General features: G+C 66.6%; 95 protein-coding genes and 1 pseudogene (1 of these 96 running past the window's edge). 60 read left to right on the plus strand and 36 right to left on the minus strand.

All coding sequences use genetic code 11. The features are described 5' to 3' along the window. From ACWEVR_RS00950 to ACWEVR_RS01030, 17 genes and pseudogenes are all read left to right on the plus strand, one after another. Positions 1 to 553 (plus strand): annotated as a pseudogene (locus ACWEVR_RS00950) (hypothetical protein); the annotation flags it as partial. Between the two features lie 955 nt (positions 554 to 1,508). Continuing rightward, the gene (locus tag ACWEVR_RS00955) at positions 1,509 to 1,961 is read left to right on the plus strand and encodes a hypothetical protein (RefSeq protein WP_452465305.1); all 453 of its coding nucleotides are present in this window, start codon (positions 1,509 to 1,511) and stop codon (positions 1,959 to 1,961) included. A gap of 33 nt (positions 1,962 to 1,994) precedes the next feature. After that, positions 1,995 to 2,273, plus strand: a complete 279-nt coding sequence (locus ACWEVR_RS00960) for a hypothetical protein (RefSeq protein ID WP_356985015.1) — start codon at positions 1,995 to 1,997, stop codon at positions 2,271 to 2,273. A 16-nt stretch (positions 2,274 to 2,289) separates the two neighbouring features. Continuing rightward, positions 2,290 to 2,787 (plus strand): DUF6301 family protein, encoded by a 498-nt coding sequence (locus ACWEVR_RS00965; RefSeq protein WP_452465306.1) that lies wholly within the window; start codon positions 2,290 to 2,292, stop codon positions 2,785 to 2,787. Next, complete coding sequence (locus ACWEVR_RS00970; protein ID WP_452465307.1) at positions 2,784 to 3,224, plus strand: TY-Chap domain-containing protein; 441 nt, start codon at positions 2,784 to 2,786, stop codon at positions 3,222 to 3,224. The genes ACWEVR_RS00965 and ACWEVR_RS00970 overlap by 4 nt, the downstream gene beginning before the upstream one ends. Positions 3,225 to 3,265: 41 nt before the next feature. Continuing rightward, the gene (locus tag ACWEVR_RS00975; protein ID WP_452465308.1) at positions 3,266 to 4,873 is read left to right on the plus strand and encodes a hypothetical protein; all 1,608 of its coding nucleotides are present in this window, start codon (positions 3,266 to 3,268) and stop codon (positions 4,871 to 4,873) included. A gap of 174 nt (positions 4,874 to 5,047) precedes the next feature. Next, a complete protein-coding gene (locus tag ACWEVR_RS00980; protein WP_452465309.1) occupies positions 5,048 to 6,904 on the plus strand; it encodes a hypothetical protein in 1,857 nt (618 codons plus the stop codon). Then, on the plus strand, positions 6,901 to 7,686 hold the full coding sequence (locus ACWEVR_RS00985) for an ESX secretion-associated protein EspG (protein ID WP_452465310.1): 786 nt from the start codon (positions 6,901 to 6,903) through the stop codon (positions 7,684 to 7,686). Before ACWEVR_RS00980 ends, ACWEVR_RS00985 begins: the two co-directional genes overlap by 4 nt. Positions 7,687 to 7,698: 12 nt before the next feature. Beyond that, positions 7,699 to 8,046, plus strand: a complete 348-nt coding sequence (locus tag ACWEVR_RS00990; protein WP_452465311.1) for a hypothetical protein — start codon at positions 7,699 to 7,701, stop codon at positions 8,044 to 8,046. Positions 8,047 to 8,071: 25 nt separating this feature from the next. After that, entirely contained in the window at positions 8,072 to 8,371 is a 300-nt protein-coding gene (locus ACWEVR_RS00995) for a YbaB/EbfC family nucleoid-associated protein (RefSeq protein WP_181699504.1), read from the plus strand. A gap of 99 nt (positions 8,372 to 8,470) precedes the next feature. After that, positions 8,471 to 8,788: a type VII secretion target gene (locus ACWEVR_RS01000; RefSeq protein ID WP_067491029.1), complete on the plus strand. Its 318-nt coding sequence runs from the start codon at positions 8,471 to 8,473 to the stop codon at positions 8,786 to 8,788. Next, positions 8,785 to 10,137 (plus strand): hypothetical protein, encoded by a 1,353-nt coding sequence (locus ACWEVR_RS01005; RefSeq protein WP_452465312.1) that lies wholly within the window; start codon positions 8,785 to 8,787, stop codon positions 10,135 to 10,137. The genes ACWEVR_RS01000 and ACWEVR_RS01005 overlap by 4 nt, the downstream gene beginning before the upstream one ends. Before the next feature lie 33 nt (positions 10,138 to 10,170). Further along, entirely contained in the window at positions 10,171 to 10,506 is a 336-nt protein-coding gene (locus tag ACWEVR_RS01010; RefSeq protein ID WP_067491026.1) for a PE family protein, read from the plus strand. Then, positions 10,503 to 11,492, plus strand: coding sequence for a PPE domain-containing protein (locus ACWEVR_RS01015; protein WP_452465313.1), 990 nt, complete (start codon positions 10,503 to 10,505; stop codon positions 11,490 to 11,492). The genes ACWEVR_RS01010 and ACWEVR_RS01015 overlap by 4 nt, the downstream gene beginning before the upstream one ends. Continuing rightward, a complete protein-coding gene (locus ACWEVR_RS01020) occupies positions 11,489 to 12,280 on the plus strand; it encodes an ESX secretion-associated protein EspG (protein WP_452465314.1) in 792 nt (263 codons plus the stop codon). The genes ACWEVR_RS01015 and ACWEVR_RS01020 overlap by 4 nt, the downstream gene beginning before the upstream one ends. A gap of 89 nt (positions 12,281 to 12,369) precedes the next feature. Continuing rightward, complete coding sequence (locus tag ACWEVR_RS01025) at positions 12,370 to 12,672, plus strand: WXG100 family type VII secretion target (RefSeq protein ID WP_067982187.1); 303 nt, start codon at positions 12,370 to 12,372, stop codon at positions 12,670 to 12,672. Positions 12,673 to 12,716: 44 nt separating this feature from the next. Further along, positions 12,717 to 13,010, plus strand: a complete 294-nt coding sequence (locus tag ACWEVR_RS01030) for a type VII secretion protein EsxR (RefSeq protein WP_067491018.1) — start codon at positions 12,717 to 12,719, stop codon at positions 13,008 to 13,010. A 171-nt stretch (positions 13,011 to 13,181) separates the two neighbouring features. Here the strand turns inward: ACWEVR_RS01030 and eccE (ACWEVR_RS01035) are convergent, their stop codons facing one another. Then, positions 13,182 to 14,981 (minus strand): type VII secretion protein EccE, encoded by a 1,800-nt coding sequence (eccE, locus tag ACWEVR_RS01035; RefSeq protein ID WP_452465315.1) that lies wholly within the window; start codon positions 14,979 to 14,981, stop codon positions 13,182 to 13,184. Positions 14,982 to 15,101: 120 nt separating this feature from the next. Between eccE (ACWEVR_RS01035) and eccB (ACWEVR_RS01040) the strand changes: the two genes are divergently transcribed. Then, entirely contained in the window at positions 15,102 to 16,613 is a 1,512-nt protein-coding gene (gene eccB / locus ACWEVR_RS01040) for a type VII secretion protein EccB (protein ID WP_452465316.1), read from the plus strand. A 48-nt stretch (positions 16,614 to 16,661) separates the two neighbouring features. On the opposite strand, the gene eccA (ACWEVR_RS01045) is transcribed toward eccB (ACWEVR_RS01040), so the two are convergent. Continuing rightward, positions 16,662 to 18,494 (minus strand): type VII secretion AAA-ATPase EccA, encoded by a 1,833-nt coding sequence (gene eccA, locus ACWEVR_RS01045; protein ID WP_452465317.1) that lies wholly within the window; start codon positions 18,492 to 18,494, stop codon positions 16,662 to 16,664. 251 nt (positions 18,495 to 18,745) lie between these two features. Between eccA (ACWEVR_RS01045) and eccD (ACWEVR_RS01050) the strand changes: the two genes are divergently transcribed. The 5 genes from eccD (ACWEVR_RS01050) (at position 18,746) to ACWEVR_RS01070 (ending at position 27,449) form a co-directional block, all read left to right on the plus strand. Beyond that, positions 18,746 to 20,218 carry a type VII secretion integral membrane protein EccD gene (gene eccD, locus ACWEVR_RS01050; protein ID WP_452465318.1) on the plus strand — a complete coding sequence of 491 codons (1,473 nt, stop codon included), beginning with the start codon at positions 18,746 to 18,748 and terminating at the stop codon, positions 20,216 to 20,218. Beyond that, positions 20,215 to 21,612, plus strand: a complete 1,398-nt coding sequence (gene mycP / locus ACWEVR_RS01055) for a type VII secretion-associated serine protease mycosin (RefSeq protein WP_452465319.1) — start codon at positions 20,215 to 20,217, stop codon at positions 21,610 to 21,612. The genes eccD (ACWEVR_RS01050) and mycP (ACWEVR_RS01055) overlap by 4 nt, the downstream gene beginning before the upstream one ends. 12 nt (positions 21,613 to 21,624) lie before the next feature. Then, positions 21,625 to 25,689 carry a type VII secretion protein EccCa gene (eccCa, locus tag ACWEVR_RS01060; protein ID WP_452465320.1) on the plus strand — a complete coding sequence of 1,355 codons (4,065 nt, stop codon included), beginning with the start codon at positions 21,625 to 21,627 and terminating at the stop codon, positions 25,687 to 25,689. Between the two features lie 132 nt (positions 25,690 to 25,821). After that, positions 25,822 to 26,172: a hypothetical protein gene (locus tag ACWEVR_RS01065; RefSeq protein ID WP_378668286.1), complete on the plus strand. Its 351-nt coding sequence runs from the start codon at positions 25,822 to 25,824 to the stop codon at positions 26,170 to 26,172. A gap of 20 nt (positions 26,173 to 26,192) precedes the next feature. Beyond that, positions 26,193 to 27,449, plus strand: a complete 1,257-nt coding sequence (locus ACWEVR_RS01070; RefSeq protein WP_452465321.1) for a hypothetical protein — start codon at positions 26,193 to 26,195, stop codon at positions 27,447 to 27,449. A 62-nt stretch (positions 27,450 to 27,511) separates the two neighbouring features. Here the strand turns inward: ACWEVR_RS01070 and ACWEVR_RS01075 are convergent, their stop codons facing one another. Beyond that, positions 27,512 to 27,901, minus strand: a complete 390-nt coding sequence (locus tag ACWEVR_RS01075) for a hypothetical protein (RefSeq protein WP_452465322.1) — start codon at positions 27,899 to 27,901, stop codon at positions 27,512 to 27,514. Between the two features lie 251 nt (positions 27,902 to 28,152). Here ACWEVR_RS01075 and ACWEVR_RS01080 point away from each other — a divergent pair, with 251 nt between their 5' ends. From ACWEVR_RS01080 to ACWEVR_RS01100, 5 genes are read left to right on the plus strand one after another with little or no spacing between them, the layout of a single operon-like run. Continuing rightward, positions 28,153 to 28,509, plus strand: coding sequence for a hypothetical protein (locus tag ACWEVR_RS01080; protein WP_452465323.1), 357 nt, complete (start codon positions 28,153 to 28,155; stop codon positions 28,507 to 28,509). 11 nt (positions 28,510 to 28,520) lie between these two features. After that, on the plus strand, positions 28,521 to 28,820 hold the full coding sequence (locus ACWEVR_RS01085; RefSeq protein WP_452465324.1) for a YbaB/EbfC family nucleoid-associated protein: 300 nt from the start codon (positions 28,521 to 28,523) through the stop codon (positions 28,818 to 28,820). A 40-nt stretch (positions 28,821 to 28,860) separates the two neighbouring features. Then, complete coding sequence (locus tag ACWEVR_RS01090) at positions 28,861 to 29,172, plus strand: type VII secretion target (protein WP_452465325.1); 312 nt, start codon at positions 28,861 to 28,863, stop codon at positions 29,170 to 29,172. 2 nt (positions 29,173 to 29,174) lie between these two features. Beyond that, a complete protein-coding gene (locus ACWEVR_RS01095) occupies positions 29,175 to 30,677 on the plus strand; it encodes a hypothetical protein (protein ID WP_452465326.1) in 1,503 nt (500 codons plus the stop codon). A 41-nt stretch (positions 30,678 to 30,718) separates the two neighbouring features. Then, a complete protein-coding gene (locus ACWEVR_RS01100; protein WP_378668274.1) occupies positions 30,719 to 31,291 on the plus strand; it encodes a hypothetical protein in 573 nt (190 codons plus the stop codon). 23 nt (positions 31,292 to 31,314) lie between these two features. Here the strand turns inward: ACWEVR_RS01100 and ACWEVR_RS01105 are convergent, their stop codons facing one another. The 9 genes from ACWEVR_RS01105 to ACWEVR_RS01145 all read right to left on the minus strand — a co-directional run bounded on the left by ACWEVR_RS01105 (position 31,315) and on the right by ACWEVR_RS01145 (position 48,852). Next, complete coding sequence (locus ACWEVR_RS01105; protein ID WP_378668272.1) at positions 31,315 to 32,070, minus strand: hypothetical protein; 756 nt, start codon at positions 32,068 to 32,070, stop codon at positions 31,315 to 31,317. Further along, positions 32,067 to 32,549 (minus strand): TY-Chap domain-containing protein, encoded by a 483-nt coding sequence (locus ACWEVR_RS01110; RefSeq protein ID WP_378668271.1) that lies wholly within the window; start codon positions 32,547 to 32,549, stop codon positions 32,067 to 32,069. The genes ACWEVR_RS01105 and ACWEVR_RS01110 overlap by 4 nt, the downstream gene beginning before the upstream one ends. After that, the gene (locus tag ACWEVR_RS01115) at positions 32,546 to 33,037 is read right to left on the minus strand and encodes a DUF6301 family protein (protein ID WP_452465327.1); all 492 of its coding nucleotides are present in this window, start codon (positions 33,035 to 33,037) and stop codon (positions 32,546 to 32,548) included. The genes ACWEVR_RS01110 and ACWEVR_RS01115 overlap by 4 nt, the downstream gene beginning before the upstream one ends. Positions 33,038 to 33,083: 46 nt before the next feature. Continuing rightward, positions 33,084 to 44,036, minus strand: coding sequence for a WXG100-like domain-containing protein (locus tag ACWEVR_RS01120; protein WP_452465328.1), 10,953 nt, complete (start codon positions 44,034 to 44,036; stop codon positions 33,084 to 33,086). Between the two features lie 325 nt (positions 44,037 to 44,361). Then, positions 44,362 to 45,072: a hypothetical protein gene (locus ACWEVR_RS01125; RefSeq protein ID WP_452465329.1), complete on the minus strand. Its 711-nt coding sequence runs from the start codon at positions 45,070 to 45,072 to the stop codon at positions 44,362 to 44,364. Positions 45,073 to 45,154: 82 nt separating this feature from the next. Then, entirely contained in the window at positions 45,155 to 45,661 is a 507-nt protein-coding gene (locus ACWEVR_RS01130; protein ID WP_452465330.1) for a YbaB/EbfC family nucleoid-associated protein, read from the minus strand. Positions 45,662 to 45,668: 7 nt separating this feature from the next. Continuing rightward, positions 45,669 to 45,986, minus strand: a complete 318-nt coding sequence (locus tag ACWEVR_RS01135) for a hypothetical protein (RefSeq protein WP_452465331.1) — start codon at positions 45,984 to 45,986, stop codon at positions 45,669 to 45,671. A gap of 128 nt (positions 45,987 to 46,114) precedes the next feature. Beyond that, positions 46,115 to 46,909, minus strand: a complete 795-nt coding sequence (locus ACWEVR_RS01140) for an ESX secretion-associated protein EspG (RefSeq protein ID WP_452465332.1) — start codon at positions 46,907 to 46,909, stop codon at positions 46,115 to 46,117. Next, positions 46,906 to 48,852, minus strand: coding sequence for a hypothetical protein (locus ACWEVR_RS01145; protein ID WP_452465333.1), 1,947 nt, complete (start codon positions 48,850 to 48,852; stop codon positions 46,906 to 46,908). Before ACWEVR_RS01145 ends, ACWEVR_RS01140 begins: the two co-directional genes overlap by 4 nt. A 269-nt stretch (positions 48,853 to 49,121) precedes the next feature. On the opposite strand from ACWEVR_RS01145, the gene ACWEVR_RS01150 reads away from it, so the two are divergent. From ACWEVR_RS01150 to eccB (ACWEVR_RS01190), 9 genes are all read left to right on the plus strand, one after another. Next, a complete protein-coding gene (locus tag ACWEVR_RS01150; RefSeq protein WP_452465334.1) occupies positions 49,122 to 50,288 on the plus strand; it encodes a hypothetical protein in 1,167 nt (388 codons plus the stop codon). Between the two features lie 321 nt (positions 50,289 to 50,609). Continuing rightward, complete coding sequence (locus ACWEVR_RS01155; protein ID WP_378668260.1) at positions 50,610 to 50,855, plus strand: YbaB/EbfC family DNA-binding protein; 246 nt, start codon at positions 50,610 to 50,612, stop codon at positions 50,853 to 50,855. Positions 50,856 to 50,960: 105 nt separating this feature from the next. Beyond that, on the plus strand, positions 50,961 to 51,278 hold the full coding sequence (locus ACWEVR_RS01160; RefSeq protein WP_452465335.1) for a hypothetical protein: 318 nt from the start codon (positions 50,961 to 50,963) through the stop codon (positions 51,276 to 51,278). A gap of 72 nt (positions 51,279 to 51,350) precedes the next feature. Beyond that, on the plus strand, positions 51,351 to 51,695 hold the full coding sequence (locus tag ACWEVR_RS01165; RefSeq protein WP_378668257.1) for a PE family protein: 345 nt from the start codon (positions 51,351 to 51,353) through the stop codon (positions 51,693 to 51,695). A 13-nt stretch (positions 51,696 to 51,708) separates the two neighbouring features. Further along, positions 51,709 to 52,659, plus strand: a complete 951-nt coding sequence (locus ACWEVR_RS01170) for a PPE domain-containing protein (RefSeq protein ID WP_452465336.1) — start codon at positions 51,709 to 51,711, stop codon at positions 52,657 to 52,659. After that, positions 52,656 to 53,447 carry an ESX secretion-associated protein EspG gene (locus tag ACWEVR_RS01175; RefSeq protein ID WP_452465337.1) on the plus strand — a complete coding sequence of 264 codons (792 nt, stop codon included), beginning with the start codon at positions 52,656 to 52,658 and terminating at the stop codon, positions 53,445 to 53,447. Before ACWEVR_RS01170 ends, ACWEVR_RS01175 begins: the two co-directional genes overlap by 4 nt. Before the next feature lie 93 nt (positions 53,448 to 53,540). Continuing rightward, positions 53,541 to 53,837, plus strand: coding sequence for a WXG100 family type VII secretion target (locus ACWEVR_RS01180; RefSeq protein WP_378668253.1), 297 nt, complete (start codon positions 53,541 to 53,543; stop codon positions 53,835 to 53,837). Between the two features lie 27 nt (positions 53,838 to 53,864). Beyond that, complete coding sequence (locus ACWEVR_RS01185) at positions 53,865 to 54,176, plus strand: WXG100 family type VII secretion target (protein WP_378668251.1); 312 nt, start codon at positions 53,865 to 53,867, stop codon at positions 54,174 to 54,176. A gap of 98 nt (positions 54,177 to 54,274) precedes the next feature. Continuing rightward, positions 54,275 to 55,777 carry a type VII secretion protein EccB gene (gene eccB, locus ACWEVR_RS01190; RefSeq protein ID WP_452465338.1) on the plus strand — a complete coding sequence of 501 codons (1,503 nt, stop codon included), beginning with the start codon at positions 54,275 to 54,277 and terminating at the stop codon, positions 55,775 to 55,777. A gap of 66 nt (positions 55,778 to 55,843) precedes the next feature. Here eccB (ACWEVR_RS01190) and eccE (ACWEVR_RS01195) read toward each other — a convergent pair whose 3' ends face one another. Beyond that, a complete protein-coding gene (eccE, locus tag ACWEVR_RS01195) occupies positions 55,844 to 57,601 on the minus strand; it encodes a type VII secretion protein EccE (RefSeq protein ID WP_452465339.1) in 1,758 nt (585 codons plus the stop codon). 78 nt (positions 57,602 to 57,679) lie between these two features. Beyond that, positions 57,680 to 59,509 carry a type VII secretion AAA-ATPase EccA gene (gene eccA / locus ACWEVR_RS01200; protein ID WP_452465340.1) on the minus strand — a complete coding sequence of 610 codons (1,830 nt, stop codon included), beginning with the start codon at positions 59,507 to 59,509 and terminating at the stop codon, positions 57,680 to 57,682. Positions 59,510 to 59,658: 149 nt separating this feature from the next. On the opposite strand from eccA (ACWEVR_RS01200), the gene eccD (ACWEVR_RS01205) reads away from it, so the two are divergent. The 5 genes from eccD (ACWEVR_RS01205) to ACWEVR_RS01225 all read left to right on the plus strand — a co-directional run bounded on the left by eccD (ACWEVR_RS01205) (position 59,659) and on the right by ACWEVR_RS01225 (position 68,206). Then, positions 59,659 to 61,134 carry a type VII secretion integral membrane protein EccD gene (gene eccD / locus ACWEVR_RS01205; protein WP_452465341.1) on the plus strand — a complete coding sequence of 492 codons (1,476 nt, stop codon included), beginning with the start codon at positions 59,659 to 59,661 and terminating at the stop codon, positions 61,132 to 61,134. Then, entirely contained in the window at positions 61,131 to 62,582 is a 1,452-nt protein-coding gene (gene mycP / locus ACWEVR_RS01210) for a type VII secretion-associated serine protease mycosin (protein ID WP_452465342.1), read from the plus strand. The genes eccD (ACWEVR_RS01205) and mycP (ACWEVR_RS01210) overlap by 4 nt, the downstream gene beginning before the upstream one ends. A gap of 15 nt (positions 62,583 to 62,597) precedes the next feature. Beyond that, on the plus strand, positions 62,598 to 66,647 hold the full coding sequence (gene eccCa, locus ACWEVR_RS01215) for a type VII secretion protein EccCa (RefSeq protein WP_452465343.1): 4,050 nt from the start codon (positions 62,598 to 62,600) through the stop codon (positions 66,645 to 66,647). A gap of 69 nt (positions 66,648 to 66,716) precedes the next feature. Next, a complete protein-coding gene (locus ACWEVR_RS01220; protein ID WP_452465344.1) occupies positions 66,717 to 67,604 on the plus strand; it encodes an alpha/beta fold hydrolase in 888 nt (295 codons plus the stop codon). A 413-nt stretch (positions 67,605 to 68,017) separates the two neighbouring features. Continuing rightward, the gene (locus ACWEVR_RS01225; protein ID WP_452465345.1) at positions 68,018 to 68,206 is read left to right on the plus strand and encodes a hypothetical protein; all 189 of its coding nucleotides are present in this window, start codon (positions 68,018 to 68,020) and stop codon (positions 68,204 to 68,206) included. 174 nt (positions 68,207 to 68,380) lie between these two features. Here ACWEVR_RS01225 and ACWEVR_RS01230 read toward each other — a convergent pair whose 3' ends face one another. After that, on the minus strand, positions 68,381 to 68,947 hold the full coding sequence (locus tag ACWEVR_RS01230) for a GNAT family N-acetyltransferase (protein WP_452465346.1): 567 nt from the start codon (positions 68,945 to 68,947) through the stop codon (positions 68,381 to 68,383). Further along, positions 68,944 to 69,753 carry a GntR family transcriptional regulator gene (locus ACWEVR_RS01235; protein WP_243749851.1) on the minus strand — a complete coding sequence of 270 codons (810 nt, stop codon included), beginning with the start codon at positions 69,751 to 69,753 and terminating at the stop codon, positions 68,944 to 68,946. Before ACWEVR_RS01235 ends, ACWEVR_RS01230 begins: the two co-directional genes overlap by 4 nt. A 296-nt stretch (positions 69,754 to 70,049) precedes the next feature. On the opposite strand from ACWEVR_RS01235, the gene ACWEVR_RS01240 reads away from it, so the two are divergent. Further along, entirely contained in the window at positions 70,050 to 70,427 is a 378-nt protein-coding gene (locus ACWEVR_RS01240; protein WP_452465347.1) for a DUF4254 domain-containing protein, read from the plus strand. A 4-nt stretch (positions 70,428 to 70,431) separates the two neighbouring features. On the opposite strand, the gene ACWEVR_RS01245 is transcribed toward ACWEVR_RS01240, so the two are convergent. After that, positions 70,432 to 73,920, minus strand: coding sequence for a nucleotide-binding protein (locus tag ACWEVR_RS01245; RefSeq protein WP_452465349.1), 3,489 nt, complete (start codon positions 73,918 to 73,920; stop codon positions 70,432 to 70,434). Between the two features lie 329 nt (positions 73,921 to 74,249). Between ACWEVR_RS01245 and infA the strand changes: the two genes are divergently transcribed. From infA to ACWEVR_RS01290, 9 genes are all read left to right on the plus strand, one after another. Then, a complete protein-coding gene (gene infA / locus ACWEVR_RS01250) occupies positions 74,250 to 74,471 on the plus strand; it encodes a translation initiation factor IF-1 (protein ID WP_003418601.1) in 222 nt (73 codons plus the stop codon). 148 nt (positions 74,472 to 74,619) lie between these two features. Next, the gene (gene rpmJ, locus ACWEVR_RS01255; protein WP_011207363.1) at positions 74,620 to 74,733 is read left to right on the plus strand and encodes a 50S ribosomal protein L36; all 114 of its coding nucleotides are present in this window, start codon (positions 74,620 to 74,622) and stop codon (positions 74,731 to 74,733) included. A gap of 180 nt (positions 74,734 to 74,913) precedes the next feature. After that, a complete protein-coding gene (gene rpsM / locus ACWEVR_RS01260) occupies positions 74,914 to 75,285 on the plus strand; it encodes a 30S ribosomal protein S13 (RefSeq protein ID WP_067491000.1) in 372 nt (123 codons plus the stop codon). A gap of 9 nt (positions 75,286 to 75,294) precedes the next feature. After that, positions 75,295 to 75,708 carry a 30S ribosomal protein S11 gene (rpsK, locus tag ACWEVR_RS01265; RefSeq protein WP_019045110.1) on the plus strand — a complete coding sequence of 138 codons (414 nt, stop codon included), beginning with the start codon at positions 75,295 to 75,297 and terminating at the stop codon, positions 75,706 to 75,708. Positions 75,709 to 75,729: 21 nt separating this feature from the next. Beyond that, positions 75,730 to 76,335, plus strand: coding sequence for a 30S ribosomal protein S4 (gene rpsD, locus ACWEVR_RS01270; protein WP_067490998.1), 606 nt, complete (start codon positions 75,730 to 75,732; stop codon positions 76,333 to 76,335). A 91-nt stretch (positions 76,336 to 76,426) separates the two neighbouring features. Next, complete coding sequence (locus tag ACWEVR_RS01275; protein WP_022567324.1) at positions 76,427 to 77,485, plus strand: DNA-directed RNA polymerase subunit alpha; 1,059 nt, start codon at positions 76,427 to 76,429, stop codon at positions 77,483 to 77,485. Between the two features lie 80 nt (positions 77,486 to 77,565). After that, positions 77,566 to 78,072: a 50S ribosomal protein L17 gene (rplQ, locus tag ACWEVR_RS01280; RefSeq protein ID WP_067490996.1), complete on the plus strand. Its 507-nt coding sequence runs from the start codon at positions 77,566 to 77,568 to the stop codon at positions 78,070 to 78,072. Between the two features lie 85 nt (positions 78,073 to 78,157). Continuing rightward, on the plus strand, positions 78,158 to 78,997 hold the full coding sequence (gene truA, locus ACWEVR_RS01285) for a tRNA pseudouridine(38-40) synthase TruA (RefSeq protein ID WP_452465350.1): 840 nt from the start codon (positions 78,158 to 78,160) through the stop codon (positions 78,995 to 78,997). A gap of 204 nt (positions 78,998 to 79,201) precedes the next feature. Continuing rightward, complete coding sequence (locus ACWEVR_RS01290) at positions 79,202 to 80,452, plus strand: cytochrome P450 family protein (RefSeq protein WP_067641204.1); 1,251 nt, start codon at positions 79,202 to 79,204, stop codon at positions 80,450 to 80,452. 9 nt (positions 80,453 to 80,461) lie between these two features. On the opposite strand, the gene ACWEVR_RS01295 is transcribed toward ACWEVR_RS01290, so the two are convergent. Further along, the gene (locus ACWEVR_RS01295) at positions 80,462 to 82,141 is read right to left on the minus strand and encodes an acyl-CoA dehydrogenase family protein (protein WP_452465351.1); all 1,680 of its coding nucleotides are present in this window, start codon (positions 82,139 to 82,141) and stop codon (positions 80,462 to 80,464) included. 219 nt (positions 82,142 to 82,360) lie between these two features. Then, the gene (locus ACWEVR_RS01300; protein WP_067641208.1) at positions 82,361 to 82,696 is read right to left on the minus strand and encodes a metal-sensitive transcriptional regulator; all 336 of its coding nucleotides are present in this window, start codon (positions 82,694 to 82,696) and stop codon (positions 82,361 to 82,363) included. Positions 82,697 to 82,825: 129 nt separating this feature from the next. Between ACWEVR_RS01300 and ACWEVR_RS01305 the strand changes: the two genes are divergently transcribed. Then, a complete protein-coding gene (locus ACWEVR_RS01305) occupies positions 82,826 to 83,638 on the plus strand; it encodes an S-methyl-5'-thioadenosine phosphorylase (RefSeq protein WP_452465352.1) in 813 nt (270 codons plus the stop codon). A gap of 11 nt (positions 83,639 to 83,649) precedes the next feature. Here ACWEVR_RS01305 and ACWEVR_RS01310 read toward each other — a convergent pair whose 3' ends face one another. After that, complete coding sequence (locus ACWEVR_RS01310; RefSeq protein WP_452465353.1) at positions 83,650 to 84,639, minus strand: GAF domain-containing protein; 990 nt, start codon at positions 84,637 to 84,639, stop codon at positions 83,650 to 83,652. A 107-nt stretch (positions 84,640 to 84,746) separates the two neighbouring features. Here ACWEVR_RS01310 and ACWEVR_RS01315 point away from each other — a divergent pair, with 107 nt between their 5' ends. Further along, positions 84,747 to 85,289, plus strand: coding sequence for an NADPH-dependent FMN reductase (locus ACWEVR_RS01315; RefSeq protein ID WP_452465354.1), 543 nt, complete (start codon positions 84,747 to 84,749; stop codon positions 85,287 to 85,289). Here ACWEVR_RS01315 and eccE (ACWEVR_RS01320) read toward each other — a convergent pair. Then, positions 85,277 to 86,926: a type VII secretion protein EccE gene (gene eccE, locus ACWEVR_RS01320; protein WP_452465355.1), complete on the minus strand. Its 1,650-nt coding sequence runs from the start codon at positions 86,924 to 86,926 to the stop codon at positions 85,277 to 85,279. The two genes, ACWEVR_RS01315 and eccE (ACWEVR_RS01320), sit on opposite strands and share 13 nt — an antisense overlap. Before the next feature lie 113 nt (positions 86,927 to 87,039). Between eccE (ACWEVR_RS01320) and eccB (ACWEVR_RS01325) the strand changes: the two genes are divergently transcribed. Further along, positions 87,040 to 88,518 (plus strand): type VII secretion protein EccB, encoded by a 1,479-nt coding sequence (gene eccB, locus ACWEVR_RS01325; RefSeq protein ID WP_452465356.1) that lies wholly within the window; start codon positions 87,040 to 87,042, stop codon positions 88,516 to 88,518. Here the strand turns inward: eccB (ACWEVR_RS01325) and ACWEVR_RS01330 are convergent. After that, on the minus strand, positions 88,515 to 89,270 hold the full coding sequence (locus ACWEVR_RS01330) for a potassium channel family protein (RefSeq protein WP_452465357.1): 756 nt from the start codon (positions 89,268 to 89,270) through the stop codon (positions 88,515 to 88,517). The genes eccB (ACWEVR_RS01325) and ACWEVR_RS01330 overlap by 4 nt on opposite strands. 144 nt (positions 89,271 to 89,414) lie before the next feature. Then, entirely contained in the window at positions 89,415 to 90,881 is a 1,467-nt protein-coding gene (eccD, locus tag ACWEVR_RS01335) for a type VII secretion integral membrane protein EccD (protein WP_452465358.1), read from the minus strand. 184 nt (positions 90,882 to 91,065) lie between these two features. Between eccD (ACWEVR_RS01335) and eccCa (ACWEVR_RS01340) the strand changes: the two genes are divergently transcribed. From eccCa (ACWEVR_RS01340) to ACWEVR_RS01355, 4 genes are all read left to right on the plus strand, one after another. Continuing rightward, positions 91,066 to 95,103 carry a type VII secretion protein EccCa gene (gene eccCa, locus ACWEVR_RS01340; RefSeq protein WP_452465359.1) on the plus strand — a complete coding sequence of 1,346 codons (4,038 nt, stop codon included), beginning with the start codon at positions 91,066 to 91,068 and terminating at the stop codon, positions 95,101 to 95,103. Continuing rightward, on the plus strand, positions 95,100 to 96,545 hold the full coding sequence (locus ACWEVR_RS01345) for a type VII secretion-associated protein (protein ID WP_452465360.1): 1,446 nt from the start codon (positions 95,100 to 95,102) through the stop codon (positions 96,543 to 96,545). Before eccCa (ACWEVR_RS01340) ends, ACWEVR_RS01345 begins: the two co-directional genes overlap by 4 nt. A 265-nt stretch (positions 96,546 to 96,810) precedes the next feature. Beyond that, positions 96,811 to 97,128 carry a WXG100 family type VII secretion target gene (locus ACWEVR_RS01350; RefSeq protein WP_452465361.1) on the plus strand — a complete coding sequence of 106 codons (318 nt, stop codon included), beginning with the start codon at positions 96,811 to 96,813 and terminating at the stop codon, positions 97,126 to 97,128. A gap of 39 nt (positions 97,129 to 97,167) precedes the next feature. Further along, complete coding sequence (locus tag ACWEVR_RS01355; protein WP_452465362.1) at positions 97,168 to 97,449, plus strand: hypothetical protein; 282 nt, start codon at positions 97,168 to 97,170, stop codon at positions 97,447 to 97,449. Positions 97,450 to 97,568: 119 nt separating this feature from the next. Here the strand turns inward: ACWEVR_RS01355 and ACWEVR_RS01360 are convergent, their stop codons facing one another. The 12 genes from ACWEVR_RS01360 to ACWEVR_RS01415 all read right to left on the minus strand — a co-directional run bounded on the left by ACWEVR_RS01360 (position 97,569) and on the right by ACWEVR_RS01415 (position 113,418). After that, positions 97,569 to 98,765, minus strand: coding sequence for a DUF7373 family lipoprotein (locus ACWEVR_RS01360; protein WP_452465363.1), 1,197 nt, complete (start codon positions 98,763 to 98,765; stop codon positions 97,569 to 97,571). 9 nt (positions 98,766 to 98,774) lie between these two features. Next, positions 98,775 to 99,974, minus strand: a complete 1,200-nt coding sequence (locus tag ACWEVR_RS01365) for a DUF7373 family lipoprotein (RefSeq protein ID WP_452465364.1) — start codon at positions 99,972 to 99,974, stop codon at positions 98,775 to 98,777. Positions 99,975 to 100,069: 95 nt separating this feature from the next. Beyond that, positions 100,070 to 101,758 carry a serine/threonine-protein kinase gene (locus tag ACWEVR_RS01370; RefSeq protein ID WP_452465365.1) on the minus strand — a complete coding sequence of 563 codons (1,689 nt, stop codon included), beginning with the start codon at positions 101,756 to 101,758 and terminating at the stop codon, positions 100,070 to 100,072. 3 nt (positions 101,759 to 101,761) lie between these two features. Further along, positions 101,762 to 102,973 carry a DUF7373 family lipoprotein gene (locus tag ACWEVR_RS01375; RefSeq protein ID WP_452465678.1) on the minus strand — a complete coding sequence of 404 codons (1,212 nt, stop codon included), beginning with the start codon at positions 102,971 to 102,973 and terminating at the stop codon, positions 101,762 to 101,764. 5 nt (positions 102,974 to 102,978) lie between these two features. After that, positions 102,979 to 104,178 carry a DUF7373 family lipoprotein gene (locus tag ACWEVR_RS01380; RefSeq protein ID WP_452465366.1) on the minus strand — a complete coding sequence of 400 codons (1,200 nt, stop codon included), beginning with the start codon at positions 104,176 to 104,178 and terminating at the stop codon, positions 102,979 to 102,981. Positions 104,179 to 104,216: 38 nt separating this feature from the next. After that, positions 104,217 to 105,536, minus strand: coding sequence for a DUF7373 family lipoprotein (locus tag ACWEVR_RS01385; RefSeq protein ID WP_452465367.1), 1,320 nt, complete (start codon positions 105,534 to 105,536; stop codon positions 104,217 to 104,219). A gap of 46 nt (positions 105,537 to 105,582) precedes the next feature. Then, a complete protein-coding gene (locus tag ACWEVR_RS01390; protein WP_452465368.1) occupies positions 105,583 to 106,689 on the minus strand; it encodes a DUF7373 family lipoprotein in 1,107 nt (368 codons plus the stop codon). A gap of 95 nt (positions 106,690 to 106,784) precedes the next feature. Next, positions 106,785 to 108,032, minus strand: coding sequence for a DUF7373 family lipoprotein (locus ACWEVR_RS01395; RefSeq protein ID WP_452465369.1), 1,248 nt, complete (start codon positions 108,030 to 108,032; stop codon positions 106,785 to 106,787). 125 nt (positions 108,033 to 108,157) lie between these two features. Then, positions 108,158 to 109,672 carry a serine/threonine-protein kinase gene (locus ACWEVR_RS01400; RefSeq protein ID WP_452465370.1) on the minus strand — a complete coding sequence of 505 codons (1,515 nt, stop codon included), beginning with the start codon at positions 109,670 to 109,672 and terminating at the stop codon, positions 108,158 to 108,160. Between the two features lie 76 nt (positions 109,673 to 109,748). Further along, a complete protein-coding gene (locus tag ACWEVR_RS01405; protein ID WP_452465371.1) occupies positions 109,749 to 110,984 on the minus strand; it encodes a DUF7373 family lipoprotein in 1,236 nt (411 codons plus the stop codon). Continuing rightward, positions 110,981 to 112,171, minus strand: coding sequence for a DUF7373 family lipoprotein (locus ACWEVR_RS01410; protein WP_452465372.1), 1,191 nt, complete (start codon positions 112,169 to 112,171; stop codon positions 110,981 to 110,983). The genes ACWEVR_RS01405 and ACWEVR_RS01410 overlap by 4 nt, the downstream gene beginning before the upstream one ends. Before the next feature lie 56 nt (positions 112,172 to 112,227). Next, complete coding sequence (locus ACWEVR_RS01415; protein ID WP_452465373.1) at positions 112,228 to 113,418, minus strand: DUF7373 family lipoprotein; 1,191 nt, start codon at positions 113,416 to 113,418, stop codon at positions 112,228 to 112,230. A gap of 167 nt (positions 113,419 to 113,585) precedes the next feature. Here ACWEVR_RS01415 and ACWEVR_RS01420 point away from each other — a divergent pair, with 167 nt between their 5' ends. Beyond that, positions 113,586 to 114,863, plus strand: a complete 1,278-nt coding sequence (locus tag ACWEVR_RS01420) for an FHA domain-containing protein (protein ID WP_452465374.1) — start codon at positions 113,586 to 113,588, stop codon at positions 114,861 to 114,863. 1 nt (position 114,864) lies between these two features. Here the strand turns inward: ACWEVR_RS01420 and ACWEVR_RS01425 are convergent, their stop codons facing one another. After that, on the minus strand, positions 114,865 to 115,343 hold the 3' end of the coding sequence (locus ACWEVR_RS01425) for a metallopeptidase (RefSeq protein ID WP_452465375.1). 967 nt of this gene lie beyond the right edge of the window; only the last 479 of its 1,446 coding nucleotides appear in the window; its start codon lies off the right edge, out of view — the gene reads right to left on this strand; its stop codon occupies positions 114,865 to 114,867.

A 115,343-nucleotide genomic window follows, 5' to 3' on the forward strand; every position in this document is an offset into this window, starting at 1 on the left:
CGCCGGATGTGCCGACGCCGCCGGATGTGCCGACGCCGCCGGATGTGCCGACGCCGCCGGATGTGCCGACGCCGCCGGATGTGCCGACGCCGCCGGATGTGCCGACGCCGCCGGGCGTGCCGACGCCGCCGGATGTGCCGACGCCGCCGGGCGTGCCGACGCCGCCGGGCGTGCCGATCCCGCCGGGCGTGCCGATCCCGCCGGATGTGCCGATCCCGCCGGATATACCGACGCCGCCGGGCGTGCCGATCCCGCCGGATGTGCCGACGCCGCCAGGTGTGCCGACCCCACCGGGTGTACCGATGCCTCCAGATGTGCCGACTTCTCCGGCGCCTCCGGAACTTCCGGTTCCTCCGGGCGTGCCGACGCCTCCGGATTTTTCGATTCCCCCGGGCGTTCCGACACCACCGGGCGTGCCGACGCCTCCGGATTTTTCGATTCCCCCGGGCGTTCCGACACCACCGGGTGTGCCGACGCCTCCGGGTGCGACACCGCCGGACTACCCGGTACCGCCGAATTTGCCGCTGCCTCCGGGTATTCCGAACCCGGCTGACTTGCCGGTGCCGCCGGGCATGCCGCCGGCACCGGGTAGTCCTTCGCAGCCTGATCTTCCGGTTGCTCCGGATGGTTCGGTGCCGCCTGGTATTCCCATGCCGCCGCATGTACCGGCGCCACAGATTCCGGTGCCGCCAGAGGTACCTGGTCTGCCTGTGCCGCCGGGGATTCCGATGCCTGGATTCCAGGTGCCGCCGGGTATCCCAGGCTCACCGGACATGCCACTCGTGCCTGATCCGATGTCCTCGGGACGCCTGGATGAGCTGCGGTCAGGGCGGATCGGAACCCCTGTCGATGCTGCGGCTCCGGATTTCCTTCGGGGACTGCAGGTTCCGTCTAGTGAAACGGATGTTTCCCGCACTCCTTGGGCGCAGTCGGGGTACGAAGCGAACCCAGCATCCGGGTCGTTCGCTCTACCTCCGGGCATCGAGTCGGGTGGATCAACTCCTGCGCAGTTGCCGCCGTACCCGAACGCGGCATCCCCGACTGGCTCCGCTGATCAGGGTCGATTCCAGTACCCAACTGGGCAGGACTCGGGATATCCCGCGAATGGCCAGACCGGCCTGTACCCGAACGGGAACGAATCGTCCCCACACCGCTCCTTGCCTCAGTACCGAACGACGCAGGGGGAGTGCCCGTCAGCGCAAGGGAACCCCGGGACGACACCAATCCCGCAGGGACAGCACCCGACCGCCCCGGTCCCGAACGGGCAGTTCCCCCCGGCCCCGGCCCCGAACGGGCAGTACCCCACGGCCCCCGCCCAGGATGGTCAGTACCCCATGGCATCGGGGCCGCATAACCCTGTGCCACAGCCCCACCACCCCACAACCCACCCCCCGCTCGCCCAATACCCAGGCACCGCACACCCACCCGTCGCTCCGCCGGCGAACCAACTTCCGTTCCAACCTGCCCACACACAGGAACCGACCTACGGCGTCCCACCGGCCATGCCGATGTCGGCGCCCCCGTCCACTGCCGGAACCAACGGACACCCCGCCCGCAACTACCCCAGAACCGTCTCGACCGACGGCCTGGTCGTACGCCCCTTCGCCGGCTACGGCGTCCGTTCCCTGTTCGACCCGATCACCGGTGCCCTGCAGGCCGGGCAGTCGGCAGGTCACGACAGCGGCGTCTACGGTGAGCTGAACGGTGTGAAGATGGTGTTCTACCGGTCGATGGACGGGTTGGCCGTGCGGGTGGGAGATCGGACGTTCCCGCTCGAGGACGACGCCCGGGTCGACTGGGGAACGGTCGCCTGGCGGACGAACCGGTTCGCCATCGTCATCGGCGATACTGTCGTCTGTGAGCTGGTGTATCGGGCGCTGCCACCGGAGCTGGACCTCGGTGCCTACATCCGTGATGTGGTGCACGATGACCAGCGACGGACCACGATTTTCGCCCGATGATGCTCAGGCCGCGACGATGTGAGGAGGCATGCGGTGCGGGAGACCGAACCGACCGAGGCCGAGATTCGGCAGAACTTCGACAAGATGCTCGCTTCGGTGCTCAGCGGTGGCGGCATCCATTCCGAGACCGGACTCGACATGAAGACCGAGGACGCGCTGTGGCAGGTGGCCCGCGCCTACCCGAACGCCTCCGACGACCTGGTCCGGGCAGCGCGGGCGGCGTTCGCGGGGCAACTCGACGGGTCGAACGCGCGCGAAGCCGACCTGGTCCGGCAGCGCAGGCTCGCCGAGCTGGCGAAGAAGCGCCGATGACCGAGGAGGTGCGGGCATGAGCGAGGACCGCCGTCGGGTGCTGACCGACGAACAGCTCACCGAGATCGCCACCGGCCTGCGCGAGCTCGGCGGCGCCAAGCCGATGGATTCGCTGCCCGACCTGGCCGCCCGCTCCGGTTGGCGGGTGCTGAGCCCGCACGCGGACCGTGCCCGTCTCGATATCGGCTTCGGCCCGACCAGCGGCCGCGTCTTCGCCGAGGACGGCCGCATCGTCGACATCACCTTGTGGCTCACCAAGGGTGTCCCACAGGACGACGAGGGTCGCGCCTGGGCGCGTGACACCTTCGCCCGGTGGGTGGCACTGCTGACCGAACTGTTCGGCAGACCGACCGCACACATCCCCGGTGAGGTGTCCGCGGTGCGCTGGGCGGGCGAGGCCGACACCCTGATCCTGCGCGACGTGGACGGCTCACTGCAGCTGACGCTGATGGACAACAACTGGCTCGCGCTCGGCGATCAAGCCGACGCCTTGGCTGCCGAGGAACCCCGGTGACCTGGGACGATTTCGCGAAAGCGCTGGCGGGAGAGCTGGCTCGCCTGCCTGCGGGCGCGATCGTGAAGATCGTGGAATCGCGCGAGGAGCGCCCGTCGAGGTTCGCCCAGTTCCTGCAGACCGATGCCGAACTGACAGCCGAACTCGTCGACGACGACCGGCTGGCCCCCGAACTCCGCGCAGGTCGGGAGGGCACGGCGGTGATCCGCGAACTCGGCTGGCAGCCTCGCGACCGCTACCACGAGAACTGGTGGACCCGCCTGGCCTGGCCCGCGCCGTCAGCCGACTACCGGCGCCTCGCCGACATGGTCGTCGGCGGTCTGCGCGACGGATTCGGGCTGGCGACACCGGATCCGTTCACCTACGACGCCTGGAACGAACGCCGGGGCAACAGCCTGATCGAGCTGCCACAGCTCGGTCTGCCCCTGGCGACCTGACCGATCAACCGATGAACCAGATGAGGGGATTTCCGCCCGATATGACCAGCGGAGGCGACCGGCTCGACGAGCGCACCACCGAACCGGACCACGACGAATCCACCGAATCTGTTCCCGTGGAACCGAATTCCGTTCCGGCCGAACCGGACTCCGAACTCGCCCGAGTGGATACGTCCGCCGAGGACGAGCCCGCCGAGGACGAGCCCGATGTCGGTTTCACCATGGCCGACGAGGAACCGGAACCCGAGGACCCTGCCGAGCGGGCCAGGAAGATCATGCACCAGGTCGCCCGCGATCTGGCTTCGCTCGCCCCACCGGACTGGCAGCGCCTGCACGCGGCCTTCGCCCTCACGGTGCTCGAGCATTCCTCGGTCGCCCTGTTCTCCGGCGACACCATCGAACCCGTGCAGGTGACGCCGCCACAGGAGATCATCGACCTGGTGTGGGAGCACCGGCTGCTGTCGGCTGAGCTCGGTGACGGGCCGTGGTGGCGCCTGGTGCTGAGTCTGTCGCGTGCGGGCGAGATCGACGTCGACTACGACTACGGTGACGAACCGTTCCCCGACGAACACCTCCTTGCCCAGGACTCCTACCGCGCCGACCTGGCGGCGTTCCCGCGCCGGTCGGTGCCGGTGTGGTTGTCGGCGTATGTGGCGCACGACGACAAGCAGATCCGCGCACCACGCACTGCGGCCGAACAGGAACTCGCCGACCGACGAAAAGGCCTACGCGCCAGCGATTCCGACGTGGGCCTGCCGCCCTTGCCGCTGATGGTGGCGCGCTGGGCGGTGCTGTCGGCGGCCTTCGTCGCGGTCGGCTCGGAGTTCGGCCCGCGCTCGCTGCCCTCGCTGAACTGGTTCGAAGGGGTGCGGCGCAGCGGAAGTTCGCTGTATCTGCTGCCCGGCAATCGCGCCGTGCTCTCCGGTGGCGTATGGAACTCGCCGGAACTCGCCGCCGCCTACGCCGAGGGCGGACCGCCGACGGGGCTGTACACGGGTGCGCCGTCGTGGATTTCAGCGCAGGTACTCAATCACCGTGCCGCAGGCGGGATGTTGTCGTTCTGCTACTGGTGGACCAATGGGCGCTGGTACCACGGTGATTCGCCCACCGCCGACGGGATCGCCGAGGCCGTACCCGGCTTCTGGAGTTCCGAGACCGTCGCCAGGATCGTCACCGACCTGCTCGGCGTCCGTGCCGACGAGTACCAGCGCGCGGGCGTCGAAACCCTGGTCGCGGCGGCCGAAGCCGGTGTGGTCACCCGCGACACGGTCGCCGAAGTCTTCAGTGATGCCGAGCTTTTCGATGTCGACGCCGCCTTTTTCCAGCTCACCATGGCCGGGGTGACCGCTCGACTACCCGAACCGATGGCGCGCGAAGACGCGATCGACATGGTGCGCGCGCACTTGACCGAGACATCCGCCGACCCCGTGCGCTATCCGCCCGACGAGTTGCAGGCGGAACGAATCAGTGTCGGCTGGATGGTTTTCGTCCCGGTTCAACCGGGTGAGATCGCGGTCGGCCGGGCGATCTTCTACGTCGCAGACGACGGTGTGCTGCACCGTGCTTCGTCGGCGGTGGCGCCCGAGGTGTTCGCGGTGGAGTTCGCCGAGAATTTCTACGAGCGGCATCGGTCGGTAGTCTCGTCCTGATGCGGATACGCGCCGGTAACCCTATAATCGTTAGCGTGATTTAAGAATGGTGTTGCCGCGTTGTAAGACTCGGCTGCCATGTTTGCGGGGGCACGACCGGCCGGTGTGCCAGCGATGAGGAGGGGCGTCTACGGATGAGGAACCGCACCGTCGAGACAGTGGGAGTGTGACCTCGTGGGCACACCGATGGACGACTGGCGGGGATACCGCAATTCGGGGTCGCTCAAGCTCGAGGACGGCGCGGCGACGGAAGCCGCCGGGTACTGCGCGGATGTGCTCGACATCATCGCCCTGGTCGAGGGCAAGGTCGGTGAAATCATCTCGCCGGACACGACGGGGGCTGGTCAAACCGAGAACCTCCTCGGTCACCTCACCTCGGGCCGCGCGCTCACACAGGAGTTCTACACGCTGGGGCGTGAGTTCCGCGACGACATCTTGAAGGACCACAAGCAAGTTCTCAACGACATGGCCTTGTCGTTCCTGATCGCCGGGAACAACTACAAGAACAAGGACCAGGAGTCGAAAGACGAGTTGAGCAATATTCTGTCCACCCGGAATCCGGCCGACAGCATCGTCCACGCCGAACAGCACTTGGGACAGATCAATCCGCGTGACACCGCCTGGATCGACGACGCACGTGGTCGGGAACCAGGGGAATACAAGAAGACCGATACGGACAAGAGCGGTCAGTACGGCGGCCTTCCGTCGGGTGCCAACACCCCGAAGGAGAGCCTGAAAACGGTGTCGGCCTCGCACACCGCGGAACCGGGATCGACGCTGAACTACACGGACTTCTACAACCTTGGCATCTCGTTGCGGCGATCGAGCTGGTTGCGGGACATGTCGTCGGACTGGCACCGGATGGCCTCGCAGATGAGCCGCGGCTTCAGCGACTACGACACCAGAATCAGGACTCTGGTCGACAACAAGGAACGCTGGACCGGGCGCGGCGCCGGGGGCGCGCGCGACGCCGTCCACCGGTACACCGGGCGGGGTCTCGAGTTGACCCGCACCATGTACCGAGTCAGCGAACTGCTGCTCGACGCCTACAACTGGGCCCAGACCACGCAGGCGAACATGCCGGACAAACCGGCCGACCAACTCGATGCCTACGAGCGGAAGACGTGGGAAGACCACGCGCGCACCGTCTTCAACAACTGGTACCGCCCGGGGTACGCGGCGGCGATCGGTGCCCTGCCCGCACTGCCCGGACCAGCGGGCACCGCGAGGGTCACCGAGGACCCGCCCGGTAACCCCGCCAACCCCGGTAATCCCGGAAGCCCCGGCAATCCCGCGGGTGGCGGTGGCGGTGGCGGGTCGCAGAACAGCGACGCGGCGACGGCCGCACAGCTGAAAGCCCAGCAGGACGCCGCACACCAGCAGCAGCTCGCGGCCCTGCAGCAGGCCGAGGCGCAGCGCAAAGCCCAGGAGCAGGCCGCCAAGGACGCGGAACGCGCTGCCGCGCAGAAGGCCGCGCAGCAGCAACAGCAGCAAGCGCAGGAGACGGCTTCCCAGGCCTTGCAGCAGCTCGCCTCCCAGGCCGCCTCGCAGGCCTCGCAGATCGGCGAGCAGATCTCCGCCGCTGCCGAGCAGGCCGCGTCCCAGGCTGCCCAGCAGGCGAGTATGGCCGGGCTGAGTGGAATCCCCACCAGTGCCGCGGCATTGGACGAAGCTGCCAAGAAGATGGGCCTCGCCGGTGCCAAGGGTGGCGGTGGCGCGGGTGGCGGTGCCGGGGGTGGGCTCGGCGCCAAGGTCGAGGGCCAGAACCTCGAGAAAGCGTCGAAGCTGTTCCCCCGCGCGACGGCCACCACCGATCTCGCTGCCATGGCAAGCCGGGCCGGTCTGGCCAGTGCCGCCGGTGCCGGAGCGGGCATGCCGATGGGTGGGCCCATGGGCGGCGGTGGCGCGGGCGCCGGTGCCGGCGGTCAGCAGAAGGACCACAAGCGGGCCGACTACCTGGATTCGGTCGAGCACCTCGAAGAGGCGATCGGTGAGGCGCAGACCGTGGTGAGGCCGGTCGTCGAGCAATGAACCGCACGTGGAACCTGACGGAACTGGAGATGTTCACCCTCTGGGAGTGGGCCACCTCCGATTTCGTGCCGTGGCCGTTCTTCTGCCGGACCAGAACCCTGGACGCCGATGAACTGGACCGGCAGAAGGCCGACGCGCTCGCGGGGTTGCGGCGCAACGAGCCGGAGTTCGTCAGCTTCGTGCTCGAGGCGCTGCTCGATCCCGACATCAAAATCATCGTCCACGGCCACGACGGCGAGGACGACATGAAGGTCGACGCGCTGGTACGGGTGATGGGTTGCAGGCGCGGCGACCGGGGTTATGTAGTGCGTCAGAAGCCGGGCGACACCTATTGGGACAGCGGCGGTTACGTCGTCACCGAGTGCGACGCGGTGAGTCTGGCCGACTACGTGGTTCGCGAACTCCCGGAGAACGCACCGGGCCGCGAGGCCGATCTGGTGCTCGAAACCCGTGACAAGGCAGCACAACTCGACTACTCGTACGCCATCTCGTCGGTCCATGATTCCTTCGACGATCCGGCCCCGCTGCGCGCCAAGCAGTTCGAGGCGGCACCGCTGCTTCGTGCGGGAGAGGTCGAGGTGATCCAGGGTCGCTCGCGGTTCGGGCCGCGCGGCGTCACCCGGCACAAACTGAGCTGGCGCGACGTGGTCGACGACGGACGCTATGTGATCGCCGAAGAGGTGCCGCGGGTCGCGGTGGCGGCGGATGCGAAGCGTTTCACCGAGCTGATCAACCAGCGCATCGCGGAAGTGGTGCGGGCCATCAAAGATGAACGAGTCTGAGGGGGCGAGGCGATGACGTCGGCACAGCAGGACGAATTTCCCACCGAGTTCGTTTCCACGTCGATGACGGGAGCGATCTCGGTGCGAACCACGGAAAATGGTCTGCCCCTGGGTCTTCGGCTCGAGCCCGACCAGTTGCGCCGCGATCCGGCGCAGCTGGCCGCCGAGGTGCTCCGCCTGTGCAAGCAGTCGGCCAACCGGGCGGGCATGGCGCGGCGCGAACAGTTCCGCGCGGCGGGGATGTCCCCGGAGATGCTCGCGCTCACCGGCCTGCCGACCGAGGAAGAGGTGGCACGCCAGGAGATCCTCGACGAGCAGGACTACGACACCGAACCGCAGAGCTGGCTGCGATCGGTCTGAGCGGCAAGCGAATTGGGGAGGCGACATGGTCGAAACGATGGACGAGCTCATCGCTCGGGTGCAGAAACAGCTCTACCGGCTCACCGATCTCCAGGATGCGACCAAGGCCATCCTGGTGACCGAGACGTCGCCGGATGGAACGGTGACCGTCGAGGTCGACGCCAACGCCGCACTCGTCGGCCTGAGTTTCGCACCGGGCATCGCGAAACTGACGCCCGCCGAACTCGAGCAGACCCTCGTCGATACCGCGCGCACCGCCGCGCATCGTGCCTTCGCGCAACGCGGCGAACTCATCACCGCGTTCAACGAGGAGAGCACGGGTTAGTCATCGACTGTTTACCCTTGCGCGATCGTCGCGCGCCGTCTCGGCTGGTTAAGGTTGACTACGAAACATCAAGTGATGTTTCGAGATTGGACGATTGACATGAGCCACTTCGAAGTTGTCCCTGATGCGTTGCGTGCCTACGGAAGCGCGTCGGCGGCGATGGCGTCGGGTGTCGCCTCGGCCGCGGCGGTCGATCAGGCCGCGACAGTCGCCGCGGTCGTGCCGGTGTTCGGGCTGATCGGGCAGGAACTGCTCGCCTCGTATGCCTTCGCGCAGGCCAACCACCTGTCCTCGGTCGCCGAACTGGCCGCGGTGCACGCGGGCACCGCGTTGACCGCGCACCAGGGTGCGGCCACCTACGAGGGTGTCGACGGCGCCTCGGGCATGGACATCGGTTCGGTTCGCACCCAGTCATGACTTTCCCCGGAGCGACCCCGCCGCCCGGCGCGGATCCGCTGGATCCGACCGTGCTGGAACTGCTGCGCGGCAGTTCGCTTGCCCCCATGCTCGACATGCCGGTGAACGACATCCTTGGCTCGATGGGGCTGCCCGCCCTGCCGCAGATGCCGGAGTTCGTGCAGCTGCCCGAACTGCCGCCGCTGCCGACGATCGACCTGAGCGCGCTGATGCGCCCGCTCACCGATCTGGCGTCCGCGTTCGGTACCGGTCAGCTCGGCACCAACTCCACCGGCGACGGCACGGGAACCACGACGGACCCCACGGAAATGCTGTCGAACGTGAGCACCGTGATGCAGACGGTGATGTCGCTCGGCTCGACCGCGATCCAGACCGTGATGTCGGTGTGGCAGGGCATCGCGGCGATGGAGGCCGCGCAGAAGGCGAGCGAGGCGCAGACCGACGCGGGCAAGCTGGCGGCCCAGAGCACCCAGGAGAAGGCGGTCCTCGCCAACGGCGCCGTCAGCGTCGCCACCGGTGCTGGGCTGATGGCGGCGGTGATCGCGAAGTTCTCGGCGACCATGGCGATGGCGCCGCTGCTGATGGGCTCGGGCGCCGGCGCGGCCTTCCTGGTCGCCTCGGCCGCCTCGTCCACCGCCGAGGCACTGGCGATCACCGTCAAGACCAAGACCGAACTGGTCGGGCACAGCGCGAGCATGACCGCGGCGGGCGAGAAGGTGCCGATCACCAACGCGCCCACCGGGGTGAGCTCGACCGAGCAGCTGACGCAGCTGATGAGCATGATCACCCCACTGATGTCGACGGCGACCACGGTCGCGCAGTCGCTCGGTGAGCTGGCCGCGGCGAATACCTCGCTGTCGGCGCCGAAGACCACCACCGAGGGCGACAACACGACCGCCGAGGGAACCGTCGACGGCGCCGAAACCGACGGCGCGGGCGGTGGCGCGAGTGGCGGAATCGGCGGTGGGGCCGGTGGCGCCGTCGGCGCGATCGCCGCGGCGAGCACCCCCTTGAGCCCGTTCCCCAACACCCGCTCGGTCGGCGGCGCGTTGAGCACACTGCCCGGCGCGATGGGGGCGGCGGCCGCCTCGACCACGTCGGCCGCGGCGGTCACCTCGGGTGGGTCGTCGGCTGCCGGCACCGGGGCGATGCCGATGGGCGCACCCATGGGTGCCGGTCTCGCGCGCGACGGCGAATCGTCGACCGACGACGCGGTGCGCGGTCAGCTCGTCACCGGCTCGCACGGCGACGAGGTGATCGGCCAGATCGAGGGTGTGTCGCTGCCGGTTGTCGGCGCGGCCGACACCACGACCTCGGAAGCGCCGCCCGACAAGGAACTGACGCTATGACGCAGATTTTCGTTCGCACACAGGAGGTTCACCATGGCCGACGTGACAGGTGAGATCTACGACGGCGTGCAGTTCGACGCCGCGACGGCGAGTCAGGCATCGTCCGGGCTCGACTCGCTGGCCGACCGGCTCGCGGCCGACCTGCAGGCGGCCGAGCACGCCCTGACCGTCGCACCCGCGGGGGCCGACGAGGTGTCGGGCCGCTCGGCGCAGACCGCCAACGAGGTGGCCGCGTCGTACCTGACCCGCGCGCAGGCCGGCGTCGAGGAGATGCGCAAGCTCGCCGCGACGCTTCGCCTGCAGGCGAACCGCTTCAGCGGGATGGAAAGCGACAACACGGCGGACTTCGGAGGTACTCCGCCGCAATGATCGAACCACCACAGCCAGGGTTCACCGGCGTGGTGTGGTCGGCGCGTCCGCCGGAACAGCTGGCGCGTGACCTCACCACGGGGGCGGGGTCTGTCCCCATGGCTGAGGCGATCGGCGCGTGGACACAACTGGCCGCGTCGTTCGGCGCGGCCGTACTGGAATACGAGAAGGTGCTCGCCGACCTGCGCGGCGCCTGGCAGTCCGGGCGCAGTGACGAAGTGGTGCAACGGGTTACGGCGCTGCGTGAGTGGCTGCTCGAGACCTCGACGGCCGCCGCCGCGAACGCCGCGAAATTCCAGGCGCAGGTCGCCGCCTACGAGGTGGCCCGTCTGGCGATGCCCGATACCGCCGACATCGAGGCCATCCAGCAGGTGCAGCGCACCCTCGAGTCGGTGAGCGGGATGCTCGGTGCGCCGATCAAGGCGGTCGCCGCCGATACCGACGCCGAGCACGATGTCGCCAAGGCCGTTGCCTCGCGGGTGATGGAGAACTACGAAAAGGCCACCGAGCCTTTGGCTTCGGCCTGGCAGCACCAGGACCCGCCGCCGATCGCGCCCGCCACGGCGCTGGCCGCCGAGCGAGCCGCCGTGCCGCCACAGCCGACCGTGACCCATCCCGGCGCCGTGCCGGGATTCGGTGGTATCCCGGGAATGCCTGTCCTGCAATCGGTTCCGCGCACGCTGACCAGCTACAACGCGCCGGTGTACGCGCAGTCGGCCAGCAGCGCCGAGGTCACCGCCCGGCCGAATCCCGTGGTCACGCCCGCCGCGGGCACGCAGGCGGCGCCGATCGCGCCGGGCCCGGTCGGCACGGCAGCGGCCCAGGACACCGCGCGGTTCCCGCGGGCGAGCCTGCCCGAGCACACCGAGGAGTTCAGCCTCGACGGCGAGATCCGCGCCGCGCCCGCGGTACTCGGCGATCACGGCCAGGCGGCCAGGGCCGCGAGCACCGAACAGGGTGGGGCGGAGCCGGGAGGCGGGTCGTGACAACCCTGACCAACGACGCCCTGCTCGCCGTGGCCGACCGCCTCGGCGTGCAGACCTTGCCGCTGACGCTGCGCGTCGGCCTGCAACAGGACTCCTACGAACAGTGGCGCCGCGCCCACGAGCAGGCGGTCGCGGACCTGCGCGACAGCGGTCTCATCGACGCCGAGGGCGAAGTCGATCCCGGCCTGGCCGACGCGCTGTTCGTGCTGGCCCAACCGGATCGTGAACTCGCCGTACGGATCCACGCCGAAGACGGCACCAAACGCGTCTGCGTGGTGCGCCGAGGCGGCGCCCATGCGATCGCCGTGCGCACCGACGACACCTTCGAAGTGAATTCGGTGTGGTGCGACGGTTCGGCCGAGGAGTTGGCGCGCCCGGCCCTCGCCGCGCTCGGCCACCGTGAGCCCGCGCAGTTCAGCGGCTTCAGCGCGCCCGCCGACGAGCTGACCCGGCGACTCGACGGTGCGACGACAGCCGCGGAATTCGCCGACGGCCTGTACGCGCTCGATGCCACCGAGCGTGATGCCACCGTGCTCGGCGCGGCGTTCGCCTCCTGCACGGGGCACGCGGAAGTCGTCGTCTACAGCCACGAGGACGGCTCGACCACCCGCGCGCCGGGCGCTGTCGCCGTCTACGACACGGGGCGTGGGCGCATCGTCGCCGCCCCGACGATCTCGCCGGATCGACAGATCTGGTCGACGCTCACCACGGGTACCGATCACCGGGTGACCCAAGCGGTCGCGGCGCTGATCGAGGGACTGCCCGGGGGGAGGTGGATGCCGCCGTAGTTCCGCGTCGCAGCGTCGGTCTGCGTCCAGCTCAGCGAGATCGATCGGATCCTCGCGCACACACAAGTTCTGATGAAAGGTTCTGAAATATGTCTCTTACCAACCTCGGTGGCGGCTCGGGCGACTACGGTGTCGACGAAGGCGGCATCAACAATGTCGTGAGCCGGATGGAGGACGCGATCTCCACGCTCAAGACCTCCATCAACCAGATCGACGACTCCGTGCAGGCCGTCGCCGCCGGCTGGTCGGGTGAAGCGCACGGTCAGTTCAAGACCGCCGCCACCGAATGGCACGACGAGGTCACCCGGCTCAACGAGAAGCTGGACCGCCTGTCGCAGGCCGTCACCTCCGGCAAGCAGACGATCGTCGCCTCCGACTCCGAGGGCCTGTAGCCCTCCGCGCTGAGTAGCCGTTCACGACAGACAAGGAACAGATCATGACGATTCAGTACAACTCGCCGAAGATCACCGAGATGGTCTCGGACCTCAACAACTACGGCTCCAACATGCGGGCCCAGATCGAAGAGCTCAACGGCGCCGCCAACGCGTTCCGCGAGAGCCTGCACGGTCAGTCGGCTGTGGAGAACTTCAACGCCGCGCACACCAACGTCACCAACGAGCTCGACGACACCCTCATCAAGCTCGACAACCTCGGCAAGAAGGTGGAGAACGCGCTGGGTCGCGCCATCGAGGCCGACGGCAAGGTCGGCGACGGCTTCGCCGATTTCTGAGCTTGTCCGCCTCCCCGGGTCTTTTGGCCGGACTCAGGTGCGGGGGAGTTGTTGATGCGGCAAGACTTTGGGGGATGGGAGCGTTAGCACGTTCCTGGTGAGTTACCCATGTTCTTGCCAGATCAGGCGAACGGCCCGACGGTTTGTGTCGGGCCGTTCGTCGTTCGGTGGCTAGCGGGCGGCGAGGGATTCGCCGATGTAGTGCATTTCCTCCGGTGTGGTCACCATGTTCACCGTCGCTGTCGCGGCTGGTGTGCGGACCGTGATCCGGTTGGGTGCCGAGGGATCCTGGATGAGAGTGACATCGGCGTCGATTCCGCCGCCCTGCTCGTGGGGTGCGCGCACGTGGACGATCGTGGCGCCACCGGCGTGCGTGGTCGGTTCGATGCCGTCGAACACCAGCACCGTCGTGCTCGGGTAGGGCGCGGCGGGCATCGGCGGCGGGCCGGGCGGGTGATAGCTGGCACCGGCCGACCGCGGAGCGAGCGAAAGCACCTGGGGTGCATTGAGATTCGCCATCATGGAATGCCAGGCCTCCGGCCGTGCGGTGTGCACGATGGCGTGGGCCCCGAGCGCGGTGGCGCGCAGGATCACCTGCTGGGCGAGGTCGAGATTGCCGATCACCTCGAGATGGCGGGTGCCGTCGCCGATGAGCGACACCGCGATGCCCTGGCCGCGTTCGTCGGCGCCGATCAGCTGCCCGCAGCCGGCTGTCGGCACCGCGATGTCGGTGAGGGCGGTCAGCGTCCCGCGGTAGCCCTCGCCGTCGGACCAGCGACCCAGCGATGCGACCGGGAGGGTGTCGAGCAGGGTGCGCAGGTGCCCACCGGTGATGTCGCGCAGACCACGGATCGGGATGTCGGTGGGCTCGACCAGGGTGTCGAAGCGCACCACCGCGTTGAGCACCACGGTGCCCGCGTGATCGCTGCGCTGGTCATGGCGCGGTGCGCCCGGGCGAAGCCGCAGCGTGAGCGTGGTCGACAGGCTCGGCACCGCCCAGATATCGGCCAGCCCGCGCGGCGTGATGAGTTCGGCGCCCACCTGGTAGTGGGTCAGGCAGCGGCTCGGTGTGGTGAGCGCGGTCGGTGTCTCCTCGAGCTGATCGATCTCGAAACCGTGGGTGAGTTGCCGTACCGCGCTGTTCATCTCCGACGAGGTGAGCACGGAGGCGGCGATGTCGCGGGCCGCCAGCCGGTTCGCCACCCGCCGCGTGGCGATGATCGCGGTGCGCAGCGCGCCCTCGGCGCCGCCGCCCCGCTTCTCGACGGCCTCGGCATTGGTCAGTGGGTCCATGCGCAGCACCAGCCACAGGGTCCGGTGCGCGACGGCGGGCAGCGGGCCGAGGATGCGGTCGTACAGATAAGAAGCCACACCGGTACCCGCCGTGCGCGCACCCGTGGACACCACGTCGATACCCGCGAGGGTGATGTCGAATTGATCGAGGCAGCGCGCGATCTCGGTGAGCGGCAGCAGTTGGTCGGTGCTGAGCGAACCGTGCCGCAGCAGCGTCAGCGTGTCCGGCGGCGGGTCGATCCGCAGCATGGTCAGCAGCAGATCGCCGTCCCAGCGCACTCCGCAGTTGCCGCCGTCGGCCAGGGGGACGTCGAACGCGGGCGCCTGGGCGAGCCGTTCGGTGGCGCCCCGGCCACGCCGCCGCCCGAACCCGACCGCCATCCGGCCGGCCAGGGTCGTCCCGCGCACGGGAACCAGGCCGATGAGCACGATCAGCGCACCCGCGCCGACCGAACCCCATACCGAGTCCGAGAGCGCCAGCACCACCCAGGCCACCGCCGCCGCGACCAGCACGACACCGACCACCGCCCGCAGCGGGAAGATCCGGAACAGCCAGAACTCGGGATCGCGCAGAGTGTCGTACGGCGACACCGGCTTTCGCTGCGCTGGTTCCTGCTCCTCGGCCTGATCCCGTTCCCGCTCGGGAAGGGTTCCGGCGCCGGTTATCCGGCCGTTCATCGTGTCGTTCCCCATCGTTGTCCCAGCTCGGCGTGCGTTCGAAAGTTGGTTCAGGGCAATGTCGGATTTAAGGTACCGTGTCGGCTGAGATGGTGATGGATAGCTCGATGGAGGGGCCGAGTGCCGGCACAGCTCACAACCCGCGCCCAGGTCAACGGCTACCGCTTCCTGCTGCGTCGTCTCGATCACGCGCTGGTGCGCCGAGACGTCCGAATGCTGCACGATCCGATGCGTTCGCAGGTTCGCTCACTCTGGGTGGGAGCGGCACTCGGCCTGCTGGTCGTCGCCGGTGCGGCGATCCTGGGATTCCTGCGACCACAGGGCGCGATCGGTGACAACCTGATCGTGTCGGGCAAGGATTCCGGCGCCCTGTACGTGGTCCGCCATACCGCCGAAGGCGACAAGGTGCTGCACCCGGTGCTCAACCTGACCTCGGCGCGGCTCATCACCCAGAGCAACGCCGAACCACACGCGGTGAAGGACAGCAAGCTCAACGATCTGCCGCGCGGTCCGCTGCTCGGCATCCCCGGTGCGCCGAGCGCGCTGCCGGGCTCCGGTCAGGGCGACAGCTCCACCTGGTCGCTGTGCGAGACCATCCAGCTGTCCCAGGGCGGCAGTGCGGCATCGGCGAGCGGTGCGACAACCGCCGTCGTCGCGGGCAAACCGGAACTGGGCGAGCGCATCCGCACCGCCGACCCCGCCGCCGCCCTGTTCGTTCGCCACGAGAACAAGACCTACCTCGTCTACGACGGCAAACACGCCGCGGTCGACCCCGAGGACAAGGTGCTGGCGCGCTCGCTCGGACTGTCCGCGTATCGGCCACGCCCGATCGGTCCCGGTCTGCTCGGTGCGACCGCCGAAGTGCCCGCGCTCGCGCCGCCGGTCATCCCGAACGCTGGTCAGCCGGGCCCCGGCCCCTTGTCCGCGATCCCGGTGGGCGGTGTGGTCGAGGTGGCGAGCTCCGACCGGACGGCGAAGGCCGAGACGTATGTGGTGCTGGCCGACGGTGTGCAGCCGGTGAGCCCGTTCACCGCGCGGGTCATCCGCAATGCCGATTCCCATGGGCTGAGCGAGATCCCGACCCTGCCGCCGGACGTGCTCCACGAGGTCGCCGTGGTGCGCACGCTGCCCGTCGACGACTTCCCGGAGCAGACACCGGAGATCCTGGCCGCCGAGGACGCGCCCGTCGCGTGCGTGTCCTGGACCAAGACACCGGGAACCAGTCCGGCGCAACGCAAGTCGGAAGCGGGCGACGGCCCCAACGAACGCGCGGTGGTCTCGCTGCTGGCCGGTACCCGCCTGCCCATCCCGGAATCGGCCAAGGTCGTGGAACTGTCGACCGGCGACGGCACCGGCGACCGCGTCGACGGCGTCTACGTGCCGCCGGGCACCGGCGAATTCATCCAGGTGACGGGCATGGAACCGGGCAGCCCACGCCGGGGGAGCCTGTTCTACGTCGGTGACAACGGTGTGCGCTACGGCGTACCCGATATCGCGGTGGCGACCGCCATCGGCCTTGGTGGCAACCCACGGCTCGCGCCGTGGTCGGTCATCGGCCAGCTGGTTCCGGGGCCGACGCTCTCGCCCACCGAAGCGCTGGCCTCCTACGACTCGCTACCCTCCGGACGCTGATACCAGAAGGGCCGGACGCTTACCGCGTCCGGCCCTCGGTTTCGGCTGTCAGGCAGGCCAATTCACGTTCAGCGTGCTCAGCAGGCTGGTGAGCGCCGTGCGCATATCCGGTTCCTCGATCCGCATGAGCACCGACTCGTCCACCGCCGACAGGTCGATCGAATCGTCGTTGGCCAGCCGGAACTCGCGCTCCTCCTCGGCCGCTTCGATGACGTTGCGGATGAAGCGACCGTTACCGGCGAGGTCGACGCCGCGGCGCGGTTGTCCGCTCTGGTCGGTGCTCTCCTGGGCGTAGAGGTGCGCGCAGGCCTCGACGAGCAGCGCGGCGGCGTCGTCGGAGAGTTGCGAGTCGCGCTTCTTCGCGATCACCTGCCCGATCTGGCCGAGCTCTTCCGGCGTGTAGGACGGGAACTGCAGGCGCTTGGAGAACCGTGATGCCAGACCGTCGTTGGCGGCCAGCAGGCGGTCGATCTCACCGTCGTACCCGGCGATGATCACCACCAGGCGGTCGCGATCGTTCTCCATCCTGGCCAGCAGGGTGTCGACGGCTTCGCGGCCGAACGCGTCACCGCCGGACAGGCCGGTCTGGATGAGCGTGTAGGCCTCGTCGATGAACAGCACACCGTCCATGGCCGTATCGATCAGCTTCTCGGTCTTGATGGCGGTGCCGCCGAGGTTCTGGCTCACGAAGTCCACACGCTTGGCCTCGACCACCTTGTCGGTCTTCAACAGGCCGACACCGCAATAGATCTTGGCGACCACACGGGCGATGGTGGTCTTACCCGTTCCCGGCGGACCGGTGAAGGCCAGGTGCTGACCGCGGGCCGCCGAGGCCAGGCCCTTCTCGGCCCGGATCTTGGCCAGCTGCGCCGACGACTGCAACTTGGCCACCTGGGTTTTCACCGAGACGAGGCCGATCTGGTTGTCGAGCTCGGCGCGCGCCTCGGCGAGCACCCGCTTGGCCCGGTCCTCGGTCTCGGCCTGTTCGATCGCCTGCAGCGACGGCGCGGTCGTGGGATCCCACTTGTCGGTGCGGGCATCGATGGACTCGCGGCTGGTGACGGTGATGCGGTAGGTGCGGTCGCGCATCGCGGCGGTGTTGGCGCTGAAATCCGGTGCCTGCGAATACACCTTCTCGAACAGCGCCTGCGCCTCGTCCTCGCTGCCGGTCTCGCGCAGGCACAGCCCACGGCAGAACATGGCGGTGGAACGGGCCATCGGGATCGGCCCCTGCTCGGCGGCCTCCATGCGGCGGATGGCCTCACCGAACAGCCCGAGCTGCGCACACGCGGTGCCGACCATCACGTGCGCGCCCGCAGCCAGATACGGGTCGTCCCACTCGGCCGAACCGGCGAGCACCGTCATCACGTCGGGCCAGCGCTGGGTGTTGTAGTGCAGCACGCCACGGATGTAGGCGCTGATCCGGTTGTCGACATCGGAGTCCGGGTCCGAGAGCAGGGTCGCGCGGTGGGCGGCGAGGTCGTCGAGCGTGCGCTCGGCCTCGTCGTACTCCTTCTCCGCGATCAGATGCGCGGCCCAGGCCAGCGCGACCTCGGTGTAACTCGCCAGCGGATAGTCGATGTAGAGGCCGGGCAGGAAGCGGCCCGCCAGCGCGCGCGGCGGCAGCCCGAGCCTGCGCTGCTCGCGGTACAGACTGGTGCCCGCGGTCTTGTACAGGTTGAACAGGACGTCCTTGGTCACCTCGCCCGCGGCGGCACGGCCGAGCCAGGCGTCGCACATCGTCGGATCCCACTCGGTCGCACGCTGGAACGCGAGCTTCGCGTATTCCAGATCGCGCTCGGATTCCTGTCCCTCGATGGACAGACCCAACGACAGGATTCCGGCGTCGAAGGCACGCTGAGCTTGGCGATTGCCGGTCATTTCTGTCGAGTCCCCGAAGTCTTGGTTTGTGGTTTCTGCGCTGTTCACTTATTACCCAGACTACCGATCGCGGGGGTCTGGTCTGTCCGTTACATTAGGTTCAGCTGCCGAGAGGTTGCAACGCAAACTGTCTTCTACGTGTGAGAGTTCTTGGCTGGTGTCAGAGTTGTTCACTCAGGGGGTGTTCCGCCGCGTGCGGTGTTTCGGGATCGAACGGGCGAACGACAACTCGTGGTCGGCGGGTGTGACCCGTGATTGACGCACCAGCGGCGAATCAGCGTTCACTCGAACCTGATCTGTGCCGGGTATCGGTGATCGGCGGGAACACTCAGGTGGACGTCGGTCTGCCCGTGACGGTTCCGATCGCGGGGTTCATCGGTGATCTCGTCGAACTGATCGAGTCGCGCAACCCCGACCCCACCGATTCCGAGGACGAGCCCGGCGCGTTACGCGCCAAGCACTGGACCCTCGCCCGAATCGGCCGCGACGCCATCCCACCGAGCCGCACGCTCACCGAGGCCGACGTCTACGACGGCGAACTGCTTGTGCTCCGGTCGGTTTCGGCCAAGGAATCACCCGCGCTGTTCGACGACGTGATCGACGCGGTCTCGCGCCTGACCGCCGAGGAGTTCCGGGGCTGGACCGGTGTGTCGGCCCGCTGGCTCGGCCTGGTCGCGTCCACCCTCACCGTGCTCACCGCGCTGGTGATGCTGGTGATCTCGCGCGGCGAGGGCGATCCGCTGGCCCCCGCCTTCGGGCTCGCCGGATTCGGCGTGCTCGCGCTCGTCGTTGCGGGTATCGCCGCGCGCAAGTACGAGGACCGGCTCACCGCCGACTGGCTGTCGCTGGACGCGTTGCTGCTGTTGTTCGGTGGCGCGGCGCTTTTCGTGCCAGGCACGCTCGGCGGACCCCATCTGCTGCTCGGCGCGGCCGTGACGATCGTCGCCGCCGTCGTCGGCCACCGGGTCACCGGGAGCGGGCTCACGCTGTTCACGGCTGCGGCGTCACTGGGCATCGTCGCGTGTGTCGCGGGCGGTGTGTATCTGATCTGGCATCCGGGGCTGCCCAAACTCTCGGCGGCACTGTTGTTCGCGGGCATCGCGATCCTGTCGATGGCCCCCCGCATGGCCGCGCTGCTCGGCCGGTTGCCGGTGCCGCCGGTGCCGACCGCCGGTGCCGCGATCGACCCGGCCGACCACGAACCGCGCCCGACCATCGAAGGCATCGGCGCCATCGGTGCCACGGCGCTGCCCTCGGCCAGCGGCCTCGGTGAACGGGCGCGAGCGGCCAACCAGTACCAGTCCGGGCTCATCATCGCCTGCGCCGCGACGGCCGCTCTCGGTGCGTTCGGTGCCGCCGACCCGCTCGGTTCGGCCCGCTGGCAGGGCATCGTGCTGGCGATCGCCACCGCGATCATCCTGTGCCTGCGTGGCCGCTCCTTCGCCGACCTGGTCCAGGCGGCCACCCTGATCGCGGGCGGTTGCCTCGCGTTCGTCGCGCTGATCGTGGGAATCGGGCTGAGCGGCGACAATATCGAGCTGTTCGCCATCGGGCTGCTCGCCTTCGCGGCGGGCACCGTCGGCTTCGGTGTGATCGGACCGACGATCGAGGTGTCGCCGGTGACCAGGCGCGCCATCGAGATCTTCGAGTACATCCTCATCATCGCGCTGATTCCGCTCGTCCTGTGGATCATGGGGGTGTACTCCATGGCCAGGAACATATGACCGGCTCCGGTCGCCGGGCGCTCCGATTCGGATGCGCCACCTTGGTTCTCGGTGCGGGTCTGAGCTTCGCTTCACCGGCGCAGGCCGTTTCGCCGCCACAGATCGACGCGGGCGCGCTCGGTGCGGCCGCGGGGCTCAGTGGGCGCCCGGCGCCGCTGGAACCCACCGAACCCTCGGCGCTGTGCAGCGAACCGCTGCTCACCGGGTCGCCGCCCTCGGAACCGCCCATCTCCCAGCAGGTGCTCAACCTGCCTTCGGCCTGGAAGTTCAGCCGTGGCGCGGGGCAGAAGGTGGCGGTGATCGACACCGGTGTGCAACGGCATCCGCGATTACCCGACCTCCAGCCGGGCGGTGACTACGTCTCCGGCTCCGACGGCACCGAGGACTGCGACGGGCACGGCACCCTCGTCGCGGGCATCATCGCCGCCAAGCCGAGCCCCGACGACGCGTTCGTCGGCGTGGCCCCCGACGCCCACATCCTGTCCATCCGCCAGCTCAGCCTCGCCTTCGAACCGGTGAACAAGCAGGGCGGACAGGATCCCGGCGAGATCAGCAACGACGGCTACGGCAGTGTGCTCACCCTCGCCGCGGCGGTCGTCCGTGCCGTCGACATGGGTGCCACCGTCATCAATATCTCCGAAGTGGCGTGCAGCCCGGCGGGTTCCGATACCGCCGATGCCTCGCTGGGTGCCGCGGTGAAGTACGCCTACGACCGCAACGTCGTCGTCGTGGCGGCGGCGGGCAACGTCCAGACCGACGGGGCGTGCAAGGAACAGAACAAGTCCTCGGGGTGGTCGTCGGTGAGCACCGTCGCCAGCCCGGCCTGGTTCGCGCCCTATGTGCTGACGGTCGGCTCGGTGGACGCCGACGGCGGCCCGTCGGAGCTGTCGCTGCGCGGACCGTGGGTGGGCGTCGCCGCGATCGGGCGCAACATCGTGTCCCTCGACAGCAAACCCGGCGGTACCGGTCTGGTCAATGGCGTGCAGACCACCGAGGGCGTCCGGCCCATCGAAGGCACCAGTTTCGCGGCTCCCTACGTGGCAGGCCTTGCCGCCCTTGTTCGTTCGCGTTTCCCCGAGCTCACCGCGCAACAGGTGATGGACCGCATCACCCGCACCGCGCACGGGCCGGGCAACGGTCGCGACGACGGCATCGGCCACGGCCTGATCGACCCCCTGGCCGCCCTCACCGCACAGCTACCCGACCAGCCCGTCGCCGAGGGCGCCGACGTGCCGCACCTGGTCGCCGCGCCGGTGCTGCCGCCAGGCCCCGACCCTCGCGCGCGCCGCATCGCCGTGATCGGCACGACCGCGGTACTCGGCGGTCTGCTCATCGGGCTCGGCCTGGCCTACCCCTACCGGCGAAAACGGGCCGAGCTCGACCTCGAGCCGTAATCGAAAGGAACCATGGCTACCGAAGGATTCGTCCGTCGCCCACGGATCGCGCCGCCGCGCGCGCCGGGTGGCGAGGTGGCACTCACCGCGCCACCCGAAGTGCCGCGCGCGCTGCCGGCGCCGTTGATGATGAAGATCATGCCGGTAGTGATGATCGTCGCGGTGATCGGCATGATCGCGATGATGGCGACCATGGGCCGCAATATGCTCGCCAACCCCATGTCGATGATGTTCCCGATGATGATGATCATGTCGATGGCGGGCATGATGGCCGGTGTTCGCGGTGGTGGCGGCAAGCGCGCCGTCGAACTGAACGAGGAGCGCAAGGACTACTTCCGCTACCTCGACCAGGTGCGCAAGGACGTGCGACGCACCGGCGGCAAGCAGCTAGAGGCGCTCGGCTGGAGTCACCCGGACCCCGCTGACCTGCCCTCGCTGATCGGCGGCCGCCGGATGTGGGAACGCCGACCGGCCGACCCCGACTTCGGGCATGTCCGGGTCGGTGTCGGCAGCCATCGACTCGCCACCAAACTGGCACGCCCGGAGACCGGTCCACTCGAAGACCTCGAACCCGTTTCCACCGTGGCCCTTCGCCGCTTCGTCCGCACCCACTCCGTGGTGCACGAGCTGCCGACCGCGGTGTCGCTGCGCGCCTTCCCGGCCATCAATATCGCAGGCCCCACCGAGGATTCGCGGATGCTCGTTCGCTCCATGCTGATGGAGCTGGCCACCTTCCACGGACCCGATCACCTGGCCGTCGCCATCGTCTGTGCCGACCCGGACGGGCCGTGGGCGTGGGCGAAATGGCTGCCGCACCTGCAACACCCGAACCAGCGCGACAGCCTTGGTTCGGCCCGGATGATGTACACCTCGCTCGGTGAACTCGAGACCGCGCTCGCCTCGGAGCTGATGGAACGCGGCCGCTTCATGCGCAATCCGCAACCGACCCAGGGGCGTTTACACCTTGTCGTCATCATCGACGACGGGTACGTCAGCGGCAACGAGCGCCTCATCAGCGAATCCGGTCTCGACTCGGTGACCGTCCTCGACCTCACCGCCCCGGAGAACGGCCTGGCCGCGCGGCGCGGTCTGCAACTGGTCGCCGAGGCGGGCGAGGTGTCGGCACGCAGCGCCTCCGGTGTGGAGAAGTTCGCCACCGCCGACACCGTCAGCCTCGCCGAAGCCGAGTCCTTCGCCCGCACGCTGGCCAGGTACCGACTGGCCACCGCGGCGCAAATCGTGAGCCTGGGGGAGGGGACCACCGCCGATCCGGGCCTGATGGCGTTGCTCAAGATCCCCGATGCTGCCCAGATCGACCCGTCGAAGGTATGGCGTCCGCGGACGGCCCGCGAGCGTCTTCGGGTGCCGATCGGTATCACCCCCGACGGCACTCCGGTCGAGATCGACATCAAGGAATCCGCCGAGAACGGTATGGGCCCGCACGGTCTGTGCATCGGCGCCACCGGCTCGGGTAAGTCGGAATTTCTTCGCACACTGGTGCTTTCGCTGGTCACCACGCATTCGCCGGACGCCCTGAACCTGGTGCTCGTGGACTTCAAGGGTGGCGCCACCTTCCTCGGGCTCGACTCGCTGCCGCACGTGGCGGCGGTCATCACCAACCTCGAGGAAGAACTCTCGCTGGTCGACCGTATGAAGGACGCGCTGGCCGGTGAGATGAACCGTCGCCAGGAACTGCTGCGCTCGGCGGGCAACTACGCCAACGTCACCGACTACGAAAAGGCGAGAGCCGCAGGCGTTCCCCTCGACCCACTACCCGCGCTCTTCGTGGTCGTCGACGAGTTCTCCGAATTGCTCTCGCAGAAACCGGATTTCGCGGAACTGTTCGTGATGATCGGCCGACTCGGCCGCTCATTGCACGTGCACCTGCTGCTGGCCTCGCAGCGGCTCGAGGAGAACAAGCTGCGCGGCCTGGAGTCGCACCTGTCCTACCGGATCGGTCTCCGCACGTTCTCGGCCAACGAGTCGCGCGCGGTGCTCGGCATCACCGACGCCTACCACCTGCCGAGCGTGCCCGGCGCCGGCTACCTGAAAAGCGATGCGTCCGAGCCTCTCCGGTTCAACGCGAGCTATGTGTCCGGCCCGTACGTCGCACCGGCGGGCACTGTCGTCGACGACGACGGCGCCCCGGTCGGCAGGCAGCGCCTGGTGGAATTCACCGCCGCGCCGGTCGAGGTCGCCGAGGTGGCGGCCGAGGAAGCCGACGAGCCGGCCCAGCGTGTCAGGCCGGAACTGCCGCCGCCACCGCCGAGCGGCGCTGTCGCAGGCGAGGAGGGCATCCCCGACTCGCTGCTCGACGTCGTCGTCAAGCGGCTCACCGGTCACGGCCGCCCCGCCCACGAGGTGTGGTTGCCGCCGCTCGAGGAGCCTCCCACCGCCGACATGCTGCTGCCCGACCCCGACTGGCGTTCGCCGGTGAACCGGCACGGTCAGCTGTGGATGCCGATCGGCGTGGTCGACAAGCCCTACGAGCAGCGCCGCGATGTGCTCACCATCAGCCTCGCGGGCGCACAGGGCAATGTGGCCGTGGTGGGTGGTCCGCAGTCGGGCAAGTCGACGACCCTGCGCACCATCATCATGGCCGCCGCCGCCACCCACACGCCCGAACAGGTGCAGTTCTACTGCCTCGACTTCGGTGGCGGCAGTATGGCCGGTCTGGTCGGCGTCCCGCACGTCGGCTCGGTCGCCGGCCGTCTCGACGGTGACCGGGTGCGCCGCACCGTCGCCGAACTCACCTCGCTGATGCGTCAGCGCGAGGAGCGCTTCGCCGAACTCGGCATCGAGTCCATGGCGGAGTTCCGCAGGCGCAAGTTCTCCGCCCTCGAGGCCCGCCAGATCAACGGCACCAAGGCCCCGGCGGGCGACGCGCTCGCCGCCGACCTGTTCGGCGACGTGTTCCTCGTCGTCGACGGCTGGAGTGCCATCCGCGAGGAATTCGAGGTACTCGAGCCGCAGATCAATGCCATTGCCACCCAGGGTCTTTCCTTCGGTATCCACTTGATGATCGGCGCCTCGCGCTGGGCCGAGATCCGTCCGGTCGTGAAGGACCAGATCGGCACCCGGCTCGAGCTGCGCCTCGGTGACCCCGGCGACTCGGAGATGAATCGCCGGACCGCCCACCAGGTTCCGGTCGGCAGGCCGGGCCGCGGCCTCACGCCGGAACAGCTGCACATGCTGATCGCCTTGCCCCGCTTGGATTCCGACTCCGATCCCACGACCATCGCCGACGGTGTCACCCGGGCCCGCGAGGAACTCACGACCCTCTACCAGGGCAGGCGGGCCCCGGAAGTGCGCATGCTGCCGCTGAGCGTGCCCCGCGACCAGGTGGTCGCCGCCGCCAAGGCCGAGGGCGTGCACCTGGACCGCAGCAAGATCGTCGTGGGCCTGGGCGAGTCCGAATTGCAGCCGCTGGTCCTGGATTTCGCTGTGGAACCGCACTTCATGGCCTTCGCCGACGTGGAATGCGGCAAGACCACGCTGCTGCGCAATATCGTGATGAGCATCGCCGAACAATCCACCGCCGACGAGGCGCGGGTGATCCTCATCGACTACCGGCGCACCATGCTCGGCGTGCTCGACGGCGATCAGCTCGCCGGATACTCCACGTCCTCACAGACCTGTGGGCCGATGATCTCCGAGGTGGCGGGCTATCTCAGCAAGCGCATCCCCGGCTCCGACATCACCCAGCAGCAGTTGCGTGACCGCAGCTGGTGGTCGGGCCCGGAGATCTACGTCGTCGTCGACGACTACGACATGGTCGTCACCGGATCGACGAACCCGTTCTCACCCCTGCTCGAATACCTGCCCCAGGCACGCGATATCGGTCTGCACCTGATCGTGGCCCGCCGCATCGGCGGCGCCTCCCGCGCGCTCTTCGATTCGGTACTCGGCGGAATGAAGAACATGTCGGTGCAAACGCTGATCATGAGCGGCTCACGCGAAGAAGGGAAACTCGTCGGCGACGTACGCCCGAGCAAGATGCCACCCGGCCGAGGCACCCTCGTCTCGCGCAGTCTCGGCATCGAACTCGTCCAGATCGCCGACCTGCCACCGCTCTGATCGAAACCCCACCCGGGCAGCAAGTGAAATCTTCTGCCACACACTATGTTACGGCTCATAATCACGGTATCGTCGCTGTGAAACGCTGTGCGTAACAGTGCTCGGGTGGGGATTCGAAGGGGAGCAGGATCGATGTCAGCACAAGGGGGGTCGGCTTCGCACGCCGATGCGTTCTTCGCGTTGTCGCGAACGGGGGCGATCGAGGTGCGCACCACCGAACAGGGGTTGCCGCTCGGGGTCACCATCGAAGCGGACGAGTTGCGCCGTCCGCCGGGTGAGCTGGCCGCCGAGGTCTTGCGGTTGTGCAAGCAGTCGGCGAATCGTGCGGCCTTGGCGCGGCGGGCGGAGCTGTCCGCCGCCGGTGTGAGCTCGGATGTCCTCACCTCCTTGGGTCTACCGACTCCGGAGTCGGTGGCGGCCGCGGAGGTCGTCGCCGAGCAGGACTACGACACCGAGCCGGACAGCTGGCTGCGGTCGGTGTGATCTATCACTAGGAGATTGTCATGAATACGATAGCCACCGAGCCTTCGGCCATCGAACTGTTGCGTGCGAGCGCGATCGGACCGGCGCTCGATCTCCCGGTGAGTTCGGCGCTCGCGAACATGGGAGTGCCCGCCCTGCCGCAACTTCCGGCGTTGCCCGCACTGCCGGATCTGCCCGCGCTGCCCCTGATCGACATGTCGGCTCTCGTCCAACCGCTCACCGACCTGGCCGCCGGTTTCGGCACCGGGCAGATCGGGACCGGCACGGCGTTCGATCCCACCGAGGCGTTGTCGAACGCGGGCACCATCTTGCAGACGGCGCTGGAAGTCGGAGTGAGCGCCTTACAAACGCTCATGCAGGAATGGGAAGGCGAGGGCGCCGACGCCGCATCCTCGAAAGCGCAAGCCGTGCAGCAGGACTCGACCGAGGTCGCCGCGCAGAGCGCCGAACAGAAGTCGGTCGTCACCCAGGCGGCGGCCTCTGTGGCCAAAGGACTGGCCCAGCTGACGGCCATCACCGCGAGGTTCATCGCCACCGCGACGGCCGCGGCTCCGTTGGTGGCCACACCCGGTGGGCAGGCCGCGTTGCTCGGGCTCGCCGCCGAGGCCGGCGCCGAGGCGCTGGCTGTCGTCGCGCAGACACGCGCGGAGATGACCGCCCACACCGCGTCGATGAATGCTGCAGGCACCAAGGTGGATGTGACAAGCGCACCCTCCGGTATGGATTCCTCGGACATGCTCTCGCAGCTGTCCAGCCTCATCACGCCGCTGCTCTCGTTGGCGACGACCGCGTCCGAACAGCTCACCTCCGCGTTGACCGGTGAGACGACCACCGACACGAACACCGTGGAAGATGTCGCACTGGAACACGACGCGAATATCGGCGCATCCGCCGGTGGTGTCGGTGGAGGCGGCGGTGGCATCGGAGGTATCGGCGCGGTGAGTGCGGTCGCACCGGCCCTCGGGGCGTGGTCCGGTGGACGCGGGTCCACCGGTGGCGCCACCACCACGGGCGCCGCTACCGAGGCCACTGCCAGCGCGTCGAGCGGTGGTCGTGGCGCGGTCACCGGTGGGCCCGGGATGCTGCCGCTCGGGCAGGGCATGGCCAACGCCGCCCGGGCGGGCGACGCGAGCAGCGGTCTGGACGTGCGAACCAACCTGGTCACCGGCGAGCACGGTGACGAGGTCATCGGCGATATCGCCGACACGGCCCAGCCGGTGGTCGGCGCGGCGGCGCAACGCGCACCGCGATCGGGACAGGTCGACCTTTCTGTCTGACGCGGTCTCATCCTGATACAACGGTTCGCAGCACCTCGAGCGGGTGCTGCGAACCGGATCAACTAGAAGTACGCGGTGATGGCCGCGTCGTAGACCTCGTCGGCCAGGTCGACATCCGTCACCGGCTGATAGTTCCGGGCGCGAACATGCTCGACGAATTCCTCCGGAATCGCGAGATCGTATCGGGTCAGATAGTGAATCGAATCGACCCGCCACAACCACGTGCCGTCCGAGATCAGCGACTGGCCGCTCCTGATCGACGTACTCGGATCGAAAAGGTCGACCACGCTACCCATGACGTCGAATACCGGTGTGGCAGCGACCATGTATTCGAGAATCAGGGCGCGATCATCGAGATGGTGCGTAGTGCGTGATTCACGCAGCGAGGGCAGGTCGTCATGACCGCTCCGATACATTTCCCGGTAGATGCCGATCGGTTCGAGTTCTAGCATGTGCTTCCTTTCAGGAGCAATTCCCCGATTTGCTCCGCAGGGGAGGCCGCAGCCCTCCGACCCTCGCGAAGTTCGTCTACCTGAGCATAACGCGCAATGACGTCGAACTCGTTGTGGCAGTACGGGTCCTGCATTTTCAAAGCTACATTTCGAAGATCACAGGGCGGTAGTCGGAAGTTGCGTCAAAGGTTGCCCATTCGTCGTGTTTGCGGAATGCTGTACAGAGCAGGATCTTTCAGGGGGGAAATCTCGTGGTTCAGTCAGATTCCGGTGCGCCGGAAGTTGATCCGCCGACCTTCACCGCGACATCCGCATCGGGCGCGATCGCGGTTCGCACCACCGAACGCGGTCAGCCGCTGCGGTTGAGGATCCGCCAGGACGAACTCTACCGACAGCCCGACGACCTCGCCGCCGAGATCGTCGCGCTGTGCCGCCGCGCCGCCGACCGGGGTGCCCTGGCCAGGCGGGCGGAGCTGGAAGCCGCAGGAATGAGCGCGCAGTCGCTCGCCGCCATCGGCGTGCCCACACGCGAGCAGGTCGCGCGCGCGGAATTCGAGTACGAGCAGCGATACGGTGCCGACCCGCAGATCTGGTCCCCGTCGAACTGAGGAGAGCTGTCATGGTTCGTTCGATGGACGAATTGATGGACCGGGTGATGCGCAAGGCATACCGGCTGCAAGATCTGAGCGATCAGCTCGCGGCGATCAGAGTGCGTGTCGGCGCCGCAGACGGCGCGGTGATCGTCGTGATGGACGGCACCGGTGCGATGGTCGATCTCGAATTGACCGAGGACATTTCAGCGCTGTCGTCTGCCGAGTTCGAAACCGCGGTTGTCGCGGCGGCGGAGGCAGGCGCAAAACGCGCACTCGAACAACACAACCGGCTCGTGGCCGAATTCACCGAAGCGACCACATCCTGACCTTGCCGACTTTGCTCATCCAAGCTTGAAGGAGAATTCCATGGACCAGGTTTTGCAGACCTCGCAGGCCGCCATCACCCAATTCGGCAGCGAGCACGCCGCTCTCGCCGGTCAGGTCGCGAGCGCCGGTGCCGGTGCGGCCGGCATGGTCGCCGCGGCGGTGCCCATCTTCGGCCTCATCGGCCAGGACTTCCTCGCGTCGTTCGCGGTGGCCTCCGGTAACCACCTGAGCACCATCGGTGAGATCGCGGCCGTCCACGCCGCCACCTCGGCCGCGGCCCTCAGCGCCGCCGGTGCGTACCAGACCACGGAAGTCAGCTCGGCGGCCGATTTCAACACGGTCATGCCCTAGCCATGGCGACTGAAGACAGCGCGCCCGCGGAGGGGATGGTCGCCGACCCCGCCGCGGCCACCCAGACCGCCGAGGGCGAGACACCGCAGACCGTCGAGGAGATCATCCGTGAGCTGCTCGAAGCACACGGGCTGGGATCGCTGCTCGACATGTCGGTGCCGGATGCGCTCAACTCGTTGCAGCTTCCCCAGCTGCCCGATCTGTCCTCGGTAGCCGAGGCCGCCTCCTCGATTCCCTTGTCGAGCCTGATCGAGCCGGTGCTGGAAATGGCATCCGCGTTCGGCAGCGGGGATACCGGCGGGTCCGGCGGCAGCTCGGGTGGTGGGTCGGGAGGCGGCTCCACCGGCGGTTCGGGCGGTTCGAGCACTAGTCCCACCTCGGCGCTGTCCGGCATCACCGACACGCTCTCGACGGTGGTCGATCTGGCGAAAGACGCGCTGTCGGCCGCGACCGCGCTCTGGGAGGGCACCGGTGCCGATGCCGCGGCGACCAAGTCCACCGAGGTCGCCCAGAACACCACCGATACCGCCGCTCAGGCGGAGAAGATGAACCAGCTGGTGGCGGCGGGTGCCGCCGACGTCAGCACGGGGTTGGCCGAGATCAACGGCGTCATCGCTCGTTTCGTCGCGGGCATCACCGCGCTCGCGCCGATGCTGTGGACCCCGTGGGGTCAGGCCGCGGCAATCACCCTCGCCAACGAGAGCGTCGCCGAGGGCACCGCGATCGTCACGAAAACCCAAGCGGCACTGACCACGAAGGCCGGCGAGATGACGGCCGCGGGCCAGAAGATCGCCGTCACCGAGGCACCGAACATCATCTCCGGGCTGACCACCGCGCTCAATGTGGCGACACCCCTGATGAGCATGGCCCCGACCGGCGTTGAGGCGCTGTCGGGTCTGGCGAGCAGCGCCACCAGCGCGGTCAGCGAGGGCGTCGACGCCGCCACCGAAGCCGCATCGACCGGTGCCGATGTGATGAGCACCCTCACCGACGCGGCCACCCAACTCGGCGAGTCGGTGTCCTCCGAGCTATCCGAAGCCAACAGCCTCAACGAGAACCTCGGGGCCGCAGACGGTACCGACGACAGCAGCACCGCCGCACTGGCCACCGACCCGAGCTCCGCCTCGGCAGGCGCAGGCGGTGGTGGCGGCGGAATGGGCATGGTCGGCATGGGTGGCATGGGCGGTCTCGGCGGCATGCCACCGAGCAGCTCCCCGCTCAGCAGCACCCCGCTCGCCGGTCGGCAGAGCATCGACGTGGCAGCAACCGGCCAGGCCGCGGACTCCGCACGCCAGACGACGGCCGGCGCACCGGGCGGTATGGTTCCTGGCGCGGGCGCCGCACGTCGCGCGGGTGACGCCGGAACACACGACCCCGAACGCACGGGCTTGGTCGCCGGTTCACACGGCGACGAGCTCGTCGGCGCTGTGAGCGGTACGTCGATGCCGGTGATCGGCGCGGACGAGGAGACGTTCGACGAATCGTCGGGCAGCCTCGTGGTCTGATCCCGCGCCCGGTGGGATTTGTTCGAGAGGATCGGAGACTGATGCGGAAACGCACACGGCATCTGCGGCTTCGGCTGGCCGGGCGCCTGGATCAGGCAGGTCTCGAGGCCTTGAGAGCCACGTTACGGCTGAGCCGGGTCGGCCGGTTGACCGATCGTGACGACGCGGAGTTCGGAGTTCGGGAGGTGCGCCTGGCCGACGGCCGGGCCGCCCAGCTCGAACTGTGGCGGATCGAGGAGGACCAGTGGTCCATCTACCTCGATACCTCGGCCGATACCGAACTGACCTCCGACGAGATCTCCCACTGGCAGGAACTCGCCGAGGAAGCGGCACGCGCGGTGGGTTTCGACGTCGTGGAGCGCCGGATGTTCCACGCGCAGCGTCCCGGTGTCGCCACCGAAACGCGCAACGAGGACTGGTTGCGCACGATGCGGTGGGATCTACCGGCCCGAACGCTGCCTGAGCTGTGGTCGGTCCTTCAGGTCACCACCGCATCGGACGATGAGAAACGGGAAGCACTCAGGAAATTCATGGCGAGCCCGACCTGGGAGCCTGCCCCGACCGGTCTCCGCGAAGAAGCCGAAGCCTTCCTTGCCAACGATCAGTCGCGGTGATCGCGAACCTGTCGTAGCGGCGTTCAGTATCTGGTGACGGTCCCACCGTCGATCCGCTGACGCCGCCGGGTTCCCGCGAGGTCGAGGTAGGGGCAGTCGGCTACCCCTTCGCGCAGTGTCGCGGTGGGGTCGTCGGGGGCTGTCCAGAGCAACTTGCCGCTGTCGAGCCAGGGGCGTAGGTCGAAGTCGTGATCACTGTCCGCCCAGGTGTGTTCATCCCAGCCGCGCCAGCTCCCGTTCTCGTCGTACGTGTCGTATCTATCGGTGCCCCAGGTATTCTCGAGTGGGGTTCCCAGATCGCGGGTGGTGCTGTAGTAAGTGGTCGCCCACCCGGTGTGTGGACCGATGGCGATCTGGGTGACCACCGCACGGACCGTCGGGTGGTTCAGGATCGGTGGGAGGACGTAGGGAACGTCGGGGCCGGGCCTGCGGGTGAAGGGCGCGGGGGCAACGGGTTCGGTGAGACGGACGGCACCGCCCATGGCGAGCCACGTGCGTGGCACGCTGCTCAACCGTCGGCGTTGGGGCTTGTCGTACTCCCAGTACCAGCCGTCGAGTTCGACGTCGTCCATCGGCCAGCGGACGGTCGCCCTGGTGAACGGGCACCGGGAGATGACCACTTCGGGGAGCAGTTCGACGTATCGTTCGAAGTATTCGAAGGCGTCGTAGATGATCGCGTCGCCTTCTTCGGTGTCGGGTGCGGATTTGTACAGCTCGACTATCCGGTTTCCCGCGTCGAGGAGATTTCCACGCTCCGACTCGAAAGTGCCGTCGTTCATTGTCGCGATGAATCCTCTGCGTCGTCGCCCGAGTTCGTGGAGTCCAGACCGAGCAGCGGAAGGTCGAGAGCTCTGTTGCCCGCCCTGCCGTTCCACGCCCGGTAGGTGAGCAGTTCCGGCGCGGTGATACCGAAGACATCGCGCAAGCCGACAACCGCCATGGATGCCAGTTTCCGATAGCTGGTCGAGGGCGCGGGCCACGGGAGTTCGACCCACCAGTTGTCGACATGATCGGGATGGGGTTCCTGCCAACCGGTTTCGATGAGCAGCCGGCGTTCGTCGGGAGTGCGGCGGTCGCTCTCATCGAGCCACTCGTCGCCCGCGAGCTGGCCGTAGAGCTCGTCATCGGTCTGTGCGAACTGGACGAACTCGCGGGCATCGTGGGGCGGGTGTGGTGCGCAGATCACGAGGAAGGCGCCGGCCGGTAGCAGCATCAGTTGCTGTGCGAGACCGTCGGCGAAGTCGGTCCAGTCGGTCACAGCAATCCCTGCTCTTGGTACCGCACGGTTTCGTCGTGAGCGGCCAAGTCGGTGTTGGTGTTCAGATACAGGTGGATGTTGCTCGTCATCTCGACCAGTCGGAGCGTGGTGTCCGGACCCGCCCAGCGGACTTCGGCGTACTCGCCGGGGATCCTGCTCGTCGGTGCGCCGATCGCGCCGGTGATCGCGGCGACCATCGCGGCGAAGGTGTCCCGGACAGCTGTTCGGGTGGCGGTGGTGTCGCCGGTGAACGCGGTGACGGCCAGGTCGATCTTGGTCGCCGCGCCGCGATAGCCACGCACCGATCCGCTGCCTCGTCCGAAGCCGACGTCGAGGCGCACCGAGTCCGGGCGGGTGGCCTGGACTTCCCAGCCGAAATCCGCGGCAAGCGCGTCGACGTCGGTCATCTGCCAGGACCAATCCAGGTTGCGTAGACGGGTGGACAGCTCCGCGATTTCGTTCTCCGACAGTGTTTCCCAGCGTTTCATATCAGCGTCCTGTTCGTCCCCGGCCGGCGCATTCGGTCAGAGTAGCTCACCGGCCACGTTCCATTCCCCGTGCCTCACGCTCGCGGGCGCGTTCCCGCTCGCGCACCAGGGTCCGTAATCCCGCTTCGTGTCTGGCGTGGATGGCGACCTGAGGATGAACACCTTGGCCCATTTCGACCAGCATCCTCACTTCGGTCAGCTCGAGCGAAACTCCCTTGCTGAGCAGGGCCGCGGCGATAGCCAACCGGCGTTCATGAGAATCGAATTCGGGCACGGCCGGTTGACGTGATTTATCGCCCGCATCGAGTGCTCGGTCCTCGACTGCGCGCCCCATACCATCAGACACCTGTCGGTAGGCGCGGACGTCGAAAGTCTTCGCGAGCTCCGGCCCGATCCGGAATTTGGAGTCCCCCACGGTTCGGTTGTGGTCCTGTCGAACCAATTCTTTGTCGAGGGTTTCCATCGAACGACCGAAAAGTTCGGCGCGTTCCAGCTCGAGGTTCTTCCCGATTTCTTCTCGGTGCTCGCGACTCAGTCCGAGTGCTTCGAGCGAGCGGGATTCGGCTGCCCGCTCGTCTCGCACGAGCCCGCTGAGCGTGTCCATGGTTTCGCGCACCATCTGCGGATCGGGTTCGCGGCCTTGCTCCAGCGTGCGCTCGATCTCCTGAACCCGGGTCAGGGCCAATTCGGCCACGCGCCCCCGCTCCAGTGCAGGCAGCTCGCGGGCCTCGACGGCCCTGGCGGTGCCCTGCCTGACGATCTCGCGACCCAATGTCTCCATCGGACGACCGAAGTCGTTCGCCCGATCCCTATCCAGCATCTTGGCCAGCTGTTCGGCATGCCTCGGATCGAGACCGAGACTTTCGACAGCCCGAGCCTCGGCGGCTCGTTCGACCTGGATCACCTGTTCCAGCGCATTGTATTCCTTGGCCAGTTCGGAGAGTTCGAGATCGATGCCCTTGCCTCGGGCGGCGGATATCTCGCGGGTCAGATCGAGCATGTGCTCGATGAATTTCGCCCGTGCGGGGTCCTCGTGTTCACGGAATCTGATCGCGAGAGCCTTCGCGTCCCGCAGCATCATGCGTTCGTTGTATTTGATCTCGGTGGTCAGCGGTATTGCCCGACTCTCGACATCGAGGCGGATCAATTGCTCGACCAGGTCGCGGTACTGCCCGAGTTCGACATCCTTGAACACCGTGATCCTGCTCTGGATTTCCATCTCCAGCAGGCGGGCAGCCTGTTCCTGCGCGGCGACGATCATTCGGCTGACCGCGTCCGGGGCTGATCCGAGCTGCAGGGCGCGGCCGATCTCGGCCTGCTGGTCGAACAGTTGGGTCGCAAGTTCTGCGGACTTTCCGATGGTGCTGTCGTCACGTGCTCCATAGGTGAAGCTCACAGCGTCGGTGACGGCGCGGAAAAGATCGGGGCTGTCGAGACCGCGTAGCAATCCATCTTTCGCCCGGTCGAGTTCTCTGGAGAGCACCTGCTCCAACTCGGTGCGGCTACGGAACGGGTACTCGGCATCGCGCACCATTCCACCGATCGCCGCGATGGAAGTATTCGGGCCACCGTCGACGATGAACCTCGCCACCTCAATGGTGCCGTCCATACGAGCATGCACATAGTGGTATTCCATGCGCAGCGTTCCGTCGTGCAGTGCGCGCGTGAGTTCTTCGCGGGCCTCGATGACTCGTTTGCCTGCAGGGCTCTCGGGATCGAGTCCCCGCGCACGCATCTCGTCGTGGGTTTCGTGCAGAATGCGGCGGAGATTCTGGTCGATGTCGAGTGTGTGGAGTCCGTATTCGGTCGAACCCTGCTCCGATTTCCCGTACGCGGTGACCGCATCGCCCAACGGTGAGCCGAGACCTTTGTTCTCGGTGCCGATGAGCGTCGGCGGCGTGGTGGCCGTACCGGGTACGAATGCGATGGTATCGATCGTCTTGTTGCCGTCGAACGCCCCGGTGAAAGGCGAAAGCAGCGTTGCGTTCGGGCGTAGTTCGCTGTCGACCGCGTACGCGTTTCCGCCAAGCTCGCCCATCGCCTTGGACGTGGCGACCATCTCGTTGCCCAGGCGGTTGTAGATTTCGGCGTTGTCGCGCAGCTCATCGAGGCGATCGAGTTTCGCGTCGATCTGGGCGTCGCTGAGCCGGCTGTCGGCCAGCACAGCCTCGCGTTTGGCCTCGATGACCGCGTCGAGTTCGGCGGCTTTGAGGTCGTGGATTCGATCGATCGCGAACTCCGCCATGTGACCCTTGACGACAGCGCCTGCCGCGTCTCGTTCGATCTGCTGCGCTTGGCGTTCGAGGGAGTGTTGGTCCAGTGCTTCGCGAACGGTCTCGTCGCGAACCTCGTAGATCTCGGTGGCCTCCTTCTGCGCTTTGTGCACGAGATCCTGTGAGGTCAAGTGATCTTCGATGAAACGGTTGCCCCCGTGTAGCGCGAAATTCTTGTCCCGAAAGGTCCCCGGATCGTCATGGTGATGGTGCCAGCGCCCGTCTTCGGTGCGATAACTGTCGGCTCGATCACCGGGCATGTGGAGCAGTCCGTCGTTGCCGAGGACCATGCCGGTCGGTACCGGTCCAACGTGCGGATCCGGTAATGCCGGACTCGAGCCGCGGGCATCGATGGTTGTGTCGGGTATCGCGTACAGACCCTCGATCGGGGGCGGGTCGCTGGATGCGTCGGCCATGAAGTCCCAGCCGTCGAGCCCGTCTGTGGTGGCTCGATCCGATGTGCGTTCACCCGGCGTCGTCTCGGGCTGTCCCGGCGTGGCGCTTCCCGGGGTGAAGGTGAGCCACGTGCCGTCGTTGTGGACCACCGCCGGAGAGTTCGGCCGCTGCCGGACACCGACGATATCGGTGGGCGCGTGGACCGAGACACCGAGCCGATCGGCGATCTGCTGAGCCCAGCCGACCGCACTGCCACTGAAGCAGGACACGAGTCGAACCGGCGTTCCGGGAACATAATTCGGATTGATGAGAATCGCGTCGGCGACCTGCTCGGGCGACAGCGGGGCACCGTTGTCGTCGATCGGGTGCCCGGATTCGTCCCCGTGCAGGATCACATCGTGCGCGCCTTCGTTGCGCAGATTCTCGGTGACGCGTCGCGTCGCGGGATCGGAGCCGATCGTGGTGCTGTGCGTACCGTGCGAGAAGGTAACGCCTGCCAGCGGCGACGGTGGCGTCGCGGCGATCGCCTCGGCGAGGTCGTGGCTGATCCGGTGGATATCCGCCGATTCCACACCGGCGGTCGCGTCGGTGAGGCCGACGTGTTCACCGATGGCCCGAATCACCGTCTCGGCCGCCACATCCGGCGCCCACCGCCGCCCGTCACCCTCCGTGGTCGGCGCTACAGCCGCCCGCAGGTGCGCCTGGTCCGGATCATTGACGAACTCGATATCCACGCGCAAGGCGTCACCGTTGAGCAAGGCGTGTCGCGGTGCGGACGGCCCGTTCTGACCGGACTTCTCAGGGAACAGGGCAGCCGGAGGCGCCTTCGCCGGGTCACCGAAAAGCTGGGCACTCGCCTCGATCATGGTCCGCGCGACCGCCTGCATCTGCGCCGCCGTGACACCCGGCGTCTGCTCGAGATACGCACGAACCGTCACCTCCGTCGTCCGGCGCCCGTCCTCGTCGACGGTTTGCCGGAAGTCGTACCGTGCGGTGCTGATCGTCGCCGGGGCCCGGGTCGGCCCGATGTCGGCCGGAACCGGGTCGGGGTCGACCGCCGGAACGGTCGCAGTCGCTTCGGGGCGGTGGACGACATCGAGGGTGGTCGTTCCCGGACCCGCCAGTGCCACGAATTCGACCTGCCACAGGCAGCCGATGCCGGTCTGCGGGAAGGCCACCACCGCTTCCCGAGGGAATCGGGACGCGATGATCACGCCCGGCAATTCGTGTTCGGTCAGCCAGTCCGACGCGATCCGCCGCTCACCCGTCCAGGACGACAGCGGTCGCTGCGACGGCATTTCCATGGTGGTACCCGAAGTGCCCCGCGCCCAGTCGGGGAACTCGTTTTCGGCCCATGAGTAGCCGCGGTACAACACGATGTTGTTCACGCCTTCGGCGGCGAGCCATCGTTGCGTCTGGTCGTACTGGATGCGGAGCAGTTCCCGATGGATGTCGCCGTAGCGGGCAACCTCCTGCTCGACCTCCGCGCGCAGTTCGGGCGTCATCCGCCAGGACTGCACATCCTGGAGCCCGAACTCGGTGATGGCCGCCTCTTGAATCGCGAGGGACTTCACATTGGTTCCGTTGGAGGTGTGTGCCCAGGACATGACGAGCTCGCTCACCGCCATTTCGCGCAGCGTTCGTTCAGCCTCCGGAGAGTCCATGAACAGCAGGTGATCCGGTGCGTGCGCGGGGTTGCCCGGGTCGATCTCCGAGCGGGGCAGCAGCGTGCCACCCATGGATGGGTACTCCGGATTGTGCAGTGCGACTACGTAGTCGGGATCGCCGAGGTGTGTGGCCATCGCCGGATCGACGAACGGCATCCGGCCCGCTTCCATCAGCCGGTCGAGCGGTGCGGTCATCTGGTCGGTGATCGACCGGATGACATTGGTCTTGGCCGTCTCCGAGCGAGTGATCGTCCCGTCCGCGGTCATGATCTTGTTGCTCACGTCCTGCGACCAGGCTCGCTCGGCGACAGCTTCCGGGGCGATGGCCTCGGCCGGTCCCGGTAGCAGCGGTTGGTGGCTCGGCTGGGTCGTCGTGCGCCCGGAGTCCGGGACCGGCCCGTGAACGATCCAATCCGAGTCCCGGAAATGAACGAAGAAGCCTTGTGCGGACGAGTCTTTCGGCCCGGTGGCGTCGAACACGGCATACGACATGTCGCGGCCGGTGCGCGCGTTCCACTCCGCTGCCCATTGACGCAGGTGTGGATACTCGTGCGCGACGACGGACTTGTTCAGGTATCCGTGGTCCTTGGTGAGGACGCCGTCGTACACCTCCGGATCCCATGCGGCAGCAGCTTGTTCGAACATCTGCGCGGACGAGATGTTGATGTCGAAGTCGCTCGGCTCCTCCACACCCAGCCGGTGCATCGAGTCGAAGGGGCGGCTCAGCGGTCGGTCCGGGTCGTCGCCGAGCCAGTCGCGCAGCCTTGCCTGGGCTTCGGGCTGGTCGGCGAGTTCCTCGAGGGTGGGTAGTTGCTTGTGAACACCGGAGAAGAAGTCGGCCGCCGACCCACGCAGCCTGATATCGACCTGATCGACGGAAACACCGTCGCGCCGTAGCGCCTGCAGGAACGAGTCGCGCCATTCCTGGTACAGCTGCGGGGTCATGCCCAGCGGGGCTTCCCGTGCCATCCACTGGCGGACCTGTTCCTCGGTCAGACCGAGGAACTCCAGGTCACGAGCCTGGATGACATAGCCGGTCACCGGATCGGTTGGCCACGGCTGGGGAAGATTCTGTGGGGCGCTCGTGGTCGGAACCCGGCTGGTTTCCGCCGTAGCGGCGGTCGTCGACGGGCTCTGCGCGCCGACGTGTTCGTCCCGCGGGAGCGGAGTGACATTGCCGTCGGGGTGGTGTGTGTTCCAGTTTCCGTCGGCATCGATGCGTATCGGTGCGGTGGGAGCCAGGACGCCGACTCGAAGGTGCTGGGCGAGGTGGGTGGCGAAGCCGTTGATAGACGCGTTGTCGGCCATGAGGCGGATCGGGGTGGAGTGGTCCCAGCCGTGGGCACGCAACAGGTCGCCGTATTCGGTGGGGGTGTAGGCGTGGTCACCGATCAGTGCGTGGCCGTCATCGGACAGCCGCACGTCGGCGGTGAAGTAGCCGGGAACAGCGGGCATCTGGCGAGCGAGGTCGGCGCGAGCCGGGTCGTCGGTGTGATGGGCGATGCCCGCGCGCGTCCGTTCGCCGCGCTCGGCAGCGAGTTGCGCACTGCGAGTGAAGGTCTCGTCTCGCCGATCGGCGAGCTGGTGCAGTGCGGCGGCTTGCTTCTTGATCACCGCCAACTCGTGTTCGGGCGACTGGGTCGGCACGACCACCGGCGGGCGATCCGGCTCGGTGCGGATGGCCGTCATCGGCTGACCGTCCGGTCCGTCCGGGGCGGGCGTCTTCGTGTTCTGATCGGCCCAGGCGTGAAATATCGCGAGGTCGAAGTCGGGGTCGGTGGTGAGTTCGGCGGCGCGCTGTCGCAGGTTGTCGGCTTCGGTCTCGATCTGTCGATGCAGCTGCTCGGTGTACTGTTCGCGGTCCTGGGCGTCGACTTCCGAATCACCGAAATGTGCGTCGATCAATCCAGGAATGCTCGCCCGCCGAGCACCTTCCATGCCGTCGATGACCGCAGCCACGTGCCACGGTGTCATCTCGTGATCGACTTCCCGCAGGGTCTTCGACGCCCAGGTGACGGTCGGTTGTGAACCCGGCTTGAACTCGATGAGCGGCTCGTTCTTCGCGTTCGGTGCCGGGTCGAACTGGTGCTGGTCGATGATGCTTTCGTAATTGCGTGCCCGTTGGAAGGAACTCTGCGGGTCCCAGTAGACGTGCGGACCGTGCATGATTCCGGCACCGATCGCGGCGAGTCGACCTTCATAGAGGCTGAGTTCTGCCGGGGTCAAGCGAGTACCGTCCGCGTGCAGGATTTCGAACATGTCGTGGTCACCGGTGACCGGTACCTCGTGACCATCGATCATTTGGTGGACGATGCCGTCGGTCACCACGAACCTGTCGGCGAGCTTGGCCATATCCGCCGCATACGCGTCGAAGTCCTTCGCACGGGCTCGAAGCCGCTGCTGGAGTGCTTCGATGCGCGCATCCGACATGCCGGTGGTGTCGGGCATACGCAACATCCCCGGACCGAACCGCCCGACCAGCCCCTTGGCGGAGGCCGGGGCGCCCAACGCGACATCGAGATCATTGATCGTCTTGTCTTTGATCGCCATCGGTTTGGGCGCGGCACCGGCTTTCAGGTGCGGCACCGAGTCGGGATTGGTCGGCCGGACCTGGATGATCAGGTTGTAGCGGTCGATGAATCCCTGGATACGGCGTTGGTTCCGGATCGGAATGCCGTAGACCGATTCGATGTCGGCGGGCGTGAGTGGGTCCGCGGCCGATGACTCGTCGGCCATGAGGTCCCAGTCGCCGTGCGTGCTGGTGTCCGCGAGTGCCGAATCAACCGAGAGCGCGGTCGGTGCCCGATGATTGCCGTCAGCGTCCGCCGGGTGGAAGGTGCGCCAATGGCCGTCGTTCTGGACCACGGCGGGGGAGTCGGGGCGTTGCCGGACGCCGACGACATCGGTCGGTGCGTGGACGGGCACACCGAGTTCGTTCGCGATGTGTTGTGCCCACCCGGCGTCGTTGCCGCTGTGGCAGGAAACCAGGCGGATCGGAGTGCCCGGCACGTAGTCGGGATTGGCGCGAACGGCCTCGACCACCCGTTGCGGATCGACAGGGTTGCCCAGGTCGTCGATCGGGCGGCCGATGTCGTTGCCGTGGACTACGACGTCGTGCGCACCCTCGTTGCGAAGGTTCTCGGTGACACGGCGCGAGGTCGGGTCGGTGCCGAGGGTGGTGCTGTGCGGGCCGTGGCGGACAGGCAACTCGGCATCGACGCGGTGTTCAGCGGCGCGTGCGTCGTCATCGACCGGCGGATCGGTATGAGTCGTCTGGTCGGTCGGCGCGTGGGTGCGCGCCGCGTCGATGCCCTCGTCGTAGTCGGTGACCGTTCGGCCTGCACCGGGCCGGTATTCCGACCCGACCGCCGCCGGATCGTAGGCCATGAAAACCACGTCGGGCCGACCACCGTTGTGTTTGCCGAACGTGTCGTAATCCCAACCGGGCGGCGCGTATTCGTCGTCCCAGGCGAGGCGGGCCACCGGAACGAATCCAGCCTCCGCGTAGAGCCGGGGCAAGACTGTGTCGAAACAATCCAGCCTTCGACCGCCCTGATCGATCGCGATGGTCAGCATCGCCATCGACGCACCCGGGTAGCGGGTGTCGCGATGGGCGAAGACCGAAACGATCTCGTCGCCCTTCAGCGCGATGCCCGCTTTACCGTCGTCGGTGACGAACAACCGCATGGCGCCGTATTCCTCGGTGCTGTAGACGTGCACCGATGCCGCGAAACGATTGTTCTCGGTGAGCAGGACCATCTGCTGGCGGAAGAAATCGGCGTCGGCCGGCGCCAGCTCGTACAGGTCCGGTGTGCTGTGTCCGAGTTCGGTGAGACGGTCCGCGTCGGCGGTGGACAGCGAACTCACCCCGAGTGGAGTGATCTCGCGCCCATTGATCTGTAGCTGACCGACCTCGCCGGGATCGGTCAGAACCCGTGGGCCTCCGCTTCCTCGATCATCTCGTCCGTCCAGTACTGCTCGATCGCTGTCCGCTTGTCTGTCGGTAGGTCCGGTTTCCAGCCCCGCCGCCGCCAGAACGCTTGGCGCTGAGCCTGTGTCAGCGGTGGAACGCTGCTGTCTGTCATCGTGGACCTCCTGGTCGGGATCCCCGGAGATGGCTCTGCCGGGGCCGGTTGTGGTCGGTGGCGCCAAACCTGCGACGGGGACAACGTAGCCGCGGTCGTTGATCGGGCCACCGCGCGGATAGTGCCCAGGGGGCAGGTCGAAGACGCCCTCGTTGTCGAAGAAGCGAACCTGGCCGTCCCGGCTCACTACGGCTTCCACATGCGGGGTCCGTTTGTTCCGGAGATCCTGGTGCATGCTGTTGACGCAGTCGGGGCGGAGCCGACGCTCCTCCGGCGACGGCGGACCGGGTAGCCGATCTTCCGGATGCGTGTGCAGGATGAATTTGTAGGTGGACGCCAAACTCGGCGGGATCACCGAACGCACCCTGTCACCCCGGAAGAGCCGCAATTCGCCGTCGGCGTTCTGGATGACCGCGTGTTCGTTGTCCGCGAACTTCTGCAACTCGGCGAGGTGGCTGATGCTCACCTCGCCCGGCCGGATCGGGACGCTCTCGTTCGTGGCCAAGGCGTTGGCCAGTTGCTTGGCCTTCGGTGACAGCTCGCCGAAGGTGATCTCTCCGCCGGGCATCCGCGAGTTGGCCTTGTAGTTCTTGGCCATCTCCCGGGTGTCGTCGGCTGCGGTGTCCAGGGGCTGAGCCGTCTGCTGACGGCGCGAAGTCTCTGCCGTCGTATTCGTTGTCGGCGCAGCGACATTCGTGCCGGCTGCCTGGACCGGTGCGGTTGTCGCCGGTGAATGAGAGTCCACGGCCGCCCGCGATCCGATTGCCGGTGGGACCGACGGCCCGGGTTGGCCTGCTCGTGGTGTGGGCGCGGTGTTCTCGGTGGCGGGTCCGCGCCGTTCGGAATCGGTTGTTTCCGACGGGGTTCGCTGGGTCTGACTCGGAGTGGATGCCTGCGTCGGTGTGGTGGTCGTTGCCGTGGCGCTTGCTGCTGTGACGGGTGTTGCTGCGACGGGTGTTGAGGTCGATGGAGCCGCCTGCGCGCTGGCTGCCGGAGAGGTCGTGGTCTGGTCAGCCGATGTCGCGGTGTCCACTGCGGGCGAAGAGGTGGGTGTTGTTGGAACGACTGTGGCCGGATCGCCGACCTCAGGTTGTGACTCCAAAGCGGTATCGGACTGCGGCACAGCCGCATCGGTTTCGGTGCCGCTGCGCTGAGGCGTCGTCGGGTCCGCCTGCCCGGTGGATTCGGTGGTGGGCGAAGGAGAGCTCTCGTTCGCAGTGCTCGAGGGGGCTTCTACCCCTGTCGATGCCGCATCGATCGCAGTCCCCGCTGGAGTATTCGCGGTGTCGACGCTTGTATTCCCGGAGCTGAGGTCGCTCGTGGATTGTGTAGTGGGGGCCTCGGCACCAGGATCGGCTTGTTCAGCGGGTTGGTTCGCCTGTTGTGTGCTGGGCGAATGCTCCGAGGGCGCGGCTTCGGTTTCCTGGGTTGTGGTGTCGGCTGCTCCTGTGTTCTGGTCCGTAGCGGTTGTGCCGACTTCGGTGTCGCTTCCGGTGTTCGCGCCGTTGTTGTTGCCGTTGTTCTGGCTGTCCCCGGCTCGGTTGTTCGAAGCCGCATTCGTTTCGGAGTTGTTTGTTTCGCTGGGGGTGCCTGCGCGCGGGGTGCCGCGAGTGTCGGTCATGGGTCCGGCGAAGTCGGTGTTGCCGCGGTAGCCGTGGATGGCGGATGGTCCGGCGCCGGAGGCGGCGCCGCCGGTGAAGGAGCGGGGGTCGAAGTCCCATTGGCCGGTGAAGGCGCCGGTGGCGAGGTAGGCGGCGGTGGCGCCGGCGAGTCCGGCTCCGGCGCCGGTGAGGGCGCCGTTGCGGGCGCCTTCCCATTTGCCGTTGGTGGTGGGGAGTTTGCGGCCGAGTCCGAAGCCGACACCGCCGCCGACGCCTCCGGCGATGGCGGAGATGCCGGCGTTGAGTCCGACGGCTTTCCAGTCGTAGCCGTTGATGTGGCCGGTTTTGTTCTGGATGTATTGGACGGCGAGTTCTTGGCTGGTGCCCTGTCCGAGTTCGACGAGGGATTCCTGGACGATCTCGTAGACGAGTTTGACGGCGATGCGTTCGAGGACTTCTTCGGTGACGTTGCGGGCGACGGTGTGGCCGATCGCGGTGAGGAGCTTTTTGCCCATCCACCGGAACACGGTGCGGGCTTGGGAGATGACGATGGCGTGGGCTAGTGGTGCGCCGGGTCCGGCGGCGGCGGCCCAGGCGAGTTCTGTGAGGAGCCAGGCGCCGGCGATGTAGAAGTTGAGTTTGGCGGCTTGGAGTTGGTCGCCGCCGGAGTCGGCGGCGGTGGCGAGTTTGGTCCAGTGGTCGGCGAGGTGGGCCAGGGAGCCGTTTTTGTCGGGGCCTTGGCCGTCGATGAGGGGCTGGATCCATTGCAGGATGGATTCGCCGCCGCGGCCTTGGGGGTAGGCGGCGTTGACGGTTGTCACGATTGCTTCGAGTTCGGGGACGAGGGCTTGGGCGTCGTCGGCGGCGGTTTGGAGGTCTTTGCCCATTTGCCACATGAGGTCTTCGTTGCCGTGTGGCCAATCGGCTCCGACGAGCCATTCCAGAGGTTCGAGCCAGGAGGGGAAACCCAAAGCCATGATGGGTTACCGCAATTCGGTGCGGGTCACCCGCGCAACCAACGGCAGATATGGGTAGGCGACAGCCCTTGTCATCGAAGCCCCCCACGGCTGATACAACCAAACATTCACATGCCGACACAGTTAAGTCGGCGCGAGTTCGACTGTGCCACAAGTTGATACAAACTACAACACAGCAATTCTGCGTTGTTTCCGAGTGATTCGCGCTGCTTGCATCATCACGCGCGATTCAGCGGAGGTGCGCGGGTGTCATCAGCGACGGTTCGCGCTCGTCTAGGTGGAGGGGTACAGCTGAGGCGCCAGGTCGCGGGCGGACCTGGCGAGCTCAAGCGTCTTCTAGCCGCTTCGGTACATAGCCGGCCAGGTATTCACCGAAGAAGTGCACGAGGTCCGGCGGGTACGGCTGAATGCAGGACAGCGTGTAGTCGAGCACCAAGCCGAAGCGATTCCTGCCGGAGTCCAGGTAGTGGTACTTCGGCTCGAGCGTATCCAGCATGTCCTGATACAGATCCCGCACATCGAAAAAGTCCAAGAGCTGCGGCAGGTCCCACGTCGACACATCGACCTGGGGATCACCGCTCAAGAGAATGGACCGCCCACCATCGCTGCCACGCACACGTTCGCCTCGACCGAGCGCCTGAGCGCGATTCATATCGATGAAGTGCAGGGGCCCGGATTCCTCGACATAGGCCCATTCGTTGAATCGCGGATTCTCGTAGACCACACCGCTGGGCAGCTGTGCCACCAGATCCGTATAGCCGAGGCCGCGCCGAGGTACCTCGCGCAGCACCCCGTCGCCGCCTCGGATTTGCACAAGATCCTCGACCGTCGAGACCCAGGTGGCTGTTTCACTCCGGAACATGTCACGTTCGGGGAAGTTTCGAACGCACCCGAGGTGGAACGGACCCCAGAAGAAGTTCGTGTTCGCGTCCCATGAGGCGCGGATCTGGTGGTACGGCTGGATGATCTCCGCCCACCCGTCCACCTCCAACACGAATCGGCCGCAGAAGCGGCACGCCTCGTCTTCGTCGATCACTGCTGTCCTCTCGGCGCCGACTCGGTGGTGGGAATGGTTCGCGGTCGACTGTAGGACACCGCACCTTCGAACAACAGCTCAGCTACCAGCCCGAATCCGTCACGCCCGTGCGACGTTCGGCAGTCCACCTGGCGTGATCCTCGGCATCGTCGAAGGTCGGCGCCGCATCCTCGGTGCCGGTCCGCTCCGGGGAGTTGGGGGGTGCCAGTGAGGCGGCAGGCAGCGTAGGCGCCTGACTGTCGAGGTCGGGAAGATTGTCGATGAGCTCGTGCAGCTTCGGCATCGCCGCGCGCTGATCGGTGACCGGTTGCATCAGCTCCTGCGACTGCCGACCGACATCCTCGAGGGCACGTTGCGCGGCAGTCGTCACACCCTTGGCGATCTCGTCGTAGGTGAGTTCGTCGATGTCGGAGGAGAACTTCGTCTCGATCACCGCACCGTCGGCGTTCACTGTCACAATGACACGTTTGTCACTGGTGAGCCCCGTGCCGGTCAGTAGAGCACGCTTCTGCGCCACTTCCGCGATCGCGCTGATCTGCCTGCTGAAAGCATCGAGGAGCGCGGCGGTTTCAGCCTCGTTGTTGTCCATCGTTGGTCTACTTCCGGAAGCCGTCGGAGTTTTCCTGCTCCCGCGCGTCGCTTCGTTTGCTACTCGACAAGATGCCGCTGGACAGGTTGCCCATCGACGTCGACAGGGTGCTCGTGCTCTCGACGATGTTGTCGGCCCCGGCTTTGAAACCGTTCGCGCCGTCGGCGAACTTGCTGCCGAAACGGTCGTCGCCCCACGCTGCTGATCCCGGTGCGACAGCGGTCTTACCGGCGGTGGCGATCGTATTCAGCTGGTCCGCGATCGCGGCGATGTCGTAGATGACCTGTGCCAGCTTGGCAGTGTTCACTTCGATCGGCTCTGTCATCGGATCCCCCCGAAACTGTTCTGCGGTGACCGCGCATGCGGCCACCTATTCGACTGTGCCACAACAAGTATGAGGGCACAATAGTGCTGACTGCGGCTCTGCGTGCTCGAACACGGTCGCGCCGAGAGTCAACTGTAGGACTTACGTTCATCCCTGATCGCCCGAACGATCGCGGCGATCCGAGCGTTGACCATCGAAATCAACTTGGCTGAATCCGCCGAGACCGCTGTAGAACTCGGGCCCGGCGTGACCACGTATCGGCCGTCGTCTTCCAGATCCCGCCATTCCAGCCAGCGCTCGGTGATGCCGCGTGGTCCGAAATCCGAGTGGCCTTGCACGACCCCGATCGATCCGACGGATGCTGTCGGCATCGCGAGAAACTTGGTGGAACGGACCTTCGCTCGCTCATCGAAGTCGTCCTCGACGAATGACCGGCCGTAGTCGTATTCGACATCGGTCGCGGCAGTCTCGATCAACGGAATCTCCGGCATTCTTCCGGCCTCGGCCGAGGGCAACGCGCTGACAATGATGTCCGCCAATTTCAGCGGATCGCACTCGGTTACCGTGAACCCGCCGCTGTGCATATACGTCTCGCCGGGAACTTGTGTGATCAGATAGCCCCGATTCGCGCGCCGCATCCCCAACATCCTGACGCGTCCGTCGGCGCGCTGAGGGTCGCGGGAATCCATACCGTTGACCACGATCCGGACATCCGGCTGGGTCAGTACTTCGAGGACGTTCTTGAACGAGCTGTCCAGCTTGGTGCTCAAAACCATGCCGACCTTGCGCTTCTCCCGCATGTAGTCGTAATACAGAGGGGTTCTGCTGGTGAAGACGAAGGGATGGGGTAGCGTACCGGCTTCGCCGAGAGACTCCCAGATCACGACCAGCTCCAGATCGGTGAGCTGCCACGTCCGGCTCATCGTTCCACCACCGGCCTGACCACGACAGGCGCTTCGCCCAGCGCCTCATCGAGATTCTCGGTGGAATTCAGGTACTGCGGGCGCTTGTGCTCCTTGCCTTGGCCCTGTCCCTGCCCTGCGGCGGCAGGGCTCATGCCCGGTGCCCCGGCCGCGCCGGTTGCCCCCGCCGCGATTCCGGCACGACTCACCATCGCGTCGGCCGTCGTGATCGCCGCCGCGCGAGGAAACAATCGGGACTGGGTCGCATCGCGAGTCAGCGGAGCAGCCGCAGCCGCTGCGCCCCCGAGACCGGCTCGGGAGCCACCACCACCGCCACCACCACCTGCAGAGGTGGGAAGTCCCGCGAGTCCGGGCGCCACACCGTTCAGCGCACTGTTCTCCTGAGCCGTTTCGACACCCTCCTGGGCGGCCTGCAGGCTCTCCTCGGCAGCCTGCTGTGCCGCCTCCAATCCTTGCTCGAGAGCACTCGAGGCGTCTTCGGTCGCCTGCTGCGCGGCTTCCTGCGCGCTGTTCGCCGCGTCTTCGAGGGACGAGGTGTCCGCGGAATCCGTGGCGGATGACAGGAGATTCTGGGCGGCCTCCGATGCGCTCTCGAGAGCGGAAGTCAGGTCGCTGGTATCGGGCGTGGTCGGTGTTTCCGGCGTCGTCGGGGTGGTCGGCGCAACGGGCTGCTCGGTCAGTTCGGGTGTCGTCGGCTGGGGGGTGCCCCCACCACCGCCGCCGTTGCCCGCGCCGCCGCCGTTGCCCGCCCCGGCGCCGCTGCCCGGGTCCTGGATCTGCAAGGGAACACTCGGTGCCGCCGCCACCGGATTCTTCGGAGCCTCGAGCGCGATCAGGTTACTGTTGTACCGGAGTACGCCCGCTGTGTAATAAGCGTCGCAGTCCTGCTGGTAGTACTTGGTCTTGTCTTCCGTCCTCGGCGACGTCTGCGCGGGATTCTCCCGAGTTGGCGGCATTCTTTGCCTGGTTTGATTCAATGCGCCCGAGATATCCATCAGGCTCTTGCCCACGGATTCGGTGTTCGTAGTCAACTTCTCCGATGCGGAGACGTAATCGTTGATTGCTTGAACTACCGTGCCGCCGGAACTTCCGCGCCAACCGTCCCGCAATATTCCGGCTTCTGCCTTGAATGTGGAGAATGCGCTCTTGAGCTCGCTTCCCATCCACTCCCATGTGTAACCCGCGATAGCGACCGGTGTTGGATCTATGCTTTCCCGCAGATCGAAGAGGTTTTCCCATGATTTGAGGAAGGCGTTTTCCGGCGACACCGCACGCGGGTCCTTGGGGGCATCGTATCCAGTGGTGATCGTGATCCGGTCACCATCGTCTTTTCCGAAGCTGACGATCTCGTCCAGAATCGAGGTTTTCCCGTCGAACTTCAACTGCGCTTCGGGCTTCGGTATGTTCACCGACAGGCTGGACGCGTTCGGGAAGGGCGTCGTCGGGGCAAGGGGATCCGAGCCGACCTTCATGTTCTGGATACTCAGTATTTCCTCGGCCGATCTTTGTTCCATCGCCGCGAACGCTCGCGCTGCGCTCTTGACCGCTTCGGCCATCGCTGTGGTGATATCGATGTGTTGCTGCAAGATGTCGGACAGTGCGACACCTTGATCGGAGAACTCTCGGGCCAGCTTCGTTCCTGAATAGAAGATCCCCGGGGGTCCGGCGAACGGACGCAAGTCGTTTACTTCGTCAGTTTTCTGCTTGATAGTTTGCAGGCGCCCCAGCAGCGTATTGCATATCCCCAGGGCAACTGCGACGACACCCGAATCGAATAAGAAGAGCGTTTCCCCGTTGTTCGCGCGGTTCTGTACATCGCTCCATAATCCGTCGCCCACGTCATTCCCCTCCGTTACGTGGATGCGCTCAGTGGCGTGCCACTGCTCTGCCCGTCGAACGCTGCTGTCCTGGATAGCCGTACAGCCTGGCGCCGACGTGCTCATAATGCCGTATCCGTGCGATGCATGCCAGGCGTGGTCGAGTGGCGATCGTCCAACCTGGCCATGCGGTGTGTAGTGCACCGGGACGGTATGTGCGGAAGGATGGGCGCGTCGCGGGGCGGGAGCAGCGCGGTATGGCGAGGAGGGAATCGGGAGTGCGGAATTTCGAACCGGGGGCTCGGATCGACGCGAACTCGGGAGCGAGCTCACAGCTGGCGTCATCCGACATCACCTTCAGGCTGGGGGCGGCACCGAGCGCTGGTGCGGAGGACGTGACGGGTCGCCCTGCGCTGCCCGGCGTCGTGGTCGAACCGGGTGCAGCGAGTGAACGCGGCTCGGAAACGTCGAGAGCTGGGTCCGGTGGTGGTGCGTCGCGGCTGGACGCGGCGATTCGCCTACTCGTCGAGCTGGCGCCCGTCGGCTGGGTGCGGCTGGAGGGGGTGGTTGCCTTGGCGGCGGAGCGGGGAGTGGCGCGAGTCGACTGGTTCGACAGGAATGGGCAGTCTGTTCGGACCGAGATGCCCCAGGATGTACTCGATCTCGTCCGCGCGCACAGAGTTCGCGTATTCGAGCCCGGGACGGGTCCGTGGTGGCGGTTGATCATGCGGGCGTCGGCGGATGGGCGTTCCGAGGTGGAGTACGACTACGGCGACGAACCGTTTCCGGACGATCAGTTGCTGACGCCTGAGGCGTATCTCGCTGATCTGCAAGCATTTCCGCGCGCCCGAGTGCCGGTGTGGTTGGCGGCCTATGTGCGGCAGGAGGATTCGCAGCGGCGCTCGGCGCGGCAGGCGGCTGTGCGGGCCCGTTCGGCGGGGGTGGCTTCGGCGCGGGAGGTGGCGGGGCTGCCTCGGTTGGCGGCGGTGTGGGGACGGTGGGCGGTGCTCTCGGCGGCGTTCGTCGCGGGGGAGTCGGAGCGAGGGCCTCGGGTTTTTCCTTCGATGGGGATTTTCGAGGGGGAGGGGCGGAGCGGGTCGACGTTGTATCTGCTGCCGGGGGATCGTGCCGTGTTGTCCGGCGGTGTGTGGGGGGCTCTGGATCTGGAGGTGGCGTACAACAGCACCGGCGTGCTTCCGGACTACTACGCGGGTGCACCCGAGTGGGTGGCCAACCAGGTACTCAATCCCCGTGCGGCGAGTGGGCTGTTGTCGTTCTGCTTCTGGTGGGATCGCGGGAACTGGTATCGGGGCGAGTCGGCCGAGGTCGAGCAGTTGGCTGTCGCCATGCCGGGGATCCGGACTGCCGAGCAGGTCGTGGATGCCGTGCGCGCCGCTGGTCGCGCCGATGCGCCGCGGTCCGCTGTGGCGGCGTTGGTCGCGGCGGCGGAGAGGGGCGGGGTCACCCGCGAGCTCCTGACGGATGCCGTGGGTTCCGTCGGCGATATCGACGGCGCGTGGTACCAGCTGATGCTCGCGGGGCTGGTCGACTCGCGCAGATAGTTGTCGATGCACTCGCTGAAATGAATGACTCGCTGCGCGAGAATCGAAATTCCCTTCGACAAAATGTCGCACATGATCAGCGGTCATCGTTTTGGCGATTGTCGAACGTCACCAACCTCTTCAGGTATTGCGGCCGGGAGGGTTCGATTATTTGCCGCCGATGGTGGCAGAAAGATGGTGATCTATGGCGTTTTCGGCGTTGAGATGGTAGTTGTAACAACAGGTTTGGAGTCTCGTCGGTAGATGGCGGGATGGAAGGGGGGAATCGTGGTCGATTCCATGGACGAGTTGGTCGATCGGGTGCAGCGACAGGTCTATCGTATGCGCGATCTGCATGACCAACTCGCGCGGATCAGGGCGCGTGAGGCCTCCGAGGACGAGGCGATGACGGTCGAGGTCGACGGAAATGGTGCGATGACGGCACTGGACTTCTCGGACGCGGTCAGCGGTATGACGCCGGGTGGCTTCGAGTCCACCCTTGTCGCTACCGCCGCCGCGGCTGCGGCCAGCGCTTTCGCTCGCCGGGCGCGGTTGATCGAGGAGTTCAACGCCGAGGTCGCGCGGTAATGTCTCGTTAACTTTCGAGCTCCTTATGATCACCTTAAGCCTTGTAGCACAACCTTTTTCAGCGATGTATGCTGATGTCGACCATCAAATATTCTGGAGGGGACGATGGCCGTTCTGATTCGCACCGATACCGCTGCGATTTCTGCTTATGGCGCCGCCAACGCCGCTATGGCTACGCAGGTGGCAGCCGCCGGCGCTGCCGACGCCGGTGCATCGATGGCGGCGGCGGTGCCGATCTTCGGTTTGATCGGCCAGGACTTTCTCGCTGCCTTTGCTGTGGCCCAGGGAAACAACCTGGCCTCGGTGACAGAGATCGCGGCGGTGCACGCTGGTACCGCTTTGGTTTCGGCGCAGACTGTCGGCGCTGTCCAGGTCGATGAACAAATCGGCGTCGCCGCAATGAATTCCGTCAGATCTCGCTGACTATCGGTCGAATTCATAACCGCTGCGAACTATTCGGAGCGGGAGTTTCGTTCGCAATGAGGAGCAGTGGCAATGGGGATTGATACAAACGCATCCGTCGGGGGTGAGTCGAGCGAGATCCGGTTCGATTCGGTCGCGGCAATCAACGCGGCCGCACAGTTGGATGCGCTGGCTCAGCGGCTCGAAAACGATCTGCGTCTCGAGCAGCACACACTCGCACCCGCGCCGGCGGGAAGCGACGCGGTGTCTGTGCGGGCGGCACAGACGCTGACCGCTGTCGGTGAATCGTTTCAGCGCAACATGATCGACGGTGTGCTCGAGCTCCGCAAGATCGCCGCGAATCTGCGCGCACAGTCCGATCGGGTGGTGCGGAACGAGGAGACCAGCGCCGACGAGTTCCGTTCGCGGAACGTCTGACGGGACTCGGCTGATGCTCGAACCCGCACCTCCAGGTTTCACAGGCCAGGTCTGGGAGGCGAAGCCGCCGCAGGACCTTTCCCGGGACTTGACCACGGGGGCAGGCGCGCGGCCTTCCGCCGAAGCGGGGTTGGCGTGGGCACGGCTCGGAGCCGGGTTCGGCCTCGCGATGGTGGAATTCGAGAGAATTCTCGGCAGCATCGACGGTGCCTGGCAATCCGATGGAGCCAGGGCAACAGTCGAGAAGATCTCGGCGCTCCGGCATTGGTTCCTCGACATGGCGACCGCCGCCGCGTCGAACGCCGCGCAGGCAGAGGCGCATGCGGCAGCTCATCAGGTCGCCAGGTTGGCGATGCCCGATGCCGGTGCGATCGCCGCGATCCAGTCTGCGCAGCAGGCATTGGAGGCGGTGAGTGCGTCGCTCGGAGCGCCGATGTTGGCCAAGGCCGCGCAGATCGATGGGGAAGCGGACCTCGCCAAAGCGACCGCCGCGCGGGTGATGCGCACCTACGAACTCGTGACAGAGCCGTTGGCGACACCGTGGGAGCAGCCTCAGCCACCGGTCATCGCAACCGTCGACGCACTGGTCACCGAAACCACGACGGAGACAACGACTCCTGTTCCGGTTGGCGGTGCCGCCGTGCCGGTGGGTCTCGGGGCGCTGTCGGTCCCGATGCGGCAGACGGCGTATCGAGGTCGGATGGTGACTGCCGGGGTGACCTCGGTCGCGGCGCCTGTGACTACCGCTCAGCCCGTGGCGATGTCGCACGGATCGGTGCCGATGGCGCCGGGCGCTGTATCCGCGGCCAAGGAAGAGGAAGAGCACACGAGCCGTGCGGGTCTGTTGTCCGCGGGCGAGGGCGACTTCGGCGATGCCGGGGTGCAGGCGGCACCCGCGGTGCTCGGCGGCTCCGCGGCGACCGCGCAGCGGGCCGCCACACCGGTGCAGGGGGCGACCGCGTGACCACGTTGACCACAGACGGGCTGTTGACATTGACCGATCGCCTCGGTGTGCAGACATTGCCGACCGTGCTCGCGGTATGGCCGCAGTGGGAGACCTACGACGAACTGCTGAGCGCACGCGAGCACGCGCTCGCCGAGTTGCGGGCCGATGGTTCGGTCGATGCCTACGGCGAGGTCTCGTCCGAGCTGAGCGACGCGTTGACCGCGCTCGCCAATCCGGAACGTGAGCTGGTTGTCCGTGTCTACGGCGCGGACGAAACCGTGCGAATGAGTTTGGTCCGGCGCGGCGAGCGACATGCGTTCGCGATTCGGCGCGGTGACGACTTCGAGATCAGCTCGATTTGGAGCGACGGATCAGGAGCCGCGCTCGCGCGCCCGATCCTGGAGGGTCTCGGCCGACGTGACGCCGCGCAGGTGGAGAGTTTCAGTGCACCGGCGGCTGAGGTCGCGCAACGACTCGACGGCGCGACGGAGTCATCCGACTACGCGGACGCGGTCTACGCGCTGGGCGTCAACGGGCGCGACGCCACGGCGTACGGATTGGCTTTCGGATCCTGCCGTTCCTTTGCCGAAATCGTCGCGTACGCGCACGAGGACGGCATCACCACGAGTTCCCCGGGAGCCGTTGTCGTCTACGACACCGCGCACGGCCGCATCGCGGCTGCTCCCGGTTCAGCCCCGGACCAGCGGGCGTGGTCGACCGTCACGCCTGGGACCGATCATCGCGTCGCGCAGGCGATCGCGGGATTGGTCGAATCTCTGCCGGGGGGGAGGTGGATGCCCGGCTAGATCAGGGTTTTCCGCCAGAAATAGAAGTCCGGTGCTGCCGAATTCGGCGAATCGGTCCGGAAGGTCCGGAACACTTTCAGGAAGGTGCCTTTCATGGCTCAGTTTCAGGATGAAGCGAAGGCTGTCGCGGCAGCCAACGTGATGGAGACCTCTATCGCGTCCGTCCGTCGGACGTTGCAGGAGATCACGGCGTCGATCGAGGCGTCGCGCCCCGGTTGGGTCGGTGACGCGCAGGCTCAGTTCGACAAGGTCTCCACCCAGTGGAACCAGGAGTCCGCGGATCTGAACAAGAAACTCGACGATATCCACGTGGCGGTTCAGAACGGCACCAGCGGCCTGTCGCAGATGAACCAGGCCAACGCCGCCGAGTTCTCGCATCTCAAAGTCTGACCGCACACTTTACAACGGGAGGAAATCATGTCCGAACAGCTTTATAACCCGACTTTTATCAATCCGCTGATCAGTTCGCTTCGTGACGAGGTCACGAAGCTGAACACCGTTGCCGGTGAGATGGAGCACGGCTACTCCGAGATGCAGGCGGCCTGGATCGACCCGAATTCGGGCCAGACCAGCGAGTCCTTCACCGGCTTCAACACGGTGTACCAGGTCTGGAAGACCGACTTCAGCGACACCGCGGCCCAGCTGAGCGACCTCGCGACCAAGGTGGAGACCGCCTTGCAGAATGCGACCAGCACCGACCAGAAGGTCGGTGACTGGTTCATCCAGTAGCGGCCATCGGTTGGGCACCCCTTTCGGATCATCGAAAGGGGTGCCCAGCCATATCGGCGGCTATCGTGAACCGGTTCGAGTAGTTCATTGGAGGAACAGTGCCTGCCCAGCTGACCACCCGCGCGCAGGTCAACGGCTATCGCTTCTTGTTGCGCAGGCTCGACCACGCTCTGATCCGGCGTGACGTGCGAATGCTGCACGACCCCATGCGTTCTCAGTTGCGTTCATTGGTGGCCGGGGCGATCCTCGCGTTGCTGATCGTCGCAGGGGCGGCGATCATGGCGTTTCTGCGTCCGCAGGGGGCGATCGGTGACGCGAATATCGTCATGGGGAAAGACAGTGGTGCGCTCTACGTCGTGGTGCGTGACAACAACACCAAGAACATCACCGCGCTGCATCCGGTGTTGAACTTGGCGTCGGCCCGGTTGATCACCGGCAGTAACGAATCGCCTACTTCGGTGAATGATCGTAAGCTCGATTCGGCGCCGCGTGGGCCTATTCTCGGTTTGCCAGGTGCGCCGGGAGCGCTGCCCGCTTCGAAGCAGAGCGAACGATCCGATTGGACGCTGTGTGACACGGTGCAGCTGTCGAAGTCGGGTAGTGCGATCTCATCGCCCGGGGTGGTGACCACGATGGTCGCCGGTCGGCCGCACTTGAACGCGGTGATCCGCGAGGCGGCTCCGGCGGCGGCGCTGCTGGTGAGCAGGGGCGACAAGACCTATCTGATCTACGACGGCAAGCGCGCCGAGATCGACACCAAGAACACGGCCGTCGCACGGACACTTCGGCTTTCGGAGTATCAGCCGCGGGCGGTGAGCACGGGGTTGTTGGACGCCGCGCGGGAGGTGCCGGTGTTGACCCCACCGAATATTCCGCTTGCGGGCCAGCCGGGACCCGGTCGTTTGAGCGAGGTGCCGATCGGTGGCGTGATCAAGGTTTCCACCGCCGAGGGCGATGCCCTGTATGTGGTGCAAGCCGGTGGCGTGCAACGGATCTCGCCGTTCACGGCGCAGGTGATCCGGAACGCGAATTCGCAGGGGATGTCGGAGATCAAGTCGATGCCGCCGGACATTCTGGATGGAATGGCAACGGTGTCGGGTCTGCCGATCAATGAGTTTCCCGACGAGATCCCGACCATTCTCACGGGAGAGGACGCCCCGGTGGCGTGCCTGTCGTGGACGAAGACGAAGGCGATTCCGACCAAAGCACCGGATGCCACCGAAGCACCCGCTGATCGGGCGGTTGTCACATTGCTCGCCGGAACGCGGTTACCGCTTCCGGATTCGGCGAAGGCGGTCACCGTGGCCACCTCCGACGGCACCGGAGACCGGATCGATGGCGCCTACATTCCGCCGTCCTCGGGTGAGTTCATCCAGATCACCGGGATCAGCTCGGGCAGCCCACGGCGCGGCAGCCTGTTCTATGTTGCCGACAACGGAATCCGGTACGGCATACCGGATCTGGACACCGCCGAAGTGCTCGGCCTGGGGCGCACCCCGAAGCTGGCGCCCTGGGAGATCGTCGGCCAGCTCGTGCCGGGGGCGACGCTGTCGAAGCAAGCCGCTCTCACAAAGTACGACTCCTTGCCCACCGGCAGTTGACCTTCCGACACGCAGAGCCCGTCCGGCCGACAAGGCTGGACGGGCTCTGTTGTCTGGGGAACCGGCTCAGACGCCGAGGTAGTGCTGCTCGGTGGGGGTGGTGACGAGTGTGGCGGTGGCTGTGGAAGTCGGGGTGTGCACGGTGATCGTGTTGGCCGATTGCGGATCCTGGATGATCGTGACATCGACTTCCGGTCGGGGCACGGAGGTGAACTCGCGGGCGATATTCACCACGGTCGCCGACCCGGGCGGCGCGGAGGCGGGAACACCATCGAACACGATGACGGTCGCGGGTGCTTGCGGTCCGCCGCCTGCGGGCGTGACTCGGGCGCCCGCACCGCGCGGCGCCACCGTAAGAGCCGTCGGCGCACCGACATTGGTGACCATCGTGTGCCATGCGGCCGGACGATCCGTATGGACGATCGCCCCGGCCCCGAGCGCGATGGCTCGCAGGATGACCTGCTGGGCGAGGTAGAGGTTGCCGACGATCTCGATCCGGCGACTGCCGACACCGACGAGCGGAATGGCCACGCCCCGGCCCGAGCGGTCGGCACCGATCAGCTGCCCGCAACCGGTGGTGGGGATGCTGAGGTCGGCGAGGGCGTCGAGCCCACCGCGATAGCCGACCGCCCCGGTGTCGCGGCTACCGATCGGCAGGCTGTCGGCCAAGGCCCAGAGTTGACGTCGGGGCAGCGGTCGCAACCCGGCCAGTGGTATTTCCTCGAATTCGGTGTAGGTGTCATAGCGGACTCGCGCGTCGACTTCGATCATCTTGCGCCGCTGACCGAGTCGGGCACGGGTGTCGTCACCGGACAGCAGTCGCACCATCACCGTCGTCGCCAGGCTCGGCACCGCCCACACCCGCGCGAAGCCGTCGGCGGTGATGAGTTCGTCACCGATCTGGTAGCTCGTCAGGTAGACGTCGGCTCGTTCCAGGGAGTCGGGTCGTTCGTCGAACTGGTCGATCGCGATGCCGCGACTGAGTTCCCGGATCGCGACGCTCATGTCGGCGGAGGTCAGAATCGCGGCCTTGATGCCGTTGGTCGCGAGGCGGTTGGTCACGCGCAGGGTGGCGATGATCGCCGCGCGCAGCGTGCCCTCATGACCGCTGCCCCGGTTGGCGATGGCCTCGGCGTTGGCCAGCGGATCCAGGCGGAGCACGATCCACATGGTGCGCTGCGCGATGGCGGGTAGCGGGCCGAGGATCTGGTCGTACATGCGGCCGAGCGGCGCCACCTGGGCGGCGTACCCGGTGAGCACGGCGTCGGTGCTCGTGGTGCGGGTGCCGGTGCTGACCACATCGATGGAATCGAGGGCGATGTCGAATTGCCGCAGGCAGTGGGCGATTTCGGCGAGTGGCAGGACCTGGTCGGTACTGAGTGAACCACGGTCGAGCAGGGTGAGCGTGTCCGGCGGCGAGTCCACGCGCAGCATGGTGACCAGGCAGCGGCCGTCCCAGCGCACACCGGCGCTGCCACCGTCGGGCAGCGGGACGTCGAAGGTCGAGTCCTGTTCGATGATGGTCCGGGTGCGCTGGCGCCACCTGTAGTGCACCCACGCACCCACCCGCAGGCCGATCGGAACCCCGCGCACCGGGGCGAATCCGCACGCGGCCACCACGAGGCAGACGATCATCGTCGCCCACCACGGCGCGCTCAGCGCGATCGAGATCAGCGACGCCACGACCTCGATGAGCGCCACCGGGATCACCAGTCCCAGCGGTAGGTGGCGGAACAACCAGAACTCCTGCGAGCTCAGCCCGGAGGTGCCGGGCTGCTCGGGCTCCTGGGAGGTCCGTTCTTCTGACAGTTGTTGAATACTCACCGATCTCCACCCGACCCGAACACACGCCGACGTCGTCACGCGTGCGTTCTCGTGCCTCTCTCAGTTGGTTTGCCGCGCTCAGTTCGCCGAGAATCCGAGCGAGGCGAGCAGTCCGTCCAGGGCGACTGCCATATCGGGTTCCTCGATGCGCATCAGGATCGAGTCGTCGACGCTGGACAGGTCGAGGGAGTTGTCGTTGGCGAGCCGGAACTCGCGTTCCTCCTCGGCCGCCTCGATGACATTGCGGATGAAACGACCGTTGCCCGCCAGGTCGACCCCGCGGCGGGGCTGACCGCTCTGATCGGTGCTGTGCGTTTCGTAGAGACCTCGACAGGCGAGGACCAACCGGTCGAGTGCTTCCCCGGAGAGCGTGGAGTCACGTGACGCCGCGATCACCTCGCCGATCTGGCCGAGTTCTTCGGGTGTGTAGGAGGGAAACTGCAACCGCTTCGAAAAGCGCGACGCGAGACCGTCGTTCGCCGCGAGAAAACGGTCGATCTCACCGTCGTAGCCCGCGATGATCACGACGAGCCGGTCGCGATCGTTCTCCATGCGAGCCAGCAGGGTGTCCACGGCCTCCCGTCCGAAGGCGTCGCCACCGGACAGGCCGGTCTGGATGAGGGTGTACGCCTCGTCGATGAACAGCACCCCGTCCATCGCGCTGTCGATCACCTTCTCGGTCTTGAGCGCGGTGCCGCCGAGATTCTGGCTGACGAAGTCGACACGCTTGGCCTCGACAACCTTGTCGGTCTTGAGAATGCCCACGCCGCAATAGATCTTGGCGACCACCCGCGCGATCGTGGTCTTGCCGGTGCCGGGCGGGCCGGTGAACGCGAGATGCTGCCCGCGCGGCGCGCTCGACAGCCCCTTCTCCGCGCGGATCCGGGCGAGCTGGGCGGTGGACTGCAGCTTGGCGACCTGGGTCTTCACCGAAGCCAGCCCGATCTGCTTGGTCAGCTCGGCCCGTGCCTGTGCGAGCACGGTCTTGGCGCGGTCCTGGATCTGTGCGTCCTCGAGATCGGACATCGACGGCGCCGAGGCCGGATCCCACTTGTCGGTCCTCGCCTCCAGCGCCTCGCGGGTCGTCACCGTCAATCGGTAGGTCTTGTCCCGCATCGCGGCGGCATTGGCCTCGAAGTCCGGTGCCTGTGAGTACACCTGCTCGAACAGCTTCTGCGCTTCCTCGGCCTTGCCGGTTTCGCGCAGGCACAGTCCGCGACAGAACATGGCCGTGGTGCGTGCCGCCGGGATCGGACCTGCCTCGGCTTGCTCCAGGCGTCGGATCGCCTCGCCGAACAGGCCGAGTTGTGCGCAGGCCGAACCGACCATCACGTGGGCGCCGGCCGCGAGATACGGGTCGTCCCAATCGGCGGACCCGGGCAGCACCGACATCACGTCCGACCAGCGTTGGGTCTGGTAGTGCAGGACGCCACGGATGTAGGCGCAGATCCGGTCGTCGACGAGTTTGTCGGGGTCGGCCGGTTTCGCGGCTCGATGCTCGGCGAGTTCGTCGAGGATCCGCTCGGCTTCGCCGTACTGCTTGTCCGCGATCAGCTGGGCCGCGTACGCGAGCCAGATCTCGGTGAAGCTCGACAGCGGGTAATCGATGTAGAGGCCGGGCGTGAACCGACCGGCGAGCTGACGCGGCGCCAACCCGACCCTGCGCTGCTCGCGATTGAGCGTGCTCGTACTCGTTCGGTGCAGATTGACCAGCACTTCCTGGGTGAGTTCCCCCGCCGCGGCCCGGCCGAGCCAGGCGTCGCACATGCCGTCGTCCCATTCGGTCGCCCGAGTGAACGCCAATCTGGCGTACTCGAGGTCGCGGCTCGACTCCTGTCCGTCGATGCTCAGCCCGAGCGAAAGAACCCCCGCGTCGAAAGCCCGTTGTGCCTGGCGAATATCAGTCATTCGCACTTCCCCCGAAATCTATGTTCCCCGTGTAGCTTTCGCCACTGTAGCGCCAGCACGTCGTGGTGGTGCACCGACCGAAACGGTCGGATACATTATGAACGATTGCCCGATTCGGGCAAACGTGACAGCGCAGGGGGAGCTAGTAAGTGACAGCGCAATCGAGTGGTGGTGTGGGAACCACCGAGCCCGAATTGTGCCGTGTGTCCGTCATCGGGGGAAACACCCAGCTCGACGTCGGCCTACCGGCAAATGTTCCGATCATCGCCTTCATCGATGATTTGGTGGCCTTGATCGAGTCGCGGGATCCGCAGCAGCCCGACCAGGAGGACGGCGCGGCCCCGTTGGAGGCGCGTCATCACACGCTGGCCCGCCTCGGCCGCGACCCACTGAGGCCGAACCAAACCCTCGCCGAGGCCGAGGTTTTCGACGGTGAGTTGCTGGTGTTGCGGTCGGTCGCCTCGGCCGAATCCCCGGCGTTGTTCGACGACGTCATCGACGCTGTGTCCCGCCTGACCGCAGAGGTGTTCCACGGCTGGTCGGCCGCCTCGGCACGGATGGTCGGGTTGGTCGTGGCCACGGTCGCGATCATCGCCGGTCTCGGCTTGTCGGCGCTGACCCGTGGTCACGGCGCAGACCTGATCGCCCCGATCATGCTGGCCGGTGCGGCCATCGGCTCGTTGGGTGCCGCGGTGATCGCGGTGCGCAAGCTCGGTGCCGAGTTCGTCGGAGCCATGCTGGTGCTGTACACGCTGCTGCTGGTTTTCGGCACCGGTGCCCTGATCGTGCCGGGCGCGCTGGGCGCGCCACACGTATTGCTCGGCTGCACAGCCACTCTCGTAGCCGCGATCGGCTGCTATCGGCTCGCGCGAGTGGGAACGACGATGATCGCCGCGACCGCGACCCTGTGTGCGCTCGGCGCCGTCGCCGCCGCGGTCCGGTTGTTCTGGGAGCCGGGGCTCGACGCGATCGCCGCCGGTCTCGTGGTCGGTGCGACTCTGCTGTTCTCCGCGGCGGCGCGACTCGCGGCAGGCTTCGCCAAGCTGCCCATCCCGCCGGTGCCGACCGCTGGTGCGGCGATCGATCCGGCCGACCACGAGCCGCGTCCGACGATCGAGGGCATCGGTGCGATCGGTGCGACCGTCCTGCCCTCGGCGGCGGGTCTCGGCCTTCGGGCCCGCTACGCCAACAACTTCCAGACCGGCATCGTCGGCGCGGCCGCGTTCGTAGCGGCGGCCGCCGCGGTGGTCGCGGCCGACCCGTTCGGTGCCGCGGGCAAGCCGGGCATCGCCCTGGCGGTCGTCACCGCGACGATCTTGTGCCTGCGTGGCCGTTCCTTCGCGGATCTGGCCCAGGCGTGCGCCATGATCACCGCCGGGTGTCTGAGCTTCATCGCGCTGATCGTCGCGCTGGCGCTCGGTGACCCGGAGATGCTGGTGACCTCGGTCGGGTTGCTGCTGTTGTTCGCGATCGGGTCGGTGGTGTTCGGTGTCCTCGGCCCGCACGCCGAGGCGACGCCGCCGACTCAGCGTGCCATCGAGATCTTCGAATACATCCTGATCATCTCGATGGTGCCGCTGGTGGTGTGGATCATGGATGTGTATTCGATCGCCCGAAATCTATGACGCGCCGAGTACCCGCGCGGCGCACGAGAATGCTCTGTGCCGCAGCACTTCTCGTGGCCTCGACACCGATCGTCGCGCAGTTCGGCGAGCCCCTGGCCGTCGCCGCACCACACGGACAGCTGTTGCCCGCGATTCTTCCGCCGGGCATCGACCACGCCGCGCTCGGCGTCGCCCAGGACATCAGCGGGCGGGCGGCGCCGCTCGAGCCGACGGAGCAGCGAACCGTGTGCGCCCAGCCACGGCTGACCGGCGCACCGCCCAAGGAAGCGCCGGTCGCCCAGCGGGTGCTCGATCTCGAGTCGGCGTGGCAGTTCAGTCGTGGCGCCGGTCAGAAGGTCGCCGTCATCGACACGGGGGTCAATCGGCACCCGCGTCTGCCCGCACTGCAGACCGGTGGTGACTACGTCGCCGACTCCGACGGAACGGTGGATTGCGACGGCCACGGCACCCTGGTCGCCGGCATCATCGCAGCGCGGCCGAGTCCGGACGATGCTTTCGTCGGGGTCGCGCCCGATGCCGAGATTCTGACGATCAGGCAGCTCAGCCTCGCCTACCAGGCCAAGGACAAGCGCGGCGATCCACCGCCCGGCACCATCGACGACTCCGGCTACGGAAACGTGCTGACACTCGCGGGTGCGGTGGTGCGAGCTGTCGATTTCGGCGCGACGGTGATCAACATTTCCGAGGTCGCCTGTGCGACGGCAGGCAGCAACACCGCCGACGGGGCGCTCGGTGCCGCCGTGCAGTATGCCTACGAGCGCAATGTGGTGGTCGTGGCGGCCGCGGGCAATGTGCAGAGCGACGGCGCGTGCTCGGCCCAGAACGACGGCACCGGCTGGGGGAGTGTGAAGACGGTCGCCAGCCCGGCCTGGTTCTCGCCGTATGTGCTCGCGGTCGCCTCGGTGGATCCGAGCGGGGCGCCGTCGGAGCTGTCGCTCAACGGCCCGTGGATCGGTGTCGCGGCCATCGGCAGGCAGATCGTTTCGCTCGACAGCAAGCCGGGCGGTACCGGTCTGGTCGATGCTGTCGAGACGTCGGAGGGATTGAGCGCGATCGAGGGGACCAGCTTCGCCGCGCCGTATGTCGCGGGGCTGGCGGCCCTGGTGCGCGCGAGGTTCCCGCATCTGACAGCCCAGCAGGTGATCGATCGAATCGTGCGGACCGCGCACCAGCCGGGCGCGGGCCGCGACGACAAGATCGGTGCGGGCTTGATCGACCCGACCGCCGCGCTGACCGATCAGTTGCCCGAACAGCCGATCAGCGCGAACGCGCAGAGCCCGCAGGCGTACCTGCCCGCGCCACCGCGCGCGCCCGAGAGCCCGTGGCCTCGGCGCATCGCCGTCTTCGGGTCGTTGGCCTGCCTGAGTGCCCTGGTGATCGGCTACGCGGCCGCCGCACCGTACCGGCGCAGGCAGACGAATGAGCAACTGCCCGAATTGGATTCGTAACCCGGAGGGGGAACCATGGTTACCGAAGGTTTTGTCAGACGCCCGCGAATAGCACCACCGAGGGCGCCGGGGGGTGAGGTGACGCTCAGTCCGCCGCCGGAAATCCAGCGACCGATTCCCACCCCCATGCTGCTCAAGCTCATGCCGGTGGTGATGGTCGTCGCGGTGGTCGGCATGCTCGCGATGTTCGTGATGATGGGTCGCAACCTGCTGGCCAATCCCATGATGATGATGTTCCCGATGATGATGCTCATGTCGATGGTCGGCATGTTCGCGGGCATGGGACGCGGTGGTGGTCCGAAGGCGGCAGGCGAGCTCAACGAGGAGCGCAAAGACTACTTCCGCTATCTGGACCAGATCCGCAAGGATGTTCGCCGGACGGGCAACAAGCAGCTGGAAACGCTGATCTGGAGTCATCCGGCGCCCGCCGACCTCCGCTCGTTGCTCGGCACCCGGCGGATGTGGGAGCGCAGGCCCAACGATCCCGACTTCGGCCACGTGCGCGTCGGGCTCGGCAGTCATCGCCTGGCCACCAAGTTGGCCCGCCCGGAGACCGGTCCACTCGAGGATCTGGAGCCGGTGTCGACGGTCGCGTTGCGGCGGTTCGTGCGCACCCATTCGGTCGTTCACCTGTTGCCGACCGCGATCTCGCTTCGTGCGTTCCCGGCGATCAATGTCGGCGGTTCGATCGAGGACGCTCGTGCGTTGATGCGGGTGGTTCTGATGGAGCTCACCGCTTTTCACGGGCCGGACCACCTGTCTGTCGCCATCGTGTGCGCCGAGGCCGACGGACCGGCGTGGTCCTGGGCGAAGTGGTTGCCGCATCTGCAACATCCCACGGCGAAAGACGGCATGGGATCGGCCCGGATGATGTACCAGTCCCTGGCCGAGCTCGAGACCGCGATGGGTGACGAGCTACTCGATCGCGGTCGGTTCATGCGCAACTCGCAAGTGCCGGACGGGCGTTCGCATCTCGTCGTCGTCATCGACGACGGGTACGTCAGCGGCTCCGAGCGGCTGATCAGTGAATCGGGTCTGGACGCGGTCACGGTTTTCGACCTGACCGCGCCCGAGAACGGCCTGGCCGCTCGACGCGGGTTGCAGCTGGTCGCCGTGGCGGACGAGCTCTTCGCGCGCAGCGCCGCCGGGACGGAGAAATTCGCCACCGCCGACCTGGTCACCGCCGAAGAAGCCGCGACTTTCGCCAGGCAGCTGGCCCGGTACCGGCTCGCCACCGCGGCCCAGATCGTCAGCCTCGGCGACAACACCTCGGGTTCGACCGACCCCGGTCTCATGGCTCTGCTGCGCATCCCGGATGCGGCGCAGATCGATCCGGCTCAGGTCTGGCGGCCTCGCACCGGCCGTGAGCGGCTGCGGGTGCCCATCGGCATCACGCCCGACGGCACTCCGGTCGAGCTCGACATCAAAGAATCCGCCGAGAACGGCATGGGTCCGCACGGTCTGTGCATCGGTGCGACCGGCTCGGGTAAGTCGGAATTCCTTCGCACGCTTGTGCTTTCGATGGTGACGACACACTCGCCCGACCAGCTGAACCTCGTGCTCGTCGACTTCAAGGGCGGCGCGACCTTCCTCGGCCTCGACCCGCTCCCGCACGTCGCGGCGGTGATCACCAACCTCGAGGACGAACTCGAGCTCGTCGACCGGATGAAGGACGCGCTCGCCGGTGAGATGAACCGCCGCCAGGAACTGCTGCGTTCGGCAGGCAACTTCGCCAATGTGAACGACTACGAGAAGGCGCGGGCCGCGGGCCTGCCGCTCGACCCTTTGCCTGCGCTGTTCGTGGTGGTCGACGAGTTCTCCGAATTGCTCGCACAGAAGCCGGATTTCGCCGACCTGTTCGTGATGATCGGCCGACTCGGCCGGTCGCTGCACGTGCATCTGCTGCTCGCCTCGCAGCGCCTGGAGGAGAACAAGCTGCGCGGCCTCGACTCGCACCTGTCGTACCGAATCGGTCTTCGCACTTTCTCGGCCAACGAATCCCGCGCGGTGCTCGGCATCACCGATGCCTACCATCTGCCCGGTGTGCCCGGTTCGGCATATCTGAAGAGCGATGCCGCGGATCCGTTGCGGTTCAACGCGACCTACGTGTCCGGTCCCTATATCGCGCCGCGAACGGTCACCCGTCGGTCCAACGGTGAGGTCGTTCTCGACCTGCCTGCCCGCGTATTCACCGGTGCGCCGGTCGAACTGCCCGAACTACCCGAACGTGCGCCCGAACCGGAACTCGACGACCCGCTCGGATTGCCGCCCCCGCCGGACGAGGGAGTCCCCGACACACTGCTGCAGGTGGTGGTGAAAAGGCTTGTCGGGCACGGCCGTCCGGCGCACGAAGTCTGGTTGCCGCCGCTCGAGGACTCACCCTCGGTCGACATGCTGCTGCCCGAACCCGACTGGCGTTCGCCGGTCAACCGCAACGGTCAGCTGATGTTGCCGATCGGCATCATCGACAAGCCCTACGAGCAGCGTCGTGACGTGCTCACCCTCAATCTCGCCGGCGCCCAGGGCAATATCGCCGTGGTCGGCGGCCCGCAGTCGGGTAAGTCGACCACTCTGCGCACCATCATCATGGCCGCGGCCGCCACGCACACACCGGTGCAAGTGCAGTTCTACTGTCTCGACTTCGGTGGCGGCAGCTTGGCCGGGTTGGTCGGCCTTCCGCACGTGGGCTCGGTGGCGAGCAGACAAGACGTCGATCAGGTCCGGCGCACCATCGCCGAACTGACCACGCTGGCTCGTCAGCGCGAGGAGCGATTCAGCGTGCTCAGGATCGAATCGATGGCGGACTTCCGGCGGCGCAAGTTCTCGGCCCTCGCCGCCAACGGTGGTGTCCTACCCGCCGATCACCCGCTCGCCGACGACCTGTTCGGTGATGTGTTCCTCGTCATCGACGGCTGGAGTGTGATCCGCGAGGAGTTCGAGTCACTCGAAACCCAGATCAACGGGCTCGCCGAGCGCGGGCTCTCCTACGGTATCCACGTGATCATCGCCGCGTCCCGATGGGCGCAGATCCGGCCCGTGGTCAAGGACCAGATCGGTACCCGGATCGAGCTGCGTCTCGGTGATCCCTCTGACTCCGAAATGGGCCGCCGAGCAGCGGTTCTGGTCCCGGTCGGCCGCCCCGGCCGAGGGCTCACCGCCGATCAGCTGCACCTGCTGATCGCGCTGCCCCGACTGGATTCGGACTCCGACCCGGAGACGGTGTCCGACGGCGCCGCCCGCGCGAAAGCGGACCTCGCCGCAATGTACGGCGAGATGCGCGCACCGGCGGTGCGGATGCTGTCGCTACAGATCGATCGCACCGAACTGCTCGACCGCACCCGCGCCGCGGGTATCCAGCTCGGGCCGACCAAGGTAGTCGTTGGCGTCGGTGAATCCGAACTGCAGCCGCTGGTCCTCGATTTCGGGGCGGAACCGCATTTCATGGCCTTCGCCGATGTGGAATCGGGCAAGACGACACTGCTGCGCAACATCGTGATGGGAATCATCGAGAACGCCACGCCCGAGGCCGCCAAAGTTGTTCTCATCGACTACCGGCGAACGATGCTCGGCGTGGTCGACGAGGCGCACCTGGCCGGATACTCGTCGACTTCGCAGACTGCGGTAACGCTGGTCAACGAGATCGCGCACTACATGAGCACCCGACTGCCCGGTGACGACATCACACCGCAGCAGCTGCGCGAACGCAATTGGTGGACCGGGCCCGAACTGTACGTCGTGGTTGACGATTACGACATGGTCGCCGGCGGTGGGCTGGGCGGCGATCCACTGACCCCGCTGCTCGAATACCTGCCACATGCTCGTGACATCGGGCTGCACGTGATCATCGCGCGCCGCGCGGGCGGTGTCTCGCGCGCACTGTTCAACGGTGTGCTCGGTGCGATGAAGAACATGTCGGTGGACGCGTTGGTGATGAGCGGCCCACGCGACGAGGGACGGATCCTCGGCGATGTGCGCCCCACCAAGCTGCCGCCGGGTCGGGGCATTCTCGTCTCGCGCACGCGTGGGGAGGAAATGATGCAGGTCGCGTACTTGCCGCCGCTGTAGCAGAGTCGAGGGTGTCGGCGCCGCGGGGCGGATGATGGGGGACATACGCGCCGAGGAAGGCGAAGAACCATGAGCAAGACGGTCAACGGAATCACGTTCTCCACTCCTGAGGAAGCGGGCGTCGAGCAGTTGACACCCGAGGAATTCGCCGCGGCGCGAGCGATGTTCGCCGCGGCGCGACGGCAGGCCGAAGACGAGCAGGTCAACGGACCGTTCTATCCCGCGATCGAACCGTACGACCACGGCATGCTCGAGGTCGGCGACGGGCATTCGATCTACTGGGAGGTCAGCGGCAACCCGGACGGCAAACCCGCCGTTGTCGTCCACGACATCGGTGCCGGTGGTGAACGAGATTTCCGGCGGATGTTCGATCCGGCGGTGTATCGCATCGTCGTGTTCGACCAGCGCGGGTCGGGAGCGAGCACGCCGCACGCGAGCGAGCCGACCACCTCGATGGAGTTCATCACCACAACGCACCTCCTCGCCGACCTGGAACGACTGCGGACTCATCTGCGGGTCGATCGCTGGTTGATCTACGCCGAAGCGTGGGGATGTGCCGTGGCACTGGCCTATGCGGAGCAGTATCCACAACAGGTGACCGAACTCGTCCTGGTCGAAGTTGCGCTGTTCCGGCGTGAGGAAATCAACTGGTTGTTCGGCGGCCTCGCGCGGATCATGCCCGCGCAATGGGAGATCTTCACCGATGAACTCGAATTGATCGGTGCCAAGGAAGATCCGGTCGCGGGCTACCACACTCTGTTGAACCACGGCGAATTGTCGGTGCGCGAGCAGGCTGCGGCGAGCTGGTGGGACCTGGGCCGCGCGTTGCCGAATTCGCTGCTCTACACCGACCACGAAGCGGGGCATATGTTCGGATTCGGGCTCCTGTCGACGGCGATGTATGCCCTTGAACAGTTCGCCGCGGACCGGCCTTTCACCGGGTGGGACTCGTTGTAGTAGATGTGTTCATCGGATTTCCGCAACGACTGCTCGGGCGCGCACCAGTCTTTCGTCGTCGACGTCGATGGGCGGGAATTCACTGTCGATGATGTGACGCTCGATGTCGCGGGCTGGTGGGCCCCGGTTCCGACCAGATGATGGGGGCGGATTCCGGGTAGTTCAGCAGGGGCTGATGCACCTTCTCCATCAGCGAGCATCGGTGTAGTGGGCGGCCACTGTCATCGTGCCCGTCTACGCCGGGACGATACGGGGAGGTGCGGTGAAGGCTCTGCGGCGCTCGGCGCGTATGTCGGCCTTGGCGTGCCACCGGGCTTTGAGCTCTACTCGCTGGCTGTAGTAATCGAGCTCTAAATCTTCCGGCATTGCGATCGGTCCGAGCTCAGGCCGTTTCGTTCGACGAAGGTCGTGAAATGATCCGACATCGCTTTGTTGAACAAGCCGCGCTACTCGTGTCATGGGCCGGTGATGACCGCGACTGCGCGTTGTTTGGCGTCGTCGGAGATTTCAGGAAGGCGGAATTCGTTGTAGTTGATGTGCTGGATGAGGTCGTCTTCCGGTGGTATTCCGTGTTTGCGGAGGTAGTGGCCTACGGCGCCTGACCAGATCCAGGTTCCGTCGGTATGGAAGGTGACACCATCAGCCGACCCACCCGTTCGGGAGCAGGCGTCGAGTGGTCAGTCGTGAAACATGCATTGCCTCAAGCGAAATCCGAGCCCGGACCGGCCGCATCGGTGGCGTGTCGCGCGCCCTCTACGACCCCGTATGCCCCCGCTCTAGCCACGTAAGGAGTACCGGCTCGGCGCCGTCCGAGCCGGGTGGGACGGGACCACTCGGCGTTCGAACAGCGCGCGCGAGGGTCCGTGGGCGCCGGGCCCGGCGATCCTGGCCAGCTGGAAACCGGCCCGGCGGTAATAGTCGTGCAGGTCGGAGTTGGTTGTCCAGGCGTCCAGACGCACCCAGGCGCGGTCCGCGCGTTCGGCCAGTCGGTCGGCGTGGTCGAGCAGGTGGCGGCCGACCTCTCGGCCCGCGAACCGGAGGTCGACGATCATGAAGTGCACCACCACCGACTCGGCCAGTTCCCACGGCGACCACAGGCCGGGATCGCTGCGCCGATTGACGGTGATCGTGCCTGCGGGCTCTCCGTCCACTTCGGCGACCCACGTCTCACCCGCGTCCAGTGCGCGACCGACCTCGCCCGCGAAGATCTCGATCGGACGGCCCTTGCCCGCCACCGTCCACTGATCCGAACCCCGCGCGGCCAGCCACGCCGTGCGCTGCACCCGCAGGCGGCAGATCAACGGCAGGTCACCCAGGGTGGCCTGCCGTAGCCGCACGCTCATGGCAAAGCGACGGCGTGACCGGGTGCGATGCCGAGGGTGCGGGCGATGACGGCGGTCCCCGCCTCGTCGCCGAGTTGGTAGGCCAACCGGTTGCGGCCGGCCAGGGAACGGTGACGGGTCGCCCGGGTGACCCGTTCGTGATTGGCTCCGATACGCAGATGATCCAGCAGTACGGTGCCGGTCGCGACGCCGAGCACCACCGCCTCCTCCGCGGTCGCCGGCCGGGCGACGACCGTGTCGCGGTGCGCGGTCTCGCCGTAGCCCCGGTCGGCGAGGCGGCGGGTGGTGCCCTCAGGGATGTCGTGGGGTGAGTCGATGCCCGCGGCTTCGGCGAGGTCGCGGGGGTAGAAACTCACCTCCCATGACCACGGTTCGTTGTCGAGGTACTGGACCACCGTCCGGGCCAGCACCCAGGAGGCGGGCGGGACGCCGAGCCAGTGCGCGACCTGGTCGTCGGCCGGTTCCATGCAGGTGCTGAATTCCTTGGCCGGTTGCCTGCTCGCCGCCCGCGCGATCTCCTCGAAGATGTCGTGCGCCGAGCGCGGACGATCACGCCGGATGTGGTCGGTGACCACGGATTCCAGCACTTCCTGGTTTCGAACGATGGTTCCGCGGGAAGTCGCTGTGTAGACCAGGTTTTCGGCGACGAGTACCTGGATGGCGTTACGCGCGGTGGTGATCGAGACCTGCATCTGCTCGGCCAGCTCGGAATGGCTGGGCAGCCGGTCGCCCGGTTTCCAGGTACCCGCGCGGATCTCCTCGCGGAGGAGGTTCGCGATCCGCAGATAGGTCGGACCGTCCGCCATCATGCTCCTCGGTAGGTCGTGCAGGTAACGAAGTGTACTCGTCTGGGTTACCTACGGCCGAGTAATGCTTGACAGTGAGCTTGCGAGGTTTATTGTAATGAACGTCCTGATCCGGTGCTGTGCGGCGACGACGGCGAGGCAACGTGGCTGGTGCGGAGAGTTCTACGGTTGTAATGGCTTTCCCCGACACATTGCGATGTGTCGATTCCGCAGGTTCTCAGGCTGATACCGGTTTACTGCCCTTTTCCGACCTACTGGTCCGGGCATGTCGCGGGCACCGGGTGGTCGGTGGGCCGTTGCTGTGGTTCGCACGCGACCTCGCGGTGCTGCACGAGAAGCGGGTGGTCGGCCGTGGCGGCCGCGTCGAGACCGACGCCGTGGTGCTGCGTGAGATCGATTGCCGACGAAGCGAATTGGTCCTCGCTATCGACGACTGGGTGCTGCGCGGCGTGCCGCAACACCGACTGGGCGCAACGCTGCACACCGAAACCATCGGTGCGGTCATCGACCGGTTGGCGGAGTCCTCGGTGCGGGCTCACCACGCGCTGATGACGCTGGACGCCGACGACGAGCTGCTGCACAGCGCCTGGCACCACCTGGCCGAATTGGCCGACGCCTACGACGATCTGGTGCGCGATGTGCTCGCCGGGCGGCGTCGGCTGCCCGAATGGTGACCGCTCAGCGGTAGCGGTTGTGTTCGGCGCCGAACTCGTCGGCGACCGTCGCGGCCAGCTCCACGTACGCGCGCTTGGTCGACTTGTGCAGGCGGTGCAGGTCGATCTCGGCGCCCTCGGACAGGTGCTCGTCGAACGGGATGATGTGCACGGCACGGCAGCGCGACAGGAAGTACTCCCGCAGCTGCTGCACACCGACGTTCGGTGAACCCTCACGCGGCAGGTTGATCACGACCACCGCGTTGCGCACCAGGTGGTCGTGCCCGTGCAGCGACAGCCAGTCGAGCGTCGCGGCGGCGCTGCGGGCACCGTCGATTGCCGCCGACGAGATCAGCACCAGCGAATGCGCCAGGTCGAGCACGCCGTTCATCGCCGAGTGCATCAGGCCGGTGCCGCAGTCGGTGAGGATGATGTTGTAGAACCGCTGCAGAATGCGGGCGACGGCCCGGTACTCCTCGTCGTTGAACGACTCCGAGGCGGCCGGATCACGTTCGCTGGCAAGCACTTCCAGCCTGCTCGAACTCTGCGAGGTGTGCCTGCGCACATCCGAGTACCGTTCGATCGCCGGATCGAGCAGCAGGTCGCGCACGGTCGAGCGGGTCTGGATGGCCACCCGCTGGGACAGGGTGCCGAAGTCCGGGTTGGCGTCGACGGCGATCACCCGGTCGCCGCGGATCGACGCGAAGATCGACCCGAGACCGGTGGTGGTCGTCGTCTTGCCGACGCCACCCTTGAGCGAGAGCACCGCGATCCGGTAATCACCACGCACCGGCTGCCGGATACGGGCGACCAGCTCCTGCAGGCGCCGCTCCTCGGCCGACATTCCCGGGTTGATCGCGCCGCCGGAAACATGGTGCACGGCCTTACGCCATCCACTGCCCGGCGCCTTCTTGACCCGCTTGACCGGCACATTGTCCAGTGACGGAGGTTGATAGCCGGGGTTACCCCAGCCGGGCTGACCGTAGGCGGGTTGCTGGTACTGCGGTGCGACATGCTGCGGTGCAACGTTGTTCGGGGCGTGGTGCGGCTGCGCCGGTCCACCGTGGGGTGTGCCGTCCGGCGCGTGGAAGGGCTGAACCGGGGCACCGTTGGGTGCTTGGGTCCAGGTGCCGTCCGGCGCCTGGTACTGCTGGGGCGCGACCGCCTGGTACGGCTGTGCCGGTGCGCCATCGGGTGCGTGGAGTGGACCCGGGTACGGCGGCGCCTGGGAGCCGTCGGGCGCCTGGTACGGCTGAACCGGCGCGGCAGTGCCCCGTGAATACTGCTGCGTCTGAGCAGCATTCGGGCCCGCCTGCGCGGCGTTTCCGTGGGGATAGGTGCCGTCCGGCTGCACTCGCGTGCCGTCAGGGCGGTACTGGGGGAGCCCATCGCTTTGGTATGGATGAGCGGGGCCCGCATCGGGTGCCTGCGGGTAGCCGCCGCCGATGGGCTGCTGTGCCGGATAGACAGTCGCATCACCGCTCTGTGCGGTCGGGTCGGCGGTGGCCTGCTGCGCGAGTTCGGGCTGCGAGGGCGTGGCGTCCGGCGTCAGCTGATGACGTGGAGGTGTTCCCTCGGGGCGGGAATGCGGCGCAGGCTGTGCGAATTCACCTGAGCGGTAAGCAGTTTCAGACGGCCGACCCTGCGCGACGGCGGCGCTGTCGCTGGGCGACACACCCTGCAGCCGCGGGTCGTCGGCCCGGAACATCTCGGTCTGCGCATCGGGTGCGTGCACGGAAGCGCCGTGCGACAGATCTCCGGGAATCGAATCGTATTGCGACGCGGAGAAAGCCGGTCCCTGCGGTACCTCACCGGACGCATAGGGCGAGACAGGCGCCACCGAAGCCGCGACGTCACCGGAGGCGTACGGCGACCCCTGCACGACGCGACCTTGCTCGGCCTGGGCTTGGTCGGCGCGGTCCTCGGTCTGTGTCGACGAAGGGCTCGCCGAATATCCGGCGTCAGCCGACTCGGCGGCAACGGAAGCCGCCGATGCTCCAGTGGCCGGCCCGGATGTCGGTGCACCAGAAGTGTTGTGTACCGCCGCTTCTTGATGCGCGTCCCGGGTCGACGGATCCGGCTGGCCGCCGGTGGACGGCGCAGGTTCGGCTACCGGGGGCGAAGAGGTCGAGAGCGCCTCGATCGGAGTGTCCGATGACAGCGGATCGACGGGTGCCGAAACCGCTTCGGCACCCGATGTCTGCGGACGCGCGGGTGACTGCGACCAGACCGGAACGGCAGGCGGCGCCGGCGAGTCCGCAGGGGAAGGCGACGACATCGGCACGGCGGGCGGTGCGAGCGGGTCGGCAGGCGCAGACGACGAGACCGGATGGGCAGGCGGCGCCGGTCGGTCCGCGGGGGAAGGCGACGACATCGGCACGGCGGGTGGTGCGAGCGGGTCGGCAGGTGCAGACGAGGAGAGCGGATCGGCGGGCGGTGCGATCGGGTCGGCGGGTGAAGGCGACGAGACCGGAACGGCAGGCGGCGCCAAAGGGTCGGCGGGGGAAGGTGGCGACACCGGCACGGCGGACGACGCCAGCGGGTCCGAGGGGGACGGTGTGGCGGGCGCGAGCAAGCGTGGCGGCGCCTGGGTCGGGCGCGCCGGGGGATCGGGCAGCGGGGGAGGCGGCGGGAGGTCGGGCAGGCTGCGCTGGTTCGAGGGCCCGAGCGGTGTGAAGCCCTCGGACGGGGGAGCGGGGGTCCGCGTCGGGAGGGCCGCCGCGGCCTGCTCGGCAGGTGCCGGGGGCAGTGAAGGGCCCGAATGAGCTGGCGGAACGGCCGCATTCGGGATCGAGTGCGACGGCGAACTGGTGTGCGTCGGCGCGGCCGAGAACGGGGCTGGTGTAGCGGGCTGCCCGGTGTTCCACGGGGAGAACGCATCCGGCCCGGTCTGCGGCGGCATGAGCCGGTCGGGTGCGCTCTGTTCCTGGGGCCGAGCGGCGCCGGCCGAGGACCGCGAGCCGGCGGCATGCTGAGCGGAGTCGCCCGCCGCGCCGGAGTCGAGCCTCGGCGGAGCGAGTGGGTCGGTGCCTTGCTCCCACGTGCCTGCCTGGGCCGGCCGGGTGGAGCCGTCCGAGCCCGACCGCGTCGGCGGGGCGAGTGGGTTCGTGGCACCGCCCTGAGCCTGCGGCCAGGGCGCGCCGGTCGAGGCCGGTGGCCAGGAAGGATCGGCGCCCTGAGTCGGTGCGGGCGCGCTCGATGCCGACGGATTCGGACCGGGCATCAGCGGGTTCGCGGTCGACGGCGCATGCGGATCGTGGAAAGCGGGGCCTTGGCCGGTGGCGCCGGTTACCTGACTCGGCTGTTCGGGCTCGCGCTCCTTGCGGCGGCGGCCGCCCTTCTTCTCTTTGCGCGCGCTGTCGTCGCCGCGCAGGAACCGGCGGCGCTTGGGTGCCTCGTCGATCGGTTCGTCCTGTGGCAGGTTCTCGACCGGTGCCTCGTACCCGACCTGGGTGACTTCGCTCTCCGACAGCCATGGCGGCAACATGGGGAGGCTGTCGTTGTTGCGGCTCACCGGTGCGCTCCGCTCACCAGGGTCCCCCGATCTGATCGACCCACTACTTGCGACGCCGGTGAGTTTACGCGACAACCCGATCGGCGTGGCGGGCGCCTCATGCCTGCCCGCATGCCCACCGTCGACGTCTCCATTGTGCGACGTGCGCCACGTTCAGGGTGTACCGTCGGGGTCTTTTTGCCTCAGCGCACACGGCCCGGTAAGCTTGAGCGGCGGTGCACCTAGGCGCCGACTGTTCGCGTGCAAACCCGGGAAGTTCGTCGGGCCTGTGGGTGAGCAGCTACGAGGTATTCCACTCAAGGTTGAGCATAACCGGGATCGCGGAGGATATGGCGAAGAAAGACGGGGCCATCGAGGTCGAGGGTCGAGTTGTCGAGCCGCTGCCCAATGCGATGTTCCGGATCGAGCTCGAGAACGGTCACAAGGTTCTCGCGCACATCAGCGGAAAGATGCGGCAGCACTACATTCGCATCCTTCCGGAAGACCGCGTGGTCGTGGAGCTCTCGCCGTACGACCTGTCCCGCGGCCGGATCGTCTACCGCTACAAGTGATGCCTGCCTGACGTCGCGAGCCTGAGGCCCGCGGCGTCACACGGTGTTCCGGCCCAGGTCGGAACGCGACAAGAGACTTCCCCAGTCGTCGGCTGGGGAAAAACTGTGTTCACAGACCCTTGTGAACCCACGAAAAGATTGGACGGACGTGAAGGTTCAGCCGAGCGTCAAGAAGATCTGCGAGAAGTGCAAGGTGATCCGCCGTCACGGTCGGGTCATGGTGATCTGCGACAACCTGCGCCACAAGCAGCGTCAGGGCTGATCCAGCCTCACCGCCGGGCACCGATCGTCTGATCGGACTGACCGAAAAAGAAGAACTCCCAGCTCCAGCGCGTACGCACGTGTGCGCGCCAACCACCGGTACGGAGGCCGGTGCCCCCATTTGCGAAGACGGGGGGACGGACAGGGAGCAGACCTCCGCAACCATTAAGGAACCTGCCACATGGCACGTCTGATGGGCGTCGATCTCCCGCGCGAAAAGCGCATGGAGATCGCGCTGACCTACATTTTCGGAATCGGGCGCACCCGCGCCACCGAGATCCTGGCTCAGACCGGCGTCAGCCCGGACCTGCGCTCGAAGGATCTCAGCGACGACGACCTGAGCAAGCTGCGCGACTACATCGAAGCGTCGGAGTTCAAGGTCGAAGGTGACCTGCGCCGCGAGGTCCAGGCCGATATTCGCCGCAAGATCGAGATCGGCTGCTACCAGGGCATCCGCCACCGTCGTGGCCTGCCTGTGCGTGGTCAGCGCACCAAGACCAACGCGCGTACGCGCAAGGGTCCGAAGAAGACCGTCGCCGGCAAGAAGAAGTAGGGATAGCGTATGCCTCCGAAGAGCCGGGCCGCTGGCCCGAAGAAGACTCAGAAGTCGCGTCGCCGGGATAAGAAGAACATCCCGCACGGCCACGCGCACATCAAGAGCACGTTCAACAACACCATCGTCTCGATCACCGACCCCGAGGGCAATGTCATCTCGTGGGCGTCTTCGGGCCACGTCGGTTTCAAGGGTTCGCGTAAGAGCACCCCGTTCGCCGCGCAGCTCGCTGCCGAGAACGCTGCCCGCAAGGCGCAGGAGAACGGCGTCAAGAAGGTCGACGTGTTCGTGAAGGGCCCGGGTTCGGGCCGCGAGACCGCGATCCGTTCGCTTCAGGCCGCTGGCCTCGAGGTCGGCTCGATCTCCGATGTCACTCCTCAGCCGCACAACGGCTGCCGGCCGCCCAAGCGCCGTCGCGTCTAGCGGGAAAGGAAACAGCTAAAAATGGCTCGTTATACAGGCCCCATCACCCGCAAGTCGCGTCGTCTGCGCGTCGACCTCGTCGGAGGCGACCAGGCGTTCGAGCGTCGTCCTTACCCGCCCGGCCAGCACGGCCGCGCGCGGATCAAGGAATCCGAGTACCTGATGCAGCTGCAGGAGAAGCAGAAGGCTCGCTTCTCCTACGGCGTCATGGAAAAGCAGTTCCGTCGCTACTACGAAGAGGCCAACCGCCTCAAGGGCAAGACCGGCGACAACCTGCTGCGTCTGCTCGAGTCGCGTCTGGACAACGTCGTGTACCGCGCCGGTCTGGCTCGTACCCGTCGTCAGGCCCGTCAGCTCGTCAGCCACGGCCACTTCCTGGTCAACGGCGTCAAGGTCGACGTGCCCAGCTACCAGGTCTCCCAGTACGACATCATCGATGTCCGGGAGAAGTCGCTGCCCACCCTGCCGTTCCAGGTGGCGCGTGAGACCGTCGGCGACCGTCAGGTTCCGGGCTGGCTGCAGGTCGTCCCCGGCCGCCTGCGCATCCTGGTGCACCAGCTCCCCGAGCGTGCCCAGATCGATGTGCCGCTGCAGGAACAGCTCATCGTCGAGTACTACTCGAAGTAAGCGCTTTTGGTGGGGGCCGTTCCTACGACGGCCCCCGCAATCACTGATTAGGCGTCAAATAGCGGACGCCCTGAACAGGAAGTAGATCCTCATGCTGATTTCCCAGCGTCCGACACTGACCGAAGAGGTTGTGGCGGAGAACCGCTCGAAGTTCACCATCGAACCCCTCGAGCCGGGCTTCGGTTACACCCTCGGCAACTCGCTGCGTCGTACCCTGCTGTCCTCCATCCCGGGGGCCGCGGTCACGAGCATCCGCATCGACGGTGTCCTGCACGAGTTCACCACCGTTCCCGGTGTGAAGGAAGACGTCACCGACATCATCCTGAACCTCAAGGGTCTGGTCGTGTCCTCCGAAGAGGACGAGCCGGTCACCATGTACGTGCGTAAGCAGGGCCCGGGCACCGTCACCGCCGGTGACATCGTCCCGCCGGCCGGCGTCGTCGTGCACAACCCGGACATGCACATCGCCACCCTGAACGACAAGGGCAAGCTCGAGATCGAGCTCGTCGTCGAGCGGGGCCGCGGTTACGTGCCCGCCGTGCAGAACAAGGCGACCGGCGCGGAAATCGGCCGGATCCCGGTGGATTCGATCTACTCCCCGGTGCTCAAGGTGACCTACAAGGTCGAGGCCACCCGTGTCGAGCAGCGCACCGACTTCGACCGTCTCATCCTCGACGTGGAGACCAAGAACTCCATCACGGCCCGGGACGCGCTGGCTTCGGCCGGTAAGACCCTGGTCGAGCTCTTCGGCCTGGCCCGTGAGCTCAACGTCGAAGCCGAGGGCATCGAGATCGGCCCCAGCCCGGCCGAGGCGGACCACATCGCCTCGTTCGGTCTGCCGATCGAGGACCTGGACCTCACCGTCCGGTCGTACAACTGCCTCAAGCGCGAGGGTGTGCACACGGTGGGCGAGCTCGTCGCCCGCACCGAGTCGGACCTGCTCGACATCCGCAACTTCGGCCAGAAGTCCATCGACGAGGTGAAGGTCAAGCTGCACGCGCTCGGCCTCTCGCTGAAGGACTCGCCCGCTTCGTTCGACCCGTCCTCCGTGGTGGGTTACGACGCGAGCACCGGCACCTGGAGCGATTCCGGCACCTTCAGTGACACCGACGGCGGCGAGCAGGACTACGCCGAGACCGAACAGCTTTAGATCACTGCGTCGACCGGGCACTCCGCAGGCTCCGCGCCTGCTGGGCACCGGCGACACTGATCTTCCTCAAGGAGAATCCAATGCCCAAGCCCAAGAAGGGTGCCCGCTTCGGCGGGTCGGCGTCGCACCAGAAGGCGATCTTCGCCAACCTGGCCACGGCGCTTTTCGAGCACGGTCGGATCACGACCACCGAGTCGAAGGCCAAGGCGGTCCGCCCCTACGCCGAGAAGCTCATCACCCGCGCGAAGGCCGGCACCCTTGCCGACCGTCGCGAGGTCATGAAGGTCATCCGCAACAAGGACATCGTGCACGCGCTGTTCGCGGAGATCGGCCCCTCGTTCGAGGGTCGCGAGGGTGGCTACACCCGCATCACCAAGGCGCTGCCGCGCAAGGGTGACAACGCGCCGATGGCCGTCATCGAGCTGGTCCGCGAGAAGACCGTGACCAACGAGGCCGACCGCGCCCGTCGCGTCGCCGCTTCGCAGAAGACCGAGGCGCCCGCCGCCGAGGCCACCGAAGCCAAGGCCGACGAGGTCGTCGAGGCTCCGGCCGCCGACGAGGCCGCTGAGGACAAGAAGGACGCCTGATTCTCAGGAGTTCGACCGAGCCCGTCACCCTTCGTGGGTGGCGGGCTCGTTCTTTTGGTCAGAGTTGGTGAGGCAGGGAGGTCCGATGGACGAGATCGAGCGGGAACGGTCGCGCGTGCGGCTCGGCATCAGTTACGACGGCACCGATTTCATCGGGTGGGCGCGTCAGCCCGGGTTGCGCACCGTGCAGGGCGTGCTGGAGGAATCGCTGTCGAAGGTGTTCCGGGAGCCGATCGTGCTCACCGTCGCCGGGCGGACCGACGCGGGCGTGCACGCCGAGGGCCAAGTGGCGCATTTCGACACCACCGGCGAATTCGACGCCGACAAGCTGATGTACCGGATGGCCCGCTTCCTGCCCAAGGACGTCCGTATCACCGATATCCGCACGGCTCCACCGGAATTCGACGCCCGGTTCTCGGCGATGCGGCGCCACTACGCCTACCGCCTCACCACAGCCCGCTACGGTGCCGAACCGTTGCGCGCGCGCAGCGTGGTCGCCTGCAAGCCGGGTGTGGATCTGGCAGCCATGCGCGCCGCCTCCGGAAAGTTGTTGGGACTGCACGACTTCGCCGCCTTCTGCCGCCGCCGCGAGGGCGCGACCACCGTGCGCGAACTGCAGCGTTTCGACTGGGAGCGTGAGGGTGACCTGCTCACCGCGTACGTGAGCGCTGACGCGTTCTGCTGGTCGATGGTCCGCAGCCTGGTCGGTGCGGTGCTCGCTGTCGGCGAGGGACGCCGGACACCGGAATGGGTCGCGTCGCTGCTGTCGGAAACGGAACGCTCCAGCTCCGTGACCGTCGCCCCCGCACACGGCCTGAGCCTGATCGCGGTCGACTATCCCGCCGAGGCCGACCTGGCCGCCCGCAACGCCCAGACCCGCGAGACGCGGACCGTCCCCGCCGCCGAGGGCTGCTGCGGCGACTGACTGCCGGGCGGCCGATGTCTCCCTCACCGGCCTGACCGGCGGAGGCCGCCGATCGGGCGTGACAAGGATCCTTGACCGGGGTGGCGCGAGCAACTCGGGAACTGGCGGGCGCGTGGCCATACGCGCTGGTAGGCTCTGGCCGGTTACGAGTCGAGCGGTCCGTCTGGACTACCATTGCGCCGCAGTCGATTTCAGGGAGTTATTGTGAATCCGCAGGACACGAATCAGGGTGCCATCCGCAACTCGCCGTTGTCCGCGGCGGTGCCCGAGCACCGGATTCCGCTCTACGACGAGGCGTTCGCGGCCGATCCGCACGGTGCCTACCGCCGGATGCGTGACGAGTACGAATCGTTGGTGCCGGTCGAGCTGTGGCCGGGCGTGCCCGCGACGCTGGTCATCAAATTCAGTACCGCGGTGCGGATTCTCAACGACCCCGCGAACTTCTCCGCTGATCCGAGGGCGTGGCAGGCCACGGTGCCACGCGACATCCCGATCATGCCGATGATCGAGTACCGGCCGAACGCGCTGCGTACCACCGGCAAAGGCCACACCCGCTACCGCGACGCCGTGAACGACGCGCTCGCCGGGATGGACCTCAATGTCATGCGCACCAGCGTGGAACGATCGGCCATCCCGATCATCAACTCGTTCTGCACGGACGGGCACGCGGATGTGCTGCACCAGTACATCTTCCCGATGGTCTTCTCGGTGCTGTGCGAATTCCTCGGCTGCCCGCCCGAGATCGGCGCGGAGGTCGCCAGGGCCAATGCCGCGATGTTCGACGGCGTGGACACCGACAAGGTGAACACGATCATGACCAACGCCCTGCTCGACCTCACCGCGCTGAAGCGCTCGCAGCCGGGCGACGACATCACCACCCGCCTCGTCCAGCATCCGGCGCGGTTGACCGACGACGAGATGGTGCATCAACTGGTGCTGATGTTCGCGGCAGGCGTCGAGCCGCCGATGAACCTCATCGCCAACACCCTGCTGCTGATGCTGACCGATCCCCGCTTCACCGGCGAGGGCAACTCGATGCCGTTGTCGACCAAGATGGCGATCGATGAGCGGCTCGCCACCGACCCGCCGATGGCGAACTACTGCATCACCTACCCGCGCCAGTCCGTGCCGATCGACGGTGTACTGCTGCCCGCTCAGCAGCCGGTCATCATCAGCATGGCCGCCTGCAACACCGATCCGACGATCAACACCGGCGATTTCCTCGGCAACGGCTGGAATCTGGCGTTCAGTGCCGGCGAGCACGCCTGCCCCGCGCATGCGCGCCCGTATGGCGTGCTCCTGGCGCAGGACGTCATCGACCAGCTCTTCGATGTCCTGCCGGAGCTGAAGCTCGGAGTGGCCCAGGACGACCTCGTGTGGCGTCCCGGGCCATTCCACCGCGCGTTGTCAGCGTTGCCGGTCGTGTTCCCACGAACGGCGCCGCTGCCGCTGTAACGCGCCGTATCAGCTGTTGATGCGGCTCTCCCACGCGCCGGGTAGATCGTCGAACAGCACCGGCGCGCCGAGGATCTCGTCGTCGAAGCCGAAGGAATCGAGCAGGGTCGGAACGTTGTCGGCGAGCGTGTCGATGGCGTCCCGGAGCTGCTGCTTGATGCCTTCGACAGCGGCAACGTCCAGGTAACCGCGCGTGAGATACCACGCGGCATTCTGATCCAGGTAGTGCAGGGCGAAAACGTCACGCACGGCGGCGATTTCGGGTAGGTGCTCGTACCGGTGCAGCAGCTGCAACGCTTCCTCCGCGCTGTAGGCCTCGGCGAGTTCGAGCGCTTCCGGAATGACGGCGAGCCGATCCGCGAGGTCGCCCGATTCCAGATGCTGCTGGGCTTCCTGCACGATCGTGAGCGTGCGCGCGGTGAACAGGCCGAGGCGATCGGTGGTGACGGCGGGATCGTGCAGACCGGTCTGCGGCGGTACCTTGCCCGCGAGGTGCCTGGCCAGGACGCGACCGGCCACAGAGCCGAGCACATGGCAGTCGCCTTCGCCGGTGATGGCCGCGTGGCAGACGCCGATGTAGTCGGCGACCCGGTTGGCGCTGAACATGCCCTGCGCACCCATCTTGATGCGACAGTGGGTCACCGTGTCCAGAGCGTGCAGCTGGATGAAGTGCTTGGCCAGCATCACCGAGACGACGGTGTCGCGATCGGTGAGGTCGCTGTTGGCGAGGGAGGTCTTGACCGCGTTGCCGAAGATGGTGCGCGCGATCGTGCCTGCCAGATCGGTGAGCAGGGTGTTGCGCACGTGCGGGATGTCGGCCATGACCGTCGTGGCGGTCGGCGTCAACGGCACCGCGCGCTTGGCGGCGTAGCGCAGCGCGATGTAGAGCGAGGCCCGCGCGGTGGCGTTCAGGCAGGACGCGAGGGCCAGGCGGCCGACCGTCAGCTGGCTGATCGCGGAAGCGAACGAGCGGCGCTGGCTGTCCTCGTCGTTCCAGGTGAGGACACCGTTGTCGTCGATGGTCGCCAGGTTTCCACCCAGCCAGGCGCTGCGGTCGACGCGAAGATTGTCGAAGCTGATGACCGAGTTGTCCATGATGACCAGCGGCTGCCGGTCGAGCTGGGTGATCGTGACACCGGGTGCGGCCGTGCCGTCGGCCACCCGCAGACGCGCGGTGAACAGGTGCACGCCTTGATCGACACCCGCTGAGTCGATGAAGCGGGCACCGACGACGCACACGCGCGAGACCGGGATACCGACGCTCGGCATGAACTTGCGGGCCCTCGGGTTCGGGGTGTTGATGACGAACCCGCCGTCTTCCCAGGTCGCCGTGGTCTGCATGAAGCCGATGTTGGAGCCGCAACCGTACTCGGTGAGCAGCATGACGCCGATCGCGGTGGCGTCGTCGAGGTCGTGCAGGTACGGCGCCGCCGAATCGGAGTCGGTGAGCGTGGACAGCGATCCCGAGGCCAGGTTGAAGTGGCCCGAGATCAATGGGATGAGGTCGGTCGCCAGCACCGCGGACCAGTCGAACAAGGCGAACAGCTGGGGGAGGTTGGTCGCGACATCGCTGGCCTTGCCGAGTTCCTTGACCAGGTCACGCAGCTGGGCGTAGGCGTTCTCGCGCCGCTGCGCTTGGCCCTGGTGCACGGTGATGGCGTAGTCGGGGTCGATCAGCAGTTGCTGCAACCGTTCCTGAAAATCTCGCTCACCGTGGCGGAGAAGTTCCGAAAGAGGGGTATCTGCCGTGTTGCTTTGCGCCATCATCATCGATCCTGCTCTCACGTGGGCGCCACGAAGAACAGGTTCACGGCGCCCCTGAATACCGAAAATGCATTGTTGCACAGCGGATTACGCCAATTCTGTGAATTGTCACTTCACAACAGACGTTGCAGGCAGACGCGGTTTTCAGGATCGGACGAGTCGCGCGATCGCGTCGGTGGCTTCCTTGATCTTCGCCTCGGCCTCGGGTCCGCCCGCGACGGCGGCGTCGACGACGCAGTGGCTGATGTGGTCTTCGAGCAGTCCCATCGCAACCGCCTGCAGGGCCTTGGTCATGGCCGAGACCTGGGTGAGGATGTCGATGCAGTACTTCTCCTCCTCGACCATGCGCTGCAGACCGCGGGCCTGGCCCTCGATGCGGCGCAGGCGCTTGAGGTAGTCGTCCTTGGCGGTGATGTAGCCGTGGCCGTGGTGGCCGGCGTGCTCGTCGGCGGGCGCGGTGTCGGGGGTGGGTGTGGTCACCGTGATCTCCTCGTGCGTCGGGCCCGCAGGCTGCGAGCTGATACCCCCCTAGGGTACAGTTTCGCGGGGGAATTGTCAGATGTGGTCCCGGTGCTCCTCGCGACCAGGCCGGACGGGAGAATCAGCAGTATGAGTTCGCATCCCCGGCCCGCCCTCGCCGTCATCGGCGGCAGCGGTTTCTATGACTTCTTCGACAACGACGCGGTGCACGTCGACGTCGACACACCGTACGGCGCGCCGAGCGCCCCGGTCGCGATCGGCGAGGTGGAAGGCCGCCACGTCGCCTTCCTCCCGCGCCACGGCAAGCAGCACGAATACGCCCCGCACACCCTGCCCTACCAGGCCAATATGTGGGCGCTGCGTTCGCTCGGCGTGCGCCGGGTGTTCGCGCCGTGCGCGGTCGGCAGCCTGCGCGCCGACTGGGGGCCGGGGACCGTGGCGGTACCGGATCAGCTCGTCGATCGCACCTCGGGCCGGCCGCAGACCTACTTCGACGGCGGCGGTATCCACGTCTCCTTCGCCGACCCCTATTGCGACGACCTGCGCGGCGCCGCGGTGAAGGCGGCCGGTGCCGGCCAGTTGCGGGTCGAACCTTCGGGCACGATGGTCGTGGTGCAGGGCCCGCGTTTCTCGACGAGGGCCGAGAGCCGCTGGTTCGCCGGGCAGGGCTGGGACCTGGTCAATATGACCGGCCACCCCGAAGCCGTCCTGGCTCGGGAACTCGAAATGTGCTACGCCGCAGTCGCTCTGGTCACCGATCTGGACGCGGGCCTGGAGGAGGGCCAGGGCGTGCACGCGGTCGACGTGTTCGCGGAGTTCAAGAAGAACCTCGGCCCGTTCAAGGAGCTCATGCGCAGCGCCGTGGCGGCCGTCGACGGCACCGACACCTGCGAGCGCTGCCAGGTGCACGCCGGGGTGTCACTGCCCTTCGAACTGCCCTGAGACGATCTGGCTCAGCCTTCGAACTGCGTCGGGGCAAGTCGCACCTGAGCCAGGACGAACAACGGCGTGCCGTCACCGGGCGCGCCAGGCAGGGGTGACACCTCGACGTCGGCCACCAGCCACCCACCCGACTCGGTGGCAAGCCGTAGTCCCGGCAGTGTCGCGTTCGTCGCCCCGGCCAGAATCTGCTCGCGCACCTCGAGGATCCTGACCCGGTCCTCGGGGTGCGGGATGTCGCGGTCGTCGACGCGGTGCCAGCGCACTCCGGGCAGCGGCTCGGTCACCCACCGCACCGGACGCGCCTGCACGGTGTCGATGATGGCCAGATACAGTCCGGGCTGGGTGTCGCGCAGCAATTCGAGGGTGGTCGCCTCGAGTGATTTCGGTTGTGGCGCAATGCTGTCGGTGACGTCGATCGACACACCACGCCACTGGAACCGGTCGTCGGTCTCGTTGCGGGTGGCGATCAGCATCGATCGAGGCCCGATCCCGGAACGTATGGTGGCGATTCCCGACCAGCGACTGCCCGGTTCCGAACGGTTCAGTGCGGCAACGAGATCGAGCGCGGCGTCGAAGCGTTCCACCAGCTGATACGGCTCGGCGCCACGGTACTCCCTCGGTTCGGCACCGAAATGGGCGCCGAGGCCGCCGGGCCTGCTGCTCACCCGGCGGGTGCGCGCGTCGATCCGGAACGGCGAGACACCGAGCTCCTCGGTGGGCGCCTGCCTGCCCACCCATATTTTCACCGCATGCGGCGCCGCACCAGGCCACACCACGGGGACCGCGCGAAAGCGGTGCTCCGACCACGGTTTACGCGATTTCGGCAGCACCTTGTCGACCGGTTCGCCCGAGTCGTAGGCGGCCACGACCAAGGGCCGCAACTGCGCCGAGATCGCCCGCTCGTAGGACGTCCACTCGCGCGGTGTCGTGCCCGAAGTGAGCATCGACCAGGTATGCGCTTCCCCCAGTGTTTCCACCAACTGCCAGCGGTCGAGAATCATGAGCGTCCCCCTTCGTCACACGTCGCCGGAACATGAACGAACGGTGACCATCGTGCCTGATCCGCCCGCTCGCATCGGCGCCGGGGCAGCATCGATAGGCTCAGGGTATGGATGAACCACTGCGGTTGGAGGTCATCGTCGCCAGCACCCGGCCCGGCCGGTTCGCGCCCGTGGTGGCCGACTGGTTCCTCGATGCGTTGGCCGACCGGCCGGAATTCGAGGTGGGGGTGCTGGATCTGATCGATCACCCGATGCCGACCGAACTCACCGAAACCCCGCGGGTCGCGGCATTCCGGGAACGGCTCGGCGCCGCCGACGCCTTCGTGGTCGTCACCTCCGAGTACAACCACGGCTATCCGGCCTCGCTCAAGGCCGCGCTCGACAGCGCCAAACACGAATGGCGGGCCAAGCCGATCGGTTTCGTGTCCTACGGCGGGCTGTCGGGTGGATTGCGCGCGGTCGAGCAGTTGCGGCAGGTCGTCGCCGAACTGCACATGGTGTCGGTGCGCGAATCGGTGAGCTTCGCCCAGGCCAAACGGCACTTCGACCCCACCGACGGCGCGGCGGTCGATGCCCGCGAGCGGATGCTTCGCCAATTGGCCTGGTGGGGAAGGGTGCTGCGGGAAGCGCGGCCGACCTATCCCGGCTGAGACGCCATCGCCCGCTGACCGCGCGGCTGACCGATGTAGGTCGACTCGCGCGGGATGGAGACCAGCGTGAGGTTCACCCTTGTCGTGCCCGTCCGCAGCACCACCCGGTTGCCGACCGCACCCGGCTGGTAGATCTCCAGATCGGGGCGGGAAGCGGGCCAGCCGTTGGGGTCGGCGGTGAGGTAGATCGTGGTGACACCGGCGTGCGGGGCAGGCGCGAGCACACCGTCGACGATGGTCGCGGTGAATCCCGCATCGGACTGGTGTGTTTCGACCGCGATCGTCAACCGCTCGGGGTTGCCGACGGTGGTCACCAGCTGCTCCCAGGCCTGAGCGCGATCGGTGCGGATCAGCACCCGCTCGCCGACGGCGAGCGCACGGAACACCAGCTGCTGGGCCAGGTACAGCTCGCCGGCGACGTAGACGGTGGAGATGCCCGCGCCGATGATGCGCGTCGCCACACCGTTGCCCTCCTCGTCGGAACCGAGCAGTTGCCCGCACCCGGCCGAGGGCAGGTGCAGCGCGCCGATGACGTCGATCGGGTACTCGGTGGTCGGTACCGTGTCGTCGACGCCGGGTACCGCGATCGGCAGGTGCGCGAGCAGTGCGTCGCGGTGGCGCCCGTTCATCGAGATCATGCCCTTGGTCTTGGCCTTCTCGGGCAGTTCGCGCGCGGTCAGGCGCCAGGCCGCGCCCACGCTCACCGATTCGGCGTCACTACCCGGGCGCAGCCGCACGGCGACGGTCGTGCCGCGCGACGGCGCGACCCACAGCTGGGCGAGCAGGTCCGAGCCGAGCTGCGCGGGGTCGACCGCGCTGCCGATATTGACCGCGTTGCCGATCTCGGCGTACTTCCAGCGCTGGGTGAGCGTGCGCGGATCGAGCCCGACGGTGATCTGCTGCACGGCTTTCCGGATTTCGGGAGCGGTGAGGATGCGGGCATTGCAGTCGGCGTCTTCCAGCGTGCGCATGATGCGCTGGGTGGCGATGGTGACCGCGCGGGACGCGCCTTCGGTACCGCCGCCGCGTCGGGCCGCGGCCTCGGGACACTGCACCGCGTCGAAGCTGATCGCCAGCCACACCGTGCGATGCGCGGTGGCCGGCAGCGGGCCGAGCAGCGACTCGTAGATCGCGCCCGCGGGTGTGCCGGAGCGGCTGCGGTGGCCGTGGCTGATGATGTCGATGCCGCTGAGCAGGATGTCGTGCTGGGTGAGGCAGGCGGCGAGCTCGGGCAGGGGTAGCAGGTGGGAGGCGTGCACGGCGGTCCGCGCGATCCGGGTGAGTCCGCCCTTGGGCGGCAGGACCTCGACCACGGTGACCACCCGGCTGCCGTCCCAGTACAGCCCGAGCGAACGGCCGTCGGCGCCACGGAAATCCACGGTGTCACCGAGGGTGTAATCCCGCTTGCTCGCGTAACCGCGGATGGTGGCGAGCCAGTCGAGGATCGTGCGCTTGCCGATCGGGATCAGCGGAACGAGCATCACCGCGACCGCCACCCCGAGCGACGGCAACGCGCCGAGGCCGACCACCAGCGCGAAGAGTCCCGCGACGAGACCGAGGACCTGCGCGATGAGCAGATGCGGCAGCGAAATCCGACCGAACAGCGGACGCGGACCCGCACCGGTGAAGTCGGCCATTCGTTCCTCCCCCAAGTACCCGATTACCGATCGACCGATGGCCGAATGCGAACAAGTGCTGCCGGGAACTGTACTGTGTTGCCCGGACAAGAGCACTGTTCGGGGGAGGAACCATGCCTTCAAAACCCACTACGCGCTGGCAGGTCAGCGGTTACCGCTTCCTGGTGCGGCGGATGGAGCACGCCCTTGTACGGCGCGACGTGCGCATGCTGCACGATCCGATGCGCGCCCAAACTCGTGCCTATGTGGTCGGATTGGTTCTCGGTATCGTCGTTCTCGCCGGTTGCGGCGTGCTCGCCCTGCTCAAACCGCAGGACAAGATCGGCGACAACAAGATCTTGATCGGTAAGGAATCCGGCGGCGTCTACGTGGTGATCGACAATGTCGTCCACCCCGCGCTCAACCTCGCCTCCGCCCGCCTGGCCGCGGGTGAGGCGGCCAAAGCGGTGATCGTCAAGGAGTCCGAACTCGGCAAGAAGCCGCGCGGTCAGCTCGTCGGTATCCCCGGCGCCCCCTCGTCGATCCAGTACGACAAGGACGGCAAGGGCAGGCCCTGGTCGGTGTGCGACCGGCTCAAGGCCGACGGCAGCACCGACCTCACCACCTCAGTCCTCGCGGGCACCCCCGAACTCGGCGACAAGGCGTCCAAGGTCGACACCGGTAAGGCGATGCTCGTCAAGGGCAAGGACGCCACCTACCTGATCTACGACGGCAAGCGGGCCCGCGTGAAGATGGACGACCCGCCGGTCACCCAGGCGCTCGGCATCAGCGGCGAAACGCCGCGCCCGATCAGCGAGGGACTGCTCAACGCGATTCCCGAGATGCTGCCGATCATCACCCCGGTCATCGACAACCCGGGCGGCACCCCGCCGTACAAAGTCGGCGGCCACCGGATCGGTGACGTCGTCCAGGTCTTCAACGAGCCCAACCAGAACTATGTCGTGCTCCACGAGGGACTGCAGGCGGTCTCGGCGTTGACCGCCCAGATCATCCGCAACTTCTACCCGACGGTCATGCCGGGCACCACGATCCAGGCGACGGACAAGACCTTCGCCCCGCACGTGCAGACCCTGCGGGTCCAGGACTATCCGGCCGAGCGGCCGACCCTGATCACCGCCAAGGACCAGCCGGTCAGCTGCATCTCCTGGAAGCCGATCGCCGGTGCCACCGACAACGACGACAGCACCGCTCGCGCCGAACTTTCCCTGATCACGGGAATCGACATGCCGATCCCGAACAAGGCCAAGCTCGTCGACCTGGCTCAGGCCGACGGTGTCGGCCCGAACGCCGACTCCGTCTACATTCCGCCGGGCGTCGGCGCCTACGTGCAGTCCACCGGCATCGAGCCCGACAGCCGTCGCAAGGACAGCCTGTTCTACATCGCCGACACCGGCGTGCGCTTCGGCATCAAGAACGCCGAAGCGGTGAAGGCGCTCGGCCTCGAGAACGTCACCGCCGAACCGGCGCCGTGGGCGATCATCGGGCTGCTCGCCGGCGGGCCGAGCCTCGGCCGTGAGGACGCGATGGTCGCGCACGACGGTGTGTCGCCCGATCCCTCACCCGCGAAACAGCCTGTCGCGTCGGTGAATTAGCCGCCACGCGTTTCCCGGTCGGTGGTCAGCTCGGCCACCTCGGCACGCAGCGAACGCACCTCGTCGACCAGTTCGGCGAGAGTGCGTTCGGTGCGGTCTGCTACCTCGTCGACGGTTTTGAGCTGCTCGACCACCCAGCTGGTCATGGTGCCGATGGCGAAGGAGATCAGGCCGATGCCGAGCGTCATCAGGACCAGCGACACCAGGCGGCCCTCGGGGGTCACCGGGTAGACGTCGCCGTAGCCGACGGTGGTCACCGAGACGGCCGACCACCACAGCGCGTCGGCGAAGGACTTGATCTTGCTGTCCGGTGCGCCGTACTCGGCGTCGAAGAACGCCAGGCTGCACAGCAGCAGGATGAGCAGCGAGCTCGTCGCGACGAAGGTCATCAGCCGGGTGCGTGGTTTGGTCGCGCGGTTGAGGCTGTCGAGCAGCAGTAGTGCCACGCGCAGCAGTCGCAGCGGCCGGAACGGTGGGACAAGGACGACGAGCAGGTCGAGCGGGTGTTTGCGGACGAATCGGCCACGGTCGGTCGACAGATACAGCCGCACCGCGAAATCCACCGCGAACGCCGCCCAGATCGCGACATCGGCCCAGATCAGGGTGACGTCGAGGGTGGGGGAGGCCTGGGTGTCGAGTACCCGCCAGGCGTAGATGAGCAGGAACGCGATCGCGAGCACCATCAACGGCAGGTTGGTGCGCTGCTCCCAGCGTTGCCGCCGGGTGAGCGGCCGCTCGGTTGTCGTTGTCATGGGTACCTGCCTCGCTGGACTACACGTCTGAGCAGGACAGTAGCGCGCCCGGCCCACCGCCGAGGACAGTGCCGGACCGACGAAAAAGGGGCTGCCTGCCCACCGGTCGAATCCCGTTGGGCGGCAGCCCCGTCCGTGCGAAAGCTACAGACCGCGCACCAGCGAGTAGAGATCGGCGACCCAGAACACCAGCGGAAGCACCGCGGCGACGAAGCCGTACTCGATGAGTTCGGCGGCCCGGCGCATCGGCGGGGTGGCGGACTGGTTGGGCACGATCAGGCCGATGATCAGCGCGGCGACCAGGATCACCAGCGCGGCCCCGAACACCACGAGCGGCTGTTCCATCCCGACCGCGACACCGATCAGCATCAGCAGCACGATCGCCGAACCACCCGCGATCAGCACGACGGCCTGCTCGGCGCCCGCGTAGGTGCGGCTGCGGAACATCAGCACCACCGCGCAGACCAGCGCCAGCGCGATGCCTGGCCAGTACGGATCGTCGGCGGACGGGTTCGTCGCGAGCAGCGCTCCGACGACGGTGACCAGCGTGGTCGCGCTGACCAGCCCGGCGAGGTAGTTGCGGGCCCGTTCCGAACGGGCGCGCAGGTTGTCGAGGGTCGGCAGGGCGCGGTGGTCGTCCGGGTCGTCCTCGGTGGGGTCGATCGGGGTGCCGGGGGAGGGGACCGGCGGCAGCGGCAGCTTGGCCAGCAGCATCGAAACACGCGGCGAGAGTGAGAGACCCGCGAGCGCGAGCGCCGCGACGACGGCGCCGATCGCCTTCACCGGCTGATCGGTGAGCAGACCGACGAGTGCGGCGGGAACGACGAACACCGAAAGCGTTGCGGCACCGATGAACAGCGCGAGCCCCACCCCGGTCACCCGCCACGCGAGCACCGCCGTCGCACCGAACAGCGCGGCGCCGAGCAACAGATTCGCCCAGCCGTAGTGGTCGGGCACCAGCATCATGCCGCCGGTGAACGCGGTCGGCAGGGCACATCCGCCGAGGACAAGCGCGGCGGAGGTGTCGCCGTACATGCGGCTGAGCACGGTCCCGGCGATCACGCACAGCGCCGCGACGAACAGGGCCAGCGACCCGCTTACCCAGAACGGCACACCGTCGGGGGCGGCGAGCAGGCCGAAGCAGCCGACCAGCATCGTGAGCGCGGCGAGCACGGAACCGGTGATGCGCGCGGTCTTGGGAGTCCAGCTGCGGTAGTGCTCGGCGTCGGCGATCGCGACGTTGTACATGATGTCGTCGAACAGCGGCGTCGGCGCGGTGTGCGAGGCGCTCTCGAGCATCAGCAGCTCACCGTCGCGCACGCCGTGTTCCCCGAGGCTCAGCGAGTTCGAGAAGGGCGGGTGGCCGATGCGGGCCAGGACCCATTCGGCGGGTTCGTAGCGTTCGCCGTCGTTGTCGAAGTCGTTGGAGCGGCTGTGCGCGGCGACCATGTCGACCACACTCGGGATGACGAGCGCGACCGGGACGTCCACCGGAATCGCCATGTCGACCTGTGTGTGCTTGGCCAGAATCGTCACCCGGGCAAGGTCGGGTGCGCGAACGATTCCGCGCGCGGAATCCTCTTCCACATGATCGAGTCGCGCGTGCGTCAAAACTCCCCCAACTCCGTCTCTACCTCGCGTTTCCGCTCGACCGGTCAGCGGCCGACAGTTTGCGGAACCCACCGTTCGGACAGCAGAATGCCTGACGAACCATACGACATGTCGGCCGCGACCTCTACACTGAGCCCGTCGCGAGGACAGACAGCGAGTAGTCAAGCAGGGGGAGTCTTCGACCATGAGCACAGTCCGGTTCCAGCGCCGTGCCCGGCGCGAGATGCCGCGCACGCCCGGTGGCGAAGTCACCCTCCAGCCGCCGCCCGAGATCCCACGCATCACCCCCGGAAATCTGCTGATGAAGCTGATGCCCGTGGTCATGGTGGTCGGCATGGTCGGCATGATGGCGCTGATGTTCACCCAGGGCAGCGGCATGCTGTCCAACCCGATGTCGATGATGTTCCCGCTGATGATGATCATGTCGATGGTCACCATGTTCGGCCAGGGAAACGGCAAGGGCGCCAAGGCCGCCGAGGCCAACGAGGATCGTAAAGACTACTTGCGTTATCTCGATCAGGTACGCAAGGACGTCGACGAGACCGCCAAGCAGCAGCGCGCCGCTGTCGAGTGGAGTCACCCCGAGCCCGGTCTGATCTGGATGCTCGCCGGCACCAGCCGCATGTGGGAACGACGCTCCGGCGACAAGGACTTCTGCCACGCCCGCATCGGCCTGGGTGGTCAGCGCCTCGCGACCCGCCTCGTCGCCCCCGAGACCGGTCCCGTCGAAGAGCTCGAGCCGATCGCGGCGGTCTCCCTCCGTCGTTTCGTCCGCGCGCACTCCACCGTCCCCGACCTGCCGACGGCCATCGCCGTGAAGGGTTTCGGCACCATCGCCCTCGACGGCGACCGCGCCCAAGCTCGCGACATGACGCGCGCGATGTTGTTGCAGCTGTGCATGTTCCAGGCTCCCGACCAGGTGCTGGTCGCGGTGGTGTGCGGCCCCGACACCGCCCGTGAATGGGAGTGGACCAAGTGGCTGCCGCACACTCAGCATCCCGAGGTGACCGACGGTGTCGGCACCCAGCGCATGTTCTACGGCTCCATCCGCGAAGCGATGTCGGGCCTGCACCCGCTGCTCGGCAACCGGGTGCGTTACTCGCGTAACCAGCCGAACAACCCGAACATGGTGCACGTGGTGATCGTGGTCGACGGCGGTCTGCTCGAGGCCGAGGACGATCAGCTGCGTGAGTCCGGTTTCGAGGGCGTCACCATCATCGACCTGTGCAATTACGCACCGCGCCTTGCCGTTTCGCGCGGCATCAAGATGGTCGTCGAGAACGGTGAATGCCTCGGCCGCGGTGCCACCGGCAACCAGGAACGCTTCGCCACCATCGACCGCGTCAGCGCCGAGCAGGCCCAGCAGGCCGCCCGCCGCCTGGCCCCCTACCGCGCCGCCACCCAGCGCAGCAGCGATGTGGAGACCGACGAGACCGAGGCCATCACCAGCTGGGCGCAGCTGATGAACCTCGGCGACATCGGCAACTTCAACCCCGCCAGCGCGTGGCGTCCCCGTTACGGTCGCGAACGCCTGCGCGTGCCCTTCGGCCTCGGCGCCGACGGTGCCCCCGTGGAACTCGACATCAAGGAAGCCGCCGAGAACGGCATGGGCCCGCACGGCCTCTGCATCGGCGCCACCGGTTCCGGCAAGTCCGAGTTCCTGCGCACCCTGGTGCTCAGCCTGCTCGCCACCCACTCACCCGACCAGCTCAATCTCGTCCTCGTCGACTTCAAGGGTGGCGCCACCTTCCTCGGCCTCGACGGTGTTCCGCACGTCGCCGCCGTCATCACCAACCTCGAAGACGAAGCCGACCTCGTCGACCGTATGAAGGACGCCCTGGCCGGTGAGATGAACCGCCGCCAGGAAGTCCTGCGTCAGGCGGGCAACTTCGCCAATGTCTCCGAATACGAGAAGGCCCGCGCCGCGGGCGCCGACCTCGACCCACTGCCCGCGCTGTTCGTCGTGCTCGACGAGTTCTCCGAACTCCTCACCCAGCACCCCGATTTCGCCGAACTGTTCGTGATGATCGGCCGCCTCGGCCGCTCGCTGCACGTGCACCTGCTGCTCGCCTCCCAGCGCCTGGAAGAGGGCAAGCTCAAGGGGCTCGAGTCCCACCTGTCCTACCGCATCGGCCTGAAGACCTTCTCCGCCAACGAGTCCCGCCAGGTCCTCGGCGTCCCCGACGCCTACAACCTGCCCAACTCACCCGGTGGTGGTTACCTCAAGGCCGACTCCGGCGAGATCCAGCGCTTCCAGGCCTCCTACGTCTCCGGCCCCTACGTCGGCGGCGGCTCCCAGCGCGAGGTCACCAGCGCGGGCATCGTCGGCGGCGAGATCGACGTCAACGCCCGCCCCTTCAGCGCCACCCACGTCGACTTCCGCACCTCCGACCGCATCCCGCTGCCGGTCGAGGCCGAGTACGAACCGGAGCCGACGGGCGACGAGAACGACCAGGTGTCGAACTTGAACATGCTCGTCTCCCGCATCCAGGGTCATGGGCGTCCCGCACACGAGATCTGGTTGCCGCCGTTGGACGAGGCGCCGACGTTGGATCAGTTGATTCCGCGGTCGATCCTCACGGGCGAATACTCCGCCGTCGCCACCTTGCGCGCACCCATGGGCCTGGTCGACCGCCCCTACGACCAGCGTCGCGACCCGTTCGTCGTCGACCTCTCGGGTTCGCGCGGCAACGTGGCGGTGGTCGGCGGCCCGCAGTCGGGTAAGTCGACCGCGCTGCGTTCGATGATCATGGCGATGGCGCTGACTCACACCGCGGAGCAGGTGCAGTTCTACTGCCTCGATTTCGGTGGTGGCACGCTGACCGGTCTTGCCGGGCTGCCGCACGTTGGCTCGGTCGCCAGCCGTCTCGACGAGAACCTGGTGCGGCGCACGGTATCGGAGATGACCACCATCGTCCGCACGCGTGAGGCCCGTTTCCGTCAGCTCGGTATCGAGTCGATGGTCGAGTTCCGCCGATTGCGTTCTGTCGACCCGTCGTCGAGCCCTGCCGCCGCGGGCGCGCACGAAGACCCGTTCGGCGATGTCTTCCTGGTGATCGACGGTTTCGGCTCGATCCGCCAGGACTTCGACGCCCTCGAACAGACCATCATGAACATCGCCGTGCAAGGTCTTTCCTACGGCGTGCACGTCGTGATCGCGCTGAACCGCTGGGCCGAGGCCCGTCCCGCGCTAAAGGACCAGATCGGCACCCGCATCGAACTTCGCCTCGGCGACCCGATGGACTCCGACCTCGGTCGCAAGTTCGCTTCCCTGGTGCCACAGGGCCGTCCGGGCCGAGGCATGACCGCCGAATGCCTGCACATGCTGACCGCGCTGCCGCGCATCGACGGTTCCTCCGATCCGGGGAACCTGGGTCAGGCGGTCGCGGGCGCGGTCGAGACGATCGGCCGGATGACTCCCGGCCGGCGTGCGCCGCAGGTGCGGATGCTGCCCGAGCAGCTGCCGCGCGAACAGCTGCTGTACCTGGCGGGCGATTGGCCGTCGCGGGTCGATCGCAGCACCAAGTGCACGCGGATCCCGATCGGCATCAACGAGGCCGAGCTCGCGCCGGTGTTCATCGATTTCGCGGAGAGCCCGCACTTCATCATCATCGGCGACTCCGAGTCGGGTAAGACCACGCTGCTGCGTTCGATCATCGACGGCATCGCCGCGGCCAACACCCCGAACGAGGCCCGCTTCATCGTCGGTGACTACCGCCGTTCGATGCTCGGCCTGATCCCCGAGGGATACCAGGCCGGATACGGTTCCACCGCACCACAATTCACCCAGAACATGGCCGATCTGGCCGCGTATGTCGCCAAACGGACCCCCGGTCCCGAGGTCACACCCCAGCAGTTGCGCGAGCGTTCCTGGTGGAGCGGCCCCGAGCTGTATGTGATCGTCGACGACTACGACCTGGTCGCCACGTCACAGGGCAACCCGGTATCGGCGCTCGTCGAGCACCTGCCGCACGCCCGCGACCTCGGCTTCCACCTCATCATCGCCCGTCGCTCCGGTGGTGCGGGCCGCGCCATGTACGAGGCGACGCTGGCACGGATGAAGGACCTAGGGTCGGCCGCGCTCGTCATGAGCTGCAGCCGTGACGAGGGTGTGCTGGTCGGTACCACTCGGCCGAGCCCCAAGCCGCCGGGCCGTGGCATGTTCGTCACCCGTAACGGCGAGGGGCTGATCCAGACCGCCTGGATGCCGCAGCCGGAATGACCGTCGTCGAGCTGGTCGTCAGCGAAGCCAAGGTGTGGGCGCGCGGCGCCACCACCCACTGGGACGTGGTCCCATCGATCGTATTGGGCAGCAACAATTCCGAACTGGTCGTCGGCGAACCGCTGACCCCACCCACCCAGGTGGTGTCGGCGGTGCAGTACCTCGCCTGCGACCGGATCGCCTTACCGCCACGCATGCCTTCGGCGGTGCAGGGGTTGTCGGCAGTGCTCGCCGCGATAGTCGACGCCTTGCGGATCCCGGCGGCATGCGATCGTCTCGTCGTCGTTCACCCGACCGCGTGGGGTCAACGCACCCTCGATCTGTTCGCCTCCGCCGCGAGGCAGTTCGCGCACGAAGTCGTTTTCGAGTCCTGCGCGGTCCATGCTTCCGCCGTCGATCCGGCAGCCCGTCGTAGTCGCCGCACCGCCGTCGTCGAGTTCGGACTGTTGTCGACGACGGCATCAACGGTGGGTTACGACGTGAACGGCACCCACGTCGAGGCCGTCGAAGCCGAACCGAACCTCGCCGCCGCGGAACTCGATTCCGAGGAAGGTCGTCGACAGCTCGTCGAGCTGCTGACGCGATTGCTCGCCGATCGGCCCGTCGACGTGGTGCAGGTCTTCGGCGCAGCCGGACAGACGATCCGCGACGCCGTATCCGACGCTGTCGAAAATGTTTGCGGCACCAAGGTTCCGTTGAGTCACTTGACGGGTGCCGACCTCGCCCGGCCGATCCCGACCGGCCCCACCTATACGCCCCGTATCCCACCCACTCCCGCCGCCGAGTGGATGCAACCTCTGCGCGCCAGAGCCGCCGCCACCAACCCTGTCGACCGGCGACCCCTGTACATCGGTGCGGCGGCCCTCGCCGCCGTCATAGTGGCCGCATCGATCGGTGGCTTTTTCCTGTTCGGCAGCTCAACGGACCAACAAGCCGCCGCAGCCACCGGCCCCACCACCACGACAACTGTCAGCTCGTCGGCCTCACTTCGTCCCACCACGACGACGAAGGCACCCGCGCCCGCAACCGACCAACTCGGCCGCGTCGAGCTGCTGATCCCGGTCGGTTGGCACCGCACCTCCTCCGCCGACCCCACCCGAGCCGACCTGACCCCCGACTCCGGACTCCGCCAACGCATCACAGTCATCCAGCAGCCCCTGAGCGCGGGCGCGGGCTACAACGAGGTCGCAGCCGACCTGGAAGCGCTGATCAAGGAGAAACCTACCGGGACAGTCTCGGAGCTTCGCCGCGACGTCGTCTTCGCCGGGCGCCCAGGGCTCTCTTACGAGGAGCGCCCCGCCGATGGTTCGACCGTGCGTTGGCAGGTGCTGGTCGAACGCGGAGTGCAGGTCAGCGTTGGCTGTCAACACGGCCAAGGAGGTTGGGAAGGGGTATTACCGGCCTGCGAACAGGTGCTCGGGTCCCTTCGGGTGAACCAGTAGCGGGCAACGGACCTGCTGGCGCTGCCGGTGCAAGTTGGGTATTCTCCACTGCGAAGCTCGGTATCCGAGGAGCGGGGGCGGATGGGGGAAGGGGACTAATCCAGACGTCGTGGGGAATCTCTGTCTGTCAGTCGAAGTGACAAGTCGGCCGGTGGCCGAACCGGACCGAGATCCTCGCAAATCCGATGGAACCAACTCGGTACGAGCAACGTCTAAGTCAGTAGAAGGTGCAGATCGCGCCGTCACGGGAACATGAGGAGTTGAAATGGGTGAAGTACTCGTTGATGCCGTAGGCATCGATAGTCAGTCGAAGAACTTCGAAGAGGTACACGCCTCGCTGCAGGCGGCGATCGGCAATATCGACGACGAAGTGGCTTCGCTGGTCCCGTCGCTGTGGGATGGCCTCGCGGCGAAGGCTTTTGTCAACCTCATGACTCGGTACCAGGAGAAGGCTCAGCGCCAGCAGACTCTCTTGATGGAAGCATCGGGCCTGCTGAAAGACAGCTCCACCCAGCTCACTGCGAACGATGAGGCATCTGAGGCGAGGGTCGCGGCCGCAGGTAGCTCGTTGGATCTGCCGTAGTCCGGATTGCCCGAGTACACAGTCTCAGGAGGTATAGATATGGATGTCAAGAAGGTACTCCCCGGTGCTACAGAATCCGCAGAGCGGATCCTGGATAAAGCCACCGCCATCAAAACTCACCTCGAAGAGTTCAAGCAGGACTTCGATGGCTTCTTCAAAGCACAGGAAGGTCTCCTGAAGGAGGCTGCGGCAGCGCGCCAGTTGGAGTGGGAGAACAACTCCAACGAGCTGAACAGCCTGCTGACCCAGGCGACTCAGCTGGCGATGGAGTGCCAGATCGATCTCCGCGAGATCGACGGCAAGTTGGCGGCAAACTTCTAATTCGTTCCAGAATAAGACGCGCGTCGACACCAGTTCTCGTACAGTATTCGGCCCCAGGCACGTGCCTGGGGCCGAATTGGTTTGAGGTCGTTGAGTTCCCATCCAACGACCGATTGCCTCTAACGACCGATTGCCAGCAGTTTGTACTGGGCGGCGGTGCGTTGGTGCAGGTCTTGAATGTTGTAGGAGGAGACTCGTGCTAGGTAGCGGTCGTACGTGACATAGCAGACGGGTGGGTAGCTGGTTGTGCTCGCCTTGGGGTCTCTTCGGTCGAAGCACTGGGCTTTCGGCAGGTTTCGCGGGTCCTCAATGGGTTTGAGGACTTCGTTTTGGGGTTCGGTCAGTGCGGCCAGGAGTCGCTGAGCGGCGTCGGAGTCTTTGGCCCGGTACACGCGAGCGACTGAGCCTTCGTTGGAGACCAAGTCGACTCCCGCGTCGATGAACGCAGGCTTTGTCGTTCCGGGGCGTTTGTCCCTGATGAGCGACGCCTGCGCCGGTTCGACCGCGCCCTCGGGCAGTGGGCCGATCCAGTTGTCCCGAGTGCTGGGCAAGGTTCGGCTCAGCATTTCGTCGGTGTCTATCGGTAGTCCGGCCATGTCGGCTGTCGGTGTGGGTGCATAGCCGTCGAGCATTTCATCTATCTTGATGTAGGCCTTCCTGATGAACTCGATCGCTGCGCTCGGATCCGGGGGCTCTGTCATCGGGTCTTCGACTCGCACGCCGTACACCATCGTGTTCCGCGACATCCAGGAGTCCACGGCTGCAGCACCCGTCCAGTTGCTGCGCGCAGTAGGAAACCCGGGAATCTCCACGCCTCGGCCGATGCTGTTCTCCTGCTGCTTCTCTGAGATCCGCTGCACAGCTGTCGCGGCCTCGTCCGCGGTTCCGAAGCGGTAGACGTAGATCCAGGCCTGGCGACCGAGGAAGGGCTGGATGCGGCGCTCGCCACTCGTGCGCCAACCCACGATGAGGCCCTTGGTGAGGGTGGGGAAGGTTTCCTCATCGATCTTGGTAATCGAACCGGGGATCTTCGAGGTTGTTCTGACCTGTCGAGTGTTCAACCGCTGGAAGCCGTAGCTGGGGTCGACATCGTAAGGGATCGGAACAGCCGCACCGAGGCGCACCGCTTCGAGTGCCTCGCCGGTGTCGTCAACTCTCGCGATTTCGGGGTCACGGGGTGTCGATTGATAGTTTCCGGTATCGAGTTGGTTCAGATCGACGGTCGGCGCAGGGGGAACATCGGTGTCGCCGCCGCACGCTGTGACAACAGTGCCCACGGTGAGCAGGGCTGCGAAGACGCGGATATCGAGACGCATGGTGCTTCCTTATTCGCTGTTCGCCAGGACTGCGTACTGTGCCGCCGCACGCTCGTAGAGTGCCGGGTCCACCGTCGCACCGAGTTTGGATTTCGCGACGACAACACCGACGTAGCGTCCACGCACCACTGCGCACAGGAGGTCGTAGTTGCGGATCGGGTCCGCCTCGTACTGCTGAATGCAGCGAGCATCGGCCAATCCTGGTGGCGCAGAGATCTCTCTGTCGTTCTTGCCCAGTCCGACGAGGGCGTTTTGGAGTCGGAACGCTCCTAGGAGATCTCGTGCCCGATAAACGATTCCGGCGCGTCGGCCGATCAGGTCCACCCCGCTGTCGGCGTAGACCTGTGCGAGAAGCGCAGGGTGCCGCTCGTAATGGAGGTGTCCGGTGGGCTGGTAGACAGAAAAGTCCAGGTCAGTGGAGAACGGATCCGAGTGATTCTCAGCCTTCGGAAGAGCGCGGCGCATGATGCCGTCCTGATCTATCGGCCGATCGAGAACATCTTCGAACGGTGTGGGCTGCAGGTCGGTTAATTTGGCAAGCTGGAGGTCCAGCGCCTTTTTGAGACCAGCCTTGACCTGCGATTCATTCGGTTCGGGTACGCCGTAGTTCGCGATAAGCAATAGCGGCCCCTTGGGGACCGTGGCGATCCCCGCCGACCAGTTCTTCGACGAGGCGAGAGCCGTCGAGTGTCCGTCGATCGTGAAGACATTGGTTGGTTCTTGCTGGGCGATCTCGTGCATCTGCACACCGGCCCGCTGCGCCGCCTGCTCGGTCGGAAACCGCAGCACAAAGAGCAGTACCTTCTTCTGGCTGCGCGGGCTGCCGTTGGTTCTGGCGACGTACGCGCCCGCCAACAGCTTGTTGTCGGCCATTGCGGGGCGATATGTTTCCGGCATCACCTGCACCGCGAACGGATCGTCGGCCGTGGCGAACGTGTAGACCCCGATTAGCCTACTGATCTCCGGGTCGACCTCTGTCGGCGAGATGACGTAGTTCAGCATGCGTTTGGACTCGAGCCTGCGCACGTCGGCCGGCTTCGCGTAGTCATCGAAGCGATAGGTCGTAGCCTCCGGCGAGTACGCGCCCACCTCGAGCTTCCCGACGTCGGTAACTGTCATCCCAGGCACCGCGGTACCCGTTACCTCGGTGGCGCAGCTGGTAGTGGTGACGATACCCGCTGCCGCCACCGCCAGCATTCGTGCTTTCAACCTCATAGAATCCCCCGGCGCTTTGATGCCGGAGTGGCACCACCGCGACTATTTCGACTTTCTCCGACGTGCTGTCTCAGGTTGTAGACCGCATGCTAGCCAATCGCCTTGCCGATTTCCGGAACCAGCTTGTCGATGAGGATTTTCTGCGACTGGGCGCTCCACACCTGAAACGCCTGGACGGTGGCCGGATCATCGATGATGACGGTCTTCCCGCTGCCGCTGGTCAGTGAATACGGCAAACCGCGAAAGCCGCCGTTCCCGGCCTGACTGTCGGTCCGGAAGATGAGAACGATGTCAGTGGTGTTCTTGATGTTGTAGTCGCCCACCGACAATGCGCGCGGTGACTTCTCGTCGCCGACGGCCTTCAATTCCGAGTTGTAGTCGAAATCCAGATCCCGCAGGAATTTCCACTGGTCGCTCGGATTCAGCACCACGGAGAGGCTCGAGTTGCCGAAGTTGTATGCGGTGATGGTTTTCCCGCTGAACTCCGGGTGCTGAGCCCTGGCCTCGCTCATCGGGTCGCCGGCGGTCGGGGTGCCGTCAGGTCTGGTCAGGATGAACACGCCGGTACCGACGAGAGCCGCGACGAGGAGCGCGATGAGCCCGGGGAGCACGAACTTTCGGGCACGCTTCTGGGTATGTGGCGAGCGGGGGTTGCGCGCGGTGAGGATGTCGTCTTCCGGGACGCCGCCGTGGAAGCCGGTCTGGGTGGCGATTGGGCGACTGGGATCGGTGTTCCACCGTTGCTGACCGACCGGTTCGGTTGCGGTGGTCAAAGGGCCGCCGGCGAAAGCCGTTGGCATGCTCGGCGTGGTGAGGAAGCCCTGGGTGGCCGGTGCCTGCTTAGGGGTGCCGAAGAGGGCGGTGTGGGCGTCCTGGACGAATTCCCGGCAGGTGTTGTAACGCTGCGCGGGATCCTTGGCCATGACCTTGGCGATGACGTGGTCGATCGCGGGCGGGAGGTCGGGACGGACGGCGGTCGGCCGGGGCGGTGGTTCGTGCAGGTGGCCCATCATGACCATGGCCGACACCGTCGCGGGATAAGGATTTTGACCGGTGAGGAGTTTGTACAGGGAGCAGCCGAGGCTGTAGATGTCGGCGCGGTGGTCGAGCTTGGTGCCCAGCAACTGCTCGGGAGGAGCGTAGGCGATGGTGGCCATGATGTTGCCGGTGGAGGTGAGTTCCTGGCCGTCGTCCGACGACTTCGCGACACCGAAATCGGTGAGTAGAACCCGTTCTTCGTCACCGTCTTCAGCAGCGGCGATGAGGAAGTTGGCGGGCTTGATGTCGCGGTGCAGCAGCCCGCGCCGGTGGGCGTAGTCCAGACCCTTACCGACTTCGCCGATGATGCGCAGCGCACGGTGCGCGGGCATCCGCGCAGGCCCCTTCGCCACTTCCGCCGAGGCGTCGGTGCCGTCGACGTACTGCATGGCGATCCAGAGCTGACCGTCCTCGTCGCCGCGGTTGTACACCGCGACGATGTTCGGATGGTCCAGGCCTGCCGCGAGATTCGCCTCGCGTTCGAAGCGGGCGCGGAACTCGGAGTCGGTCGAAAGGTCTCCACTGAGCACCTTGAGGGCGTCGCGACGTGGCAGGCTGGGGTTCTGGGCGAGGTAGACGGTGCCCATGCCACCGGCACCGAGGACCTTGATCACTCGGTAGCCACCTACAATTGCGCCGGGCCGCAAGGCCATTCGCATCTCCTCATCCTTCGCGCCCCGCAGTGCACGTGCCAACCAGGGCAATCTAACAGGTGCGGCGTTACCGCACCTCCCACGCATTCATCAGCTGAAACCGTGCAGAAGCTTGTACTGGGCGGCGATTCGCTGATGTGCGTCCTGCATGCTGCTTGCCGATACAGCGATGGTGTAGCGGCCGACGGTGCCCCGGCACGTCGGCTTCGACATGAAGGAACTTGTGGCCTTCGGGTCGACCGAGAAGCAGGTGAAAGTCGGCATGTTCGGTGGCGCTTCGGCCTTTACGAATGCTTCGTCGTCGCCGGTGTCGCTGTCGAGCCAGGCGTGGAAGCGGGCAGCCGCGTCTTTATCGCGTGTGCGGTAGACCGTCCCGGCATCGAAAGCGACGTAGTCGATGCCCGCATCCGCATAGGCGGCGATCGCGGCTGAGGGGTGCGACTCCAGGTGCAGTGCGGCCTGCGCGGGGTAGACGGCGGAACTGCTGGTCGCACGTTCGGGACGCTTCGCGGTTTCGAGCGGCAAAGTGCGGCTCAGCAGCGCTTCGGTGTCGAGGGGAAGATTCGCGATGTCGCTTATCGGGGTAGGCGAATACGATCGAAGCATCTCGATCTGTTTGTCGAAGTACTTCTGCACGACAGCCGCATCGGCGACAGGGTCGTAGGGCAGGCCCAACCAGTCTGTTACTCCGACGAAAAGCAACAGGTCGCCGCGCTGGAGCCATGCTCGAAGATCCTGAACTGGCAGGAACTCTTTGTCCAGTTCCAGCTTTCCCAATGCGTCCGAATAGTTCGGGATCGGATACACCGAACCTGCCGCACGGTTCGACAATTCGGTTGCCGCGTGTTTGGCCTGATCAGCAGTCTCGAACCGAAGGGTAATCGTTGAAACGGTTCGGCCTGCGTTCATCTCGTCGCGACGGTTACCTGACGATTCCCATCCAGCGACGACCCCCGGAATCACCGGAATGACAGCGTCGCCGTCGAGACCGGTGCCAGGGAAGTACGGGTAATCAATCGACGTGAGGTGCCGACCGCCGGAATTGCCCGTGGCGAACACGAATCGCGGATCATATTGGACCGGAAGTGGTGTCGCCGCACCGATGCGAATAGCTTCACGCAATGCACCGGAGGTCGGGACACGAGTGGGTCCCAGATCGACCGGCGTGGTCGGGTAGTTGCCCGAATCCAGCTTGGCGACATCGATTTCCGGCGCCGGCGGCGCTGTCGCTTCGGACCCGCCACATGCGCTCAACAGAAATCCGAAGGCGACGAGCGTGCTGCTCAGACGTAGTTTTCGCATTTTCGTCACTCGCTCTTCTTCAAGATCACGTATTGCGCGGCGGTCCGTTCGTGCAGCACCGGGTCGGATTGCAGCGAGGATTTGGACACCGAAGTCAACGACATCACCACGGCCACATACCGGTCGTAGACCAAGACGCAGATGCCGTTGTAGTTGCGGTTCTTGTCGGCTTCGCCGAGACGGAGGCAGCGGGCATCGGCGATGCCTGGGGGTGAATCGAGCTCGGCGTCGTCCTTGCCTGGCTTGGCCAATGCCGTCTGAAGCTTGAACGCCGCTTCCACGTCGCGGGCGCGATACACGGTGCTGTAGCGACGACCGATCAGGTCGACCCCTGCTTCTTCGAAGGCTTTTCGAGCCGTTGCCGGGTCACGCTCATAGTGAAGGATCCCCGACGGCAGGAAGGTACCGGAATCCTCGTCGTAGAAACTCATGCCGTACGGGTCACCCGCGGGTGACTTGCCCATTGTTCGCCGCACGATCCCGTCCTGGTCACGCGGCAAGTCCATCAGATCATCCGGCGCTACGATCTTGAATTGGTCGAGCGCCGGGAGCTGCTTGTCCAGCGCCTGCTTGATCTTTCCGGCCAGTCCTGTCAGGTCCGGGGTCGACTGGAGTACTGCGGTGGTGACGACAAACGGACCGTGCTGTTGAAACGCGTTGACGCTGGCGTCGTCGGCGCTCGAGGCGTTCGCGTTCGGGTAGTCGGGGGTCGATACCGGGTGGCGCGGCGTCGCACCGGACATGGTGACCTGAAACATCGCCGCTGCGGCGTTTTTCGCGTCCTGTTCGGTGGCGAACTGCAGGATGCCGATGAGCGCGGACTCCGGAGTGCGGACACTTCCGTTCGTGCGTGATGCGCTGACGCCGACTACCAGGTTGTTGGTGGCTACCGCCTCGTTGTACTGCGCGGGAATACCACCGGTCTTGGACATCGCCTCTGGGTTCGCGAAGATCCTCGTGTAACCCAGCTCGGTCGCTGACGGCTGGAAGTCCATCGGAGGCACGAGCACATTGAGGAGCCGACGTCCCTCGATCAATCTGATCCGCTCCGACGTGCTGGACGGGAACTTTTCCTTGAATTCGGTGGGCTCGGTGATCTGCGCGCCGGTCTTCAGCGCGGCCAGGTCGACCGGGGTCAAGCCGGGCTTCGCGGTGCCGGAAACGGTTGCCGCGCAACCTGATCCGATGGTCAGTACCGCCAGCAATCCGGCCGCCCGTAGTGCGTTCTTCATCGGGGAAGTCCTCATCGTGCGGCCAGCAGGATGTACTGGGCGGTGACCTTCTGGTGCAGGTCCTGCAGATTCTTGTTGCGTATCTGGACCGAGTATCTGTCCACTTGCATGTAGCAGAGGTGGTCGACAATCTGCTCCTGGCCGTTTTCGTGGGAATACGTGTTGGCGACACATTTGACCGGAACCGGCAGATTTGCCGGCGCCTTGACTTCCTTGGAGCTCGGGTCGTCGGTGGTGATATCTGCCTGATACATACCGCTGGCGCCCGCCGCGGATGTCGAGCGGAATACGACGGCATCACCGAAGGAGATCAGATCGACGCCGAACTTGGAGAAGTTCTCGAGTACCTTCGGCGACGGGCTGTCGAACAGGCTGAGTGCGCCACGCCCCGTGGCGAATCCGTCGGGCTGTGCGCGAACCGGCGCGCCCGGATCGGTCGGTAGCGTCCTGCCCATCAGCCCGGTCGGATCGAGTGGTACGTGCTCGAGTTTGTCCGAAGGTGTCGGCTGGAACTTGTCGAGCAGTGGGAGTTGGACCTCGAGTGTTCGTTCCACCTGACCGGTCAGCGAGGCCAGGTCGGGAGCGTGCGTCTCGTCGTCGATCTTCATGAAGATGATGTAGCGGTCGTGTACGGTCCACGAACCGATGGACGACACCGATGGCCGCCAGTGCGCAAAGGTCTTGGGGTACTTGGTGATTGGTACCTTCACGTTCTCGGAATTGAAGGTGAAGTCGTCGTGTTCGAGAATCGGCGCAACCGACTCCGCGGTTTTCGCGTCGGGGAACATCAATACCGAGAGATGCAGTTTGCGCGTCTTGCCCTCGGGATCGGGTTCGGTGGCCCAGGAGTTCAGCCAGCCTGCGACGAGGTCTTCGGCGACCTCGTCGAAGGTGTCGTTAACGATCAGCCCGCCGAGTCCCTTGCGGTTCAGCACGATCTGTGTGCTCGGGACGAACGAATCGAATCGGGCGTCCCGCACATATGCGGGATCGATCTCGAACGGAATCGCTACGAAATCAGCGAGGCGCTGCGCTTCCCACGCGCGCGCCTGGGTCATACTCTTGGCATTGCCGACCACGCGAGGTTCGGTCTGGTAATTGCCGAAGTCGAGACCTGTGATGTCCGGCGTCTCACGTGTGGCCGAGCCGGACACTTGTCCGCCACACCCGGCGACGGTGGCGGTGACGACGCAGGCGACGGCCGTCTGAACTGCGAAACGGGTGATCGATGCGCCACGGCAGAACCCCACGCCTCCCCCTCCAACTAACTCTTCGATCCGATCGTGAGCTTCGCGGCCCACCTCGTCCCCGGTGATCTGGTTCGCGGGCATAGTAGCGCACCGACGGTTGTGACTTCCTTGTCAGACGCCGGCCCGACTACGGATGTCCGGCCAGGAGTTTGTATTGAGCGGCGAGGCGTTGGTAGGTCTCCTGCGGGTTGGCGCCGACCGCGGCGATCACGTAGCGGCCCACCGTGGTCATACAGAGCGGCGGCGTGCTGGCGGTGGCCCACTCCCCAGGCTTGGAGTTGTAGCACCGCGTGCCAGGCATCGCGGCCGGCCCGTCCATCGGTGTGTACCTCGAGTCGCTGGCAGTGTCGGCGGACTCTGCAGCCAAGTACCGGGTAGCAGCGGCCGCATCCCGCGTGCGATACACAGAGGCTCCAGCGAAAGCGGCGAAGTCCACGCCGGCATCAGCCATTGCGGGCCCCATCTGGTCCGGGCGATTCGCCATGTGCAGGAGGGCCTGTCTCGGATAGACGGCGCCACTGCGTCTTTCATCGGCGGGCAGAGTACGGCTGAGCAATCCGTCCACGTCGAAGGGGCGCCGGTCGATCTCGGCCACTGGGGTCGGCGAGTAATTCGCGAGCATGGCCAGTTGCTTGTCGAAGAAGCGTTTGATGATGTCGGCGTTTGCGGCTGCGTCGAAAGGCACACTCACCGGGTCGCTGAGCGCGGCGTGGACGAGTAGGTCGCCGCGGACCATCCACGCGTACATCTTCTGAGACGTGTAGTAGATGTCCTTGATGATTGCCACCCGGACGTGTGCCTCCGCATAACCGGGGACCTCGCCGGGGACACCCTCGGTGCGTCTTGCCAGCTCCTCGTAGGCGAACCGTGCCTGATTTTCGGTGGTGTAACGGACCACCATGGTGTCGATTCTGCGACCAGTGTCCGAGCTGTCTCGTCGTGCGCCCGCGGTCTGCCACCCTGCTACGACGCCGGGGATCGCGGCCAGCGCTTCTTCTCTGTTCTCGAAGTCGGCACCTGAGTACCAGGGCGGGTGGCCAGCGGTGAGGGCGCGGCTGACTCGTAGGTTGTGGTAAACGAAGCGGTGGTCGTAGTCGTGCGGCGATGGTGATGCGACGCCGAGCATGACTGCCTCTCGGATCGCCCCCGACAACGGCTGTCGCGTAGCCTCGATGTCGACGGGCCTCGTGGGATAGTTCCCGGAATCGAGCTTGCCGATGTCCACTTCCGGCATGCTCGGGACCGTTGGTTCCGAAGCGCTTCCACACGCGGTCAGCCCGATGACAAGGATAGAAATTGCGCTGTACGCGCGAAGCTTTCGCATATTCGTCACTCGCTCTTCGCCAGAATCGCGTACTGCGCGGCCGTCCGCTCCTGCAATGTGGCATCAACTTGCTGCATGCTCAGTAGTCGGGATGCTGTCGACATCACGACGGCGACGTAACGGTCGTAGACCAGGACACAGAACCCGTTGTACCCGCGGTTTTTGTCCTCCTCGGCCAAACGGACGCACTGGGCGTCAGCGATGCCGGGAGGCGGTTCGAGCACGGTGTCGTTCTTGCCGCGGCGAGCCAACACGGTTTGCAGCTTGAACGCCGCCGCTACGTCACGGGTTCGGTAGATGGTGCTGTAACGACGCCCGACCAAGTCCACCCCTGCATCGACGAACGCTCGCTGGGCCTCGAGGGTGTTCCGCTCGTAATGCAAGATGCCTGATGGCAGGAACACTCCGAAGTCCTCGTCGTAAGTGCTCATGGTGAGGGGGTCGCCTACCGGCGACTTGCCCATCGCGCGCCGCATGATGCCGTCCTGGTCCAGCGGCAGGTCGAGCAGGTCGTCGGCGGGAATCACCGTGAACTCGCTCAGTGCGGTGATCTGCTGATCCATCGATTTCTTGATCGTATCGACCAACATCGTCTGGTCCAGTCGAGGCGCCTGGATCGAGGCGAGGATGACGAATGGACCGTGTTGCTGAGAGACGCTCATGTTGGTGGCCGAGGCAGATCCGTTGGCATGCGGGTATCCGGGTACAGCGACCGGCTGCCTTGGTTCTGCCCGCGACATTCTGACCTGGTACATGGCGGCGGCGGCATTCTTCGCGCCGTCCTCCGTACCGAATTCCAGGATACCGACGAACATGGATTCGAAGTCGCGAACACTGCCGTTCGTTCGTGACGTGGTGACGCCGGCGACCAAATCGTTCGGTACCACGGCATCATTGAACTCCGCTGGAAGTCCACCGTCCTGGTTCATCCCGACGGAGTTGGCGAAGATCCTGGTGTAGTTCGGCTCGTCCAGATCCGGCATGAAGTCCATCGGGTGCACGAGGACATTGAGCAATCTGCGTCCCTCGATCATCCTGACTGTTTCCGCGGTGAAGGAGCCGAACCGCAGCTCGTAAGGCGTCGGTTCGGTGACCATGGCGCCATACTTGAGCGTCGCCAGGTCCACCGAGGCGATCGTGGGCTTCGCATCACCGGAAACCACCGTTGCACAACCTGGTCCGACAGCGATAACAGCGAGCATCACGGCGAGCCGCGACGCATGGGTGAGCCGCATCATCCCCTCGACTTCCATATCTGACTTAATGCGGCGGCCAGCCCGCCCCCTGGGCCTGTCGTTCGGATGCTATCTCATCGAGTGATCAACTTTCGGGTCGTGTGCCGTCTCCTGGCGGAGATTCGAAAGGCCTCCGCCACACGTCATTTCACCCGGTTCTTCAGGATGGGGACGAGGCGGGAGAGGAGGGTTTGTTCGGAGGTGGTGGTCCAGGTGCGGATGGCGGTGACGGTGAGGGGGTCGTCGATGGGGATGACGGTGGCTCGGGAGCCGGTGAGTTGGTAGGGGAGGCCGAGGAGGCCGCCGCCGCCTGCTTTTTCGTCGCTGCGGACCGCGAGGATGTAGCTGTCGTCGGGGGTGTCGAAGCGGGCGGTGGAGCTGGTGACGGGGCGGGGGGAGGGTTCTTCGCCGGATTTCGTGTAGTTGAAGTTGTAGACGAAGCCGAGGTCTTCGAAGAATTTCGTGGGGAGGGTGCCGCCGAGGTAGGTGGCGAGTTTGCCGTCGGCGGCCACGTCGACCAGGAGGACGGTTTTGCCCGCGAAGGCGGGGTTGTCCTTGCGGGCCTGTTCCAGCGGGGGCAGGGCGGCGGTGGTGCTGGTCGAGGGGCCGGGTGGGGTGGAATCGCCGCTCGAGGCCCAGATGCCGATACCCGCGGCGACCGCGACCACAGCCACTACGGCCGCGCCCGCGAGGAGCAGCTTGTTCCTCGACTTCTCGGGTGCCGGGGCGGTGGCTGCGGGAGGAGTGGGTGGTGACCACTGCTGCGGCACCTGGACGGGGTAGGTGGGGGCGGTGTGGTGGCCGGTGGGGTGCGAACCGGGGACCAGGGCGGTGGTCGCGGCGTCGGTGAATTCGCGGCAGGTGCCGAACCGCTCGTTCGGGTTCTTGGCCATGGCACGGGCGATGACGTGGTCGATCGCGGGCGGCAGGCCGGGGCGCACCGCGGTCGGCCGCGGTGGTGGTTCGTGCAGGTGACCCATCATCACCATGGCCGGTTGCGTTGCGGGGAACGGGTTTTGGCCGGTGAGGAGCTTGTAGAACGAGCAGGCGAGGCTGTAGATGTCGGCGCGGTGATCGAGGTGCGTACCCGACAGCTGTTCCGGTGGCGCGTAGGCGATGGTGGCGAGGAAGTTGCCGGTCTGGGTGAGTTCGGAGGCGTCGTCGGTGGACTTCGCGACGCCGAAATCGGTGAGCAGGACTCGCTCTTCGTCGCCGTAACTGCTCGACAGCAGGAAGTTCGCCGGTTTGACGTCGCGGTGGAGCAGGCCGCGCCGGTGCGCGAAATCCAGGCCCTTGCCGACCTCGGTGGTGATGCGCAGGGCGCGCAGCGGGGTCATGGCCTGCGGGTCGCGGGCGAGTTCGGCGGCGGCGTCGGTGCCCTCGACGAACTGCATGGCGATCCACAGCTGGCCGTGTTCCTCGCCGCGGTTGTACACCGAGACGATATTCGGATGATCCAGTCCGGCAGCCAGATTCGCCTCCCGCTCGAAGCGGGCACGGAACTCGGGATCGTTGCTGAGTTCGGCGCTGAGGATCTTCAACGCGTCGGTGCGGGGCAGGCTGGGGTGGGCCGCGAGATAGACCGAGCCCATCCCGCCCGCGCCGAGCTTCCGGATGATCCGGTACCCGCCGACGATGGTGCCGGGGCTCATCGCCATATCTCACGATCTCCTGACTCGGTGCATCCTGTCCCGCTCGGGCCGGAGCATAGCGAAACCGGCGTGGGCGGGGCGGTCATCGGGTATTGGCGAACAGCGCGTATTGCGCCGCCGCACGCTGGTGCGCGTCGAGCAACTGGTTGCCGCCGACGACACCCACGTACTGCTTGTACGCCACCACACAGCTGAAACGCTTGGCCCCGTCCAGGGTTCGGTTCTCGGTACAGGCCGCGTGGGGCAGATTGGGTGGTGGCGCCGCGTCGGCTTTGGGGTGCTGGGGGAGGAGTTTGTCGGTGACCGCGCGCAGAGCCGAGGCCGGGTCGGCGGTGCGGACGGCCATCGAACCGTGCGAGAAGGCGACCTGTTCGGCGTTCATCGCGGCGAATTGCTCGGCGAGGCGGTCGCGTTCGGGGGAGAGCGGGACACCGGAGGCGCCGGCGAAGTGGAGGGCGCCCACCCTGGTGGTGACCGTGTGGGTGCCGTCGCCTTCGGGGAAGGTGAACTGGTCGGGGTTGAGGGTGCGGACCAGCAGGTGATCGGGGTCGAACGGGAGGGTGTAGACCTCTTCGTCGGTGAGGACGGGGACGTCGGCCAGCGCGCTGATCTGCTTGTCGTAGGCGGTGGCGGCCCGGGTGGTGAGGGCGTCGAGGTCGGGTTTGTCGATCGAGAGCAGGAACGCGAGCACGTACGGCCCGTGGGGGAGCAGGGTGCGCAGGAACGGCGAATCGGGCCGCCAGTGGGAGCGGGCGGCGGGGTAGCCGGGGATGCTGACGGGCTGGTTGCGGCCCTCGTGGGAGGCGAGGTCGGCGTCGTGGAATTCCTGGGCCGCGGCGGTGGCGCGGGCGGCGTCGGGGAATTGCAGCACCATGGTGGCGGCGGTGAATCTGTTCGTCGGTTCCTTGAACGGCCACCCGGTCGAGCTCACGGTGGAGTCGGTCGAGGCGCCGGTGGACAGGAATCCGTAGAGCATCTTGTGCTTTTCGGCGATCGGTTCGACGACGTCGTAGTCGCCGAGCTCCCACGGGGTCGTGCCGTCGGAGAAGGCACGGGCGCCGGTGCCGTACTTCATCTGCGGATCGATGGCCGCGGCGTCGATGACGTGACTCGCGATACGCATACCGGCCACGTTGTACATCTCGTAGAAGTCGGGGACGGGATCGTCGTCGTGGGCGTTCACCGGTTCGGTGGGGAAGCTGCCGACGTCCAAGGTGCGGATATCGATCTCGCCGGGCAGCGCGGTACCGGTGACCTCGGAACCACAGCCGGCGAGGACGACGGCGAACACGGCGATCGCGAGACGGCGGATTCTCATGACGCGTTCACCAGGAGGGCGTATTGGGCGGCGGCGCGTTGCTGGGCGTCGAGCAGCTGGTTGGACCACACGTACGCGGCGTAGCGGTCGTAGGAGACCGCGCAATAGAAGCGGATCGCGAAGCGCTGATTGCGCCCGATGTATTCCTTGCATTGGGCGCTCGGCAGATTCTTCGGCGGGTCGGCGGCGGTGAATTTGCGGGTGAGACCGCCCAATTCGTCGCGCACGGCCTGCGCGCCCGCGATATCGCGGGCCCGGTAGACGTCGGCGCCGTCACTGGCGTACAGGTCGACGCCGTTGTCGGCGATCATCGCGGTCGTGCTCACCGGGTCGGAGGTGAAATGGCGGGCGGTGCGGCCCGCGTAGACGCCGGGCGGGTTGAGCCAGGAATCCTCGCGCGGGCGGGGCGCGGTGCGGCCGAGCATGCCTTCTCGGTCACGCTGCAGCGTCATCAGATCGGCGGTGGGGGTGAATTTCGCGACCGAGGGGATGATGGTGTCGAGACTCTTGCGGGTCAGCTCGAGCAGGGCCTGCTTGTCGACCTTGCCGAGCCAGATCTTCAGATAGTCGTAGAACCAGGTGTAGATCACCAGATGCCCGGCGGCGAACCACGATCCGATCGACTGCTGGTCGGGTTGCCAATGTGCTTTCGCCGCAGGGTAACCCGGTATCTCGATGGGTTGATTGTTGGGCGCGTAACCGAAATCGAGTTGCTCGAGCGCGGTCGCGGCGGCGGTGGCCTTCTGCGCGTCGGGAAAGATCATGACGGCGTTGACCATGTCGATGCCCTTGTTGTCGGGGGCGGTCTGGGCCGAACTCACGAATCCACCGATGAAATCGGGCGCGATCTCGGCGAACCGGTCGACGGCCATGATCTTGCCGAGCGCGGCCTCGGGATCGATGAACACCGAGGCGATCGACGGGTTGGTGTGAACGAACCGGGGATCGATGTCGGCGGGGGCGGGGACGTGATCGCCGAGGCGTTCGGCCTCGATGAACCGGGCTTGATCCATGCTGGCGACGGCGCCGACCACCCGTGGCTCCGTCGGGTAGTTGCCCACATCGAGGGTGGCCAGGTCGACCGGCGGATCAGTGGCCGCGCCCGGTTCCTCCCCGGAACCGCACGCCAACAGGCCGGTGAGCAGGACGGTCGCCAGTGCGGCGCAGGTCGGTTTCCTCGACAGCACGGCGATCATTCCTCCCCGAAACGATGGTCGGCCGAATAGTAACCCGTTCTGCCGACCTACAAACTGTTGGCCAGCAGGGCGTATTGGGCGGCGACTTTCTGCCGGATCTCGGGTTCCTGCTCGGCACCGACAATAGCCAGGTAGCGCTTGTACGGAACGTAGCAGCGGTATTCGGAATCGACGTCGGAGTTGCCCTTCGAATTGAGTTCGAAGCATTTGGCGCCGGGCACATCGGTGGGCGCGGGCACGGAATCGTAGTGCTCGGCCGAGTCGATGAAGCCCTGCATCAGCGCTTCGGCCCCCGCCTGATCGCGGACGCGGGCGATGGCGCCGCCTTCGACCAGGGCGTACCGGTCGGCGCCCGCGGCTTCGAGGAGGCGTTCGCGGGCGGTCTCGTCGTCGACCCGGCTCACGATGTGCTCGGGGCTGTACACGGCGAAAGTGCTCTGGTCGGGCTCGGTCTCGGTGGTGTCCTCGACGACGGCGCGGGCCAGCAGGCCGTCGGGGTCGACGGGCAGGTCGGCGAGCTTGTCGTAGGGGGTCGGGGTGAACTTCGCGAGCTGGGCCAGGCTCGCTTCCAGCGACATATCGATCCAGGACACGAGGTCGTCGGCGTCGGCGCGCGGTCGCTGCACGAACAGCGAGATCACGAATTCCTTGTGCGCGTGGAAGGCGCCGACGGTGGGGATGCCGGGACGCCAATGCACATATGCCTCGGGGTATTTCGTCGAGGCGAGCTTGCGGTTGTCCGGGGAGACGGCGAGATCGACGTCCTCGAGTTCGCGGGCGGCCAGCGTCGCCGAGGCGCTGTCGGGAAAACGCAGCACCGCGGTGGTGATGGCAGTGGCGTCGGGACCGGGACGTTTGCTGCCGTCGGGATCGGCGCGGTCGGCGCCCAGCGTCACATAGCCGGTGACGAACTTGCGGTTCTCCAGTACCGGACGCGACACATTGGCGATGAAATCGAGTGCGCGCTCCACCGACGGGATCACGGTCGACCCGCGCCCGTACGACATCGACGGATCGATCCGGACCGTCGGCGGTACGGCGCCCGACATCCGCATGCCCTCCACGAGCGGACCTGCGCTACCGGCCTTTTCATCGTGTGAGCGCTTCTCGACGGCGAAGGTCCCCACCTCGAGTTTGCGCACATCGATCTCACCTGCGACGGGGGTGCCACTCACCGCGCAGCCCGTGAGGGCGATCGTGACTGCCGACAATGCGAACGCGACGCGGATCCTGATCATGGCTGCCCCTCGGTGTTCCTCCCGCTGTAGGTGTGAAGTTACCGGAACAAGCCCGCCCAGGGGGCCCTAAGTGTGGTGCTTTGCCATAGTCTGGATGTCATGTCGACGACCCTGCTGCACGGTTCCGGTGGAGGCCGATACCTGTGAGGGATCGGCAGGTGGAAATCGTGCCCGGCGCTCATGCCGTGGCGCACGTGGCGGGAGCGGTGATCGCGGTGGCGCACCGGCAGCCCGGACGCCTCACCCCGGAATCCACCGCCGCTGTGGCCCTGGAATCGCTGGCGGAACTCGTGCGCACCGCGGTGGAGGCGGAACCGGGCGGGCCGGGCGCCTCGGTCGCACGGGAGGCCACCCGGTGGCTGATGAAGCATGCCGAGCAGATCTCGCCGGGTGTGCCGATCGACTTCGGGGTGCTCTCGGCCGCCGACAACGGCGGTGTCGCGATCTTCCTGCACGGCGCGGTGACCGCCGTGCTCGCAGGCGATCGGGGGCCCGAGTTCTACCGGGGTAGTGACGCGGCGTTCACCGTCGACCGGGTGGCCTCCGAACCGGCCAAGGGCGTGGCGCTGTTCGTCGACGACGCCAAGGGCCGCATCCCCGACCTGCCCGCCGAACGCGGCATCGGCTGGCTGGTCGAAGGCATCGCGCAGGCGGCTGGTGCCGTGGTGTGGGCCAACGATGTGCGAAGCCGCGTGCGCACCGCCGACCCGGACGCCCGCCGCCTGCCGCCGCCCACTGCCCGCATCGACCGGGAACCACGCCAACCGCAACAGGATTCGCGTCCGGCCGAGGCGCCTGCCACGGGGATGCAGCCCGCGACCTCGATGCTGGACGCGGTGACCGGAACCAACCACGACCTCGTCGACCCGCACAACGCCGAAACCCGCACCGCCGGAACCAATCCCGCCCCCGAACCCGACCCCGACCTGCAGCGCAGGCTCGAGGCGACGGCCCGTTCGACGGTGCTGACCGTGAAGGTGATGGGATTCAAGTGCGCGCGAGCGCATCCCAGCGACCCGCGCTCGGCGTTCTGCACGGTGTGCGGCATGCCGGTCGACCAGACCCAGGCGCTGGCCGAGGTGGTCCGCCCGCCGCTGGGCATGCTCGTCCTCGACGACGGCATGACCTACCTGCTCGCGGCCGACGCGGTGATCGGGCGCGACCCGGAGAATTCCGAAGCGGCACAACGCGGCCTGATCCCGTTGCGCATCGACGACACCTCCGGCGGCATGTCACGCGCGCATGCCGAAGTGCACCTGGTGAATTGGGACGTGCAACTGCTGGATCGCGGTTCCACCAACGGAACTCGTAGCCGGCTGCCCGGCTATCGCGACTGGATCCGGCTCACCCCGAACCAGCCGCTGGTGCTCGTCCCCGGCACCGAGATCATGATCGGCAACCGGGTCCTGCGCTACGAACCCGCCGCCCCGCCGCCGTTCGGCTGAGTCAGCTGTAGCGGGATTCGCATGTCGTCGCGCCGTTGAGGACGCCCGCGCGGAAGGCGTCGACTCGGGAGAAGCCGCTGGGGACGGTGTTGCCTTCGGCGTCGCTGGCGGCGAGGCCGTCGGTGAGCAGGCCGGAGACCGCTTCGTCCAGGTCGCCCGCCGAGAGCTGGATGTCGCCCTGGCTGACCGGACGGCCGGGCTCGGCGAGTTTGCCGGTGACCACACCGGACAGGCAGGCCGCGCGCAGGCCCGTCTTCGCGCCGGTGAGCGCTTGGCCGTTGCTGCGCTGCACGGCGAGGGTGTAGCGGGAGATGAACAGGACGTAGCCGTTGTAGTCGCCGCTCACCTTCACCGGGAGCGGGCCGTCGTCGCTGTCGTCGGCGGAACCGCGTTCAGCCAGGCCGGGCACATCGGTGGCGATCACGTTCTTGGTGGGGCAGTAGGTGACCGGGGCGGTGACGGCGCCGTCGTCGCACTCCA

The sequence above is a fragment of the Nocardia sp. NPDC003979 genome (assembly GCF_053605015.1).

Excerpts from the sequence above, each read along its gene's own strand:
- ACWEVR_RS00955 (WP_452465305.1), top strand. The coding sequence starts at position 1,509 with ATGTCGGCGCCCCCGTCCACTGCCGGAACCAACGGACACCCCGCCCGC.
- ACWEVR_RS00965 (WP_452465306.1), top strand. The coding sequence starts at position 2,290 with ATGAGCGAGGACCGCCGTCGGGTGCTGACCGACGAACAGCTCACCGAG.
- ACWEVR_RS00975 (WP_452465308.1), top strand. The coding sequence starts at position 3,266 with ATGACCAGCGGAGGCGACCGGCTCGACGAGCGCACCACCGAACCGGAC.
- ACWEVR_RS00985 (WP_452465310.1), top strand. The coding sequence starts at position 6,901 with ATGAACCGCACGTGGAACCTGACGGAACTGGAGATGTTCACCCTCTGG.
- ACWEVR_RS00990 (WP_452465311.1), top strand. The coding sequence starts at position 7,699 with ATGACGTCGGCACAGCAGGACGAATTTCCCACCGAGTTCGTTTCCACG.
- ACWEVR_RS00995 (WP_181699504.1), top strand. The coding sequence starts at position 8,072 with ATGGTCGAAACGATGGACGAGCTCATCGCTCGGGTGCAGAAACAGCTC.
- ACWEVR_RS01000 (WP_067491029.1), top strand. The coding sequence starts at position 8,471 with ATGAGCCACTTCGAAGTTGTCCCTGATGCGTTGCGTGCCTACGGAAGC.
- ACWEVR_RS01005 (WP_452465312.1), top strand. The coding sequence starts at position 8,785 with ATGACTTTCCCCGGAGCGACCCCGCCGCCCGGCGCGGATCCGCTGGAT.
- ACWEVR_RS01010 (WP_067491026.1), top strand. The coding sequence starts at position 10,171 with ATGGCCGACGTGACAGGTGAGATCTACGACGGCGTGCAGTTCGACGCC.
- ACWEVR_RS01015 (WP_452465313.1), top strand. The coding sequence starts at position 10,503 with ATGATCGAACCACCACAGCCAGGGTTCACCGGCGTGGTGTGGTCGGCG.
- ACWEVR_RS01025 (WP_067982187.1), top strand. The coding sequence starts at position 12,370 with ATGTCTCTTACCAACCTCGGTGGCGGCTCGGGCGACTACGGTGTCGAC.
- ACWEVR_RS01030 (WP_067491018.1), top strand. The coding sequence starts at position 12,717 with ATGACGATTCAGTACAACTCGCCGAAGATCACCGAGATGGTCTCGGAC.
- eccE (WP_452465315.1), bottom strand. The coding sequence starts at position 14,981 with ATGAACGGCCGGATAACCGGCGCCGGAACCCTTCCCGAGCGGGAACGG.
- eccA (WP_452465317.1), bottom strand. The coding sequence starts at position 18,494 with ATGACCGGCAATCGCCAAGCTCAGCGTGCCTTCGACGCCGGAATCCTG.
- mycP (WP_452465319.1), top strand. The coding sequence starts at position 20,215 with ATGACCGGCTCCGGTCGCCGGGCGCTCCGATTCGGATGCGCCACCTTG.
- eccCa (WP_452465320.1), top strand. The coding sequence starts at position 21,625 with ATGGCTACCGAAGGATTCGTCCGTCGCCCACGGATCGCGCCGCCGCGC.
- ACWEVR_RS01065 (WP_378668286.1), top strand. The coding sequence starts at position 25,822 with ATGTCAGCACAAGGGGGGTCGGCTTCGCACGCCGATGCGTTCTTCGCG.
- ACWEVR_RS01070 (WP_452465321.1), top strand. The coding sequence starts at position 26,193 with ATGAATACGATAGCCACCGAGCCTTCGGCCATCGAACTGTTGCGTGCG.
- ACWEVR_RS01075 (WP_452465322.1), bottom strand. The coding sequence starts at position 27,901 with ATGCTAGAACTCGAACCGATCGGCATCTACCGGGAAATGTATCGGAGC.
- ACWEVR_RS01085 (WP_452465324.1), top strand. The coding sequence starts at position 28,521 with ATGGTTCGTTCGATGGACGAATTGATGGACCGGGTGATGCGCAAGGCA.
- ACWEVR_RS01090 (WP_452465325.1), top strand. The coding sequence starts at position 28,861 with ATGGACCAGGTTTTGCAGACCTCGCAGGCCGCCATCACCCAATTCGGC.
- ACWEVR_RS01095 (WP_452465326.1), top strand. The coding sequence starts at position 29,175 with ATGGCGACTGAAGACAGCGCGCCCGCGGAGGGGATGGTCGCCGACCCC.
- ACWEVR_RS01100 (WP_378668274.1), top strand. The coding sequence starts at position 30,719 with ATGCGGAAACGCACACGGCATCTGCGGCTTCGGCTGGCCGGGCGCCTG.
- ACWEVR_RS01105 (WP_378668272.1), bottom strand. The coding sequence starts at position 32,070 with ATGAACGACGGCACTTTCGAGTCGGAGCGTGGAAATCTCCTCGACGCG.
- ACWEVR_RS01115 (WP_452465327.1), bottom strand. The coding sequence starts at position 33,037 with ATGAAACGCTGGGAAACACTGTCGGAGAACGAAATCGCGGAGCTGTCC.
- ACWEVR_RS01120 (WP_452465328.1), bottom strand. The coding sequence starts at position 44,036 with ATGGCTTTGGGTTTCCCCTCCTGGCTCGAACCTCTGGAATGGCTCGTC.
- ACWEVR_RS01130 (WP_452465330.1), bottom strand. The coding sequence starts at position 45,661 with ATGGACAACAACGAGGCTGAAACCGCCGCGCTCCTCGATGCTTTCAGC.
- ACWEVR_RS01135 (WP_452465331.1), bottom strand. The coding sequence starts at position 45,986 with ATGACAGAGCCGATCGAAGTGAACACTGCCAAGCTGGCACAGGTCATC.
- ACWEVR_RS01140 (WP_452465332.1), bottom strand. The coding sequence starts at position 46,909 with ATGAGCCGGACGTGGCAGCTCACCGATCTGGAGCTGGTCGTGATCTGG.
- ACWEVR_RS01145 (WP_452465333.1), bottom strand. The coding sequence starts at position 48,852 with ATGAGCACGTCGGCGCCAGGCTGTACGGCTATCCAGGACAGCAGCGTT.
- ACWEVR_RS01155 (WP_378668260.1), top strand. The coding sequence starts at position 50,610 with ATGCGCGATCTGCATGACCAACTCGCGCGGATCAGGGCGCGTGAGGCC.
- ACWEVR_RS01160 (WP_452465335.1), top strand. The coding sequence starts at position 50,961 with ATGGCCGTTCTGATTCGCACCGATACCGCTGCGATTTCTGCTTATGGC.
- ACWEVR_RS01165 (WP_378668257.1), top strand. The coding sequence starts at position 51,351 with ATGGGGATTGATACAAACGCATCCGTCGGGGGTGAGTCGAGCGAGATC.
- ACWEVR_RS01170 (WP_452465336.1), top strand. The coding sequence starts at position 51,709 with ATGCTCGAACCCGCACCTCCAGGTTTCACAGGCCAGGTCTGGGAGGCG.
- ACWEVR_RS01180 (WP_378668253.1), top strand. The coding sequence starts at position 53,541 with ATGGCTCAGTTTCAGGATGAAGCGAAGGCTGTCGCGGCAGCCAACGTG.
- ACWEVR_RS01185 (WP_378668251.1), top strand. The coding sequence starts at position 53,865 with ATGTCCGAACAGCTTTATAACCCGACTTTTATCAATCCGCTGATCAGT.
- eccA (WP_452465340.1), bottom strand. The coding sequence starts at position 59,509 with ATGACTGATATTCGCCAGGCACAACGGGCTTTCGACGCGGGGGTTCTT.
- mycP (WP_452465342.1), top strand. The coding sequence starts at position 61,131 with ATGACGCGCCGAGTACCCGCGCGGCGCACGAGAATGCTCTGTGCCGCA.
- eccCa (WP_452465343.1), top strand. The coding sequence starts at position 62,598 with ATGGTTACCGAAGGTTTTGTCAGACGCCCGCGAATAGCACCACCGAGG.
- ACWEVR_RS01220 (WP_452465344.1), top strand. The coding sequence starts at position 66,717 with ATGAGCAAGACGGTCAACGGAATCACGTTCTCCACTCCTGAGGAAGCG.
- ACWEVR_RS01225 (WP_452465345.1), top strand. The coding sequence starts at position 68,018 with ATGATCCGACATCGCTTTGTTGAACAAGCCGCGCTACTCGTGTCATGG.
- ACWEVR_RS01230 (WP_452465346.1), bottom strand. The coding sequence starts at position 68,947 with ATGAGCGTGCGGCTACGGCAGGCCACCCTGGGTGACCTGCCGTTGATC.
- ACWEVR_RS01235 (WP_243749851.1), bottom strand. The coding sequence starts at position 69,753 with ATGGCGGACGGTCCGACCTATCTGCGGATCGCGAACCTCCTCCGCGAG.
- infA (WP_003418601.1), top strand. The coding sequence starts at position 74,250 with ATGGCGAAGAAAGACGGGGCCATCGAGGTCGAGGGTCGAGTTGTCGAG.
- rpsM (WP_067491000.1), top strand. The coding sequence starts at position 74,914 with ATGGCACGTCTGATGGGCGTCGATCTCCCGCGCGAAAAGCGCATGGAG.
- rpsK (WP_019045110.1), top strand. The coding sequence starts at position 75,295 with ATGCCTCCGAAGAGCCGGGCCGCTGGCCCGAAGAAGACTCAGAAGTCG.
- rpsD (WP_067490998.1), top strand. The coding sequence starts at position 75,730 with ATGGCTCGTTATACAGGCCCCATCACCCGCAAGTCGCGTCGTCTGCGC.
- ACWEVR_RS01275 (WP_022567324.1), top strand. The coding sequence starts at position 76,427 with ATGCTGATTTCCCAGCGTCCGACACTGACCGAAGAGGTTGTGGCGGAG.
- rplQ (WP_067490996.1), top strand. The coding sequence starts at position 77,566 with ATGCCCAAGCCCAAGAAGGGTGCCCGCTTCGGCGGGTCGGCGTCGCAC.
- truA (WP_452465350.1), top strand. The coding sequence starts at position 78,158 with ATGGACGAGATCGAGCGGGAACGGTCGCGCGTGCGGCTCGGCATCAGT.
- ACWEVR_RS01305 (WP_452465352.1), top strand. The coding sequence starts at position 82,826 with ATGAGTTCGCATCCCCGGCCCGCCCTCGCCGTCATCGGCGGCAGCGGT.
- ACWEVR_RS01310 (WP_452465353.1), bottom strand. The coding sequence starts at position 84,639 with ATGATTCTCGACCGCTGGCAGTTGGTGGAAACACTGGGGGAAGCGCAT.
- ACWEVR_RS01315 (WP_452465354.1), top strand. The coding sequence starts at position 84,747 with ATGGATGAACCACTGCGGTTGGAGGTCATCGTCGCCAGCACCCGGCCC.
- eccE (WP_452465355.1), bottom strand. The coding sequence starts at position 86,926 with ATGGCCGACTTCACCGGTGCGGGTCCGCGTCCGCTGTTCGGTCGGATT.
- eccB (WP_452465356.1), top strand. The coding sequence starts at position 87,040 with ATGCCTTCAAAACCCACTACGCGCTGGCAGGTCAGCGGTTACCGCTTC.
- ACWEVR_RS01330 (WP_452465357.1), bottom strand. The coding sequence starts at position 89,270 with ATGACAACGACAACCGAGCGGCCGCTCACCCGGCGGCAACGCTGGGAG.
- eccCa (WP_452465359.1), top strand. The coding sequence starts at position 91,066 with ATGAGCACAGTCCGGTTCCAGCGCCGTGCCCGGCGCGAGATGCCGCGC.
- ACWEVR_RS01345 (WP_452465360.1), top strand. The coding sequence starts at position 95,100 with ATGACCGTCGTCGAGCTGGTCGTCAGCGAAGCCAAGGTGTGGGCGCGC.
- ACWEVR_RS01350 (WP_452465361.1), top strand. The coding sequence starts at position 96,811 with ATGGGTGAAGTACTCGTTGATGCCGTAGGCATCGATAGTCAGTCGAAG.
- ACWEVR_RS01355 (WP_452465362.1), top strand. The coding sequence starts at position 97,168 with ATGGATGTCAAGAAGGTACTCCCCGGTGCTACAGAATCCGCAGAGCGG.
- ACWEVR_RS01360 (WP_452465363.1), bottom strand. The coding sequence starts at position 98,765 with ATGCGTCTCGATATCCGCGTCTTCGCAGCCCTGCTCACCGTGGGCACT.
- ACWEVR_RS01370 (WP_452465365.1), bottom strand. The coding sequence starts at position 101,758 with ATGCGTGGGAGGTGCGGTAACGCCGCACCTGTTAGATTGCCCTGGTTG.
- ACWEVR_RS01375 (WP_452465678.1), bottom strand. The coding sequence starts at position 102,973 with ATGCGAAAACTACGTCTGAGCAGCACGCTCGTCGCCTTCGGATTTCTG.
- ACWEVR_RS01385 (WP_452465367.1), bottom strand. The coding sequence starts at position 105,536 with ATGCCCGCGAACCAGATCACCGGGGACGAGGTGGGCCGCGAAGCTCAC.
- ACWEVR_RS01390 (WP_452465368.1), bottom strand. The coding sequence starts at position 106,689 with ATGCCGGAAGTGGACATCGGCAAGCTCGATTCCGGGAACTATCCCACG.
- ACWEVR_RS01395 (WP_452465369.1), bottom strand. The coding sequence starts at position 108,032 with ATGGAAGTCGAGGGGATGATGCGGCTCACCCATGCGTCGCGGCTCGCC.
- ACWEVR_RS01400 (WP_452465370.1), bottom strand. The coding sequence starts at position 109,672 with ATGGCGATGAGCCCCGGCACCATCGTCGGCGGGTACCGGATCATCCGG.
- ACWEVR_RS01405 (WP_452465371.1), bottom strand. The coding sequence starts at position 110,984 with ATGAGAATCCGCCGTCTCGCGATCGCCGTGTTCGCCGTCGTCCTCGCC.
- ACWEVR_RS01415 (WP_452465373.1), bottom strand. The coding sequence starts at position 113,418 with ATGATCAGGATCCGCGTCGCGTTCGCATTGTCGGCAGTCACGATCGCC.